This is a genomic window from uncultured Citricoccus sp. (assembly GCF_937871995.1).
GTDB lineage: Bacteria > Actinomycetota > Actinomycetes > Actinomycetales > Micrococcaceae > Citricoccus.
Genome location: NZ_CALMQR010000016.1, coordinates 1 through 111,622 on the forward strand (window position 1 = coordinate 1; position 111,622 = coordinate 111,622).

A 111,622-nucleotide genomic window follows, 5' to 3' on the forward strand; every position below is an offset into this window, starting at 1 on the left:
AGGCTCTGTAGCTCAGTTGGTAGAGCGTTCGACTGAAAATCGAAAGGTCACCGGATCGACGCCGGTCGGAGCCACCAGCACGACCGAAGGCCCCCGCTTCCAGCGGGGGCCTTCGCCGTTCCCGGGCCGTGCCCGTCCTGGAGAGCGTGGGGTCAGCGCGGGGCCATGCGCAGGGCGCCGTCCATCCGGATGGTGGTCCCGTTGAGGTAGTGGTGGTCCACGAACGTCTCCACCAGCTGGGCGAACTCCGCCGGCCGGCCCAGCCGGTGCGGGAACGGCACGCCCTCGGCCAGACCCGCCCGGTACTCCTCGCTGATCGTCGCCAGCATGGGCGTCTCCACCACGCCCGGGGCGATGGTGTTCACCCGGATGCCCTTGCTGGCCAGGTCCCGGGCCGCGGTGATGGTCAGGCTGTGCACCCCGCCCTTGGAGGCGGAATAGGCGGCCTGGCCGATCTGCCCCTCGAACGCCGCCACGGAGGCGGTGTTGACCACGACGCCCCGCTGGCCGTCCTCGTCCACGGGTTCCGTGGCCGCCATCGCCTCCGCGGCCAGGGACAGCACCGTGAAGGTCCCGATCAGGTTCACCCGCACCACCGTCTCGAACAGGCGGAGGTCGTGGGGACCGGACTTGCCGAGGATGCGGGCGGAGGGGGCGATGCCGGCACAGTTCACCACCGTGCGCAGGGGGCCGGCCTCGGTCGCGGCCGCGACGGCGGCGCGCACCTGGTCCGGGTCCGTCACGTCGGCGGCGACGTAGGAGACGCCGTCCACCGCGGACGCGTTCTCGATCGAGGAGGGCAGGTCCACGCCGATGACGTGGGCGCCGCGACCGGCGAGCAGCGCGGCGGTGGCGGCGCCGAGCCCGGAGGCGGCACCGGTGACGAGGGCAGAGGTGTTCTTCAGGTCCATGCTCGGCAGGTTACCCGGCCGGGCGCGAACATGACGTGCGCCACACGGCGGGGAAGCCGGCCGGACCCACGCTGATCCGGACCGCCGCTGATCCGGGCCGACGCTGATCCGGCCGGGCCTCAGTGCCTGAGGAACCAGGCCGCCGAGTCCGGCATCAGCTGCCCGTCCTGCAGGGCCTCGTCCTGGCTGAAGATGGCCGCGGCGTAGTGCTCGGGGACGTCCACGGCGGTCTCGCCCAGGTTGGCCAGCACGAGCACCACCTTCTCGGGGATCGGCTCCCCGGAACCCAGGTGCCGGCCGCCACCGGTGGTCACGGTGAAGGCGAGCACCCCGTGGTCCGGGGCGTGGAACCGTGACCAGGCGAACGCCCCGGTGCCCAGGTCCAGTTCGCCGCGCACGGCGATCAACTGGCGGTACAGCTCGAAGGTCGAGCCCTTCACGCCGACCTGCTGGTCGGCGGCGTACCGGGCGTAGGACTCCGGCTGGGGGAGCCAGGGGGCGGCCGGCCGCGCGTCCGCGCCCGGGGCGGCGCCGTCGTCGTCCGCGGGGTTCCCGACGGCGAAGCCGAGCCCGGGCGCCCCGGCGCGCCAGGGCATGGGGATCCGGCAGCCGTCCCGGCCCTTCTCGGCGCCCTCGGTGCGGAAGAAGGTGGGGTCCTGCCGCAGGGAGTCGTCCAGCTCGGTGTGCTCGGGCAGGCCCAGCTCGTCTCCCTGGTAGACGTAGGCGGAGCCGGGCAGCCCCAGCTCGATCAGGGCGGCCGCGCGGGCGCGCTTCCACCCGAGCGCCTCGTCCGGCTGCTCGTCCTCGGCACCGATTCCCGAGGGGTAGCGGGTGGGGTCGGTCAGTCCGAAGCGGGAGGCGTGGCGGACCGTGTCATGGTTGGACAGCACCCAGGTGTTCGGAGCGCCCACCTTGTCCGCCTCCTCCACGGAGACCGTGATGGCATCCGAGAGCCGGACGGCGTCCCAGCCGGCCATCAGGAAGGTGAAGTTGAACGCCTGGTGCATCTCGCCCGGGCGGACATAGCGGAAGAGCCGCTCCAGCGGGGCCACCCAGGCCTCCGCCACCAGCACCGGGTCGTGGTCGTACTCCGAGAGCACCGCGTTCCACGAGCGGTAGATCTCGTGGACGCCCTCCTGGTCGTGGTACGGGACCGGGTGGGAGTGGTCCTGCGGGTTCTCCTCGGCGTGGCCGGAGACGTCCATCCCGTCATCGGTGCTCAACGCCGCCGGCGCCAGGCCGGCGTCCGAGACCATGCCGGGGCGCTCGGCGTGGTCCGGCAGGCCCTCGGCCTTGACCAGCCCGTGGGCCACGTCCACCCGGAACCCGTCCACCCCCCGGTCCAGCCAGAACCGCAGGATGTCCTCGAACTCGTCCCTGACCTCCGGGTTCTCCCAGTTCAGGTCCGGCTGGGAGGAGTCGAACAGGTGCAGGTACCAGTCCCCGGGCGTGCCGTCCGGGTTCGTGGTGCGCGTCCAGGCCTGCCCGCCGAAGGTGGACTGCCAGTTGTTCGGCGGCTCCGAACCGTCGGCCCCGGCCCCGGGACGGAACATGTACCGGTCCCGGGCCGCCCGGCCCTCCTCCGTGTCCGGGTCGGCGGCCAGTGCCTCGGTGAACCAGGGGTGGGCCGAGGAGGTGTGGTTGGGGACCAAGTCCACGATGATGCGCAATCCGGCCTCATGGGCGGCGTCGATCAGGGCGTCGGCGTCCGCCAGGGTGCCGAAGAGCGGGTCCACGTCCCGGTAGTCGGCGACGTCGTAGCCGCCGTCCTTCTGCGGGGAGACATAGAACGGGGACAGCCAGACGGCGTCCACCCCGAGCTGCTGCAGGTAGGGCAGTCTCGCCGTCACCCCGGCCAGGTCACCCATGCCGTTGCCGTCCGCGTCTGCGAAGGAGCGGGGATAGACCTGGTAGATCACGGCGTCCACCCACCAGGGGTTCTGCGGACGGTTGCGGGCTTCGGACGGAGGAGTGCTCAGGGGTCCCGTGGTCATGGGCCCAGCCTAGTGGTCCACGGTTTCCGGGGCAGGGGGCGGATCCGCCACCCCTCGTCCGCCGCGCCGGGCACCGCGGGCGGTCCTTCGCACGGCCCCCGCCCCTGGACGGGGCTCGCGGGGGCTCAGCTGGCGCGGCCGAGCTGCCGCACGGGCAGCCACCGCCGCACCATGCGGTGGTTCGCCACCACCGCCGCCTCCTGGTCGCCGTCCTCCAGCGCCTCGAGCGCGGTGCGGACGTCGAAGGGGGAGTCGTCCGGCCAGACCAGCCGGGCCAGGCCGCCGTAGTCCAGTTCCACCATGGAGTCCGGGTGGAAGGACTCCAGCCAGGCCACGAGGACGGTGAGGTCGCTCAGCAGGTCCATGTCCGGCGCGTGCAGGGAGAGCACCACGGCCGCCCGCCGGGCCCGCTCGAGGGCGAGGGCGAGCGGGACGGTGACCCGCACGGTCCGGACGGCGCCCGCGTCGAAGGCGCCCCCGGCCGGTGCGGAACCGGGGTCCGTCTCGACCTCGATGGTGTCGTCCTCGTGGACGAGGGCGAACCAGGACGCCGGCACGCCCCAGACCGCGGTCCGGGTGTGGACGTGCCGCAGCTCCTCGGGGCCGTCCGCCTCCAGGTGCTCGGCGAGGCGTTCCAGGTTGGCCCGCCGGGCCGCCTCCGGGACCACCAGGTTGAAGGTCTGCGGACGCATCGACTCCGCGAGCTGCTCCGCGGACAGTTCACAGCGCAGCGCCATCTCGTCCGGGCAGAAGTACTCCGAGACGGGGCCGTCCGCCGGCCCGGGCACCTGCAGCACGCGGACCAGGTCCGACCCGTGGGGGAACGGGTCGGTGACGTCGCGCAGCAGCCGGCGCCACGCCCGTCGGGACGCCTCCTCCTCCGCCGCCGCACGCGTGCGGTGACGGACGCGCAGGAACCCGGCCTGGACGGCGTCGGGAAACGCGGCGAGGGGCTGGTAGACGCGCAGCTCGGACTGGTATTCCATGGGCCCGGTTCAGGCCCCCGCGGCCGGGCCGAGCTCCACGACCACGGGGGCGTGGTCCGAGGCGCCCTTGCCCTTGCGCTCGTCACGGTCGATCCAGGCGTCCGTGACGGAGGTGGCCAGGGCGGGAGAGGCAAGCACGAAGTCGATGCGCATGCCCTCCTTCTTGGGGAACCGCAGCTGCTTGTAGTCCCAGTACGTGTAGACCCCCGGGCCGGGGTGGCGGGGACGGACCACGTCCTGGAAGCCCGCCTCCTCGAAGGCGTGGAAAGCGGCGCGCTCGGCGGGTGAGACGTGGGTCAGCCCCTCGTCCAGGAAGAACTGCATGTCCCAGACGTCCTCGTCCCGCGGGGCGATGTTCCAGTCCCCGGTGAGGGCCAGGCGGAGCGAGGGGTCCCCGGCGACCGCATCCACCGCGTGCTCACGGAGCACGTCCAGCCAGTGCAGCTTGTAGGCCATGTGCTCGTCCTCGAGGGCACGGCCGTTGGGGACGTAGAGGGACCAGATCCGCAGAGAGTCCTCGCCCTGGCCGACGGTGGCGGCGATCGCCCGGGCCTCCTGGACGGCATCCACGCCGCCCTTGCCGAACTCCGGCTGGCCCACGAAGGTCCGCTCCACGTCCGCCAGGCCCACGCGCGAGGCGATGGCCACCCCGTTCCACTGCGAGAAACCGAAGTGCGCCACCTCGTAGTCCATGCGCTCGAAGAGCTCCCACGGGAAGTTCTCGTCCTTGCACTTGGTCTCCTGGATCGCCAGGACGTCCACGTCCGTGCGCTCGAGCCAGGACTCCACGCGGTCGGCACGGGCACGGAGGGAGTTCACATTCCAGGTCGCGATCTTCACCCGGCCAGCCTAGCCAAGACCTTCCGCCAGGGGCGCTTCGGGCCGGGCTCAGTCCTGGCGCCACCACGAGTCGAGGATGCTGACCGGGGTGGTCCGCTTGTGGCGGGACCGCAGGTAGACCTGCTCGAGCTTCTCCGCCGCGTCGGTGGGAACCACCCTGCCCTCGAGGTAGTCGTCGATCACGTCGTAGCTCAGCCCGAGCTCGGCCTCATCGGTCTGACCGGGCTTGTCGTCCAGCAGGTCCGCGGTGGGGACCTTCGCCCAGAGCCGCTCCTCGGCGCCCAGGTGCTTCAGCAGCTGCCGGTTCTGCCGCTTGTTCAGGCCGAACAGCGGCAGCACGTCGGCCGCTCCGTCCCCGAACTTGGTGAAGAAGCCGGTCACGGACTCCGCGCTGTGATCGGTGCCGATCACCAGCAGCCCGTGCGCACCGGCGATGGCGTACTGGGCCACCATGCGCACCCGGGCCTTGACGTTGCCCTTGTTGAAATCGGTGATCGGCTCCCCGGTGGCGGCGGTGAACTCAGCCTCGAAGCCATCCACGGCGGCCGCGATGTCGAACGTGGTCTCCGCGTCACCGTCGATGAAGTCCAGGGCGGCCTGGGCGTCGTCCTCGTCATGCTGGACGTTGTAGGGCAGCCGGACGGGGACGAACTCGGCCTGGATGCCCTCGGCGCGCAACCCCTCGACGGCCAGCTGGGCGAGCCGGCCGGCCAGCGTGGAGTCGAGTCCGCCCGAGATGCCCAGGACGAATCCCCTCGCGCCGCTGGCTCGCAAGTAGTCCTGGAGGAACTGGACACGTGCGGCCGCCTCGGCGGCTGGATCGATCTCCGGCTTGACACCGAACTCGGCAATGATGGCCTTCTGCATTTCGCGCATGGGCCCAGCCTAGGGGCGGTTTTAGGTGCGCGACCAGCCGAGGTTCCGCGCCATGGTCTGCAACGCGGTCATCACGGTCTCGTACTGCTCCTCGTCCAGGCCCTCGGTGATGTCGGCCCGCATCTCCTCGACCACGGCGGCCACGCGCTCGCCGCTGGTGCGTCCGGTGCTCGTGAGGGTGTAGAGATCGCCCTCCACCACGAGCCAGCCGGACTCCACCAGTTCGTCCAGGTTCTCCTTCACCGTGCGCGGGCCCTCGTCCGACCCGGCCACGGGCGGCGGCAGCACGTGCCCGAGCTCCTCGGCGGACTGCGGGCGGGAGGTCAGGGCGTTCATCAGCTGCCACTGGGCCCGGGTCAGGCCGTGTTCGGCCAGGGACTCGTTGACGCGCTGGGTGAGCAGCGTGTCCACCATGTTGAGCCAGTAGCTGAGCAGCTGTTCGGTGGGACGGTCCGACAGGGGTTCCTGGGGAGGCTGGGGATCGCTCATGTCACCACCCTAGGAGGGGTCCGCCCGAGAATCTAGGATGGACGGCATGACTACTCAGACCCCGGATTCCCCCGCCGCCCGCTCGGCGGACCAGAAGGCGCGGGACCGTGCCCGGTTGCTCGAGCTCATCCAGGAACTGGCCGTCGTCCGGGGCCGGGTCACGCTGTCCTCCGGGCAGGAGGCCGACTACTACATCGACCTGCGCCGGGTCACCCTGCACCATGAGGCCGCACCGTTGGTCGGCCGCGTCATGCTCGACCTGCTGGATGGGGCCGGCATCGGGTTCAGCGCCGCGGGCGGGCTGACCATGGGGGCCGATCCGGTCGGCACCGCGATCCTGCACGAGGCCGGCCGGCAGGGCCGGGGCGTCGACGCGTTCGTGGTGCGCAAGGCCCAGAAGTCCTACGGGATGGGCCGCCAGGTCGAGGGTCCCGCCGTCGAGGGCCGGGACGTCGTCGTGCTCGAGGACACCTCGACCACCGGTGGCTCCGCCCTGACCGCCGTGGAGGGCGTCCGCGCCGCCGGTGGCACCGTGCGGGCCGTGGCCGTGATCGTGGACCGTTCCACCGGTGCCGCCGAACGGATCGAGTCCGAGGCCGGCGTGCCCTACCTCTTCGCCTTCGGCAAGGACGACCTGGGCCTCGACTGACGGCGGGGCGCCGGAGCGCGCTTACAGCCAGTCGTTGCGCCTGAACAGGACGTAGAGCACCACGGCGATCGCCAGCATGAGCCCGAGGGCGAAGGGGTAGCCCCAGGCCCAGTGGAGTTCCGGCATGCGGTCGAAGTTCATGCCGTAGATGGAGCCGATCAACTGCGGGGCGAAGATGATGGCCGCCCAGGACGAGATCTTCTTCACCTGGTCGTTCTGCCGCACGGACTCCTCGGCGAGCTTCTTGGAGGTCAGGGTCGAGTCCAGCTCCAGGGCGTGCTCGAGCATGGTCCGCATGGCCATGACGCGGTCGTTGAGCTGCTCCGTGTGGTCCTGGACGTCCCGCAGCTTGCGGACCACCTCGACCTTGGACGGGTCCGTCTCCAGGTTCTCGATCATGTTGTCGAGCATGTACGGCAGGGACCGGATCGCCCGCTGGAAGTTCACCACCTCCCGGGAGAGCTGGTAGATGCGCCGGGAGACGTTGCCGTCCCCCGCGAAGATCTGGTCCTCGATCTCCGCGATGTCGTTGTCCAGGCCGTCCGCGACCGGGAAGTAGTCGTCCACCACCGTGTCCAGGATCCCGTGCACCACGGCGGAGGTCCCCGCGGCGAGCCGTTCGGGCCGGTCCCGCTCCAGGTGCAACCGCACGCGGGAGAGGTCCGGCACCTCGGAGTGGCGCACCGTGACCACGAAGTTCGCCCCGACGAACACGTTGAGCTCGCCGAACTCGACCGTCTCGGTCTCGTCGATGTAGCGGGCTGGGATCAGCACGAAGAACCGGTCGTCGTCGTAGTGCTCGAGCTTGGCCCGCTGCCCGCCGGCCAGCGCGTCCTCGACCGCCAGCTCGTGCAGGTTCAGCTCCTCGGCGACCTCCTGCAGCTCCGCCTCGTCCGGCCGGTACAGCCCGACCCAGGCCATGCCACCCAGCCGTTCACACTCCTCGAAGGTCTCCTGGAGGCTGGTGGGGGCCAGGATGCGCTTGCCGTCCTTGTAGATGGCGTTGTCGACGATGGTCACGGCTCCATTGTGCGCCCTGCGGACCGGGCCCGCGGGCACAGCCACTGGCCGCGCCGTCCGGTGCGGTGAGAGCCTGATCGGCATGACCCGGACTGGCGGCTGGCCTGCGTGGCCCCTTCCGCCCGGGGTGACGACAGACCAGAGGAGCCTGATACCGCAACCCGGAGAGAAGCCATCATGCCGAGGACCGGACAGGCGGATCGGCAGCAGGAAGACCAGGTGGATCGCGATCGCCGTGACGACCACCACGGGGATGCGCCACAGTTCGATCCCCAGGGTGTCGCGCAGCTGAGCGGACGTCACGCTGAAGGCCTCCGTCCGCTCAGCCTGGGCCCGCCCCGTGGCCGGCGTCCGGGACACCGCCCATCACCGGGGGCCGTGGTGCGGCGGCCGATGAGATGGCAGGGTGGACACGGTCACCGTGCCGCGGCGGCACGCGGCGGCCGCTCCCAGGACCACTGGAAGGAATCTCACCATGACCGGAACACCGACGGTCATCGTCTTCGATGTCAACGAGCCCCTCTCGGACATGTCGGCCATGCACCACCTGGGTGAACCGAAACGGAGCTGTCTACCCCTCCTCCTGCGCACACCCTGACCTCACAGTGGCCGCCCTGACGGATCTGGCTCCGGCCCTCACCACGGCATCCTGAACGCAACCCCCGATCCAGGCCGGCACCGCCGACACCCACGCTGGCCAGAAGAGGAGAACCATGGAACACCAGCCGGTGGCCCGCCGCACCATCACGGTCGATGGCGCCGACCTGTCCTACCTCACCAGCGGAGATGAAGACGCCCCGCCCCTGGTCCTGGTGCACGGCACCTTCTGGAGCCGGGTGTGGGCGCCGATCCTGCCCGAACTGGGGCACACCGCCCGGTGCATCGCCCTGGACCTGCCGGGCTTCGGGGCCAGCGCCGGAGAACTCCCCGTCGAGCAGGCCACCGTCCCGGCTCTGGCGCGGACCGTCCTGGCGGCCGCCGATGCCCTAGGACTGGGCACTTTCGACGTGGCCGGCCATGACATCGGCGGAGGCATCGCCCAACACCTGGCCGCGACCACCGGCCGGATCCACAGGATGGTGCTGATGAACGCGGTCATGTTCGACTCCTGGCCGGTACCGGCCGTCGAACGATACCGCGACCCCCAGGTACGGGCAGCCACCACCGTCGAGGACCTCCTCGAGGCGCGCACCACCTCCACCCGGGGCAGCGTCCACCGCACCCTGGGCGATGCCGAACTGGCCGACTACCTCAGTCCCTGGCGCGATCCGGCCAGGGTGCGGTCCTGGACGGCGATGGCCGCGGCCGCCGCCCCCGAATACACCCTGGCCCTGATTCCCGCCTTGCAGGAGGCGGCCATTCCGACCCGGCTGGTGTGGGGCCGGGAGGATGATTTCCAGAAGCTCCACTACGCCCGCCGCTACGTCACCGAGATCCCCGGTTCGGACCTGGTCGAGGTACACGGCAAGCACATCCCCACCGAGGACTCTCCCCTCGACGTCGCGCACGCCATCCGGGAACACCTCACTCCAGGCGCCTAGGGCCCTCCTCCCAGCCGGGCACATGCGGCCTCTCGGCGTACTCAGGGTTCTCGGCCCAGAGATCCACACGGCATGGCGCCCTTCCGCTGACCCCTGGATGCGCGGAGCGCTCGGATCAGCGCAGCCAGCGCTCCCGATGCCCCGGGAGCCGCCCGTTCCGGGCTGTGCTGCGCCGGACGTCCAGTCAGTGTGCTAGCAGCAGCGTCCCTGCGGGTTCCGGTCCTGCCAGTCCATCCTGTCCTTCCAGAAGGCCCGCTCGGACATCGGCTCGACACCCGGGTGCACCCGGGCCTGGTGGGCCAGGTAGTGCTGGTAGGCGTCCGCCCCGAGCACGCCGCGAAGGAACCACACGGTGCTCCGCCAGGCCGTGGTGAGCGAGGCGGCCAGTGTGCGCAGTGCCTGCGCCGCCACGGTCAGTGCCTCCCGCGGACCGGCTGGCGCTCGGGCGGCAGGGCCTTCCACTGCGCCTCGAGGGCCTTCTCGGCCGGGGTGGAGATGAGCCCGGAGGGCGCGTAGATGCGGGACTCGACCCGGGGATCCTCGTTCTCCGGCACGCCGCGCGTCCGGTAGGACTTCACGGTCGCCACGACGGCCATGGTGATGACGATGATCGTCAGCACCATGAACACCACCGACAGCGTCCCCTGCACGAAGGTGTTGCGCACGACCGCCTCCATGGCCTCGACCGATCTGGCCGTGCCGAAGCTGGTCTGCCCGTCCTCGAGCGCCTGGCGGAACGCGTTGTGCTGGGCCCAGTAACCGACCGCCGGAACCGGGGAGAAGATCTTGTACAGCGAGGCGGTGATGGTGACCACGGCGGCGAACGCCAGTGGGAGCACCACCACCCACAGGTACTTGAAGGTGCCCCGCTTCGCCACGATCGCCATGACCACGGCCAGTGCGATCGCGGCGAGCAATTGGTTGGCGATGCCGAAGAGCGGGAAGAACGTGTTGATGCCCCCCAGGGGGTCGGTGACGCCGAGGATGAGGATGTATCCCCAGCCGGCGACCATGATCGCCGTACACAACCAGGCGCCCGGGCGCCAGGACGTGTCCTTGAACCGGGGGATGAAGTTGCCGATCGTGTCCTGCAGCATGAACCGGGCCACGCGGGTACCCGCGTCCACGGCGGTGAGGATGAACAGGGCCTCGAACATGATCGCGAAGTGGTACCAGAAGCCCATCATCGCGGGCCCGCCGAACCACTGGTTCATGATCGTCGCGATGCCCACGGCGAGCGTCGGGGCGCCACCGGTGCGGGACACCACGGACTCCTCGCCGACATTGGCCGCAAGGTCCGTGAGTGTCTCGGGCGCCAGGTTCACGCCCATCAGCCCCAGCGAGTTGACGAACTGGACGGCGCCCTCCACGGTGCCCCCGGTCACGGCCCCCGAGGAGTTCATCGCGAAGTAGACGCCGCGGTCGATCGAGATCGCGGCGACGAGCGCCATGATCGCCACGAAGGACTCCATGAGCATGCCGCCGTAGCCCAGGAAGCGGGTCTGCCTCTCCTTCTCCACGAGCTTCGGCGTGGTCCCGGAGGAAATCAGGGCATGGAATCCCGACAACGCGCCGCAGGCGATGGTGACGAAGAGGAAGGGGAACAGTGACCCGGGGACGACCGGACCGTCCTCGCGTCCGGCGAACTCTGAGATGGCCGGCACGGTGATCTCGGGGCGCACCACGACGATCGCGATGGCCAGCAGGCCGATGACGCCGATCTTCATGAACGTGGAGAGGTAGTCGCGGGGGGCCAGGAGCAGCCACACGGGCAGGACGGCGGCCACGAAACCGTAGATGATGATCGCCCAGGCGATGGTGGTCCGGTCCAGGTGGAACAGCTCGGCGCCCCACGCGGACTCGGCGACCCAGCGGCCCGAGATGATCGCGAACATCAGCAGCGCGAAACCGATCACGGAAACCTCCATGACCCGGCCCGGGCGTAGGAAGCGCAGGTAGACGCCCATGAAGAGGGCGATGGGAATGGTCAGGGCGACCGAGTAGACACCCCAGGCGGACTCGCCCAGGGCGTTGACGACGACCAGCGCCAGGATCGCCACGATGATGATCATGATCATCAGGGTCGCCAACAGGGCGGCGGTGCCACCGATGATCCCCAGTTCCTCCCGGGCCATCTGACCCAGGGAGCGGCCCCCGCGGCGCATCGAGAAGAACATGACGAGGTAGTCCTGGACCGCGCCGGCCAGCACCACGCCGATGATGATCCACACGGTCCCGGGCAGGTAGCCCATCTGGGCCGCCAGGACGGGGCCGACGAGGGGGCCGGCGCCCGCGATCGCCGCGAAGTGGTGGCCGAACAGGACCCGCCGGTCCGTCGGCATGAAGTCCCGCCCGTTGTTGTTGTACTCGGCCGGCGTGGCCCGGGTGTCATCCGGCCGCGTGATCTTCCGCTCGATGAACTTCGAGTAGAACCGGTAGGCGATGAGGTAGGTGCACACGGCGGCGAACACGAACCAGATGGCGTTGATCGTCTCGCCGCGGGAGATGGCCAGGATGGCCCACGCGATGCCGCCGACCAGGGCGATGACCGCCCAGAGGATGATCTTGCCCGGAGTCCACTTCCGGTCCTCCTGCTCCGCTACCTCGGGGTCGACGGCGGTCGGTGGCAATCCGGTGGTGGGCGCGGAACTCTCGGTCATCTCATCCCTCATCTCACGGTGCCGCGTGGTGCGGGGGGCCTCGTCCCGGAGGCTGGCGCGGCGGGTGCATGACCACTGTCCTCCGGCGCGCGTCAGCACGTCAATACCCACCGCTGGGGCGGCTAGCGTAGGGGCCATGAGTGAACGTGGAGTCTTCAAGCCCGCCGAGTCCGTCACCACCGCCCCGCTGGCGGCACTCGGGCTGATCGGCGGCTACCTGACCGCCCGCGAGACCGGGATCCGTCCCCTCGGCGGGGTCGTCCTGGCCGCGGTCGGCGCCTACGCGGGCCGCACCTGGGCGGCGAAGGCCGGCGCGGGCACCACCGCCGCGCTGTCCGCCGTGTACCTGGGCGGGTTCGGCGCCTCGCACCCGCTGGCCAAGAAGATCGGCGCCTGGCCCTCGGTGCTCACCGTGGCGGCCGCCTCGGCGCTGGCCTCGTGGGCGCTGGTGGACCGCAAGGGGTGACGCCCGACGCCGGACCCGGCACCCCGGGTGCCCCGGTGCCGGCCGCACTGGACCCGGACGTGCCGGCCGAGGCGGACGCCGGCGTCGTGCCCGGTGAGGGGCACCCGCGCGAGGTGGGCGTGGGCCCCTGGGAGGGTGACTGGCCGACGGGGGAGCACTGGGACCCGGACCTGCTGCGGCACGGGGACCGGCGCAACGTGGCCGACCACTACCGCTACTGGTCGCTGGAGGCGATCGTCGCCGACCTGGACACCCGCCGGCACTCCTTCCACGTGGCCATCGAGAACTGGCAGCACGACCTGAACATCGGCACCGTGGTGCGCACCGCCAACGCGTTCAACGCCGCCGGCGTGCACATCATCGGCCGGCGCCGCTGGAACCGGCGCGGGGCCATGGTCACGGACCGCTACCTGCACGTGCACCACCACCCGACGGTGGAGGACTTCATCGACTGGGCACGGTCCGAGGGACTGACGGTGCTGGGCATCGACATCTTCCCGGACTCGGTGCCGCTGGAGACCTACCGGCTGCCCGAGCGGTGCGTGCTGGTCTTCGGCCAGGAGGGGCCGGGACTGTCCGAGGAGGTGCACCGCGCGGCGGAGGCGACGCTGTCCATCGCCCAGTTCGGCTCCACCCGGTCCATCAACGCCGGCGTGGCGGCGGGGATCGCCATGCACGCCTGGGTCCGCCGCCACGTGTTCGGTACCTGACCGCCGCCGCGGCATCCGCCGGACACCCTCACGGGAGTCCACCGGCCGCGCGTGCTCGTAGGCTGGACCACAGCACCGCGTCCTCCAGGCCTCAGGAGCCAGCCCGTGACCACACCGCATGCCCCGCAGCACCCGCAGGATCCCTTGGCCGGCACCGGTCCGCACCGGGCCGGCCCCGGCGCCACCCCGGACGGTGACGCCGAGCCCGCCACCGGGTCCCCGGCCGCACGGCCACCGGGACCGTGGTCGGACGGGATGGGCCGGGCCGGGGCCCGGGCCGGGCAGACGCTGCTGATCGCCGCGGTCGTCGTCGGGGTCCTGTGGCTCCTGCTGCGCGTGAGCGTCGTGCTGGTCGCGGTGCTGGTCGCGTTCATCCTGGCGGCCGCCGTGGCCCCGCTGGTGCGGTGGCTGGTGGCCAGGGGCTGGTCCCACCTCTGGGCCACCCTCGCGGCCTTCCTGGGCATCCTGGTCCTCGTCGGTGGCGTGGTCACCGGAGTGGTCGTCGCCGTCCGGAACGAGTGGGACGCCCTCACCGCCTCGGCGATCGCCGGCTGGCAGCAACTGCAGGACTGGATCACCTCCGGCCCGCTGCCGGTGGACGCCGGGGCCCTGCAGGACGCCACCGGTCAGGTCACGGACTTCCTCACCGGTGGTGAGTTCGCCCGGGGCCTGGCCAGCAACACCCTGACCGGCCTGTCCGCGGCCACCGAGTTCCTCACCGGCGTGGTGCTGATGGTCGTGGTGCTGTTCTTCCTGCTCAAGGACGGCTGGAAGATCACCAGCTTCACCCTCCGCTGGTTCCGGGACGGGACCCGCGCCAAACTCGCCGAGTCCGTGGACCGGTCCTCGCAGGTGCTCGGCGGCTACGTCCGCGGCACCGCCACCGTGGCCCTGGTGGACGCCGTGCTGATCGGGCTCGGCCTGTTCATCATCGGCGTCCCGCTGGCCCTGCCCCTGGCGGTGATCGTGTTCATCGGTGCGTTCGTGCCCATCGTGGGGGCCACGGTCGCCGGGATCCTGGCCGCCCTGGTCGCCCTGGTCACCACCGGGCCGGTCGAGGCCCTGATCGTGGTCGCGATCGTGGTCGCCGTCAACCAGCTCGAGGGCAACCTGCTCCAGCCCGTCGTCATGGGCCGCACCCTGAGCCTGCACGCCCTGATCGTGCTGCTGGCCCTGACGGTCGGCACCATCGTGGGCGGGATCTTCGGTGCCATCCTGGCCGTGCCCTACACCGCCGTGGCGTGGACCCTGATCCAGGTCTGGTCCGATCGCTACCAGACCGGCCCCGACCCGGTGCTGGGCCAGGACCCCCTCGACCCGAAGGACCGGGCCTCCGCCAAGGCCACCCCGGCCCAGCGCCTGCGCTACCAGCGCATGCGCCGCCAACGCCGCAGGAGCGTGACCCCGGCGGCGGCCGGATCCCACGGGCCCGCCCAGGCGCCACCCGAGGGCGATGACGTCGACGCCGCCACCGCGGACCGGGGGCCCCAGGGCTGAACCGGCGGGCGCCGGGCCCGCGACCAGGTCACCCTGGTGCGGGCGCGGCCCCCGTGCCCGTCCGGTCGCTAGGATGGCTTGCGGACAGGGTCTGCACCGGGGCTGCCTGCCCGCCCCGCCCGCAGGCCGGACTTCCCGACGCCGGCATGTTCGCCGGCGCTCACGGTCACCAGATGCCAAGGAGCCGCAATGCCCATCGCTTCCCCGGACAAGTACGCCGAGATGATCGACTCCGCCAAGGAGGGCGGCTACGCCTACCCGGCGATCAACGTCACCAGTTCCCAGACGCTGAACGCGGCCATCCGCGGTTTCGCCGAGGCCGGTTCGGACGGCATCATCCAGGCGTCCACCGGCGGCGCGGCATACTTCTCCGGCTCCTCCGTCAAGGACATGGTCACCGGTTCCCTGGCCATGGTGGCCTTCGCCCGTGAGGTGGCGAAGAAGTACGACGTCAACATCGCCCTGCACACCGACCACTGCCCGAAGGACAAGCTGGACGGCTTCGTCATGCCGCTGCTGGACGCCTCCGAGGCCGAGGTGAAGGCCGGCCGGGACCCGCTCTTCAACTCCCACATGTGGGACGGCTCCGCCGAGACCCTGGAGGAGAACCTGCGCATCGGCCGCGAGCTGCTGGCCCGGACCCACGCCAACCGGCAGATCCTCGAGGTGGAGATCGGCGTCGTCGGCGGGGAGGAGGACGGCGTGGCCCACGAGATCAACGACAAGCTCTACACCACCGTCGAGGACGGGCTCGCCACCATCGAGGCCCTCGGCACCGGGGAGAACGGCCGGTACATCACCGCGCTGACCTTCGGCAACGTCCACGGCGTCTACAAGCCGGGCGGCGTGAAGCTGCGCCCGGAGATCCTGGACGGGATCCAGCGCGAGGTCGGGGCGAAGATCGGCAGGGAGCGCCCCTTCGACCTGGTCTTCCACGGCGGCTCCGGCTCCTCCCAGCAGGAGATCTCCGATGCCGTCTCCTACGGCGTCATCAAGATGAACGTGGACACGGACACCCAGTACGCCTTCACCCGGCCGGTGGCCGGGCACATGTTCACCAACTACGACGGCGTGCTGAAGGTGGACGGCGACGTCGGCAACAAGAAGGCGTACGACCCGCGCGTCTGGGGTGCCCTGGCCGAGACGTCCATGGCCGAGCGCATCGTCCAGGCCTGTCAGGAACTGGGCTCCGCAGGCAAGTCCATCAAGTAACCCCACCGACAGCCCGGGCCGGCCGGCCCGGGCTGCCCACCGGAAGGAACGCCCATGCCGTGGTACGCGTGGATCGCCATCATCGCCATCCTCGTCTGGGGTGGGATCACCGTGTTCAGCATGGCCACGGGCAGGCCGCTGCCGTGGTCCGAGGGCGCCGATCCGCAGGAACTGGACGCACTGCGCAAGCGGGTCGAGGCGCTCGAGAAGGGCACGGCCCGGCCGGAGCTGGAGCAGCGGGTCGACCGTCTGGAGGCCCGGCAGGACCGCCGGGAGGCGCGCGACGTGGAGCACGACCGGTGGGCCCGGCAGGCCCGCGAGCTCGGATGGGACGAGGGCGGGGAGCCGGGGCACGGCTAGAGTCGGGGGTGAACCCGCCCCGCCCACGACCGCCCCGGAAGGAGCACCATGTCTGACGCGTCCCTGGTCGGCAGGAACCTGATGCAGCCCGAACCCACCTACCTGCCCGAGGAGCACGAGGTCCTCGCGCGGATCGAGGCCGGTGACCTGCCGGAGGACCTCGCCACCCGGTTCCCGAAGTCCTCGCTGGCCTGGGCCCTCATGGCGCAGGACGCCTGGGGCGAGGGCCGCACCATCGATGCCTACGCCTATGCCCGCGTCGGCTACCACCGCGGACTGGACGCCCTGCGCGGCGCCGGTTGGCGCGGGGCCGGCCCCGTGCCGTACAGCCACGAGCCCAACCGCGGTTTCCTGCGCTCGCTCTACCTGCTCGGCCAGGCCGCCGCGGCCATCGGCGAGGGCGAGGAGGTCCACCGGATCGACGCCTTCCTGGCCGACGCCGACCCCCGCGCCAAAGACGAGATCGCCCGGGGCTGAGCCGTGACCGCCTCCGTCCTGGTCGGCACCTTCAACGAACCCGGTGAGCACGTCCCCGCCCTGCCCACCTCGGGGGGCATCGTGCGCACGACCGGCTGGCCGGAGGGCCCGGAGGCGGTGGCCGGTTCCGGTCCGGACGCCCCGTCCTGGCTGGTCGCGGGGCGCCCGGGCACCCCGTCGGAGGGCCTGCTGTACGCCGCCCAGCACGTGCCCGAGGGAGCGCTGGCGGTCCTGTCACCGTCGGAGCCGGACGCCGGGACGGAGGACGTCGGCTGGATCACCACCCAGCGGATCCCCAGCGGGGGCGAGAACACCTGCCACGCCGACCTGAACCCCGCCGGGACGTGGCTGGCTGCGGCCTCCTATGACTCGGGCACCCTGACCGTCGCCAGGGTCCTCGGCGACGGCCGGCTGGGCCGGCCGATCGCGGTCCAGGCCCCGGAGGGCTCCGGGCCGGTGCCCTCCCGTCAGGAGGCCCCGCACCTGCACTTCGTGCTGTTCCTCGACGACGACCGCCTGCTCGTCACGGACCTCGGCGGCGACCGGATCCTGGAGTACTCGGTGGCCGCCCTCGAGGCCTCGGCCCGGGCCGCCGGGGGCGACGCCACGGAGGAGACCCCCGGCGCGGCCGACGGCCAGGCCTACCGCGAGACCAGCGGGGTCGTCGGGGAGGGACTGGACGACCGCGACGGCGGGAGCTCCGCGGACGGCGACGCGACCGACGTCGTGCGCGTGGAGACCGAACCGACCGCCGTGCACCGCCTGCCCGGTGGCACCGGACCGCGTCACCTCGCGGTGCTGCCCCCGCTCCCGGGGTCCGACCGGCCCGGGCCGCACCTCGCGGTCGTGGGCGAACTGGACTCGCGACTGCACATCCTGGGCCTCGAGGCCGGGCCGGAGGGCTTCCCGGAGATCGGCATCGTCCCGACCCACGCCCAGGACGCGGATCCGGAGTCGGCCCGGGACAACCTGCCCTCACACCTGGTGGTCTCGGCGGACGGCGCCCTGGTCTACGTGGCCAACCGCGGGCGGAACACCATCGGGGTGATCCGCCGCGGCGAGGCGCCCGAGCTGGTCGCCGAGGTGCCGTGCGGCGGGGACTGGCCCCGCCACATCGCCCTGGCCGGGCCGCCCGGGGGGCAGGGACTGCTCGTCGCGCTGGAACGGGGCGACGCCGTGGTGCACCTGCCGTTCGATGCCGAGAGCATCCCGCGGGGCGTCACCGGACGGACCGCGGTCCGGCGCCCCGGGTTCGTGCTGCCGCTGGACTGAGCCGGGTTCATCTGCCCCGGGAGGGCTCCCGGGGGCCGGTAGGGTGGCCTCGACCCGATCCCAGACCCTTTGGAGGCTGCACGATGCTGTTCCTGGCGCGCATGGACGTCACTTTTCCCGAGTCGATGACGGATGAGGTCAAGGCCGACTTCGTGGCCCAGGAGAAGGAGTACTCGGGCAACCTGCAGCGGCAGGGGAAGATGCAGTCCATCTGGCGGGTCGTCGGGGAGTACGCCAACTACTCCGTCTACGACGTGGCGGACAACGACGAGCTCCACGCCGTCCTGTCCGGTTTCCCGATGTACCCGTACATGAAGATCAAGGTCACCCCGCTGGCGAAGCACCCCAACTCCATCCGGTGAGCACGGGGCGGGGGACCGGCCCGGCGGCGAACTAGACTCGTCGACCGTGGCCAAACTCTACTTCCGCTACGGGGCGATGAACTCGGGCAAGTCCACCGGACTGCTCCAGGCCGCCTTCAACTACGAGGAACGGGGCCAGCGGGTCCTGTTGGCCAAGCCGCAGGTGGACTCTAAGGGAGACGACGAGATCGTGTCCCGGCTCGGCGTCACCCGGGCGGTCGACTTCCTGATCCCCCACGGGGCCGACCTGCTGGAACTCTTCCGTCGCCACGCCACCGGGGATGACCCGGCCGCGCTGATCGAGCACGTGGACGCCGTGGTCAAGCCGGTGGCCTGCCTGCTCGTGGACGAGGCGCAGTTCCTGGAGCCGGCGCAGGTGGACGACCTGCTGCGCATCGCCGTGCTGCAGGGTGTTCCCGTGATGGCCTACGGCATCCGGACCGACTTCCGTACCGACTCGTTCCCCGGCTCGGCGCGGCTCCTGGAACTGGCGCACTCCCTCGAGGAGCTCAAGACCATCTGCCGGTGCGGGCGCAAGGCCATCTTCAACACCCGCAAGGTCGTCGAGGTGGGCGGGGACGAGGCCGTGGAGCGGTTCATCTTCGAGGGCGACCAGGTGGCGATCGACGGCGTCGAGGTCACCTACGAGTCCCTGTGCGGCGTCTGCTACCTGGAGGAATCCGGCGGCAGGCTGGGGTAGGTTGCCCCTAGCCGCCGCCCGTGCCCTGACCGCACGGCGTGGCGCACCAGTCCACACCCGTCGGAGGACCAGGAGACCGAGCATGACCGTCGTGAAGATCAACGCCATCACCGTTCCCGAGGGCCAGGGGCCCGAGCTCGAGGCCCGGTTCGCCGCGCGCAAGCACGCCGTGGACCAGTCCCCCGGCTTCGAGGGATTCCAGCTCCTGCGCCCGGTGAAGGGGGAGTCGCGGTACTTCGTGATCACCCACTGGGCCACCGAGGAGGACTTCGAGGCCTGGCGGAGCGCCCGCAACAACGGTCATGACGACGGCGGACCGGCCCGGCAGCCCGTGGCCACGGGGGCGGAGCTGCTGGAGTTCGAGGTCGTCGACCTCGGCTGACCGGCCCGGACCGCCCTCAGGGGCGCGCCGCCACGGGCGCCGTCCCGAAGAGCCCGTCCAGGATGACCTGCAGCCCCCACTGGAACGCGTCCTCACCCAGGGGCGTCGCGGAGGCGGTGGGGTCCACGGCGGCCAGCCGGGCGGCCTCCTGGGCCGCCGCGATGGAGCCCAGGACGTGGTTCATGACCAGGTGCTGCGCCCACGCGGGGTGCGCGACGCCCGCCGATTCCAGCAGGGAGCGCAGGCGGTTCAGCGGCTTCAGCGCGTCCGGCTGCAACGACTGGGCCACCTGCACGACCTCGGCGCTGTCCGGCACGTTCACGAGCGCTGAGCGGATCCCCGTCGCCAGGCCGGCGACGCCGGCGCGTCCGGCGGCGTGATCCCGCCGCTCCGCCCTGCGGCCCCCCGCCGGAGAGGCGTCCTGCGGTGCCGACGGTCCCGGCCGGCCCGCGTCATCGGGGCCGGCGAGGCCATCGGGACCGTCGAGCCCGCTGAGCAGGCGGGCGGCCACGCCCACCAACAACTCCTGCTTGCTCTTCACGTGCCAGTAGAGCGCACCGACCTGGACGTCGAGTTCCCGGGCGAGCCTGCGCATGGACAGGTCCGCCAGGCCGAAGCGGGTGAGGATGGCCAGGGCCGTGTCCTCCACCTGGTCCCGGGTCAGCGTCATGCGCTCCAGTGTAGGGTCCGGCCCCCGCTCCGAGTCCGGTCCTGCGTCCGCGCCCCCGGCCGCACCCCGACTCGGTCCGGGCCAGCTCCGTCGCGCCCCTGGCCGTCGGACCGCGCCCCGTCATGATCTTGAACACCGTTCAGGACTGTGCTGTACTTCCGAGCACACAGACTTGAACGCCGTTCAAGGCCCCTGGGGCCTGCGGCCGAACCGGAAGGCCCCCCATGGTCCAGACCGCTCCCGAGACCACCGCCGACGCCCCCGCCGACACCCCTGAGGCGACCCAGCCCCCCGTCTCGACCCGCCCCGTGTCCGCCGACCCGTTCGCGATCGCCGCGGCCGTCGCCACGGGTCACCGGCTCACCGCGGAGGACGGGCTGGCGATCCTGTCCACCCCGGACACGGACACCCTCCGGCTCGTCACCGAGGCCGGGCGCCTGCGCCGGCGGCACTTCGGCAACACCGTCAAGGTGAACTACCTCGTCAACCTGAAGTCCGGACTGTGCCCGGAGGACTGCACCTACTGCTCCCAGCGCCTCGGCTCGACCGCGGAGATCCTCAAGTACAGCTGGCTGAAGCCGGAGGAGGCCGTCGAGCAGGCCAAGCTGGGCATCGGCGGCGGCGCCTCCCGCGTGTGCCTCGTCGCCAGCGGCCGCGGCCCGTCCAACCGGGACGTGGAGCGCGTGGCCACCATGACGGACCAGCTCAAGGCCGAACATCCCGAGGTCGAGGTCTGCGCCTGCCTGGGCCTGCTCAAGGACGGCCAGGCGGACCGCCTCCGCGAGGCCGGGGTGGACGCCTACAACCACAACCTCAACACGGCCGAGTCCAAGTACGCGGACATCTCCACCACCCACACCTACGCCGACCGCGTGGAGACGGTCGAGCGCGCCAAGGGTGCCGGGCTGTCGCCGTGCTCCGGGCTGATCGTGGGGATGGGGGAGTCGGACGAGCAGGTCGTCGAGGCCGTGCTGGCCCTGCGGGACCTGGACAGCGACTCCATCCCCGTGAACTTCCTGATGCCCTTCGAGGGCACCCCGCTGGCCGGGACGTGGGAGCTCACCCCGCTGCGCTGCCTGCGCATCCTCGCACTGGTCCGCCTGGCGGCCCCGGCCACGGAACTGCGCCTGGCCGGAGGCCGCGAGATGCACCTGCGCGGCCTGCAGGCCACCGCCCTGGAGGTCGCCAACTCCCTGTTCCTGGGCGACTACCTCACGAGTGAGGGCCAGACCGCCGAGCAGGACCTGGCCATGATCGCCGACTCCGGCTTCCGCGTCCTCGGCACCGGGGAGAGGCCCGGCGCGGAGGCGGCGACCGGGCAGGCCGCGCCCTGGGCGGCGGTCCCGACCCAGACCTCCTCCCCCCAGGACTCCACCCCGCAGGCCTCCCTCTCGCAGGCCGGGGCGTCAATTCCGGGGCCCTGCGGAGGTCCCGCCGGTGCCGGCGGCCCGGCGTCCTCGCCCTGCGGTTCGCACGCCGAGACCGGGCCGGGCTGCGGCTGCGGCCACCCCGCCGAGCAGGCGGCCGGCATGGAGGCGGCCGGCGTAGAACCCCGCATCCGTCGGCGCGGGGCCGGCACCGCCGAGGCGCCGAACGCATGACGAGTCCCACCCTCGACCAGGCCCGGCCCGGCACCGCCTCGTCCACCACTACCTCGTCGACCACCGTGTCGTCCGCCGCGCCCTCTCTGCTGCAGCGCGATGCCGGCCTGGTCTGGCATCCCTACGCCCCGGTGGACGCCGGTGCGCTCTACGCCGTCCGCGGGGCCGAGGGCGTGCGCCTGCGCCTGGAAGGACCCGACGGCGGCACCCACGAGGTCATCGACGGCATGTCCTCGTGGTGGGCCGCCGTGCACGGGTACCGCCACCCCGCACTGGACGCCGCGGCCCGCACGCAGCTCGACTCGTTCAGCCACGTCATGTTCGGCGGGCTCACCCACGAGCCCGCCGTGGCCCTGGCCGAACGGCTCGTGGACGCGGCCCCGGACGGACTGCGGCACGTCTTCCTGGCCGACTCCGGCTCGATCAGCGTCGAGGTCGCCCTGAAGCTGGCCCTGCAGGTCCAGGCCTCCCGCGGCGAGCGCCGTCGGCGTCGTTTCCTGGCCCTGCGCGGCGGGTACCACGGGGACACCTTCGCCACCATGGGCGTGTGTGATCCCGAGGACGGGATGCACGCCGAGTTCACGGGACTCGTCCCGCAACAGGTCTTCCTGCCCCGTCCCCCGGCCGCCCGCCTGGGGGTGGACGGCACCTGGTCGTACGACGACGGTGCCCTGGCCTCGTGGGAGGAGACGGCCCGGGAGATCGCGGCCGGACTCGCCCCGGAGCTGGCGGGCATCATCTGCGAGCCGGTGCTGCAGGGGGCCGGCGGGATGCACGCTTACCCGCCGGCCGCCGTCGGGATCCTCCGCCAGATCGCGGACGAGCACGGCCTGCTGCTGATCCTCGACGAGATCGCCACGGGCTTTGGCCGGACCGGCCGGTTCTTCGCCGCGGAATGGGCGAGCGAGGAGTCCCTGCCGCGTGGCGGGGGTGAGGTCGTCCCGGACATCCTCTGCGTGGGCAAGGCCCTGACCGGTGGGTACCTGACGCTGGCGGCCATGCTGTGCACCGCCGAGGTGGCCGCCGACCTCGGTTCCGGCCCGAACGGCGGCGCGCTGCTGCACGGGCCGACGTTCATGGGAAACCCGCTGGCCTGTGCGGTCGCCAACGCCTCCCTGGACGTGCTGACCGGCCCGGACGGGTCCCAGCCGTGGCGGGCCCAGGTGCACGCCCTGGACTCGGGGCTGCGGCAGGCGCTGGCCCCGGCCGGGGAACTGGCCTGCGTCCGGGACGTGCGGGTCCTCGGCGGGGTCGGCGTCGTCCAGTTGCGTGGCCCCGTGGACGTGACCGCCGTGACCCGTGAGGTCGTCGCCCGGGGCGCCTGGGTGCGGCCCTTCCGGGACCTGGTCTACGTCATGCCGCCCTACGTCTGCACCGCCGGGGACGTCCGGGCGCTGGGTGCGGCGATCGTTGAGGGGGTGGACCGTGTCCACGGTTGAGTCACAGCACGCCGCACGCACGGGTGCGACCGGTGCCGCGGCCGGTCCCTGGACGGACTGGGTCGAGACCCGCGCCCGCGTGCGGCGGACCCGCGACGGCGAACGCCACGACCACCCTCGGCCGCGGGGTGACATCGACCTGGCCTCCAACGACTACCTCGGCCTGTCCCGGGACGCCTCGGTGGCCCGCGCGGCCGCCCGGGCCGCGCACCGGTACGGCACCGGTGCCGGGGCCAGCCGCGTGGTCACCGGCACCCACGCGCTGCTGCCCGCCCTGGAGCGTGACCTCGCCCGCTACGCCGGCCGCCGGGAGGCCCTCGTCTTCTCCAGCGGCTACGCCGCGAACCAGGGGCTGCTCGGGGCCCTCGGCGGGCCCGGGACGCTGCTGGTCTCCGACGCCCACGCCCACGCCAGCCTGATCGACGGCGCCCGGCTCGCCAAGGCCGAGGTGCGCGTCGTCGGCCACGGGGACCTGGGGGCGGTCGAGGAGGCGCTGTTCGCCCACCGCACCACGGCCGGGACCGGTGCCCGGGCCGCCGTCGTGATGGAGTCCCTGTACTCCGTGCTGGGGGACACCGCGCCCCTGGCCGAGGCCGCGGCACTGTGCGCGAGGTACGGTGCCCTGCTCATCGTGGACGAGGCGCACACCCTGGCCGCCGTGCCGGGGGGTTCCGCCGTGCGCGCCGCGGGCCTGGCGGACACCGGGCACGTGATCGTGACCGCCACCCTGTCCAAGGCCCTCGGTGCCCAGGGCGGGGCGATCCTGCTCGGTGGTGACGACGCGGCACGGTGGCGCTCGCACCTGCTCAACACCGCGCGGACCTTCATCTTCGACACCGCCCTCGCCCCGCCGACCGCCGGCGCCGCCCGGCGTGCGCTCGCCCTGGCCGACGACCGACGTATCGGCCGGCTGGTCCGCAATGCGGCCCTGGCGCACCGGGTGCTGGCCGCCCACCCGGTCACCGCGAACCGGGTCGAGCGCGGGGAGGGGGCCGTCCACTCGGTGCGGATGGGCAGCCCCGCCGCCGCTGTGCGCACGGCCGAGGCGCTGCGCCGGAACGGCATCGCGGTCGGTTGCTTCCGCCCGCCCAGCGTCCCGGACGGGATCGCCCGGCTGCGGATCACCGTGCACGCCGACTTGGCACCGCGCCGCCTGGTGCGGGCCCTGGAGACGGTGGCCGCAGCGATCGGACGGGAGGACCCGTGAGCTGCCCCTACGCGTCCACCGCCACGGCGGCCCCGACCGGCACCGCCCCCACTGCGCGGGCGCCCCTGTCCGATCCGCTGGTCACGGTGTACCCGGAGCAGGTCCTCGCTCAGCACCGGTGCGTCGAGGACCCGGCGACCGTCCGGGAGATCCTCCGGCGCCCCGAGTACTTCGCTGCGGACAACGCCCTGACGACGGCCATGCCCCTGGCGCCGGCCACGCTGCGCCGGCTTGCCGCTCGGCGCTTCAGCCTCCCGCCTGTCCTGGCCAGCGCCTCCGGCGAGCCGCACCGCGAGGTGCGCCGCATCGTCGCTCGCTTCTTCAGCCCCGCCAAGGTCGCAGCCCAGTCGGAGCCCATCCGGGCGCTGGTGCAACGGGTCTGCGACGGGCTCCGGGCCGAGCTCGACGCCGGAGGTACCGTAGACCTCGCCACCCACCTGGCCGCCGTGGTCCCACCGAGGATCATGGCCGCTCTCACCGGCGTGGCCACCCCGCCGCCGGCGGACCTGAAGCGCTGGAGCCGGGACTCGCTCGAACTGTTCTGGGGCTGGCCCGACGCCGAGCGGCAACTGGACCTGTCGGACAGCGCGATCGACTTCCACGCCTGGCTGCGGGACGAGGTCGATCGCTCCACCGCGACCGTAGGGGCCGGGGCGGGCCCCGGCCCGGGAGTACCCGGGCCGAACCTGTTCGCGGCACTGCACGCGGGAGGCGTCGACCGCGAGAGGATCCGATCGCTTGGCTACTTCCTGGTCATCGCCGGGCAGGAGACCACCGCGATGCTCGCCCAGACCGTGCTGGTCACGGCACTGGCCGAGGGCCGCTGGGCACAGTGCGCGGATCCCGGCGGCGGCACCGCGGCCAGCCGGGAGGTGGTCCGCCGCTCTCTGGCGAGAGCCTCTTCCGTGCCGACCTGGCGTCGGCTGGTCGTGAAGGACACGCAGGTGGGTCCTGAGCGCTTCGCCGCTGGCGAGCACCTGGTGCTGCGGTTGTCCGGTGGGGCGCTGGGCGAGACGGGAGATCCTTCCCTGGCCTTCGGGTTCGGGGTGCACCGGTGCCTGGGCGCCGGGCTTGCCGAGCTGGAGGCGGCGCTCATCCTCGAGGAGGCCGCCCGCGCCCTCCCGGGGCTGAAGCTCGCCGACGAACCGGAATGGGAGCACCTGCTCTCCTTCCAGGCCCCGCGGATGGTCCCGGTCCGGTCCGCCACCGTCGGGGTCGACCCGTGAGCGCGGCGGTCCTGTGCGTCACCGGCACGGACACGGACGTCGGCAAGACCATGGCCACGGCATGCCTGGCCGCCGCGGCGCTGGCGCGGGGCGACCGGGTGGCCGTGTACAAGCCGGCGCAGACGGGTGTCGGCCCGGTCGGGGCCGGGGACGTCGAGACCGTGGCGCGGCTGCTGGGGCACCCGGACCGGCTGACCGTGGCGGAGGGCGTGAGGCTGGGCCCGGCGATGGCACCGGTGGACGCCGCGCTCGAGGCCGGGGGAGAGGCCGCGGTGGAGGCGCTGCCGGGACTGGACTGGCACCTGGAGCGCATCGAGGCACTGGCCCTCGACCAGGACATCGTCCTGGTCGAGGGCGCCGGGGGACTGCTCGTGGAGCTGACCCCTGGCGGGGCGACCATTGCCGACCTCGCCCTCGGCGCGGGTGCGCCACTGGCCGTGATCACGCGCCCCGACCTGGGGACGCTGAACCACACGGGGTTGACGCTCGAGGCCGCCGCGCGCCGGGGCGTGCGGCCGGGGACGCTGATCGTGGGCAGCTGGCCGGTGGAACCGACCGCGGTGCACCGCGCCAACCTGGGCCGGTTGCGCGCCACGGCCCGGGACCACGGTTATGCCTGGGGTGGAGCGCTGCCGGAGGGCCTGTCCTCCGCCCCGGAGCAGGCCGTCTCCCGGGCGGCCACCGCGCTGGCCGCGGCGCTCGCCGGGGTGCTGCCGGGGAGGCTGCCGCCGCGTCCGGGCCGTTGACCGCACCGTCGTACCGTCCCTCGGGGGGAACCGGCCGTTGCCGGCACGACGAAAGCACGACGAAAGAGGGGCCCTACCGCGATCGGTAGGGCCCCTCTGGCGCTGACGTCAGGTCAGTGCCGCTCAGTTCACTTCAGCAGTGCGCGGGCGGCCCGGGTCCACGCGGCGGTGACGTCCTCGGCGAACCGGATCTGGGTGACGGCGGCGTCCTGGACCCACTGGACCTGGGCGGCGTCGACCATCTGGCGCTGCGCGGCGAACACGCTGCGGGCGGCCTGGGCGTAGTTGTCCACGACGAGGCGGCTGCCGGACTTGGAGGAGTCCATCATCGCCGAGTTGACCTCGTGCACCCGCACGGAGTTCTCCTGGAAGCTCTTGGCGGCCTCCTGGGTCATCTTGGCGACGTGCTCGGAGTTCTCCTGGAGGCGCTTGGTGGTCTCCTCGGCCATCTTGGCGGCCTTGGCGTAGTTGTCGACGACGACGCGGCTGTTGGCCTTGGCCGACTCCATCATCTCGGTGTTGAACGCCTTGACGCGCTCGGAGTTCTCCTCGAAGCGCTTGGCGGCGTCCTCGACCATCCGGGTGAGGCGCTCGGAGTTCTCCTCGAAGCGTTCGAGGGTCTCCTCCAGCATGGTGGTGGTGGTCTGGGTGGCCTGGTCGGCGGTGGCCTGGGCCTGGTCGGCGGTGGTGGTTGCAGCCATGGTGTCTCCTCGCGTTGATGTCCCTGGCAGCGGTGGTGCCTGCCGGTTAACAAAGTTAGCAACGTACTGCTAACTTTTTCAAGCCCGCGGGCCGCCGACCGTGTCCACCCCGGGGCTCGCCCCCGGGCCCCTACAGGGAGACGAGCAACAGCGTCCCGCCGAAGACCAGGCCGGAGGCGATCAGCACCACCGTGGTGTACCCCAGGATGTCCCGCATCTTCAGCCCGGCGATCGCCAGCAGTGGAATGGCCCAGAACGGCTGGACCATGTTGGTCCACTGGTCGCCGTAGGACACCGCCATGACCGTGATCGCCGGGTCCACCCCGAGTTCGGCACCGGCCGAGAGCATGATCGGGCCCTGCACCGCGAACTGCCCCCCGCCCGAGGGGACGAAGAAGTTCACCAGGCCCGCGGACAGGAAGGCCAGCAGCCCGAAGGTGACCGGGGTGGAGATCGCCACGAAGGCGTCCGAGAACACCTGGATCAGTCCGGAACCGGTCATCATGCCCAGGATGCCCGCGTAGAGGGGGAACTGCAGCAGGATCTCGCCCACGTTGGAGGCGGCGTTCTTCGTCAGGGCGATCAGCTCGAAGGGGTTGCGCACCAGGAGCAGGATCAGGGCCAGGAAGGACCAGTTCACGGTGTCCAGGGTCAGCGTGCCGCCCTGGGCGAAGTGCAGGACCAGGTAGGCCGTGAGCATCAGGCCCAGCAGCAGGGTCACCACCCGGCTGGCGTCCAGCCGGTCGGCCGGGGTGACGATCTCCTCCTGGCCGTCGTCGGCCTGCTCCCGGGCGTCGATCTCCAGCTCCTTGATCCTGTCCCCGGGGCGCGGGGCCACCAGGAACAGGGCCAGGCCCACCACCAGGATGGTCGCGACGGCGGCGATCATGTTCCACGAGGAGAAGACGGTCTCGGTGATCGGCAGCGTCTCCCCGCCCAGCGGTTCGATGAGGAACGAGCCCTCCGTCGCGGCCGTCAGGGGACCGGAGGCCGAGTAGCCCATGTGCCAGACCACGAACCCGGCGAAGCCCGAGGCCACCAGCATGGGGAAGTGCAGCTTCATCCCGCGCTCGCGGCCCTGGTAGGCGACCTCCCGGGCGAGCAGCCCGCCGACCACCAGCCCCAGGCCCCACGTGATGAGGCTGGCGACGGCGGCCACCACGAAGACGAAGACGTACGCCATCAACGGCGAGCTCGGGACGCTCCCCAGGAAGGCGAGCAGCCGGCGGACCGGTCCCGTGTTGGCCAGGATGTGCCCGAGCAGCAGGATCAGCGCCATCTGCGTGATGAAGGACAGCAGCCCGGCCAGGCCGTCGCCCCAGTACAGGATCAGGTCGGCCGGCCCGGTGTCGGTGAGGATCAGGGCCAGGATCGCGACGATGAACGTCAGGGCGATCGAGAACACGAGGGCGGAGGGGATGAACCGCTCCACCACGTTGTTGATGGGGCGCATGGCCCGGGACAGGGGCGTCCCCTCCTTGCGAGGACGGGTCTCGGTGCTACCGGGCGCGCTGGACATGGTGCGGTCTCCTCATCTGCCGCCGTATCCCGGCGGCGGGCAGGTGGGGCGTGCAGGGGATCCTGCAGCCTCGAGCGTGACGCCTCTCACGGTATGGAGGGACCATGCCCCGGTCAATCCACCCCTTCCCGGTCACCCAGGATCGCCCGCCCATGCGCCCTTCCGTCCCCCGGCGTCGCCCGTCAGGATTCAGGCATGGAGACGTTCACCGCCCTCGAGGACGAGATCGTGGTCCACCTGCCCACCGGGCGGGTCTGGGAGCTGCTCACGGACTGGGCGGCCGCGCCCGTCTGGCTGCCCGGAGTGGACGAGATGCACGTCAACGGGCCGGTGGGCCCGGGCCAGGAGCTCACCTATGTGGCCGGCGGGCACGAACGCCAGTACACCCTGTCCACGTTCGACCCGGGCCACGGCCTGACCATGGTCAACGGCACGGACGACTCGGACCTGCGCGTGGAGTACGGCTACCTGTTGCTCCCGGACGGTGACTGGACCCGGGTGCAGCTGCGGGTGGCCGTTCGCTCCGTCCAGGACCTGCACGACGAGGCCGAGGACCTGGCCACCGCGCTCGCCGACGCCGAGGCCACCCAGCTGGAGGAGTTCCGCGCCTACGCGGAGAAGGCCCCCTAGTCCGGCGGCGGTCCCACGGCGTCGTGCGGCGTGACGGTGCGTGGCCGTCGTCGGGAGGGCCCCGGCGACGGCTGGTAAACTCCCGATGTAAGGCCCTCAGGTGATGTACCACACGGTCGAGTCCCGGGATGACCCCGTCGGACCGCTCGCCGGGGGCGTTTTCCATGTCGAGGGCCGGGCGGGAACATCCCTCCGGCCTGCTCAGGAGAGATGCACTCATGCCAGCAATCGCGATCGTCGGCGCCCAGTGGGGCGACGAAGGCAAGGGCAAGGCCACCGATCTGCTCGGCGGCCGGGTCGACTACGTGGTCAAGCCCAACGGCGGCAACAACGCCGGGCACACCGTGGTCGTGGGCGGCGAGAAGTTCGAGCTGAAGCTGCTGCCGGCCGGCATCCTGTCCCCGAACGCCGTGCCCGTGATCGGCAACGGCGTGGTGGTGAACCTCGAGGCACTGTTCGAGGAGATCGACGGCCTCGAGTCCCGCGGCCAGCGCTGTGACCACCTGCGCATCTCCGCCAATGCCCACCTGGTGGCCCCGTACCACCAGACCATGGACAAGGTGACCGAGCGCTTCCTCGGCAAGCGCGCCATCGGCACCACCGGCCGCGGCATCGGCCCCACCTACATGGACAAGGTCGGGCGCCTGGGCATCCGCGTCCAGGACGTGTTCGACGAGTCGATCCTGCGGCAGAAGATCGAGGGCGCCCTGCGGCAGAAGAACGAGCTGCTGGTCAAGCTCTACAACCGCCGGGCCATCACGGTGGACGAGATCGCCGAGTACTTCCTGTCCTTCGCCGAGCGGCTGCGCCCGATGGTCGTGGACTCGACGATCCTGCTCAACGACGCCCTGGACGAGGGCAAGGTCGTGCTCATGGAGGGCGGCCAGGCCACCTACCTGGACGTGGACCACGGCACCTACCCGTTCGTCACCAGCTCCAACCCGACGGCGGGCGGGGCCTCCGTGGGCGCCGGCATCGGCCCGACCCGCTTCACCCGCACCATCGGGATCGTCAAGGCCTACACCACCCGCGTGGGCTCCGGCCCCTTCCCCACCGAGCTGTTCGACGAGGACGGCATGGGCACCCGGTTGCGCACCGTGGGCGGCGAGTTCGGCGTGAACACCGGCCGGCCCCGCCGCACCGGGTGGTACGACGCCGTCATGGCCCGCCACGCCACCCGCATCAACGGCTTCACCGACTACTTCGTGACGAAGCTGGACGTGCTCACCGGCATCGAGCGAATCCCGGTGTGCGTGGCCTATGAGGTGGACGGGGTGCGGCACGACGACATGCCGATGACCCAGACCGAGTTCCACCACGCCCAGCCGGTCTACGAGTACTTCGACGGCTGGACCGAGGACATCTCCGGCGCCCGCACGATGGACGACCTGCCGGCCAACGCACGTGACTACGTCCTGGCCCTGGAGAAGATGTCCGGCACCCGGATCTCCGCGATCGGCGTGGGCCCCGGCCGCGACCAGGTGGTCCAGGTCCGCGACCTCATCGAGGACTGACCCCCGGGGTCAGCCCCGCCCCGGGTCCGCAGACTGCCGCCCGGTGTCCTGCCAGAAGGCATGCACCCGGGCGTTCCAGGCCTCCGGGACCTCCTGGAACGGCTGGTGCGCCTCGCCGTCCATCACCTCGAACAGGGCGCCGGGGATCTCCGCGGCGACCGCCCGGCCCAGGTCCGGGCGGGTCAGCGCGTCCGCACCCCCGGCCAGCACGAGCGTCGGGACGGAGATCCCGCCCAGCCGGCCCCGCGCGTCATGGGCGAGGCAGGCGTCGGCGAACGCGCGGAAGTCCTCGGTGCCCTGTGGGTAGGGGAACACCATGACCTCGTCGATGAAGCGGGCCACCGTCCCGTCGTTGTGGGCCCTGGGGGTGTACACCCAGGTGAAGAAGCCCTCCAGGAACTCCCGCGGACCCGGAGCTAGCTCGGCCTGCCAGTGAAGGGCCCGGAACTGGGTCCGCATGTACTCGTCGGCGGCGGCGAAGGTGCTCTGCAGCACCAGGCTGCGCACCCGGTGGGGGTGCCGCAGTGCCAGTTCCTGGGCGATGAGGCTCCCGCCGGAGAACCCGGCCACGTGGGCCGAGTCGATGTCCAGTGAATCCAGCACCGCGGCCGCATCGTCGGCGATCGCCGCGAGGGTCAGTTCTCCGGGCGGCCTCGCCGTCCGCCCGGCACCGCGGTTGTCGAACGCGGTGATCCGGTAGCGGTCCGCCAGCCCGTCCAGCTGGAACTGCCACGACTCCACCGTGTCCCCGAGCCCGCCGATCAGCAGCACGTCGGGCCCGTCACCGACCTGCTCGGTCCAGACCCGCACATCGCGCGCCTGCACATGCCGTCCCATGACGACCTCCCGGGTCCGTGGCTTCGCCGTCACGTCCGTAAGGTACTCGCCACGGGGAGGGAAGGCACGGATTCCGGTGCGGGCGCGCTCAGCATCTCCGCGACGAAGCCGTCCGGGCGGACGAGCACGGCGGTCCCGTCGGGCAGCCCCTGCTCCGGTGCCGCCCGGAACGCGTACACCGGCAGCTCCGGCGCCTCCGGTTCCCCGGCACCCCGCTCCGGGTCCGCGCGGGAGGGCCGTCCTCCCGACGTCGGCCGGGCCACGCCGGCGGCCTTGTCCCGGTGCCGTTCGGCCAGCTCGCGGGCGCCCCGCACGGCGGCCGGTCCGTAGGCGTGCACCTGCCACACCGGGTGGTTGAGGGCCTCGTGGTTGTCCCCGCGCCCGTCGCCGCCGGGCACCGGACCGGCGTGGCCGGCGTCGGGCACCCAGGGCAGGCGACGGCCCAGCACCCGCCCACGTCGCTGGCCCGGAGCGGGCCTGCCACCCGGCCCCATCCAGTAATGGATCCTGACCTGGGAGAGGTAGCCGAAGAACCGGCCGCCCGCCGGTGACCGGGGTATCAGCCGGAGCACCACGGGCAGCACCACCGGGACCACCACCGAGCGAACGATCCTGGCCACCGGACTCAGGGAGGTCACCGCCGCGAACACGCGGTCGGTGGTGCGAGTCAGGGTCAGCGCCACGGGCCGGCGCTCGGTCTCGTAGCGGTCCAGTGCCGCCTCGTCCGCACGGCCGGCGATGACGTCGGCGAGCAGGCACACCAGGTTCTGTGCGTCCTGCAGGCCGGTGTTCATCCCCTGGGCCCCCACGGGGGAGTGGATGTGGGCGGCGTCACCGGCTAGGAACACGGCGCCGGTGCGGAAGGCGGCCGCCACCCGGTGGTGCACCCGGTAGCGGCTGGCCCACGCGGTGTCCGCGTCGGGGATGCCGAACGTGCCGGACAGGATGGGCCGAGCCCGGGCCTCGATCGCGCGCGGGCCGGCGTCGGGCGCCTCCGAGCCGGCCCCGGGCGCGCGCAGGATGCCCAGGAGCCGGGCCCGGCGCCGGCCCTGCTCGTCCCGGCCCATCGGGAAGCAGAGCGCGAAGTGCTCCGCCGAGAAGTGGACCTCGATGCCGTCACCGGTCCCGTGCACGCCGAGCGCGTCCAGCACGTAGAACTCGAACGGGCTGGTGGTCCCCTCGAAGTCCGTCCCCAGCGCGTGCCGGACGGGGGAGGAGGCGCCGTCGGCGGCGATGACGTACCGGGCACGGACCCTCACCGGACCGGCGGAGGACTCGAGATCGACCACGGCCCGGCCCTCCGGCGTCGTCTCCAGGGACCGGAAGGAGTACCCCCAGGCGACCGGTCGCCCCAGAGTGGCCAGGTGCTCGGCGAGGATCCGTTCGTTCGCGCTCTGCTCCAGGATGTGCAGTCCCGGGAACGGCGTGATCCGGTGGCCCACCTGGTCCAAGTGCACGGTGCCGAGCAGCCTGCGGCCGATGCCGGGACTGATGTCACGGGCCGGGACGGCCGCCCGCTCCACGGCATCCGCCAGCCCGAGTTGCCGATACACCTCCAACGAGCGGGACTGCAGGCCCAGGGCGCGGGACTCGCGGGTCGGCCCGGCCTTGGCGTCCACGACGACGGCCCGCAGCCCGAGCCGGGCACACCAGGCCCCTGCCATCAGCCCGGTGGGTCCGGCGCCCACGACGAGCACGTCCGTGGCCACGGCGCGTGGAGGCGGGGAGGAGCGCGGGGAGGACGCGAGGGGATCCGGGGTGCCGGCAGCAGGCATGACCTCAGGGTAGGGCGGGGCCCGTCGCCGTTCCATGGGCGGGGGGCGCTTGCCCCGCAGGGTGCTCCTCCGTCCCCGGCGAGACCCGCTACGGGCCCGGACCTTCCGCGCCGGCCCGTGCACTGGCACGATGGCCGCATGCATCGTCGCGTCGAGGTCCACGGGGCCGTCTCACCGGAGGTGGCATGGACGCGGTACGAGCGGTTCGACGCCTGGCCGGGGTGGGCGCCGCACATCCGCCGGGTCGAGGCCGACGGCGAGGTGATCCACCCCGGGGCCCGGGGGACCGTCCACGGGCCCGCGGGCCTCAGGGTGCCGTTCCGGATCGATTCCGTCGACCCGGCGCGGTGCACCTGGTCCTGGACCGTGTGGGTGCCCGGCAGCCGGCTCATCCTGTTCCACGACCTGGCGGCCGAGGGCACCGGCACCCGGGCCGGCGTCGACCTGGACGGGCCCGCCGTGCTGGTGGCGCCCTACGCGCCGTTCACGCGATGGCCCCTGCGCCGGCTGGTCCGGCCGGCCGGGGACTAGGGTGGGAGGACACTGCCGGAGAAGTCGAGGAGCACGGGCCCATGAGGATCAGCGTCGGACAATTCCGCCCCACCGGAGTGGCCGCAGAGAACGTCGCCACCATGGAACGGCTGGCGCGCCAGGCCCGGGACGACGGGGCCGGGCTCATCCTGTTCCCCGAGGAGTCCATGTTCACGGTCCGGCACGTGGCCGGCTCGTTCGCCGAGTCCGTCGACGCCGGCTGGTCCAGCTTCGTGCGCGACCTCACCCGGATCGCCGCGGACCTGCAGATCGCCATCGTCGCCGGCGGGTACGAGCCCTCGGGCACCGACCGGCCGTTCAACACGCTCGTCGCGGTGGACGCCACCGGCAGGATCATGGACAAGTACCGCAAGATGCACCTCTACGACGCCTTCAAGTACAAGGAGTCCGACCGGATCACCCCGGGCGTGCGGGACCTGTCCATCGTGGAGATCGGCGGGCTGCGTTTCGGCATGATGACCTGTTACGACCTGCGCTTCCCCGAGGTGGCCCGGGCCCTGGCCGTGGGCGGGGCCGACGTGCTGCTGGTGCCGGCCGCCTGGTTCGCGGGCGACCACAAGGTCGATCACTGGCAGACCCTGCTCAAGGCCCGCGCGGTGGAGAACACCGTCTGGGTGGTGGCCGCCGACACCCGCAGTGACACCACCATCGGGCACTCGACGATCGTGGACCCGCTGGCCATCCCCGTGGCGTCCCTCACCGAGGAGGGCGAGGCGATCGCCACCGCCGACGTCACCCGGGAGCGCATCGACGAGGTCCGGTCCTTCCTGCCCGTGCTGGCCAACCGCCGGACCGACATCCTCGGCTGACGGGACCGCTCCCAGCAACCTCCCAGCTGGTATCCGGTCCATTCTCACGTCTGCTTCCTAGGCTGGAGCCACCTCATCAAGGTGCGAGTGATGACAGAGGGCCCCGGGCCCGGCATGATTGCGTTCCCCTCACGCAGCCGGACTACCCGGGGCCCTGCCATGTCCTGAGGCGCAGGGCAGTCCTCAGCCGCTGCCCTCCTGCCAGGACTGCCAGCGATCTCACAGTCTCCACCCGGTTTCCCCACAAGTACGGCCCCTACGCTGAAGGAGCCTCATCAAGGTGCGAGTGATGAAGGTGCGAGTGATGACAGGGGCCCCGGGCCCGGCGTATGCGATTCCCCTCCGCAGCCGGATACCCGGGGCCCTGCTCGTGCCCCCGGTCGGAGCGGAGCCCCGGTCCGACCTCCTTGGCGCATCGGTCCCATAGAGGCAATACTCGGGGACTACCGTCCAGCCGACGACCATCAGGAGGACACCATGGCATTGAAGAACCTGTTCAACCGGGCCCGCAACTACGCCAACAGCCCGGAGGGGCGGCGGCTCATCGGCCAGGGCACGGACGCCCTGCGCCAGTACGGCACGAAGAACCGGGGTGCCCAGGGCGGACGCCGTCGGTCGGGATCGAGCGGGCTCATCGGCATGGCCCAGCGCTTCCTCGGCCGCGGCGGCCCCTCGGGCACGACCCGCCGGCCCTGACCCCGCCGCATCCCGCGCCCCCGGCACGCGTTCGCGTCTGCTGCCGGGGGCACGGGCTCATGCCGGGTGGAGCAGGTCCTGTTCCTCCACGGCATCCCGGGACAGGGTCCGGTAGCCCTGCTCCTCGAACAGCACGGTGAGGCGGTCCTCGTCCACGCTCATCACGATCCCCGGTCCCCACTCCCGGTGGGTCACCGCGCTCTGCAGGGGGAACCGGTCGTCGTCGTGCGTCAGGTCCACGGCGGTGCCGTCATCGCAGTTGTCGCAGTTGCCGCAGGGGTCCGCGAGTTCCTCGCCGAAGTATCCCAGTAGGTACTGGCGGCGGCACCCGTCCGTCTCGGCGTACCCGCGCATCATCTCGATGCGTGAGCGGTCAATCCGCTCCAGCCGCTCGGCCGTCTCCTCGGCCAGCCGTGCAGCCGTCTTCGGACCCACCCTGTCCATCAGCAGCAGTCCCTCCCGGGTGGAGGCCACGGCGCCGGCGGCCTGCAGCAGGTTGACCGTGCCGGTGACACGCCGGGCGCTCACCTCCACGGCCTCCTTCAGGTGGGTCAGCCGCACCGGGCCGTCCGCTCGCTGCAGTTCCCTGACGACGGCGCTCACCACCTCCTGGTCCGCCTGCTGGGAGCTGAAGAAGCTGCGCAGGCCGAGATCCTCGCTGCGGTAGTGCAACACCACCCGGGCGTCCTCGCCGTCGCGTCCGGCGCGGCCGGCCTCCTGGTAGTAGGTGTCCAGGGAGTCGGTGATGTCGGCGTGCACCACGAACCGCACGTCCGCCTTGTCGATCCCCATGCCGAATGCGCTGGTCGCCACCACCACGTCCAGTCCGCCGTCCAGGAACAGCTCCAGGGTCTCATCCCGCAGCGCGGTCTTCTGGCCGGCGTGATAGGCCCGGGCCGTCAGGCCACGCTCGGCGAGGCGTTCGGCGTAGTCCTCGGCCGCGCGACGCGTGGCCGTGTAGAGCAGTCCCGGGCGCGGCAGGCCGGCCACCTGCTCCAGGACGGCCTCGTGCTTGTGGTGGTCCTCGTGGTGCCGGTGCACGGCCAGGTGCAGGTTGGGCCGGTCGAAGCCCAGAGCGATGACGAACGGATCGGACAGGACCAGCCCCTCCACGATCTCCTCCCGTACCGGGGTCGAGGCGGTTGCGGTGAGCGCGATGATGACCGGTGAGCCCATCCGGTCCCGGGAGGCGCCGAGGCGCAGGTAGTCCGGCCGGAAGTCATGGCCCCAGGAGGAGACGCAGTGCGCCTCGTCCACCACGAGGAAAGCCGGACGGAGGGACCGCAACCGCTCCAGGACTGCGTCCTTGGCCAGCTGTTCGGGCGTCAGGAACACGAACTTCGCCGCCCCGTCCTCCAGGGCCTGCCAGGCACCCTCCTGCTCGCGGGCGGGGACGGAGGAGTTGATGGCCACCGCGTGCGTCGGGGCGCTCTCGGCCAGCTCGTTGAGGCCGTCGCGCTGGTCCGCCTGCAGGGCGATCAGCGGGGAGACGACCACGCAGGGCCCGTCCGCCATCAGCGCGGCCAACTGGTAGACGGCCGACTTCCCGTAACCGGTCGGCATCACGGCGAGCACGTCCCGGCCGGACACCGCGGCCTCCACCGCCTCGGCCTGGCTGGGGCGCAATTCCTCCCAGCCGAAGACCTCGTGGGCGAGCCGGTGGACGTCCGTCGGAGTCGTCGTCATCCCCTCACTCTAGGAGACCGGCCGGTGGGAAGGCCCCCGTGTCTGGCAGCCGCAGTCATGGCGCTGGAACCCGGTGAACGCGGGCCGTTCGGGTGAGGGGCCTTTCAGCCTGGGCTGGAAGCGCTGGGCACCCGTGTAGACAGCGGCCTTCGCCGCGCACCTGGGCACCTGGGCGCCGATCCTCTGGGAGAACAAGGGCCGCTACGTGACCCAGCAGGGTGCTCAGGGCGCCACCGAACCCTCGCTCACCGCCTCCCCGGAGCTGCAGGAGGCCCAGGAGCAGCTTCGGCTGCTGCAGTGGACCATCCCCGCCTTCGCCGGGGCCGTGATCGTGCTGGGCGCCCAGCACGGCGAACTGCAGAGGGCGCGAAACCTCCGGCCCAAGCGACTGGACAACGTCAAGGCCGTGGCCCGTCTCGTCCCGATGAGGGGGCCCGCCGGAGTGGTCAAGTCGCTGCTGACCTTCTGACCGGGCCCATGAGGGGCCCATCGGCGGCGGCCGCCCCGAGACGGGGCGCGGCCGCCGCCGGCGGGATCAGCGGTCCAGTTCCTGGCGCCGGGAGGAGATCACGCCGGTGTTGAAGCCGGCGAGGTTCAGGCCGCCGTGGAAGCGGGCGTGCTCGATCTTCACGCAGCGGTCCATCACGATGTCCATCCCGTGGGACTCCGCCAGGTGGGCGGCCTCCTCGTTCCAGATGCCCAGCTGCAGCCAGACGGCCTTCGCACCGGCCTCGCGGGACTCCTCCACGATGCCCGGGGTGTCCTCGGACTTGCGGAAGACCTCCACGAGGTCCGGGACCTCCGGCAGGTCCTTCAGCGAGGCGTACACCGGGTGGCCGAGGATCTGCTTGCCCTGCTCGGCCAGGATCGGATTGACGAAGTAGACCCGGAAGGTGGTCGAGGACAGCAGGTAGGTCGCCACGAAGTACGACGCGCGGGCGGGCTTGTCCGAGGCGCCGACGATGGCGATCGACTCGGTCTGGCGCAGCAGCGCCAGGCGCTCCGGCGCGGACGGTCCGGTCCAGGTGCGGTCGGGCAGAACGGTGCTCACTTGGCGGCCTCCTTCAGGGCGGCGTTCACGGCGGCCTCCAGGGCCTGGTCCAGGTCCCAGAGGATGTCCTCGACGTCCTCGATGCCCACCGAGATGCGGATCAGGTCCTCCGGGATGCCGCCGGCCACGAGCTGCTCGGCGGTCAGCTGCTGGTGCGTGGTGGAGGCCGGGTGCAGCACGAGGGTCTTGGCGTCGCCGATGTTGGCCAGGTGGCTGGCCAGCTGCAGGTTCGAGATGAACTCGGCCCCGGCGTCGCGCCCGCCCTTCACGCCGAAGCTGAACACGGAGCCCACGCCCAGCGGCAGCAGCTCCCTGCCCCGCTCGTAGTGGGGGTGGGACGGCAGGCCCGCGTAGTTGACCCAGCTGACCCGATCGTCGGCCTCGAGCCACTCGGCCACCCGCTGGGCGTTGGCCAGGTGGGCGTCCATGCGCTGTGCCAGGGTCTCGATGCCGATCATCAGCTGCTGGGCCGAGGCCGGCGCGAGGGCAGGGCCGAAGTCACGCAGCTGCTCCGAGCGCAGCTTGGTCAGGAAGCCGTACTCGCCGAAGTTGCCCCACCAGGAGACGTCCCCGTAGGAGGGGACCGGCTCGGTCATGGACGGGAACCTGCCGTTGTCCCACGGGAAGAGCCCGGACTCGACGACGACGCCGCCCAGGGTGGTGCCGTGCCCGCCGAGGAACTTGGTGGCCGAGTGGATGATGATGTCCGCCCCGTGCTCGAACGGGCGGATCAGGTACGGCGGGGTCAGCGTGGAGTCCACCACGAGCGGGACGCCGGCGGCGTGGGCCACCCTGGCCAGGCCGGGCAGGTCCACGATGTCCCCGGAGGGGTTGGCCACGACCTCGGTGTAGACGGCCTTGGTGTTCGGCTGGATGGCCGCGGCGAAGTCCTCGGCCTCCATCGAGTTCACGAACGTGGTCTCGATCCCGAACCGGCGCAGCGAGACGTCGAGCTGGGTGATGGTGCCGCCGTAGAGCTTGGAGGAGGCCACGATGTGGTCCCCCGCCTGACAGAGGGCAGCGAAGGTGACGAACTCCGCGGCCATGCCGGACGCCGTCGCGACCGCCCCGATGCCGCCCTCCAGCGAGGCCATCCGCTCCTCGAACGCGGCGACCGTGGGGTTGCCGATCCGGGAGTAGATATTGCCGTACTTCTGCAGCGCGAACAGGTTCGCGGCGTCCTGGGCGGACTCGAAGACGTAGGAAGTGGTCTGGTGGATCGGCACGGCGCGGGATCCGTGCACGGCGTCGGGGACGGCGCCGGCGTGCAGGGCGCGGGTACGGAAGCCGAACTGGTGTTCTGCCACGGGGGTCCTTCCAGCAAGGGGGTGGGGGCCGGTCGGCCGCGCGGTGCTGACCGCGTCCCGGTCCCGTTTCGTCCCATTGTTCCCGACGCCGGCCCGATCCGGGCAACTGGAGGACGAAAGATGACCCGGCAGCGTCAGGCGCGCATCACGGCGTCTCGAGGATCAGGAGCGTCCCCTCGTGCGCCGGAAGGGTGATCTCGAGGCCCTGTTCCCCGCCGACGGTCCCGCAGACCTCCTCGGTGAAGGCATCGACCACCACGCTGTCCTGGGCGAGGTGATCCGACCGGACCGCGGCCGTGACGGTGTCCGTGGAGAAATTCAGCACGGTGACCGCCAACTGCCCGGTCGCGGTGCGCTGCACCAGGGCCAGCAGTGCGGGGTGGGACGCGGTCGCGACGTCGAGGAGCTCCCCGGCCGCGATGCCGTGTTCCTTCCGGACCTCGAGGACGCGCGCGAGCCGGCGGGCAAAGGAGTCCTCGTCGGCCAGCTGGTCCGGGATCGGCGCGTACAGGCTCCGGGCACGGGGGAGGCCGGACCCGGAGGACCGGGATTCGGGGGCCATGCCCATGAGGTTGTGCGCACCGCGGTTGATCCACCGGGTGTCTCCCTGGGCGATCAGCTCGGCGACCTGTTCCCGGGGCAGCGGGAGCACGCCCCGCAGGTCCCACCCGGACAGGGCGAAGACCCCGGGCTGCAGGGAGTTGTACATCGCCAGCAACAGGTGTCCTCGGCGGACCTGCTCGAGTTGGTCGTCGCTGATCTGGTCCAGGTCGGTGATCCCCAGGGCCGCGGTGACCACGCTGGCCGTGGTGCACGCGATCCCGTTGGTCGTGAAGGTCAGGTTGTAGGGAGCCGCCGGCCCGGTGATCCGCTCGCGCAGGGTCGACTGGATGTGCTCCGCGAGCTCCCCGCCGGTGAGGGTCCGCCCGCCGAGCTCGAACTCCCGGTCCCGGTGCCGCACGGCGAAGTGGATGAGCTCGTAGGTGAGCTCGTCGTGGTTCTGCAGGGCGTGAACCAGGCTGGCGGCGTCGACGCCGATGGCCAGGGCCTCGCGCAGGGTCAGCCTCAGGAACTCCGTGTCCTGCGTGACGAGGGCATGGTGGTAGGCCGGCCGCGTGACGAAGTCGTAGGACAGGTCCGGGCCGGTCATGGACGTCGTCTTGATGTCGTCGATGGACAGGTTCAACTCCTGGAAGGTGAAGCCGCCGACCTTGCGCACCATGGACCCCAGGAGCTGGTTCGCCGCCTCGGACAGGGGATGGCCCTCGGACCAGCCGGCCCCCTGGTCCGCCCCCTTCTCCACGCCCAGGAAACCGTTGGCGTCCAGGCGCAGCGCACCGGCGCCCAGGTCCAGCAGGGAGTGCAGCGCGTCACCCATCACCATGCGCATGCCCGAGAACGTCGGGTCGAGCCAGTTCAGGGACGGCTGCCCGTCCTTGAAGTAGTGCAGGTAGACCCAGCGGTGCAGTGTGCCCTCGGTGTCCAGCACGGGCCGGGTCGCACTCCAGTTGGTCTCCTTGACCCCGGGCTCGTAGAAGATCACCCGCTGCAGCTCCCCGATGATGTACCCCGCGTCCTGCAGGGCGCGCTCGGACTCCCGGTCGAGATTGGCCGAGTCCTTCCCGGCGGGGACCTCGGGCAGCAGGTGCCAGTCCGACTCCGGGATGTCGATCATGTGGAACAGGCCGGGATAGTCCCGGTAGTTCATCTCGGCCAGCCGGAAATCCGCGCCCTTGCCGGTGTGACCGGGCACGATGTCATCGATGACCGTCCCGCCACGGTCCCTGGCCACGGCGCACATCGCGCGGAACTCGTCCTCGGTGCCGAACAGGGGATCGATGGCCATGCTGATGCGGTCGAAATGGCCGTCCACGCTGGGGGTGTAATTCCATCCGTCCAGCCCCCCGGCCCGTTTCAGGGGACCGGTGTGGATCGCGGTGATGCCGATCTGCGCGAAGGCGTCCCACAGGGCGGGCTTGCCCAGGGCGCCCAGGAAGGACTGCCCGGGTTCCGTGATGACGGCCAGCGGATACGAGGTCACCCACACGCTGGCGGCCTCCACGGCGCGCCGCGGATCGGGGCGGGCGTAGGCGTGCTGCCACATGCTGGCCTGGCCGGACAGCTGGCGGCCCAGCGTCTTGGCGTCCCCCAGCATGGACTGCCCGCGCAGCCACTGGACGTAGGCCGGGTTCGTCCCCACCGGTTCGAAGGGAGGCTTGGCCGCCCCGAACTGCTGGTTGCGGCGCGCCCTCGGACGGGCGGCACGGGGCCGGGCCGGGTAGAAGACCTCGTCATAGTTGACGTCCGCGGGGGTGTCCACGTCGGCGGTGGGCACGGGGATGTCCGCGGGGACGCCCCCGTCACCCTGGGAATCGGTCTCGGGAGTGGGCACCCGGTCTCCTTCCATGTCACGAGGGTCACGTGACCACGCCCTGCAGTGTTGCGCGCAGTCAGGACTCATCCTTGCAGTGCTGAGCGCCGTCTGCCACCGGACGTCCGTGCGGCCGGCGCTAACCTTGCCCCATGTCCTCCGCCCCGGTCCGCCTCCTGCTCCTGGCAGACACCCACGTCCCGAACCGGGCACGCGCCCTGCCGGCCCAGGTGTGGCGGGCAGTCGACGAGGCGGACGTCGTCTTCCACGCGGGGGACTGGCAGGTCCCGGAACTCCTGGATGAACTGGAGTCCCGGGCCCGCCGCCTGGTGGGCGTGTGGGGCAACAACGACGGCGCCGAGTTACGCCGGCGCCTGCCTGAGGTGGCGCGCGTGGAGATCGGCGGGGTCGGGTTCGCGATGACCCACGAGACGGGCGCGGCGCGCGGCCGGGAACGCCGGATGGCGCAGGTGTTCCCCGAAGTGGACGTCCTCGTCTTCGGGCACAGTCACATCCCGTGGGACACCGTGGCGGGGGAGGACACCGCGAACCCCGGACTGAGACTGCTCAACCCGGGCTCGCCCACGGACCGGCGGCGCCAGCCCGAGTGCACGATGATGACGGCGGTCGTCCAGGACGGCCAGCTGACCCAGGTCCACGTGCGCCCGGTGGACCGCACCCCCTGACCGCAGCTGTCCAGGGCCTCAGGTGCCGCAGAAGGTGCGGTACCGTCCGAAGTCCTCGGGCGGGCCCTCGGCGTAGCGTTCCAGCCCGGGCCGCTCCTCGAACGGCTGGGTCACCGCCTCCAGCAGCTTTTCCAGGGGCCCGACGTCGTCCGCCTGCGCGGCGGCGAGCGCCTCCTCCACGAGGTGGTTGCGCGGGATATAGAGGGGGTTGGCGCGGTCCATCAACTCCGGGTCGGGGCTCAGGGCCCCCCAGCGCTCCAGCCAGTCGTCGAGGGCCGGCCGGTCGGTGAACACCGCCTGGACCGGCCCGGTGTCCCCGCGGGCGGCCTGGCCCAATCGGCGGAAGAACCCGGTGAAGTCGATGTGGTCCTGCTGCAGCAGGGCGAGCAGTTCGTCGGCCAGCGGTCCCGCCGTCTCCTGCGCGATGTCCGTGGACAACCCGAGCTTGCGGCGGACTCCGACCGCGAAGGCGTCGCTGAACTGGCGGGTGAAGTCCTGCAGCGCATCCGTGACGAGCTCGACCGCCACGTTCGGGTCCTCGTGGAGTTCCGGCAGCAGGGCCTCGGCGAAACGGGCCAGGTTCCACTGGGCGATCGCGGGTTGGTTCCCGTAGGCGTAGCGTCCGGCCGTGTCGATCGAGCTGTAGACGGCGGCGCGGTCGAAGGCGTCCATGAAGGCGCACGGCCCGTAGTCGATGGTCTCGCCCGAGATGGTCATGTTGTCCGTGTTCATCACCCCGTGGACGAAGCCCACCAGCAGCCACTGTGCCACGAGCGAGGCCTGGGCCGAGACCACCTCGCGGAACAGGGCCAGGGGTGGGTTGTCCGCGTCCGCGGCCTGCGGGTGGTGCCGGGCGATCGCGTGCTCGGCCAGGCGGCGCAGCACGGTGGGGTCCTCGAGGCTGCGGGCGTACTGGAAGCTGCCCACCCGCAGGTGGCTGGCCGCCACCCGGGCGAGCAGCGCCCCCGGCAAGGGTCCGTCCTCGCGCAGCACGCTCCGCCCGGTGCCGACCACCGCCAGGGAGCGGGTGCTCGGGATGCCCAGGGCGTGCATCGCCTCGCTGACGACGTACTCGCGCAGCATGGGCCCGACGGCGGCCCGGCCGTCCCCGCCGCGGGCGAAGGGCGTGGGCCCGGACCCCTTGAGGTGCAGGTCCCGCAGCTGACCGTGATCGCCGTTCCCGGCGCCCAGTTCACCGAGCAGCAGGGCGCGCCCGTCTCCGAGGCGCGGGACGTACACCCCGAACTGGTGCCCGGCGTAGGCCTGGGCGACGGGGGTGCCGAGCGCGACGGGGGAGGTGCCCTCCGCACCCGCGGCAGCGCCGGCGTCGGGACCCACGCCGGTGCCGGTGAGGAACCGCAGCCCCTCGGGGGTGCGCAGCCACTCGGCGTCCAGGCCGAGCCCGGCTGCCAGCGGCTCGTTGAGCACCAGCAATTGCGGCGCCGGGGTGTCCTCGGCGCGCCACGGGATGGCCAGCTCCGGCAGGTCGGTGGCGAATCGAGCCTGCAGGGCGAGGGCGGGGGTGGTGTGGCTCATGCGTCCAGCGTAGTCACGGGCCGGACCCGGGAGTGAGGTGCCGCCGGTCCGGCCTCGTCCGCCGCCGGCCGGGTCCGTAGGCTACGGGCACCGGCCCTCACGGAGAGGAGAGTGCGATGGCACGTCCGCCAGCCGCCGCAGACCGCACCGGGGAGCTCACGACGTCCCGGCTGGCCCGCGCCCAGGGCCTGTACGTGCTGGTGACCGGGGCCTGGCCGCTGGTGCACTACCGCAGTTTCGAACGCGTGACCGGACCCAAGGCCGACCGCTGGCTGGTGCAGACCGTGGCCGGCCTGGCCGTGACGATCGGCTGGTCCATGCTCCGGTCCGGCTCCGCCCCGGAGGCACACCCGACGGCGGCCCGGCTCGGTGTGGGCTCCGCGCTCACCTTCGGGGCCATCGACGCGGTCTACGGCACGAGCGGCCGGATCCGGCGGATCTACCTGGCGGACGCCGCCGTGGAGGCCGGTTGGCTGGCCGCCTGGCGGTCAGCGGGGCGGGTCAGGAAGGACCGTGACGCCGGGCCTCGACCACGGCGGGCTGGATTCCCCGCTCCCAGGGCCGGCCGTGCCCGGGCAGGACGAGCGTAGCCCCGGTGGCCAGGAGGGCGTCCAGCGAGCGCAGGGCCTGGGCGCTGTCCGCGGTGGCCGCGCCCGCCACGATCCGCGGCCCGGTCTCACCGGTGTAGGGATCCAGGGTCACGAGGGCGTCCCCGGTCAACAGGGCATCGCGGTCGGGCAGGTGCAGCGCGCAGTGCCCGTGGGTGTGGCCCGGGCTGGCGACGACGCGCGGCCGTCCGGGCACCGGCAGGGTGTCCCCGTCCTCGATGTGGTCCGTGACCCGGGTGCCCCTCACGGCCAGTGCGCCGCCGGCCAGCATGGCCGAGAGGATCGGCACGGCGCGGGGGTGCTTCAGCGGATAGGCGGCGCGGGGGTTCTCGTGGGCGTACCGGTAGGGGTGCGCGGCCAGGGTGCGCTCGGCGCGGTGCGCGTACACCGGCACTCCCAGGCGGTGCACGAGGCGCCGGGCGACGCCCACGTGGTCGAAGTGCGCATGCGTGAGCACGAGGGCCTTCACGTCCTCGGGCCGGCGGCCGATCGTGCGGATCGAGCGGCCGAGCTCGGTCCAGACGCCGGGCAGTCCGGCGTCGACCAGCGTGACGCCGTCGTCGTCCTCGACCAGGTAGCAGTTGACGTGCGCGTGGTCGATCAGGTGTATGCCGGGGGCGATGTCCTGGGTGAGCATGGGTCCTCCCGGGTCGTCCAAGGGTGTCCGTTCTCCACCGTAGGGGGAGGAAGGGCGCGGAGGGAGGGGCTGCCCCGAGGCGCCGGGCACGAGCAGGGCCCCGGGTAGTCCGGCTGCGTGAGGGGAACGCATTCTGCCGGGCCCGGGGCCCTCTGTCGTCACTCGCACCTTGATGAGGTGCTTCCCACCGTAGGCAACGGTCGTGGGGACCGGCCGGGTGCCGGCTGGGTATCGCCTGACAATCGGTGCCACCCACCCGGCGGCCGGCTACCCCGGCTCAGTCAGCGGCCGGCTACCCCGGCTCAGTCGGCGAACCGGCCCGTGGTGGGGAAGCGGTGCCAGGCCCGGTGGGCCGGCATCAGCGCGAGCAGCTCCTGGACGGCCGCGGCGCCACCCTTGGCGGTCACCACACCCGCGGTGTCCTGCATCGCCGTGGCACGCAGCACCTCCTGGCCCGTGCCGAAGGCGGCGATCGCCTTGGCATGGCGCCACGCCTCGCCGAGCAGCTTGGCCACCCGCGGGTCCACGCCCTCCGGCCCGGGAGCGGCGGCCTTGGCGTCCAGGCCGTGCGCCGCGTCCGGGGCGGGCGGCGTGGCCGAGGCGAGCAGGACGGCGTCGAACTCCACGGACGCCGCCGTCAGGTAGGTGCGCTGCGCGACCACGTCCTTGCCCAGCAGCCGGGTGGCGGCCTCGCCGCCGGACGGGGCGACCACCAGGGGCACCATCCCGGCCTTGTCCACCGCGGCGACCGCGTCGGCGAGCTCGCCGGTGTCCACGTCCTCGCCGACGATGATCCCCACCTGACGGCCGGCCAGCGGCCACTCACCGCCGACCTGGGCCAGGGCCGGTGAGGGCTCGACGTCGGCCGGGGCCTCGGACGGCTTCGGTGCCGGAAGGCCCAGCCCCTCGGCGACGACCTGGGCCAGCGTGGCGTCGATGTTGGCCAGGGCGCGCAACTGGCGCTCGCGGATGGCCTGCTCGTAGCACTTGCCGAGCTCGAAGGTGTAGGCCTGGGCCACGTGCTCGCGCTCCACCTCGGTCAGGGACCGGAAGAACAACCGGGCCTGGCTGAAGTGGTCGTCGAAGGTGGCGGGCAGTGCCCGTTCCTTCACCGAGGCGGCCACCGGGGCGGGGTGGTCGATGAAGGGCCGCTCGCCGTCGGGGGTCTCGAACGGGTTGTTCCCGTCCAGGGTGTTCGGGCGGTAGGGGGCCACTCCGGTGTGCACGGCGGTCTGGTGCATGCCGTCCCGCAGCATGTCATTGACCTCCGCGTGCGGGCGGTTGATGGGCAGCTGGTTCCAGTTGGGGCCGCCGAGGCGGGTGATCTGGGTGTCCAGGTAGGAGAAGAGCCGGCCCTGCAGCAGCGGATCGTTGGTGACGTCGATGCCGGGGATGAGGTTGTTCGGGTTGAACGCCACCTGCTCGGTCTCGGCGAAGAAGTTCGAGGTGTTGCGGTTCAGGGTCAGCAGCCCGATCGGCTCGACGGGCGCCAGTTCCTCCGGGACGATCTTCGTGGGATCCAGCAGGTCGATCCCGGCGAACATCTGGTCCTCGTTGTCCTCGAAGACCTGCACGCCCAGCTCCCACTCCGGGAAGGCGCCCGCCTCGATCGCGTCCGCCAGGTCCCGGCGGTGGTAGTCCGGATCGGCGCCGTTGATGATCTGCGCCTCCTCCCACGTGACCGAGTGCACGCCCAGCTTCGGCTTCCAGTGGAACTTCACCAGCACCGTGGACCCGTCCTGGGCGATCAGCCGGAAGGTGTGGACGCCGAAGCCCTCCATCATCCGGTAGGACCGCGGGATGCCGCGATCGGACATGTTCCAGATCGTGTGGTGCTGGGCCTCGGTGTGCAGGGAGACGAAGTCCCAGAACGTGTCATGGGCGGACTGGGCCTGCGGGATCTCCCGGTCCGGGTGCGGCTTGACCGCGTGCACCACGTCCGGGAACTTGATGGCGTCCTGGATGAAGAACACCGGCATGTTGTTGCCGACCAGGTCCCAGGTGCCCTCGTCCGTGTAGAACTTGGTGGCGAAGCCGCGGGTGTCACGGGCCACGTCCATGGAGCCGCGCGAACCGACCACGGTGGAGAAACGGACGAAGACCTCGGTCTCCTTGTCCTTCTCGAAGACCCCCGCCCGGCAGATCTTCGCGGCCGTGCCGTAGCCGCGGAACACGCCGTGGGCGCCGGCGCCGCGGGCGTGCACCACCCGCTCGGGGATGCGCTCGTGGTCGAAGTGGCTGATCTTCTCGCGGAAGTGGTGGTCCTGCAGCAGCAGAGGTCCCCGGGGTCCGGCGCGCAGCGCGTGGTCCGAGTCCTTCAGCCGGGCGCCGTGGGCGGTGGTGAGGAACTCCCCGCCCTGGGCCATCTTCTCCTGCGGGGCACCGGTTTCCTGCCCGGTGGGGGAGACCGTGGCGGGCCCGGTCTGGTCAGGCTTCGGCGGCAACGGGCCGGCCGGAGTCGTGGGCTCCTCCAGCGGGGGCGGGACCGGGCCCGGGGTGCCGGGGATCTGGGGGTTCTCGGACATGGTGTTGCCTTTCGCCGTAGGTAAGGGCTCCGACCACCGTAGACAGGGGGCGGGGGGTCTTGGCCAGAAGCGACCGGCGCGGAGTGTGCGGCAGGTGGAGCCCTGCGGGCAAGACCTCGCGGACGGGGTCCTGCGCGTGAGGCCGGGAGAGTGGGACGATGGGCACGACGCAACCACGGGGTTCCGGGGCCGGGCGGGGTCGAGCCGGAACGGGGCCGGATCTGCAGGGGTGAGGGAGGTCCGTCATGACCAGGGAGACCGATCGGCGTCGGACTGATGACTGGGGCACCTTCGAGGGCCTGGAGGAGGAGTTCAGGAACGCCGTCTTCTGGTGGCTGCTCGTCCGCGGTGTCCTCGCCCTGGTCTTCGGCCTCGTCATGGTCTTCATGCCGGGAGCCGCAGCCGCGGCGCTGAGCATCGTCATCGGGATCTGGCTCGTCCTGGACGGGGTCACCGGCTGCGCGATCGCGGGCCGGCGCAAGAGTACGGGCCGCCGGTGGGGGATGCCCCTGCTCGGCGGGGTGGTGGCGATCCTGGCCGGCCTGGCCCTGGTGGTCTTCCCCTATGCCCTGGCCGTGGTGGGCGGGGTGGCCGTGCTGTGGATCCTGGCCATCGGCCTGGCGGTGCGCGGCCTGCTCGAGATCACCGACCGCCGATCCGGGAGGTGGGGCAGTTTCCTGGGCCTGATCAACGTGGTCGTCGCGATCGTGCTGGCGGTCGTCATGTTCGTGAACCCGCTCGTCGCGCTGGGTGCCCTGGTGCTCGTCGTCGGGATCTACGGCGTGGTGTTCGGGCTGACCACCATCATCAGCGCCTTCCGGGTGCGCCGCGCCTGACGATCCGCCCTGCCTGACCCCCGTCGGGCCTGACGGCGAGCCCAGCGGGGCCGGTGGTCGATGGATGAGGCGGAGCACCCGGACCCCGGGGCTCCGCGCCATCCATCGACCGGCAGCCGGTGAGGACGGCCAGGCTACTCGGCGGGCCACCCCGCGTTCGACTGCGCCGTCAGGGTGTCCCAGAAGGTGGTGTCCGCGGCCTCGATCGACCCGTCAGCGATCGCGCGCGCCGTGGACTCCAGCGTGGTCACGGTCTGCTTGATCAGGTAACCGTTCGACTTCTGGCCCAGGACGGAACCGGGGTTGGAGTGGTCGGACATCCCACGCATCTCGAACAGCAGCGTGGAGATGCCGTACTCCACGGCGATGCCGTTGCGCGCGATGTTCTCGGTGGCGCCGCCCACGTACTTGCCCAGGTGGCCCCAGCCGGTCGGCTCGATGGCGCCGTGGACGATCGCTCCGAGTCGCTTGGACCCGCCCAGGACCTCGGCGTCCACATTCGGGGTGGTCGGATGCAGGATCGACCCGGAGACCAGTTCACCGTCGGCCTGGGACCGGGAACCCTGGTGGTGCAGGTCGATCATGTAGTCGATGTCGTAGGCCTGCAGCACGTTCTCGTGCAGGGCCCGGGTCTCCGGCTCGACCTTGGCGATGTGGTCCCGGTTCAGGTCCACCTCGTGGGCGTTGTACCGGGTCAGGTGACGGTCCCCGGACGCGATGTAGTCCTCCAGGGAGAAGTCCACGTCACCCATGGCACCATCCGCGTTGAGCATCGGCACCACGAGGATGTTGACCCCGTCCAGCACGCCCTGGTTCTTGCCGGTGCCGAGCGACCTGATGAAGGACAGCGCGCCCTCCGTGGTGAGCTGCTCGTTGCCGTGCTGCTGGGTCAGGTAGAGGATCGTCGGGTTCTGCGGGTCGGAGAGGTACTTGACCAGGTGGATGTCCCGGCCCTTCACGGTCTGCCCGATGACCTCCAGCTCCATGGCCGGCTGCTTGGCCGCCTGCGTGTGCAGCTCCGCCACCAGCTCGTCGTAGGTGGTGAGGATCGAGGTGTTGATGGTCTCGTTGCCGCCGTAGTTCGGTCCCTTGCCCACGGCGAAGGCCGGTGGGGCCGCCAGCCCGGACCCCAGCGCCAGGCCGGCGGCGAGGGTGAGGGCGGCCAGCCGGCGGCCCCGGGGGCGCGGGGAACGCTGCGAGCCGGAGGAGTGTGGCGCGGAGGGGCGCGGTGCGGAGTGTGATGAGCGGGTCATGGCATCCTCTCGGGACGGACCCGGCCGGGAGGGGGCCGGGGCGCGGCGGGTTCTACGGGGAACCACCATGAGGACGGAGGCCGGCCACCGGGGGGCGTGTGACGCGGATCACCCAAGTCAACCCGGGGTTGACCGGGCCGTCAAGCACGCGTCGTGGCCGTCACGCCGCCCCCGCCCGGAGGGTGGTCACTGCGCTGCCTTGGAGTCCCCGTCGATGTTCAGCTGCTGGCCGGAGATGGTCCGGGCGGCCGGGCTGGCCAGGAACACGGCCAGGGCGGCGATGTCGGCCGGGTCGGTGAAGGACTTGATGGCCTGGTTCTCCAGGGCCGCCTCCCGCTCCTCCTCGATGCTGCGCCCGGAGACCTGGGCGCGGCCCTCGAACACCCTCTCCAGGCGGGGTCCGTTGACGCCACCGGGGTGGATGGAGTTCACCGTGATCCCGTGGGGGCCGAGTTCCAGGGACAGGGTCTTGGTGAACCCGACCAGGCCCCACTTGGTGGTGGCGTAGGCGATCCGGTTCGGGTAGCCGAAACGCCCGGCCAGGGAGGACATGACGATGATCGAACCGCGCCCGTTCTCCTTCAGCAGCGGAACGGCCTTGCGGGCCACCTCGAAGGTGCCGTTGAGGTTGACGTCCACGACGGCGGCCCAGGCGTCCGGGTCGTAGTCCTCCACGGGCGCGGTGGGTCCGGCGATGCCGGCGTTGGAGACCAACACGTCCAGCCCGCCGAGCTCCGCGCGGACGTCGGCCATCATGGCGTCGACGTCGGCGGCCCGGGACACGTCGCCCACGGAGGCGGTGAGGCCCGGGTGCTCGGCCAGGGCGGCCTGGACGGCGTCCGGGTCGATGTCCGCGATGTGGACGCGGTCACCGTTGGCGACGAAGGCCCGGGCGATGGCCAGTCCGATGCCGGAGGCGCCGGCGGTGACGAGTACGCGCTGGGACATGGGGATCTCCTTGTTCACGGCGGAGGCCGGCCCGGGGACCAGGTCCTGGAGGGAGCTGGTCCCCCGGAGGTCCTCACGGTGGATGTGCGGTGGATGTTCTGGGACCAGATCTACGCCGGACGCCGGGATCCGGCAACGTCAGGAGGCAGGATTCCGCACCGGGGAATGGGGGGAGCGCGCCGTCCGGCCGGCCTTCGCGCGACTGCGGATGGACTCAGGCCAGGGCCTCGACCCGGTCCCGGCCGTGGGCGGGACCGGCGCTCGTGCCGGGAGTGCGCCCGTCCTCGCGGCGGGCGGCCAGGGTGGCGAACGGCCCGCCGGCGGCCAGCAGTTCGGCGGGGCCGCCCTGTTCCACGATCCGTCCGCCCTCCAGCACCACCACCTGGTCGGCCCCGGTCACGGTGGACAGCCGGTGGGCGATCATCAGCGTGGTCCGTCCCACCGCCAGCCGGTCCAGTGCGGCCTGCACGCGGGCCTCGGTGGTGTTGTCCAGGGCGGAGGTGGCCTCGTCCAGCACCAGCACCGGCGGATTGCGCAGGATGGTCCGGGCGATCGCCAGCCGTTGCTGCTCACCCCCGGAGAAGCGGTGGCCGCGGGCGCCCACCACCGTGTCGAGTCCTTCGGGCAGGGCGGCGACGGTGTCCGACAGGGACGCGGCGCCGAGCACCTCCCAGAGCCTGGCGTCGGTGGCGTCCGGGTCGGCCAGCAGCAGGTTCTCCCGCACGGTGGCGTGGATCAGGTACGTCTCCTGGGAGACCACCCCGACGATCCTCGCCAGCACCTGCGGGTCGATCTCGCGCACGTCGACCCCGTCGATCGTGACCCGCCCCGCGGTGGCGTCGTGCAACCGGGGCAGCAGGGAGGCCAGGGTGGACTTGCCGGAACCGGTCGGGCCGACGACGGCGGTCGTGGTCCCCGCGGGCATCACCAGGTCGATGCGGTCCAGCACCGGGCGCCCCCCGGTGGGTGAGGCACCCGCGGCGGGGGCGGCGCCGTCGTCGTAGGTGAAGGAGGCCTGTTCGAAGCGGACCTCGCCGCGCACCCGCTCCGGGTCCAGCGGGACCGGATCGGCCGGTGGCCTGACCTGCGGGTCCAGGTCCAGGTACTCGAAGATGCGGGAGAAGAAGGCCAGGGCGGTGACCCACTGGACGCCGATGTTCAGCAGGCCCATCACGGGGCGGAACACGGTGCCCTGCAGTGCCGTGAACGCCACGAGCGTGCCGATGGTCATCCCCCCGGAGGTCGCGGGGAAACCGGCCGCGAGGTAGATGACCGCGGGGATCGCGGCGAAGACGACCTGCATGGTCGCCATCCGCCAGCGGCCGGCCAGCTGCGAGCGCATCTCCAGGTCGATCAGGGCCTCGGAGCGGTCGGTGAAGCGGGCGGCGTCGCGGGCGGTGGTGCCCAGGGTCTTCGCCAGCCGCACGCCGGAGACGGACAGGCCCTCCTCGACCTGGGTGTGGAGGGCGGCCAGGGTCTGCTGGCGTTCGTCGGTGACCTTGCGGCGGATCAGCGCGACCTTCCGGGAGAGCCAGATGGCCGGTGGCAGCACCAGCAGCGAGATCAGGGACAACTGCGGGGACAGGGCGACCATGGCGACCGCGGTGGCGACGGTGGTCGTGACGTTGGTGGCGACACCGGTGGCCGTGGAGGTGACCACGGACTGCATGCCCGCGATGTCATTGGTGAGCCGGGACTGGACCTCACCGCCGCGGGTGCGGGTGAAGAAGGACAGCGACTGCCTCTGCAGGTGGGTGAAGAGGTCCACGCGCAGGGTGTGCATGACCCGCTGGCCCATCCTCGTGGCCATCCAGGTCTGGACCACGCCGATGGCCGCGGTGAGGGCGGCGACCAGCACCATGGCGGCGGTGAGGGCCGAGAGCAGGGGGACGTCCTGGTGCGGCAGGGCGTCGTCGATGACGCCGCGCACCAGGAACGGCTGGGCCAGGTTGATGACGGAGGAGACGGTGATCAGCAGGACCACGACGGCGATGGTCGCCCGGTGCGGGACGAAGAGGGCCGCGATGCGGCGCAGGGAGACGGGGTGGCGCTGCAGCTGGGCCCGGTCCACAGGGTCGGGCCGGGCCGGACCCCGGCCGCCGCCGCGACCGGGGGCTGTGCCCGGGGTGGCGGGGGCCGTGAGCGTGGTGGGGGAACTCATGGGTGGGCGCTCCTTCGTGAGGGGCCTCCGTGGCGAGGTCGGGGGTGGGAATGTAGTGAGGTTACCTCACTAAGAGGTTGCAGGTCAATCTCGCGTAGGATGCAACGCATGCCGGTCCCCGCTGATTCCCCCGCCTCCCCGCCCGAGCTCGGTGACCTCATGCACGTGGCCTTCCGGCGACTGCGCCGCGGCTGGGGCGAGCAGCTGGCGCCGTTCGGCCTGACGCCGTACCAGTTCCGGGCGCTGCAGGCCGTGGCCGGGGGAGCGGCCGGGGGAGTGGCCACCGCGGACGCCGCCGCCGAGGGGCTGCGCCTGAAGGACCTGGCCGAGAGGCTGCGGATCGCCCCGCGCTCGGCCACCGAGGTGATCGACCAGTTGCAGGACCAGGGGCTCGTCGAGCGGCGGCCCGACCCCGCCGACCGGCGGGCCACGCGCATCGTGCTCACCGAGGACGGCGCCCGGGTGCGCGAGCAGGTCCGTGAGGAACGGCGCCGGCAGGCCGGGGACTACTTCTCCGTGCTGTCCGAGGGGGACCGGGCCGAGCTGGCGCGCATCCTCTCCGAGCTGGTGCGCTCGCACCCCTGAGGCGGCCGGCCGGCGTCGGGAGCGATCCGGTGGCGCCCGGATCGGCCGGAGCGGCTCCTCGCCGGTTTCTCCGGTCACGATGGACGCATCATCCCGGCAGGGGCCGGGGAGATGTCCATCCCGGGATGAGTGAGGCGGCGTGGGGGAATATCCGGGGTGCGCGAGCCGCTGAGACTGGGAGCCCCGATTCGATCCGGAAGGACCCCCATGGCCACCGTAGACCTCACCGTCGACAGCTTCGGCACCACCGTTGCCGAGAATGACACCGTCCTCGTGGACTTCTGGGCCGCCTGGTGCGGCCCCTGCCGCCAGTTCGCCCCCGTGTTCGACGCCGCCTCGGAGCAGCACCCGGACGTCGTCTTCGCCAAGGTGGACACCGAGGCGGAGCAGCAGCTGGCCGCCATGGCCGGCATCACCTCCATCCCCACGCTGATGGCCTTCCGCGGCGGCGTGCTGGTGTTCTCCCAGGCCGGTGCCCTGCCCGGTTCCGCGCTCGACCAGCTGCTGGACCAGGTCAAGGGCCTGGACATCGCCGAGGTGCGGCGGCTGGCCGAGGAGCAGGCCGGTGAGCAGGGCGATGGTCAGGGTGGCCAGCACGACGACGAGCCCTCCGCCCAGGAGGCCGTCCAGTCCGCCGCGGACCAGCTCAACGCGCTGCACGGCCGCTGACCCGGCGGCCGTTTCGCCCGGGGACGGTGGCAGGATGAGGGCATGCGCCCCGATGACCTCGACGCCCGGCTCATCCAGCTGCTGACCGACTCGCCGCAGCTGCCCGTGCTCGAGTGCGCGCGGCGCCTCGGCGTGGCCCGGGGGACGGTCACCAGCCGGTTGGCGCGGCTGCAGGCGGCCGGCGTGATCAGCGCGATCGTCCCCCAGGTGGACCCGGCGGGTTTCGGCTACGACCTGGTGGCGTTCTGCTCCGTGGACATCAACCAGCATGTCGGCCACGAACCGGTCACCGAGGCGATCCTCTCCGCCATCCCCGAGGTCACCGACCTCTACACGGTCACCGGCGACCATGACCTGCACCTGCGCGTGGTGGCCCGCAACGGCCAGGACCTGCAGGACGTGCTGGACCGGATCTCGCAGGTCCCCGGTGTCGCGCGGACCTCCTCCGCGCTGGCGTTGCGCACCCACGAGCAGGGCCGGACGCTGCCGCTGCTGCACGCGGTGGCGGCTTCCGGCGAATGACTGGTCAGACTGTCCACCCGCGGCCGCGCGATACCGGTCAGATTGCACAGACTGGCCAGCCGTTCGCCGGCTGATTGCACAACGTCGAAGGGCCGGTCACACTCCTTCTCGAGAGTCCTGATGCCCCGAGACGAGGAACGCCGCCATGACCGCAGTCGCCGATGCCCGCCCGACCACCGCCCACGCCGTGCAGGAGTCCGGCGCCGCCGGTGAGACCCGCGTCCCCACCGTCCCCCAGGCCGTCGCGCGGGTCGTGCGCGAGCAGGACACCCTCCTGTTCGGGCTGATGGGCAACGGCAACGCCCACCTGATCAGCGAGCTGACCAGCACGGGCTTCCCCTTCGTCACCGTCCGGCACGAGGCGGGCGCCGTCGCGGCCGCGGACGCCGCCTTCCGCGCGTCGGGACGGCTCGCCACCGCCACGGTCACCTATGGCGCCGGCTTCACGAACACCCTGACCGCCCTGGCCGAGGCCGCCCTGGCGCGCATCCCGCTGGTGCTGATCATCGGGGACGCCCCCACCACCGGTCCGCGCTTCTTCGACGTGGACCAGGTCGGCATGGCCGCCGCGGCCGGCGTCGAGACCGTCCGGCTGAACGACCACGACCCCGCCGCCCAGGTGCGCGATGCCTACGCCCGCGCCCGTGCCGAGTCCCGGCCCGTCGTGGTCGCCATCCCCTACGACCTGGTCGAGGCGCCGGTGCGCGGCTCCACCGGGGCGGACGGGCTGACGGGCGAGGCACCCCTCCACGGGTCCCTGCCGGCCCCGACCGGTGCCGGGATCGCCCCCTTCCTGGCCGCCCTGCGCGGCGCCAAGCGCCCCTTGATCATCGCCGGCCGCGGCGTCGTGGACTCCCCCGGGGCGCCGGAGGCCCTGCGCCGGCTGGCCGACGGACTGGGCGCCTTCATCGCGACCTCCGTGATGGCCCGCAACGTGGCCGGGCCCGAGGGCGACCTGGGCATCGCCGGCGGCTTCGCCCGGCTGGACCGCGCGGAGATCATGCGCCAGGCCGACGTCGTGCTCGTCGTCGGTGCCGGGATGAACCCGTTCCAGTTGCGTTACGGCACCCTCCTCGGAGCCGGGGCGACCGTGCTGCAGGTCGACACGCGGGACTGGAAGCGCCACGAGCGCACCGATCACTTCCTGGTGTCCGACGCCGGGGCCGCCCTGGGAGCCCTGGCGGCGGCGCTGGGTGCTACGCCGGACGAGAACGGCCGTCCCGACGGCGGCTGGCGCGCCCGGCAGGCCATCCCGGCGGCCCCGCGGCTGGAGACGGTGAGGGCCGACGGGTCCGTGGAGGACGGGCTCGCCGAGGACGGCCGGCTGAACCCGCGGTCCATGGCCCTCGCGCTGGAGGAGATCCTGCCGGCCGAGCGGACCTTCGTGCAGGACGGCGGCCACTTCATCGGCTGGGTGCCCCTGATGTGCTCGGTGCCGGACGCGCGCTCCCACACGTTCGTCGGCACCGCGTTCCAGTCGATCGGGCTGGGCTTCCCGTCCGCCGTGGGCGCCGCCGCGGCCCGGCCGGAGCGCACCACGGTGCTCGTCACCGGTGACGGTGGCGGGCTGATGGCCCTGGCCGATCTCGAGAGCTTCGTGCGCCAGGCCCGCTCCGGCGTGGTGGTCGTGTTCAACGACGCCGCCTACGGGGCCGAACTGCACCAGTACGCCGTCCGGGGCCTGGACGAGGAGGCGATGCTCATCGAGGAGGTGGACTTCGCCGCCGTCGGGCGCGCCTTCGGGGCCGAGGGCGTCAAGGCCCGCAGCCTGGCCGACCTGGATGCCCTGAAGGACTGGGTGGCCCGGGGTGCCGAGGGCGTGTTCGTGCTGGACCTGCCGATCTCGCGCAACGTGGTGGCCGAGTACATGGCGGAGTCCATGGCCGGTGCCCAGCCCGCACCGCGGCCGCTGCCCGTGGACTGAGCCGGTCCGCTGCCCCCGGGGTGGCAGGATGGGCGCTATGACGGCGAACGAGGGCGGTGGCAACCGCATGCTGGAGAGGGTGGCCGCCATCCTCGACGCGGTGGAGGCCGGCCCGGCCTCCGCGAGCGACATCGCCCGCCGCACGGAGCTGTCCGTGTCCACGGTGCACCGGCTCGCCCTGTCGATGGCCGAACTGGAGTTCCTGCGCCGTGATCCGGACGGCCGGTTCCGCCGCGGCGGCCGCTTCGTCCGGTCCGCACTCGAGAACGCCGCACTGCCCATCCTCACCGCGCTCCGTGACCGGACCGGTGAGACCTCCCAGTTATGGGTGCGGCGGGGCGGGGACCGGTTGTGCCTGGCCAGCGTGGACAGCACGCACACGCTGCGGGCCACCCTGCCCCCGGGGACCCGTCAACCCCTGCCCGCGGGATCGGCGGGGCGGTTGCTCGCCGCCGAGGACGAGGCCCTGGCCTCGGTCCGGGCGCGGGGCTGGGTGGAGTCCGTGGGGATGCGCACCCCGGGACTGGGCTCCGTCAGCGCGCCGGTGACCGTCCGGGGCGAACTGCTCGGGGCCGTCTGCGTCGCCGTGCCGCTGGCCCGGGTGGTGGGCAGCCCCGGAGAGGACTTCGGGCCCCTGACCGTCGAGGCGGCGGATCATCTCGCGGAGGTCATGGAGACCCTGCGTCTCAGCTGAGGCCGGGGGCGCCCACCCCCGATGGCGCCCCCCGCGACGCCCGCCCCCGGTGGCGCCCGTCCTGCGTGGCCCCGCGCTCGTGGACGGTGCCGCGGAGCACCGGCCCCGGACCGTGGACGTCCCGGGTCCCCACGCCCGGAGGCCGGGCCTGACCTGCGGCGCCGAAGAACATGGACACGGGGTGTTGTGAGCCCGATCACTCATTGCTACTGTCTTCCCACTAAACAGCAAACATTTCCCATCTGATGGGAAATTCAGCGGGAGGATATCGCGTGAGCGAAGCCATCAACACCGGGACGAACACCCTGCCCCTGGAGGGCGTGCGCGTCCTCGAACTCGGCAGCTTCATCGCCGCCCCGTTCGCCGCCCGCCTCTTCGGCGACTTCGGGGCCGAGGTCATCAAGATCGAGCGCCCCGCCGGCGGCGACGAGCTGCGCGACTGGCGCAAGACCCGCGGGCAGACGTCCATGCTGTTCCGCACCATGGGCCGCAACAAGAAGTCCGTCGCCCTGGACCTGCGCAGCGAGCTCGGCCGCGAGGCCGTGCTGAGGATGGCGGCGAGCGCCGATGTCGTGATCGAGAACTTCCGCCCGGGCACCCTGGAGAAGTGGGGGCTGGGCCCGGACGAGCTGATGGCCAGGAACCCGGACCTGGTGATGGTCCGGATCTCCGGCTACGGCCAGACCGGTCCCTACAAGGACCGGGCCGGCTTCGGCAGCTCGGCCGAGTCCTTCGCCGGCCTGCGCTACATCACCGGGGAGCCGGACCGCCCGGCCGGCCGTGCCGCCGCCTCCATGGGGGACACCGTCGCCGGACTCTACGGTGTCATCGGCGCCCTGATGCTCATGCTCCAGAAGGCCCGCGGTGGGGACACCCGTGGCCGGCAGGTCGTGGACGTGGCCCTGTATGAGGGCGTGTTCAGCCTGCTGGAATCCCTCGTTCCGGACTACGACGCCTACGGCATGGTCCGCCAGCGCACCGGCGGGCGCCTCCCCGGTGTGGTGCCGACCGGTTCCTACCCGACCGGGGACGGTCTCGAGGTGGTCATCGGCGGCAACTCCAACTCCGTGTTCAAGCGCCTCATGCGTGCCGTGGGCCGCGAGGACCTGGCCGAGGACGCGTCCCTGACGACCACCGAGGCCCGCGGCGACCGCGAGGAGGAGCTCAACGGCGTCATCTCCGAGTGGACCGGCGCCCGCCCGCTCAAGGAGGTCCTGGACGTGCTGAGCGAGCAGGGCGTGCCGGCCGGCCCGGTCTACGACGCCCCGTCCATCGCCCAGGACGAGCACTACATCGCCCGCGGGATGATCGAGACGCACGAAGTCGTCATCGAGGACGAGCCCGAGCTGATCCGCTTCCCCGGCGTGGTCCCCAAGATCCCGGGTCACGACGGGCGGGTGGCCTGGATCGGCCCGGACCTGGGTGAGCACACCGAGCAGGTGCTGCGCGAGGTCGCAGGGTTCGACGACGACCAGATCGCCGCCGTGTCCGCCTCCGGTGCCGAGGCGGTGCGCTGATGACCGCCATCCAGGTCACGGACGTCTTCCTGCGCGACGGCCTCCAGGACGAGCCCGTCACCCTGACTCCCGCACGGCGCGTCGAGATCGGCGAGGCCATCGCGGCCGCCGGCGTGCGGCGGATGGAGGTCGCCTCCTTCGTCAACCCCCGGCGCGTCCCGCAGATGGCCGGCGCCGAGGGGGTCCTGCAGTCCCTGCAGGAGGGCACGACGGCGGAGCTCACCGTCCTGGCGCTCAACGGCCGGGGCGTGGAGCGGGCGGTGGCGGCCGGCGCGCGGCACGTGCAGATCGTCACCTCCGCCAGCCAGGCGCATTCCTCGGCCAACGCCGGGCAGGGCATCGAGGAGGCCCTGGCGGGACTGGGGGAACAGGTGGCGGCCCACCCGGGCGTCGACTTCTTCGCCGGCATCTCGACCGCGTTCACCTGCCCGTTCGAGGGGGCGATCGATCCGGAGCACCTGCTGTGGATGGTCCGGTCCTTCAAGGCCATGGGCGTGACGGACATCGGCCTGGCGGACACCCTGGGCACCACGCCCACGGATGAGCTGATCGCCAGCCTCGACCACGTGCTGGCGGCCGAGCCCGAACTGACCTACTACCTGCACCTGCACAACGCCCACGGCCAGGCCCTGGCCACCGTGGACGCCGCGATCGAGCGCGGGATCACCCGCTTCGACGCCGCCCTCGGAGGGTACGGCGGCTGCCCCTTCGCCCCGGGCGCGGCCGGCAACCTCTCCACGGGGGAGCTGGTCCGCCACCTGCACGCCGCCGGGCACCTGACCGGGATCGACGAGGCCGCGCTGGCCGAGGCGACCGCCCTGGCCCGGAACCTTCTCGCCACGGCCCCCCGGCTCGCCGAGCCCTCCCACGCCTGACCTTCACCCCGGGCATCCCGGGCCCCCGGGCTCTCAGGGGCCCGCTATTCTCACCCCCACCTGACGAAAGGGACTGCCATGTCCACCACCTCCACCGACGAGACCACGGGGTCTCACGGCGATCGCGAGGCGATCGAGCAGGAGCTCACTGCCGGGACCGATCCCGCGTCCGAGGGCGGCCTGGGCCACCCTGTCGCCAAGGACGTCGACGGCCGCCCGGGCGTCCACTACACGGGCGCCGGGTGGAAGCGGATCGCCAGCGTGCCGATCGCGGTCTACCTGGTGATGGCCGGCGTCGTGCTCACGGCCGCCACCACCGGGGTACTGGCACCGTCCATGCTCTCCGGCTTCGCGGTGACCATCCTGCTGGGCGGGCTGTTCATCTGGCTCGGCAACCGGGTCCCCCTGATCCGGGACTACGGCCTGCCGACCATCCTCTGCACCTTCGCCCCCGCCACGCTGGCCTACCTCGGCGCCATCCCGGAACCGATCATCACCGTGGCCAGCACCTTCATCGACGAGCAGGGTTTCCTGGACTTCTTCGTCATGGCGATCATCGCCGGTTCCATCCTCGGCATGCCGCGCGCACTGCTGGTCAAGGCCGGCCCGCGGTTCGCCGTGCCCGTGGTGGGCACTATGGTGGCCACGTTCGTGGTGATCGGGCTGGTGTCCCTGCTGTTCGGCAAGGGGTTCATCGAGGGCATCCTGCTGGTGGCCGCGCCGATCATGGCCGGCGGCCTGGGCCTGGGCGCCCTGCCCATGTCCGAGATGTACGCCTCCCGCACCGGCCAGGACGCCTCCGCGTTCATGGGCGACCTGATGTCCGCCGTCGTGCTGGCCAATGTCTTCTGCATCATCATCGCAGGGCTGCTCAACGGCATCGGCAAGAACCGGCCCACCCTCTTCGTCGGCTTCACCGGCAACGGTGACCTGATGCGCGTCCAGGGCCCGCGCGGCGAGCTGACGATGCCGAAGAAGGCCGATACCTCCACGTACATCGCGCTCGGCAAGGGCCTGCTGTTCGCCGCCGTGATCTTCGTGGTCGGTGAATTGCTGGGCGCGTACCTGGAGTTCCTGCATCCCTACGCCTGGGCGATCATCATCATGGTGGTCCTGAAGCTGACCGGGTGGCTGCCGAAGGACCTCGAGGCCTCCGCCACCGACTGGGGAGAGCTGATCAACGCTGTCCTGGTCCCGGCCCTGCTCGTGGGCGTCTCCCTGACCTACATCAAGATCGACGAGGTCCTCGTCTCCCTGGCCGACCCGTCCTTCATCGTCCTGACGTTCCTGTGCGTGCTCGTGGCCGGGCTCTCCGCCGGCGTCATCGGCTGGCTGGTGAAGTTCAACTTCGTGGAGTCGGCGATCGTGCCCGGCCTGGTCATGGCGGACACCGGCGGATCCGGCGACGTCTCCGTCCTCAGCGCCTCCGAGCGCATGCACCTCATGCCGTTCGCGGCCATCACCAACCGCATCGGCGGCACCCTGGTGCTGTTCGTCACTTCGCTGATGGTGCCGCTGCTGGTCGGCTGACCCTCACCCCGAGTGTCCAGAGGTCAAAGGATGACCCGGAACGCCCCGATGCGGGGTGTTCCGGGTCATCCTTTGGCGTTCGGCCGTCGGAGGGGTCCGCGTGCGCACCGTGGCGGGCAGCGTGGGCCAGGTCACTGCAGTTGTGCACAACATGCAGTCGTGCAAAAATATGATCCATGACCCCTGCGGATACCCTCTCCCTGCGCGAGCGCAAAAAGCTCGAGACGTGGAATCTCATCCACGACGCGGCCGCCGGACTGGCCCTGGACGAGGACATCCCCTGCGTGACCGTCGAGGCCATCGCCAGCGAGGCCGGAGTGTCCCAGCGGACCTTCTTCAACTACTTCCCCACCAAGGAGGACGCCATCCTCGGCGTCCGCAGCCCCCAGCCCCCGGAACTGCCCGAGGGATTCCTGGACGGGGACGGCCTGTTGCGCCGCACCACGGAGCTGATGCTCGGCGTCAGCCGCAGCGCCTACGCCGAGGGGGACGTCGAGCGCCGGGGCCGGTTGTTCGCCAAGTTCCCGCACCTGCTCATCCGGCGCCGGGAGCTGTCCCTGGAGTGTGAGGACCTCGTCCAGCGCGCGCTCGCCGCGGCGATGGCCGGCCATCCCGAGTGGTCGCAGGGACTGCACGGGCACGGGGTCGAGGACACCGCCCGGATGCTGACCACCGCGGCGGGCACCCCGTTGCGCTACGCGATCATGGCCCAGGGCCCGCTGCCCACCGGACAGCTGGAGCCGGAGGCCGTCCTCGACGCGATCGAACTGTTCCAAGACCTCTACAGGAAGCTTTCATGACCCAGACCCCCCGCGACCGCCGTCGAAGTCCCACCGCCACCGCTCCGACGGAGGCCAGCGCCTCCGGTGCGGCCCCGAACCGGGCCGAGGCCGGTTCGACGATCCCCCCGGGGACGCTCGTCCCGCTCTTCGTCGGCCTCATGCTGGCGATGCTGCTGGCCGCCCTGAACCAGACGGTCTTCGCCACGGCCCTGCCCACGATCGTGGGCGAGCTCAACGGGGTGAGCCAGATGGTGTGGGTCATCACCGCCTACATCCTGGCCACCACCATCGTCATGCCCATCTACGGCAAGGTCGGTGACCAGATCGGCCGCAGGCCGCTGCTCATCGCCGCGATCAGCCTGTTCATGCTCGGCTCCGTGGTCGGCGGCCTGGCCGGGGACATGGGCATGCTGATCCTGTCCCGCGTCATCCAGGGCATCGGCGGCGGTGGACTGATGATCCTGGCCCAGGCGGCCATCGCCGACGTGGTCCCCGCCCGGGAACGCGGCAAGTACATGGGCGTCATGGGCGGGGTGTTCGCCCTGGCCTCCGTGGTGGGACCCCTGCTCGGCGGGTGGTTCACGGACGGACCCGGCTGGCGCTGGGCCTTCTGGATCAACATCCCGATCGGCGTGCTGGCCCTGCTGGCCGCGATCTTCTTCCTCAAGCTGCCCCGCCACCGGCACGGTCGCCCGACCCTGGACTGGTACGGGATGTCTCTGATCGCCGTCGCCACCACCGCCCTTGTGCTGGTCACCACCTGGGGCGGCGGCACCTACGCGTGGTCCGACCCGGTCATCCTGGGCCTGATCGCCGTGACGGTCGTGGCCGGTGTCGTCTTCGTGCTGGTCGAACGGCGCACCGCCGAGCCCCTGATCCCGATGTCCCTGTTCCGCGAGACCAACTTCGTGCTGACCACCGTGGCCGGCCTGTTCATCGGCGTGGCCATGTTCGGCGCCCTCGGGTACATGCCCACGTACCTGCAGATGTCCTTCGGCCTGGACGCCTCCGTCGCCGGCCTGGCGATGATCCCCATGATGGGCGCCATGCTGCTCACCTCGACGGCGTCCGGGGCGCTGATCTCCCGGTACGGCAAGTACAAGTGGTACCCCGTGGTGGGTGCGCTGGTCATCGCCGTCGCCCTGGTCCTGCTGTCCCTGATGGACCCGCACCAGCCCCTCTGGATGGCGTGCGGTTACATGGCACTGCTGGGGATGGGCCTCGGCCTGTCCATGCAGAACCTCGTGCTGATCGTGCAGAACACCTTCCCGGTCACCATGGTGGGCACCGCCACGGCCTCCAACAACTACTTCCGCCAGATCGGCGCCACCCTGGGCTCCTCCCTGGTCGGCAGCCTGTTCGCCTCGCGGCTGGCCGGACTGCTGGTCGAGCGGCTGCCCTCGGCGGGCGCGGGCCAGATGGGCAGTGCGGAGTCATTGACCCCGGCCGCGGTGTCCGCGCTGCCGGATCCGCTGCACGACCTGGTGATCACCGCATACTCGGACGCCCTGACCCCGATCTTCCTGTGGATCGCGCCGCTGGGCCTGATCGCCGCCGTCCTGCTGGTGTTCGTCACGGAGAAGCCGCTGGCCACCCGGATCGAGCGGGCGGTGGAGTCCGAACCGCTGGCCACGGGCAGCCTCTCGATCGTCATGCCCGGCTCGAGCCATGAGCCCGCGGGCGACTCCGCGCCCGAACGGAGCCACGCGCCCGCCCTGCGGTCCCGGTAGTACCGCCGTCGGCGACCGCCCGCGACGTCGTCCGCCGGCCGCGCAACCGTCGACCGCTCGCGCGGTCGGTGGGCCGGCTCCGGTCGCCGTGCGGTGAGCGGGTCAGCCCTCGACGGGGTCGGCGTCCGGGGGCGTGGCGTCCGGTGCCTCGAAGGGCGCATCGTCCGGCCCCACGAAGGGGATGACCTCGGCGTCACCCGTGGAGGGGCTGCCCGTCCAGGACCCGCCCTCCAGGCTGTAGACCACGCACTGGACGGTGCGGTCACCCTCGGCCCAGGCCCGCTCCGTGGGCCGGAACGTGTACACGTCCCAGCCTGAGGACTCGTACGGCTCCCCGACGTAGTCCTCGAACACCGTCCCCAGGCACTCATCCTCGGGCTCGAGCCAGAGGTGTTCCCGGTCCTCGCCGGGGAACTCGGCCACGGACTCGGGCACGGTGACCACGTGGAGCAACTCGGAGTCGTGTTCCTCGGCGCAGTCCACGGTGGTCACGGCGTTGCCCACGTCCTCGAACCCGTTGAAGCAGTCCCCGACGGCCAGGCCGGTGATGTCGGTGCGATCCGGGTTGATCTCCACGCCGAACCCGCGGGCGAACTCGTCCACCTCGTCGGGAACGGCGGTACAGCCGGTGAGGGCCAGTGATGCAGCAGCCAGTCCGGCGGCGAGGGCGGCCAGGCCGGGCCACGGAAGCGGCCCACGCCGCGGCGATGTCATGGAGGGAGCATACGGCCAGATCAGGGCCCGGATGCCGGATCGCGGTACGGTGACGTCGTGGGTGAACGTCACGGCCGTGTTGCCAGGAACGCGGCACACCGCTAAGGTGTGAGCGCAGTCACAACCGAAGAGCCGTTGAGTGCGGCGGGAGAGTCCCGTCCAGCAGCACCGGTCGGGCGCCGTAGGAGCAAATCCTCCCCAGGAAACTCTCAGGCCCCCGTACCGCCGCATCGAGGCACATCTGGAAAGTAGCGCGGCATCCTCCGCGTTCGCCGAAGGAGCAAGTCCCGCCCGGGTGGGATGGAAACTCTCAGGCCGAGCTACAGATCGGGGAGGAACACACGGACCGCGCGGGGACACCGCGCAGAAGCCTGGAGTTCCCTCATGCCGATCACCCCCGTTCTTCCGGATGCCCTCGACCTGCCCGACGCCACCCTCACCGACCGTGCGGTCGGTCCGGGCCGGTACGCGGCCGTGACTGCCGCCCACCCGGACCTCGACCCGATCGGAGCCGGGCGCTGAGGCCCGGGACAACACCATGAGCATCAGCGTCTTCGACCTGTTCACCGTCGGCATCGGTCCCTCCAGTTCGCACACCGTCGGCCCCATGCGGGCCGCGCGCCGGTTCGCCGAGACCCTGGTCGCCGGGGATCTCCTGGAACGCACCGCCGACCTGCGGTTGGACATCTACGGATCCCTCGCGGCCACCGGTCGCGGACACGGCACCTTCACCGCGATCCTGCTCGGGCTGGAGGGCTACGACCCGGAGCTCATCCTGCCCGACCAGGTTGAGGAGCGTCTGGCCGACATCGACTCCACCGGCACCCTGCGCCTGTGCTCCGCCCTCGGGGCGGGCAAGGACCTGCCCTACGGGGTGGAGGACATGGTGCAGCACCCGCTGACCGTGCTCGACCGGCACACCAACGGCATGCGGTTCCAGGCGCTGGACGCCGAGGGCTCCGTCCTGGCGGACGAGACCTGGTTCTCCGTGGGTGGCGGCTTCATCGTCCAGGAGGGTGAGGAGGACGCCGGCGGGGACCAGCAGGATGGGTCCGGGGCCACGGTGCCCCACCCGTTCAGCACCGCCCAGCAACTGCTCGAGCACTGCCACGCCACCGGGATGGACATCAGCGAGGTGATGCTGGCCAACGAGCGGACCCGGCGCACCGAGGACGAGATCCGCGCCGGGCTGCTGCACATCTGGACCGTGATGGAGGAGTGCAAGGACTCGAGCCTGCGGCGCACCGGCCTGCTGCCGGGCGGACTGAACGTCGCACGCCGGGCCCCGGAGTGGCACCGTCGCCTGCGTGAAGAGGACCCGGACCGGGACCCGAAGTTCTGGCAGGAGTGGGTCAACCTGGTCGCGCTGGCGGTCAACGAGGAGAACGCCTCGGGCGGCCGGGTCGTCACCGCCCCCACCAACGGGGCCGCCGGCATCATCCCGGCGGTGCTGTTCTACGCCACCCACTACTCCCCGGCGGCCCTCGACGCGGCCGCCCAGGGGCCCGAGGCGCTCCGCGTCGCGCGGGAGCAGATCGTCACCCGGTTCCTCCTGGCCGCCGCGGCGGTGGGCGTGCTGTACAAGGAGCAGGCCTCCATCTCGGGCGCCGAGGTGGGCTGCCAGGGTGAGGTCGGTTCGGCCTCCTCCATGGCGGCCGCCGGCCTGGCGGAGGTCCTCGGCGGTTCGCCCGCCCACGTGGAGAACGCCGCGGAGATCGCCATGGAGCACAACCTGGGCCTGACCTGTGACCCCATCGGCGGACTCGTGCAGATCCCCTGCATCGAGCGCAACGCGATCGCCGCGGCCAAGGCGATCAACGCGGCCAAGATGGCGATGTGGGGTGACGGCACCCACCGGGTCAGCCTGGACGAGGTCATCGTCACCATGCGCGAGACTGGTAAGGACATGAGTCACAAGTACAAGGAGACGGCCCTCGGAGGACTGGCCGTCAACGTCGTCGCCTGCTGACGCGTCACACGTCCGGGGCCTCGCGCGCCGGTCACGACTCCGGATCACCGACCCGGAGCCATCCCAACCCCACCCGCAGATCACACCTGGGAAGAGGCTCCAGCATGAGCGAAACCCCTCAGTCGCCCCATCTCGAACGGGCACTGTCCAACCGGCACATCCAGCTGATCGCCATCGGCGGAGCCATCGGCACCGGCCTGTTCATGGGCTCGGGGAAGACCATCTCGGTGGCCGGGCCCTCGGTGATCTTCGTCTACATGATCATCGGCTTCATGCTGTTCTTCGTCATGCGCGCCATGGGCGAGCTGCTGCTGAGCAACACGGACTACAAGAACTTCGCCGACTTCGCCGGTGACCTTCTCGGGCCCTGGGCCGCGTTCTTCACCGGGTGGACCTACTGGTTCTGCTGGGTCGTCACCGGGATCGCGGACGTCGTCGCCATCGCCTACTACGTCTCCTTCTGGTGGCCCGACCTGCCCCTGTGGATCCCCGCGATCGCCTGCATCGCGTTGCTGCTGGGCCTGAACCTGCCCACGGTGAAGGCCTTCGGCGAGACCGAGTTCTGGTTCGCCCTGATCAAGATCGTGGCGATCGTGGCCCTGATCGTCATCGGCCTGGTCATGATCATCACCGGGTTCGAGAACGATGGCGTCCAGGCCAGCTTCGACAACATCTGGACGCACGGCGGCATGTTCCCCACCGGCTTCATGGGCTTCGTCGCCGGGTTCCAGATCGCCGTCTTCGCCTTCGTCGGCATCGAGCTCGTGGGGACCGCGGCCGCCGAGACCAAGGACCCGGAGAAGAACCTGCCCCGGGCGATCAACTCCATCCCGATCCGCATCCTGCTGTTCTACGTCGGCGCGCTGATCATCTTCATGGCCGTCCGGCCCTGGACCACCTACAGCGCCGACGAGTCTCCCTTCGTGGCCATGTTCGCCCTGGCCGGACTGGCCGGTGCCGCCGGCGTGGTGAACTTCATCGTGCTGACCTCCGCCGCCTCCTCGGCCAACGCCGGCATCTACTCCACGTCCCGCATGGTCTACGGCCTGGCGCAGACCGGCGAGGCACCCCGGCAGTTCGGCCGGCTCTCCAAGCGGCACGTGCCGCGCAACGCCCTGCTGTTCTCCTGCGTGTTCCTGCTCGGGGGCGTGGTCCTGCTCTATGCCGGAGCCGGCGTGTCGGAGGCCTTCACCCTGGTCACGACGATCTCCGCGCTGTGCTTCATGTTCGTGTGGTCCATCATCATGGTCAGCTACATCGTGTACCGGTTCCGCCGCCCCCACCTGCACCAGGCGAGCTCGTTCAAGATGCCGGGGGCATCGTTCATGCCCTTCGTGGTGCTGGCGTTCTTCGGCTTCGTGATCTGGGCCCTGACCACCCAGCCGGACACCCTGGCCGCGCTGCTCTTCACGCCTATATGGTTCATCGCTCTGGGCATCGGGTACCTCGTCCTGCGCCGCAACCCCAAGCACGGCGAGCTGCGCGCCGAGCACGACGCCAAGGTCATGCTGGAGAAGGAGCACCGGGAGGCCTTCCTGAAGGAGCAGGCCACGCGGGAACCCACCCCGATGCGCTGAGCCCGCACGACGGCCCGCGACGGCCGGCGGAGACCGAACGCCCCCGGGACGCCCCCGGGGGCGTTCGGCCGTCAGTCCTCGGGACCCGGTTCCAGGCGCCGGGCCAGGGCCCGCATCTCGGCGGCGCTGTCCAGGGCCTGCCGGGCCGCGCTGAACCCGGCCTCCTCCAGGGCCCTGGCCTCCGCCTCCATGCGATCGGCCTGCTCGTAGAGGGCGACGGCGGCCAGGGTGCGTTCACGCCGGTCCAGCTGGCCGCGCCGCTCGATCGCGGCCCTCTCCTCCCGGACGTCGCGCATGCTCGACCACGTCAGCAGCGAGGCGCCCACGGCGACGAACAGGATCAGCAGAAGGACCACGAGCGCGGGAAACATCGGCCTCTTTCGTCCGCAGGGCACAGGGACGCCTCCAGTGTCCCGCTCCGGGCGCTCTCGCAACAGGGGAGGCGTCACCGAACCCAGGGACGCACGCCACGCGGGACAGGGCTCAGCCGCGCAGCGTCACCAGGGTGCCCAACGCCCGCACGGCCAGGTCCCGGGCCCCGGTGTGGCGGGTCCGGTTGCTGACCCGGGCCATCAGTGCCGAGGCCCGCACGATCCGCTGGGTCGGTGCGCGCCGGGCGGTGTCATAGCGGCGCAGGCCCTCGGCGACGGTCTGGGCGTCCACCAGGGACTCGGCCAGCACCAGTCCGTCGGTCAGCGCCTCCCCACCCCCGCGGCCCAGGTGCGGCAGCATCGCGTGCGCGGCGTCGCCCACCAGCACCGTGCCGGCCGAGACGTAGGAGGGCATCGGTTGCGACCACTTCAGCCGGCGGCGGTCGATCGACGCGGGGGAGACGGCGTCGAGCACCCGTTGCACGCCGGCGTGCCAGCCGGCGAACTCCCGGCGCAGCACGGTCAGCGGGTCCTGGGCCCGGGAGCCGGCCCGCTCCAGCGGCAGGCACGCGTACCAGTTGGTGCCGCCGCCGGGGAACGGGCTGGTCCCGAACAGCAGTTCCGCACCCCACGTCTCGTCGGCGCCCCCGCTGGGCACCGGAGCCACGCCGCGGAAGGCGACCAGGCCGGCGTCGGACACGCGGGCTGCCGGGAACGCCGCGGCGCGCACGGCGCTGTTGATCCCGTCCGCGCCCACGACGACGTCCGCCGGCGGGGCGGGGGCGTCAGGGCCCACGGGGGTGGAGAAGCGCACGGTGCCCTTGGGCAGCCCGGCGAGCAGTGCCTCGAGGAGGGTCATCCGCGGGACCAGGTGCAGGCCGGGGCCCCGGCCGCGGAGACTGACCTGGGCCAGGACGGTGCCGTCGGGACGCAGGATCCGGCCGCCGGAGACGCCGCTGGAGATCCCGTCGGTCGCCTCGCCGGAGGTCCCGACGCCGGGGCCCGCCGGGCCGCTGCCGGCCGCCGGGGCCAGCCGCTCGGCGACGCCGAGGGAGACCAGGGTGCGCCAGGCGCCGGGCCAGATGCCCAGCTGGGTCCCGGCCGTGGAGAGGGACCGTTCGCGTTCCAGGACGGTGACGTGCCACCCGGCGTGGTGCAGGGCGGTGGCGGTGGCCAGTCCGGCGATGCCCGCGCCGACGATCGTGGCGGTGTTCATGCGCTCAGTGTGGCAGTCCCGGACCCGCCGCCAGTCCGTGCACCGCCTGGAACACGGCGCCCATCCTCGCGTCTGCCTCGACCTGGCTGAGGAAGATGACGATCGTGCCGTCCGGATCGATGAGGAAGGTCGTGCCCTGGCCGCCGGACCAGCCCAGGCGCCCGGGATGGTCCCCGGAGGTCTCCACGGAGATGCCGTATCCCCACCCGGTCGTGTCCCAGAACCCGGTGATCATGCTCTCGGGGGTCTTGGCCTGCGGGGCCACCTGGTCGCGGGTCATCTCGGCCACGAGCGCGGCGTCCAGGAACCGGTGTCCCGCATGCCGTCCACCGTCGGCGAGCATGCGCGCGAACCGCAGGTAGTCCCGGGCCGTGGAGACGAGCTCGCCGTGGGCGGTGTCGAAGGCCGGCTCGCCCACGTAGAAACCCCCGCCGAGCGGTTCGGTCTCCCGCAGCTCCCCGTCCACGCGGCGGAAGGCGGCCGGCAGGCGGGAGGCCTTCTCCGGCGGCACCCACAGGGAGGTGTCCTCCATCCCCAGGGGTGAGAAGAGCACGCGGTCCAGGTGGTCCTGGAGTGCCACGCCGGCCATCCGCTGCAGCAGGATGCCGAGCACGCTGAAGCCGTGGTGGTAGCGGAAGCCCTCCCCGGGCTGGTGCGCCAGCGGCAGGGTGGCCAGGCACCGCAGCCATTCGTCGGCGCCCACGTCCACCGTCTGGTCCGGGCTGGCGGAGACCCCCAGGTCCACCATGCGCCGGGCCAGGGGAGAGTCCGTCATCTCCATGCCGTAACCGCCGCCGTTGACCAGCAGGTCCCGCACGGTGATCTCGCGGTCCGCGGGCACGACGTCGGACAGCTCGGCATCGTGGGCCCGCAGCACCGTGCGCTCGGCCAGTTCGGGCAGCCACCGCAGGACGGGGTCCTCCAGGGAGAGCTCGCCCTCCTGCACCGCGATGAGGGTCGCCGCGGCGGTGAGGGGCTTGGTCATGGACTGGATGCGCATGAGCGCATCCGGGCGCATGGGTGGGCCGTCCTCGGCCATGGATCCGGCGCACACCACCGTGGAGCCCTCCCAGGATGTGCCGGCGCCGCTGACGACGAGGAGGGCCCCGGGCACCGTTCCGTCCTCGACGAGCCGTTGCAGGAACTCCTCGAGGGGTGCGGCGGTCCCGGCCGTGTCGGTGGTCCCGGTCATGGTCTCCTCCGTCCCCGCGCGCTTTTGACGTGCGCTCCGCGTCCGAGGAGCGTACCGACCGCCGCGGACGGGCCGGAAGGCCTCAGGGCGAGCGCAGGTGCGCTCGCCGCCCGGCCACGGCGGCCACCACGAGCACCGCGGCGACGGAAGCGGTGACGCCGAACAGCCCGGACCACTGGCCCGCGTCCGCGAAGGGACCGGCGGCCAGGGTGCCCACGGCGCTGCCGGCGAACAGGGAGGCGGCGAACAACGCGACGGCGGTGCCGCGCAGGGCGGGCAGCACCTCGGTGGCCCAGGCCTGCAGGGAGGTGTGCAGCAGCGCCCACGTCCAGCCGAGCAGCAGCGCGGCGGCCACCACAGTGCCCACCGAGACGTGGACGGCGACGGCGGCGTACCCGGCCACCAGCCCCGCCCCGCCGAGGGCCATGATCACCGGCCGGGACAGGCGCCGGGCCAACGGGCGGACGAGCCGGCTCGAGACCAGGGTGGACAGGCCGTAGCTGGCCACGGCCAGTCCGGCGGTGGTCGCGTCCAGGCCCTGGTCCTGCAGGGCGGGGGCGAGCAGGGTGAGGATGCCGAGCACCACGGCGCCCTCGGTGAACACCAGGACCATGATCAGCAGCATCCACCGGTCGGACAGCGCCGTGGTGATCGCGCGCCACAGCCCGGTGGGTTCCGCGAGGCCGGGGTCGGGCCGGCCGCGCAGGGCGAGCAGGCAGAACAGGGCGAGCACGGGCGGGATCGCGAACATCAGCCGCCAGCCCACGGTCTCGCCGATGAAGCCGGCCGCGGCGGTGGCCAGCGCGGTGCCGACGGCGACCGCGGACATGTTGTCCGCCAGCGCGCCGTGCCGGTGCGGGCCGGGGACGGTGTCCCCGATGTACGTGATGGCGGTGGGGATGATCCCGCCGAAGAAGACCCCGGTCAGGGCGCGGGCCACGATCAGCAGGGCGAGGTTCGGCGCCAGGGCCGAGAGGATCCCGGTGACCGCGGCGCCGAGCAGCGCCACGCGCATCAACCGCATCCGGCCGAACCGGTCGGACAGGGTGCCCCACACCGGTTGCGTGAACCCGTAGGCCAGGAAGTAGACGCCGGCCACCGCCAGGGCCTGGGCGAGGGAGGCGCCCAGGTCCGTGGCGAGCACGACCAGCAGCGGGGAGACCGCGAAGCGGTCGAAGCTGGAGGTGAAGGAGGCCAGGGCGACGCCGGCCGGCGGCCGGATGGGGCGGGGGCCGGCGTCGTGGTCCGCCGGGACGGGCTGCGGTGCGGAGCGCGGAAGGGGAGGGGTCACAACAGGCCAAGGTACGCGATGGCCGTTCGGGCACCTCGCAGGATCTCGTCCCGGCGTGGACCACGCTCTACCAACAGGGCTGGTTCTCCTTCGATGAGCTCGTGCAGTTCCATGGCTTCGACCAGGTGGGGCCTACTCCTGCACGTCCACCACGAGTCCCTCCAGGCCCTTGTCCGCATCGGCGATGATCCCGGCCTCCTCGGTGGCCTGGGCGCCGCGTTCCATGGCCTGGTCCGGGAAACCCCAGCCGAACTTCGTCAGGATCATCGTCTTCGCCGTGGCCGGATCGATCTCCGTGAAGTTGGACAGCTCGGTGCGGAACTCCTCCGGGTTCTCGGTGGCGTACTCCTGGGATCTCTTGACGACCTCAACGAAATCCTTGACGAACTGGGGGTCCTCCGCCCACTTCTGCTCCGAGGTGAGGTAGACCGCCGTCACGAACTCGGGGTCCACGTCGATGTACGGGTCGGCGATCAATCGGTGGCCGGCATCCTTGGCGTTGCCGAGGAAGGGCTCCGAGGTCGAGATGGCGTCCACGTCGCCGCGTTCCATGGCCGGTTGCATGTCCGGCAGCGGGAGCTCCAGGAAGTTCACCGTGTCCGGGTCGCCACCAGCCTTCTTGACGGACTGCCTGATGGCCGCCTCGTGCAGGCCCTTCACGGCGTTCACCGCCACGGACCTGCCCTCCAGGTCCCCGGCGTCCTCGATCGTGGAGTCCTCGGGGACGACGATGCCCCCGTGGTCTGCTCCGGGCTCACCCGTGGTCCGCCCGCCCTCGGCGACGGCGATGACGGGCAGGCCCTTCTCCCGGGCCTGGAAGGCATTGACGCTGCCGGTGTAGACGACGTCGTACTGATCCTGCAGCAGGGCCGGGATGGAGACCGAGCTGCCCGGGGTGAACTGGATGTCGATCGTCATCCCCTTCTCGGCGAAGAAGCCCTTCTCCTCGCCCAGATAGATGGCCGCCACGTCGACCACGGGGACGGCGGCCACGTGGACGGTCTGCAGGTCGCCGTCGGGGGTGTCCGATGAGCCGGCCTGGGAGGCGGTAGGAGCGTCCGCCCCGGCCGCGGCGCTGGAGGACGTCGCTGCCCCGGAGGGGCTGCCGGAACCGCAGCCGGTGAGCAACAGCATGGACGCGGCCACCGTGGCGAGCGCGACGTGGGTTCTCTTCATGGCTACCTGCCTTCAGGGTCACAGCAATGGGCGTCACAACTTGAGTTGCAATTGCAACGAGTGTCGCACCTCACATACGATTCGACAAGTACCCCTCACCGTGACGTCGGCTCCGCGGGCCTTGGCTGCGGGGGCGACGAGGAAGCCTGTTCAGGGAAGGAGGCGCAGTTCAGGAACCGTGCAGCGACGGCGGGTTGTTCATGAGCGGGATGTTCTCGTACATCCGGCGCAGGAACGACTGCAGTTGTGCCCGTTCCTCGGTGGTGAACCCGTGGACCATCAGGTCGGCCCGCTCGAGTGCGACGGGCAGGACCGCGTCATGGACCTCCGCGCCCTTGGCGGTCAGGTACAGGCGGCGGCGGGGGCCATCCTGCTCCCAGCAGATGAGGTCCTTGTCCCTCAGGCGCTGGAGCCGACGGCTGACCACCGACTTGTCCAGGGCGACCTGTTCCGAGACGTCCACCGCCTGGCACCCCGGGCGGTTGGACAGGGTGGACAGGATGGCGAAGTCCGGGGAGGTGACACCGAAGCGCTCGTTGTAGATGCGGGATCCACCCCAGACGTGGGCGTTGTCCACCAGGGACAGGTAGGCCGGGGTGAACGTCTCCCGGTCGATCGTGTGATCGAGAGGGGTGCGAATCGGTTCGGAGGGCATGTGGCCCATCCAACCACCAGTGAGAACCGTTCCAGACCGAAGGGCACCATGAAGAAGCTCATCAACAATCCGCGCTCCGTCGTCGTCGAGTCGCTGTCCGGGCTGGTGCGGTTGAACCCGCACCTGCGCCTCCTGGAGGGCACCCGGACCGTGGTGGACGCGGGGGCTGCCGGGCGTGGGACCGTGGCGGTCCTCTCCGGCGGCGGGGCGGGTCACGAACCGGCCCACGCCGGGTTCGTGGGTCCCGGCATGCTCACCGGGGCCGTGTCCGGCGAGGTGTTCACGTCACCTTCGGTGGACGACGTCCTCGTGGGAATCCGCGCCGTGGATTCCGGCGCCGGGGTCCTGCTCGTGGTCAAGAACTACACCGGGGACCGGTTGAACTTCGGTCTGGCGGCGGAGATCGCCCGTGCCGACGGCATCGACGTCCGGATGGTGGTCGTGGCCGACGACGTGGCACTGGGCGAGTCGGTGGACCATGCGGGTCACCGCGGGATCGCCGGCACGGTCCTCGTGCACAAGGTCGCCGGGGCGGCCGCCGCGGCGGGACTGGGCCTGGACGCCGTGGCCGACGCCGCGCAGAGGGCCTCTGGGGGCCTCGCCACCATGGGCGTGGCCCTCGGTTCGTGTACGGTCCCGGCAGCCGGCACGCCCAGTTTCGAGCTCGGCGGGGAGGAGGTCGAGTGGGGCCTCGGCATCCACGGTGAGCAGGGCGTGGAGCGGTCCGGGGTGTCCTCCGCCTCGGAAACCGTGGACCGCCTGCTGACGGCCTGCCTGGCCGCCGGGCGGGCGGCCGAGGGGCAGCCCGTGGCCCTGCTGGTCAACAACCTGGGCGGCAGCTCGGCCATGGAGGTGTCCGTGGTCACCGACGCCGCACTGTCCTGGCTCCAGGCCCGGGGCGTCACCGTGGCCAGGGCCTGGTCCGGGGCGTTCCTCACTGCCATGGAGATGCCCGGGGTCTCGCTGTCCGTGGTGGCCGTGGACGAGGACCTGCTGGGGTACCTGGACGCACCCGTCCGGACCGCTGCCTGGCCCACGGGATCGGGCGAGATCAACCCGTCCCCGAACCTCGCGGCACCGGTGGCGGAGTCCGCGGCCCGCGAGGGGGCGGAGCTGTCCGGTCCGGGGCGCTTCATCCTGGAGGCGGTCCTGGAGGCGCTCGAGCGTGCGGAACCCGAACTGACCGCCATGGACCAGCAGGTGGGCGACGGCGACCTCGGCCATAGCCTCGAGCGTGGCGCCCGGACGGTGCGTGAGGAGGGCGCGGCCCTGCCGGCCCGTCCGGACCGATTGTTGCGCCGGATCTCAGCACTGGCCCGCAGGAGCATCGGGGGCACGTCGGGACCCCTGTACGCGGTCTTCCTGCTCAAAGCCTCCGAGGCGCTGCACGGCATCGAGGAACCGCAGGCCGGGGACTGGGCCCGGGCGCTGACCCGGGGGCTGGAGGGGATCCAGGACCTCGGTGGGGCGAGGCCCGGGGACCGGACCATGCTGGATGCCCTGGCGCCGGCGGCCGGGGCCCTGGCCGATGCCGCCGACCAGCCGCTGGCGACGGCGCTCCGGGCGTCCGCGGAGGCTGCCCGGTCCGGGGCCGAGGCGACGGCGGACATGGCGCCGCGGATGGGTCGGTCCAGTTATGCGGGGGACCGGGTCAGGGGACACGTGGACCCGGGCGCCTGGGCCGTGCACCTCTGGCTGGCGGCCGCGGCGCAGGCCGCCGCGACGGTGGACGCGACGGTGGACGTGGAGCCCTCCGCGCGTCCCTCATGACCGCCCACCGGACCCGTCTATGGAGTCCGGTGGGTGCGGGTCACCTCAGCGTCGCGCGCATCGGGAGAGAGGTGTAACCGCGCAGCCAGTGGTTGACCTTCGGCACCGGTTCACCGGTGAGCTCGAAGGACCGGACTCGTGTGGCGAAGGCCCTCAGCAGGCTCTCGGCCTCCATCCGGGCCATCATCTGGCCCACGCACGCGTGGATCCCGTATCCGAAGGCCGCGTGGCCCCGGACGTCCCGGGTGATGTCGAACTCGGTGGGCCGGTCCCACGCGCGGGGATCCCGGTTGGCCGCGCTGACGCAGTTGATGACCTTCTGCTCCGGCTCGAGCACCACGCCGCCGAGCTCCGTGCGGATGCCCACCGTGCGACCGATGTAGGGGCTGGGGGCGTGATAGCGCAGGGTCTCCTCGAAGACTGCGCGAGCCTTCGACGGGTCCGCCGAGAAGGCCTCCCACGCCGCCGGGGTGCGGGACAGGGCCAGCAGGGCGTTGCCGATCCCGAGCATCGTGGTGTCCAGCCCCGCGGACAGGAAGGTGCGGACCAGCAGCCCGGCCGACTCCTCGGTGATCGTGCCCGCGTCGGCGGCGGCGAAGATCCTGCCGGCGAGCCTGGACTCGTCGATGTTCTCCCGGCGCATCTGCCAGTCGACGTACTCCTTCGCCTCGCTGGCCTGGGCCACGGCCTCCTCGTACAGGGCATCCTTCGGTCCCATGGCCTGGAAGTTGAGGTTGGCGTACGTCAGCAGGTGCTGCCGCCCCTCCGGTGCCAGCCCGACGGCGTCCGGCAGCACCCGGAGGGGGTACGCCTCTGCCAGGTCCGTGACGGCATCGAACTCACCGCGGCTGCAGACCTCGTCCACCACGTCGAAGGCGGCGGCCTGGAACTCCTCCTGGAGCTGCTTCACCACCTTCAGGGACAGCACGGAGTTCATGACCTTGCGGGTCACGGTGTGCTGGGGCCGGTCCTGTTCCAGGATCGCGCTCGCGGTACGCCAGTTCTGTTCCCGCGCGGTATTGGTCAGCCCGGTGCCGTGGGAGGAGATGAAGACCTCGTGGTTCTCGAAGATCTCCTGCACCAGTTCGGCCCGTCCCGTGGCCCAGACGCCGTGGGACTCCAGCCACACCAGGGGGCCGGCCTCCCGAATGACGTCCTCCACGGGGAAGGGGTCCTTCAGCGAGGCGACGGAGAACGGGTCCACGTCCAGGGTCGGGGTGCCTCCCGCGATGGCGGTCATGGGTCTTCTCTTTCAGCCGGGCGATCACTTCAAGTTGCAATTGCAACTCAGTGTTGCACGGCTCACTCCGTCAGGCAACGTCTTCGGGCTCCGTGGGAGCCGCGTCCGCTCGCAGGAGCGTCGTCGCGGCCTCACGCCGGGTGGCGATCGCCTGGATGCGGGGCTCGAGGGAGGCGTGCAGGAAGTTCACCAGTTCGGTGACGCGGCGTGGCGGGCGGCGGCGTTCCGCCGGGGCGAGCCAGGTCATGTACACCGTGACCCGTTCCGCGTCGACGAGGGGGATCTCCACGACCTCGTGACCGTCCACGGTCCACGGTGAGGCGTCGGGTTGGACGAGGACGGAGATACCGAGCCCCTTGCCGACCAGTGCCCGGGTCAGCGGCAGGGACGAGGTCACCCAGGCGATCCTCGGGTCGTTCTCCGTCAGTTCCAGGACGCGCCGGGTGTTGAGCATGCTCGGGGCATCGCCGAGCAGGATCAGCGGTTCCTCGGCGATGTCGGCCTTCGTCAGTTCCTGCCGGCCCGCCAACCGGTGCCCTGCCGGGAGCAGGACATGGGTGGGCCGGGTGAGCACCGGTTGGTGGCTGATGCCCTCGGGTGTCTCCAGAAGGTAGGTGAAACCCACGTCGATGGTCCCCGCCGTCAGGCCCGCCAGGAGGTCTGCGTGTCGCACCTCCTCGAAGGACAGCTCCACACCGGGATGTTCCGCCGCGAAGTCCCCCAGGATCGTCGGCAGGATGTAGGGCGCCAGGGTCTGGTAGATGCCCACGGTGAGGGGACCGCGCAGGTGGCCGTCCCTCTCCTGCAGGACGCGGCCGGCCTCGTCTGCCGCCCGCAGGATGGCGCGGGCCTCACGATGCAGTTGACGCCCGGCCGCCGTCGGCCACACGCCGTGGGCCCTGCGGCGGACCAGCAGGTGCTGGCCGATCTGCCGCTCGAGCTCGTCGACGGCGGCGGACACCGACGACTGGGCCGTCGTCAGCTCCCGTGCGGCCGCGGACAGCGAACCGGCGCGGACGACGGCGTCGAAGACCTCGAGCTGTCGCAGGGTGAAGGGGAGGGGCACGGTCATCCTTTATCGACTCAACCGATGATGATTCCCTGATCTTTCCTGTTGTCGCGATGTGCTGTCCAGCGGACGATGGAGCGAAAGGCCCATCAATCCCCGCGGCCGCCCGTGCACTGCCCGGACGGGTCCGCGCACTCCAGGAGGCGGCATGCCCACCATCACGTATCACCAGGCCGACGGCCAGACCCAGGTCGTCGAGCTGGAGAAGCCGGCCCGCATCATGCAGGCGGCCTTGAGGAACGATGTGCCCGGGATCGTGGGGGAGTGCGGCGGCCAGGCGATGTGCGCCACCTGTCACGTCTACGTCCACGAGGACTACGTGGACGCGCTCCCGGAGATCGGGGAGGACGAGGAGGAGATGCTCGAGGTCACGGCCGCCGAGCGCGATGCCCGGCGTAGCCGGCTGGGGTGCCAGATCGAGGTCGGCACCCCTGGCCTGGAGTGTATTGAGGTCGACGTTCCTGACGAGCAGGTCTGAGCCGTGACCGAGACGCTGAACGGACACGTGAACGAGACCTCCTCGACCGCCCCCCGGGTCGACACCGCTGCGGACACCCCCGGTGTGGTCATCATCGGCGGTGGCCAGGCCGGCCTGCAGGCCGCGGCGTCGCTGCGGGACGAGGGGTTCGAAGGCTCGGTGACGATCGTGGCGGAGGAGCCGGGACTGCCCTATCAGCGGCCGCCGCTGTCCAAGGACTACCTCAGGCCCCGCCCGGAGGGCACGCCGGCGGAGCCGTTGCCGCTGCGTGGCCCGGGGTTCTGCGCGGAGCGGGGGATCACCCTGCTCGCCGGGGTCACCGCCACGGCCGTGGACCGGGTGACCAAGACCGTGCACATGGCGGACGGCACCGAGCTGCGCTACCAGTCCCTGGTGTTCGCCACCGGTGCCCGCAACCGTCAGTTGACCACGCCGGGCGTTGAGCTGCCGGGGATTCACGGGCTGCGCACCGTGGCCGATGCCCAGGCCCTGGGGGCAGCCCTGGGCGCCGCGCGGGACGTCGTGGTGATCGGCGCCGGGTTCATCGGCCTGGAGTTCGCGACGGCGGCCCTGGAGCGCGGCTGTCACGTCACCGTCCTGGAGTTCGCCCCGCGTCCGATGGGCCGGGCGCTCACCCCCGTGCTCGGGGACTGGTTCGCCGGCGCGCACCGGGGCCTGGGTATCGACCTGCGGCTGGGGGAGGGCATCGAGTCCTTCGAGGCCGGGGGCGATGGCCGGGTGGCCGTCGCCGTCTCGACCACGGGGGACCGGTACCCGGCCGACCTGGTGGTGGCCGGCGTCGGGGTCCAGCCCAACGACGGGCTGGCGGCGGCGGCCGGGCTGGAGACCGACAACGGGATCGTGGTCGATGCACACCTGCGCACCCGGGACCGGGATGCGTACGCGATCGGGGACTGTGCGAACTTCCCCTGCGTGCAGGCCGGGAGCCCGTTCAGGCTGGAGTCGGTGCAGAACGCCACCGACCAGGCCCGGCACGTGGCCCGGGTCATCCTCGGCGAGGAGAGCCCGTACACCGAACTGCCGTGGTTCTGGTCCACCCAGGGGCCGTTCCGGCTGCAGATGGCCAACATCGTCCGCCCGGACGACGAGACCCTGGTGGTCGGGGACCCCGAGGCCGCGACGTTCTCGGTGTTCTGTTTCCGGGACGGGATCCTGGCCGCGGTGGAGTCGGTGAACATGCCCGGTGACCACCTCGCGGCCCGCAAGATCCTCGCCCGGGGCATCACGATCACCCGTGAGCAGGCCCTGGCCGAGGGATTCAGCCTCCGGGCCGCCTGGAAGGAACACGCCACCGCACCGGTTCCCGCCTGAGCCCCGGATGCGGGCACCTGGTCATGAGCACCCCGAGGCCCGGACGCGGTACGGCATCGTGTACCCATCCGTCATCACTGAGAGGACTGGTCCGGGCGGGTGCGCAGGGTGCGATGTCCTCTCAGCGATGACAGAGGCTTCATCGGGAAGCCGAGAGAACGCTCCGGGTACGTTTCGCTGCTCTGGCACACACGGCGGCGCCGGCCACTGCCCCCGGCGAGGGGTGATGACCGGCGCCGCACGTGTGTGCCGTAGGGCCTCTGGCCTCAGGCGGCCGGCGGGGCCTCGTCCGCGTCCGGGGCAGGGCCGCCGGCCTTGAGGAGCCCGAGGGCGTGCGGTTCCTGGAAGTTGCGGAGTCCGATGGTGCCCATCTCGCGGCCGATGCCGGACTGCTTGATGCCGCCGAAGGGGGCGCGCTGGTCCAGCAGGGCCGGCCCGTGGGTGTTGTGGAAGACGTAGCCGGCCTGCAACCGGGACCCCACCTCGCGGGCGGTCTGCTCGTCCGCGGTCCACACCGAGTTGCACAGGCCGTACTGCGTGTCGTTGACCATCCGGATGCCGTCCTCGACGTCCTCGAAGGTGATGATCGGGATGGTCGGGCCGAACTGCTCCTCGGTGACCACGCGCAGGGAGGGGTCCGGGTCCAGGACGAGCGAGGGGGGCATGAAGTTGCCCTCCGCCCAGTCGCCCCCGGGCAGCTGCCCGAACTCACGGACGTCGGCGCCGGCGTCCTTGGCCTCCTGGACCAGCTCGGTGACGAACTGCAGCTGGGCCCTCTGGTGGAACGGGCCCATGGTGGTGGCCGGGTCCGAGGCCGGGCCGATCTGCACCTGCTCCAGGCGCCGCGTGAGCTCGGCGACCAGCTCGTCCCGCTTGGAGGAGTGGACGTAGATGCGCTTGGCGTTCATGCACACCTGGCCCGTGGTGCCGAAGATCCCCATGAACAGCAGGTCCAGGCCCTGCTCGGTGAACTCGGCGTCGGGCAGGATCAGGACCGCGTCGTTGCCGCCCAGCTCCAGGGTGACATTGGTCAGGGACTCGGCGGCCATGGCCATGATGCGCTTGCCGCCGCGCACGGAGCCGGTGAAGCAGACCTTGGCCACGTCCTCGTTGGAGACCAGGGCCTCGCCGATCTCGGCGTCCTCGCCGGTGACCACGTTGAGCACCCCGGCCGGCAACCGCTCGGCCATGCGCTGCACGGCGCGGGTGGTGGCCAGCGGGCAGGAGGGCGGCGGCTTGACCACCACGGTGTTCCCGGCCATCAGGGCGTAGGGCAGCGAGGCGCCGAGGATGGCGATGGGCCAGTTGAACGGGACGATGATGGTCACCACGCCCATGGGCTTGTGGGAGACGAGCACCTCGGTGGGCGGGCCGGGCAGGGTCTCGACGGCGTCGACCTCCTCGACCAGGCCGCAGGCGAGCTCGGTGCGCTGGACCAGTCCCATCAGGTCGAAGGTGGACTCGCCCACGACCTTGCCGTTCTCGGCGGACAGGATCGCGGCCTCGGTCTCGGAGTCCTGCATGATCGCGTCCGCGGCCCCGGCCAGGTGTGCCGCGCGTTCTTCGGCGGAGAGACCGGCCCAGGCCGGGAAGGCGGCCTTCGCCGCGGCCACGGCCTCCAGGGCCTGCTCCCGGGTGGCGGCGGCGGCCTCGCCGACCACCTCGGCCGGACGGGCCGGGTTGGTGATCGTCAGCGTGCGCTCCGCCGGATGCTCCCGGCCGCCGTAGAACAGCGGGGTGCGGACCGGGGCCTCGGTCGATGCCGCGGGATGAGGGCTGGTGCTGGTGTCGGTCATGGCGCCTCTTTCGGGACAGGAATAGGCAGGGGGACTGGCGATAAACGAATAGTTACTGATCAGAACCGGGATTCCTCATGAGACAACGTCCCGGCGGAGCGGTGTGCGCAGGCAGCGGCTAAATCACTCTCTCGATAGTGAACCAAGGTGAGCTGGGTCACGTCAAGGGCGCACGGCCGGGAGTGGCGCGCTCGGCGGAGGCGCTCGTGAAGAAGCGTGTGAACCCGCAGGTCGGAGCGCTGTCGAAGAGATTGCGCAGAATTGAGTGAATTGCCCCTTGTCTCCGAAGTGTGCGACCCGTAGTCTCCTCGGTGACATAAATCACGTTTCAGCGATGTCGCTGGAATATCGAATTCCCTTGGGGGATCAAATGCCACAGACGATCACTCGTCCTGCTCTCAGCGTCACCAAACTCGAAGACAAGGCGTATGAGCTGCGGGAGAAATTGCTTCTTCTCTGCGGAGAATACGACGGTGCCGTCCACATCGGAGGAGACCTTTCCTCGGCGGACATATTCACGTTGTTGTTCCAGTACGGCATGCACGTCGACCCGCAGGACCTGCGGAACCCCGAGCGCGACCGGTTCGTGCTGAGCAAGGGCCATGCCGCCGTCTGCATGTACATCGCCATGGCCATCCGCGGCTTCTTCGACTACGAGGAGATCGTCCGGACCTACGGCCGGCTCGACTCCGCCTACGGCATGCACCCCTGCAAGGTGCAGCTGCCGGGGGTGGAGGTCTCCACCGGCTCCCTGGGCCACGGCCTGCCGCTGGCCACCGGGATGGCCCTGCACGGGCGGCGCAACGCCATGGCGCACCGGGTCTTCACCCTGATGGGGGACGGAGAGACCGGGGAGGGGTCCGTGTGGGAGGCCGCCCTGGCCGCGCGCAGCAACGACCTGGGCAACCTCGTGGCCTTCATCGACCGCAACCGCCAGCTGATGACCAGCTTCTCCGAGGAGCGCGTGAGGCTCGAGCCGTACCCGGACAAGTGGCGGGCCTTCGGCTGGAACGTGATCGAGGTCGACGGGCATGACATGGGCGCACTGGTCGAGGCCTTCGACGCCCTCCCGGACCCTGACTCGGACACCCCCACGGTGGTCATCTGCGAGACCGTCAAGGGCAAGGGCGTGGACTTCATGGAGCGGAACCTGGCCTGGCATGCCGGCTCGCTCAACGACAAGGACCTGCAGCGGGCCCTGGCCTCGCTGGCCGACGGACGAAAGGCGGCATGACCATGGCGGCCACCACCGAACAGATCACCTCGTTCACCTTCGGGGACCTGCTCTCCTCGCGCACGGTCATCGGCCAGACGCTCAAGGAGCTCGGGCAGGACCATGACAACCTGTGGGTGCTCACCCCGGACATCGGGGCCACCCTCGTGGAGTTCCGGGACACCTACCCGGACCGGTTCGTGGACGTCGGGCTGTCCGAGCAGGCCTGCGTCGGCATCGCCGCGGGCCTGGCCGCGGAGGGCAACATCCCCGTGGTCTCCGGCATGCTCCCGTTCCTGAGCATGCGCGCCCTCGAACAGGTGCGCTCGGACATCTGCTATCCCAACCTGCCGGTGAAGATCGTCGGCACGCACGGAGGCCTCGTCGGCAACGGCGGCTCCACGCACTACGCCGTGGAGGACCTGGGCCTGATGACCTCCCTGGTGAACATGACCGTCACCTCCATCGGCGACCCGCTCATGGTCGGCGAGGTGCTGCGCCAGTCCATGGACATGACCGGCCCCCTGTACATCCGCCTCGCCGTCGGCAAGAAGGACAAGGTCGTCTACGAACCCGGCAGCGTGCGGATCGAGATCGGCAAGGGCATCACGGCCCGGGAGGGCGGCGACCTGACGATCTTCGCCCACGGTGAGACCGTCTCCCAGGCCCTGGAGGCGGCCGAGGTCCTCGCCGCCGAGCACGGCCTCGACGCCCGCGTGGTGGACATGTTCACCCTCAAGCCGATCGACGAGGACCTCGTCCTGCGCTGCGCAGAGGAGACGGGCCGGTTCGTGGTGGTCGAGGACCACCTGGCCTACGGCGGCCTGGCCTCGCGGATCTCCGACGTCCTCGTGGACCGCGGCGTCCGGCTCGAGGGCTTCCGGCGGCTCGGCATCCCGCAGGTGTTCGCCGGCTTCGGTGAGGACACCGAGCTGCGGGACAAGCACGGCTACGGCCTGACGGCCACGGTGGACGCGGCCCTCGCGGTCGCCGGCGCGAAGGGCGGGGCGTCATGACCACCACCTCGAGCATGACCGCCGCCGCCGGGGCGGCCACCGCGCCGCGGGAGGTGGAGACGGTCGCCGTCACGAGGATCGGCAGCCTGCGGGATCCCGACGCCGGCCGGCGCGGGGAGATCGGCGTCGTCGCCTTCCCCGCGGACGAGGTCGGCCCGGAGGACGTGCGCATCACCGTCGCCTACGCGGCGATCTGCGGTTCGGACCCCCACCTGGCCGAGGGGTTCTTCGGCACCGAGGTGCCGATCGGACTGGGCCACGAGATCTCCGGCGTCATCGCCGAGATCGGTTCCGCGGTGCGCCGCACGGACCTGGCCGTGGGGGACCGGGTGTCCGGCAACTTCATCCGGTTCTGCGGGACCTGCCCGCCCTGCCAGGACGGACGCCAGCAGTTCTGCAAGAACCTCGGCGAGTACAACCGCCCGGGCATGGCCCGATCGGTCGTCTGGCACGAGTCCCAGGTCTACCGGCTGCCGGACGGGGTCTCGCTGCTGAAGGGCTGCCTGCTGGAGCCGACGTCGGTGGCCGTGCGGATCGCGGACAAGACCCGGATCCGCCCGGGGGACCGCGTGGCGATCTGCGGGGGCGGGCCGATCGGCCAGCTGGCCCTGCAGCTGATGCACCGCTACGGGGCCACCTCGCTGACGATGATCGAGCCGATCGCCGAGCGGCGCGAGCTCGCCGGGCGCTTCGGGGCGCGCCACGTGGTCGACCCGACCGCCGAGTCCCTCCCCGAGCGCGCCCGGGAGATCACCGCGGGGGCGGGTTTCGACGTCGTGATCGACGCCTCGGGCTCCCGCCACGCGGTGGCCGGGCTCCTGGACATCGCCGCACCGGGCGGGACGGTGGTCTACGGGGCCATGTACCCCGAGGACTACGAGCTGCCCCTGAACCTCTCCGACCACCTGTACCGCAAGGAGCTCACCCTGACCGGGGTGTTCGTCTCCCCGTACACGTTCCCCCGGGCCGTGCGCCTGCTGGACGAACTGGACCTGGACCCCTTCCTGGAGTCCGTGATCGATCTCGAGCAGGCCGCCGAGGCCTTCCAGGTGCACCTGAGCGGCCGGTACCCGAAGGTCGTCATCCGCTGCAACGACCTCGCCGACCCCTCCGACGACCAGGTGGAGGGCCGATGAGCACCGCCACGGCAGACCCCGTCGTCCCCCAGGCGGAGCGACTGGCCCTGCGCGCGGAGGGGATCTCCAAGCACTTCGAGGGCGTCGCCGCGCTCACGGAGGCCCGCCTGGAGGTCCGGCCCGGGGAGATCCACGCCCTGCTCGGCGAGAACGGGGCCGGCAAGTCCACGCTGATCAAGGTCCTGACCGGGGTGCACCAGCCCGACGACGGCCGGATCGAGTCCGCCGGTGAGGAGGTCCGGTTCTCCGGGGTCCGGGACGCCCACCACTCCGGCGTGGTCGCCCTGTACCAGGAGACCTCGATCGTGCCGACCATCAGCGTCGCCGAGAACATCCTGCTGGGCGAACGGACCCCGAGCTCCGGCGGCCTCATCAGCTGGAACCGGCTCTACCGGGAGGCCCGCCGGCAGTTGGACCGCCTCAACCAGGGGCACATCCCGTTGCGCCGGCTGGCCGGGCGGCTCTCCCCGGTGCAGCAGACCATGGTCTCGGTGGCCCGGGCCCTGGCCGCGGACGCCCGCGTGCTGATCCTCGACGAGCCGACCGCCGCCCTGACGGACACCGAGATCAGGGACCTCTTCGCCGTACTCCGCGCCCTGCGCGCGGACGGCGTGGGGATCGTCTACGTCTCCCACCGCCTCGAGGAGGTCTTCGAGCTCTGCGACCGCGTGACCATCATGCGCAACGGTCAGACCATCGTGACCAGGGACGTGGCGGAGATGACGATCGACGAGGTCATCTCCACCATGGTCGGCCGCTCGGCCGAGGACCTGTTCCCCGAGCGGGGCACGGCCACGGACCGCGTGGTCCTCGAGGTGACCGGGCTGCACGGGAACAAGGTGAAGGACCTGTCCTTCTCGGCCCACGCGGGTGAGGTGCTCGGCATCGGCGGGCTGGCCGGCTCCGGCCGCAGCGAGCTGATGCGGTTGCTCGCCGGAGACCAGAGGCGCACGGAAGGAACCATCGCCGTGGAGGGCCGGGAGCTTGCCGGTTCGCGGGGCGTGGGCCGGGCCCTGGAGCACGGCATCGCCCTGGTGCCGGAGGAACGGCGCAGCCAGGGCGTCTCGCTGGGGGCCACGATCCAGGACAACATCGCCATCGCGAACCTCTCCCGGGTCAGCAACGCCGGCTGGGTCTCCGCCAGCGGCATCGCCAGGCTGGCCCGCGAGGGCATCGCCGACCTGCGCATCAAGACCCGCGGTCCGCGCCAGCAGGTCGGCCTGCTCTCCGGCGGGAACCAGCAGAAGGTCGTCCTGGCCAAGATGCTGGCCCGCCATCCGAGGGTCCTGCTCCTGGACGAACCCACGCGAGGCATCGACGTGGGGACCAAGGCGGAGATCTACCGGCTCATCCGCGCCCTCGCGGCGGCCGGCACCACCATCATCGCGGTGAGCTCCGAACTGCCCGAACTCATCGGGCTGTCCGACCGGATCCTCATCATGCACGAGGGGCGGGTCTCCGGAGAGGTGCCCGCAGCGGGCGCCGACGAGGAACTCCTCCTCTCCTATTGCTATGGAAGGAAGGCCTGAGATGGCCCAGACCACTGACACCGTCCCCGCCGTCGAGGTCCCGCAGGACAAGACGCAGATGTCCCAGATGCTGTGGCAGGGCGGGACGATCATCGCCCTGGTCGCGCTCATCGTCGTCTTCGGCATCCTGCGCCCCGCCGCGTTCCTGAGCTTCGGGAACATGACGAACATCCTCGCCCAGGTGGCCATCCTGACGATCATCGCCGCGGCCCAGACGGTCGTGATGGTCACCGGCCACTTCGACCTGTCCGTGGGTACCACGGCCACGCTCGCGGGCGCCACGGCGTCCGCACTGATGATCAACGGGATGCCCGTCTCCATGGCGATCGTCGTGGGCGTCCTCGTCGGGACCCTGGTCGGCATCGTCAACGGCATCCTCGTCGCCTACCTGGGGATCTCGGCGATCGTGGCCACGCTGGCCACGATGACCACGGTGGGCGGGCTGGCGTTCATCGTCACGGACGGCACCACGCTGTACGGCATGCCCGAGTCCTTCAACTGGATCGGCCAGACCCGTCTCGCCGGCATCCCGATGCCCGTGTTCTTCGCCCTGATCGTGGCCGCCGTCATCTGGGTCATCCTCCGGTACACCACGGTGGGCCGGCGCTGGTACGCCGTGGGCGGCAACTCCGAGGTGGCCAGGCTGTCCGGCGTGAACGTCCGCCTCAACGTCCTGCTGGCCTTCACCGTCGCCGGTTTCGCCTCGGCCCTGGGCGGCATCATCCTGGTCAGCCGGCTCTCCAGCGCCAGCTCCACCAGCGCCAACGACTACATGATGCTCGCGGTCGCGGCGGCCTTCCTCGGCATGACCCTGCTCAAGTCCGGGCAGGCCAACATCGGCGGCACCCTCGTGGGCGTCGGCATCATCGGCGTCCTGCAGAACGGCCTGAACATCGTGGGCGTCAACACCTACATCCAGCAGGTCCTCACCGGCATCATCATCATCGCCGCGGTGCTCATGTCCTCGCTGAAGTCCAAGAACGCCTGACCGGGCCCCTCCCCATCCCCACCCCCCACCGGCCGCTCCCGCGCGGCCCCATCCCCACGGAGAACACCATGCGTACCCGACTGACGATCACTGCAGGACTCCTCGCCGCCGGCCTGCTGGCGCTGACCGGATGCTCCGACGACCCCAACGCCGCTGCCGGCACCGGCGGCGCCGCTGACGACGGCGTCTTCAAGGTCGCCGCCTTCACCGCCGGCTACGGCACCCCGGGCGGCAAGCTGACCCTCGACAAGTTCGTCGAGGAGGGCAAGGCCAAGGGCTGGGACGTCACCCTGTACACCAGCGATTTCGACTACGACAAGATCAACTCGGACATGCAGTCCGCCATCACCCAGGGGGCGGACGTCATCCTGGCCGGGTTCCCCGACCCCCGGCAGATCGCCCCGCTCGTCAACGCCGCCGAGGGCGCCGAGATCCCGATCTTCTCGATCGACGGCGGCGTGGAGCCCAACGAGGACTTCGTGGAGGACGTGACCTTCGACCAGGACCAGCTCGCCGAACTCACGGTGGGCGCCCTGGACGAGGCCATGGGCGGTCTGCAGGGCAAGGACGTCATGGTCATCGGCCATGACCCGCACATCGGGATCATGACCCGCAGCAACCTGGCCATGGACATGCTCGAGGAGGCCGGCGCCAACATCGCCGGCGGCGAGATGAAGCAGGCACTGAACCCGGCCACCTCCCAGGAGGAGGCCCTGAAGTTCGTCACCGACTTCCTCCAGGCCAACCCGGAGGGCCTGGACGGCGTCTGGGTCGGCTGGGACCACGCCGCCCTCGGCGCCGCGCAGGCCATCAGTGAGGCCGGCCGGGACGACATCTACGTCACCGGGGTGGACGCCCTCGGCGTGGCCGTCGAGGAGATCAAGAAGGACGGGCCGTTCTACGCCTCCGTGCACCAGGACTGGTTCTCCGTGGTGGACCGCGTGGTGGAGGACATCGAGGCCTACCGCGCCGACGGCACCCTGCCGCAGGAGAACTTCGTGGAGGTCGAGGGCGAGCTGATCGACCGTGGCAACGCGGACGACTTCACCCCGTCCATGTGAACCCCGCCAACCACCACCACCGACGAGAAAGGCCTCTCATGACCACCACTGACCAGGGCTCACGCCCCGCCACCGGGACCGACCGGATCCTCGAGCTGTTCTCGATGCACGACGACGTCGTCGTGGTCACCGGAGCCTCGAGCGGCATCGGGCGGGCGGCCGCCGCGATCTACGCGGACGCGGGCGCCACGGTGGTCGTGCTGGGCCGGGACCAGTCCCGGCTGGACGAGGTCCGGGAGGCGATCACCGCCACCGGGGGGACCGCCCACGCCTACGCGGCCGACCTGGCCGAGGCCGGGGCCTTCGAACAGGTCCTGGAGCGGGTCGTGGCCGAGGTGGGCCGGCCGACCGTGGTGGTGGCCAATGCCGGCATCGCCGGGGGCGGCAGCTACCGGACCGAGGAGGGAGCCATCGGCCGGTACACGGACGAGGAGTGGCGCAACGTGGTGGCCACCAACCTCCACGGCACGTTCGAGACCGTCCGGGCCGCGGCCCGCGTGCTGCCCGACGGCGGCCGGATCCTGGTGACGTCCTCCACCGCGGGACTGCGGACGGACCCCATGGTCTCCTACGCCTACGGGGCCACGAAGGCCGGGATCATCAACCTGGCCCGTCAGGCGGCACTGGAACTGGCCCCGCGGGGCATCCGCGTGAACGTGATCGCCCCCGGCCCCTTCAAGGGGACCCGGATCGGCGGGGACGCCGTCCTGGACGAGGCCGGGGAGCGGATGTGGGAGGAGACCATCCCGCTGGCCCGCATGGGCACCATGGGGGAGATCCAGGCCCCGATGCTGTTCCTCGTGGCCCCCGGCAACTCCTTCGTCACCGGCGCCGTCCTGGCCGTGGACGGCGGGGCGCTGGCCCTGTCCCACACCATGTTCTGATCGCGCCCGGCGCGACCCCTGACACCGGTGGGGGTGCCCTGCCACGGCGGCACTCCCACCGGACCCAACGCATCCACCCCTCGCCACCCCTCCAAGGAGAACCCATGACCACCCTGCACGACAAAGTCCTGCTGATCACCGGCGGCGCCAGCGGCATCGGGCGGGCCACCGTCCTCCGCTGCGCCGAGAAGGGCGCCAGCGTGATCGTGGCCGACCTGAACCTGGAGGGTGCCCAGCAGGTGGCCGACGAGGTCACGGCCAAGGGCGGCCGGGCCCGCGCCGTGGCGGTGGACGTCTCGGACTTCGCCGCCGTCGAGCAGGCGGTCCAGTCCGCGGTGGACGCCTTCGGCCGCCTGGACGGGATCTTCAACAACGCGGGCATCGCCGGCGGCAGGCCGTTGCTGGACCATGACCCGGAACGGGACTACCACCCGATGATCCGGATCGACCAGGACGGGGTCTACTACGGGATCCTCGCCGCGGCCCGCCAGTTCGTGAGACAGGGCGGCGGCGGGGTCATCGTCAACACGTCCTCCATCTACGGTGAGCAGGCCGCCGAGCTCTCCTTCTCCTACAGCGCGGCCAAGGCGGCGGTCATCTCCTTCACCCGCTCCGCCGCCTACGAGCTGGCCGAGCACGGCACCCGCGTCCTGGCCATCACCCCCGGGCGTGCCAACACCGCCATCATCCAGCAGTTCCCGCAGCACCTGCGGGAGCTGTTCGCCTCGGAGCAGCTCCGGGACACGATGACGGAACCGGAGGAGATCGCCAACGTGGTGGCGTTCCTGTTCTCGGAGGACTCCAACGCCATGAACGGCACCGTGGTGCACGTGGACGACGGCTACTCCGTGTTCAAGCACCGCTTCGAACTCCCGGTGTTCTGAGGTGTCGGCCATGGCCACGGCCGAGGTCCAGGGCCGCCCGGGACTGGCGGTGGACCTGGCCTGCCAGAGTGCGGCCTTCACCACGGACCCGTTCAGCCCCGAGTTCGCCCGCAGCCTGCCGGTGCTGCGCGACGCCGGCTACCGGCGCGTGGTGCTGGGCCCGGTGGACCCGTCCAGCCGGGGCGTGGCGGACCTGGCCCGGCGGATCGGCGACGCCGGTCTGGCCCCCATCACCATGGCCGTCCAGTCCCCGGAGGCGAACGTCGGGTCCGAGGACCCGCACGTCCGGCGCCGGGGTTTCGAGCAGTTGCGGCGCTTCGTGGACCTGACCGCGAGGATGGGCGGGGACCAGCTGAACGGGGTGCCCTACGGGGTGCACGGGGACGCGGCGTCCCGGCCCTCCGGGGCCGACGTGGCGCGCGTCGCCGAACTCGTCGGGGACGTGGCGGAGGAGGCCGCCGCCGCGGGGATCATGATGACCTTCGAGGTCGTGAACCGCTACGAGACCTCCGTGCTCAACACCGCCGCCCAGGCCGTGCGCTTCGTGGAGCTGTCCGGTTCGCGCCACCTGAGGATCCACCTGGACACCTTCCACATGGCCATCGAGGAGGCCGACCTGGTGGGGGCCGTCGCCCACGCCCTGCCGTACCTGGGGTACCTGGAGTTCGGCCAGTCCTCCCGCGGACTGCTCTCGACCGGCAGCCTGGACCTGGCCCGCGTGCTCGAGGACACCCTGTCCCTGGGTTACACCGGGCGTTTCGGGGTGGAGGGGTTCAGCCGGTCCCTCATGCAGGAACCGGTGGCCGACGCACTGAGCATCTGGGACACCACGTTCGCCACGGGAGAGGAGTTCGTCCATGATGCCGCTGTTCTCTTCGCCCGCGACGCCGCCCGTACCGGGACCGGGAACCACCACCGCTCTGGCTAGATTGGGTGGCATGGTGCCCGAGCGTGATGACCTGCTGTCCTACCCCCGGCCCTCGGTGGCCGCGGACGTGGTCCTGCTGACGGTGGCCGACGGGGAACTCAAGGTCGTCCTGCGCCGCCGGGACGAGGGCCGTCATGCCGGGGAGTGGATGCTGCCGGGCACCATGTTGCGCGAGCGCGAACGCCTGGGCGATGCCGTGCTGAGGTGCCTGGAGACCAGGATGCACGTCCGGGGGCGCTCGCCGCGGCAGTTGCACGTCTTCGACGATCCGGACCGCGACGACCGGGGCTGGGTCCTGACGGTCACCCACCTGGACGTGGTGCCGCTGACCGAACTGGAACTGGCCCTGGAGCACGGCCACGGACAGTTGCGGGCGGTGGACCAGGTGCACGGGCTGCCGTTCAGCCACGACGAGATCATCGGCTGGGGCGTGCGGATGGTGCGGTGGGAGTACGGCCAGACGCCGGACCCCTGGTGCCTGCTGGACGACGAGTTCACCATGACCCAGCTGCGTCAGGTCCACGACGCCGTCGCGGGGGCCCCTCACCAGAAGGACACCTTCCGCCGGGCCATGGAACCCCAGCTGGAGGCCCTGGACATCCGGGCCATGCCGCCCGGTGGGAGCGGGCTGGGCCGGCCGGCCCGCGTCTACCGCCGGCGCCCGGACGGCTACCACCCCGTGCTCATCATGGCCTGAACGGCCTACGGTACGGAGCGGGGGCGTCCAGCCCGGACGCGGACGGTCCCGGCCCCATGACCCCGCAGCTCTCGGCTGCGGCGCCCTGCGACCCACGAGAACACAGGAGTTCCCCATGAAGATCGAAGCCCTCGTCGTCGAGGAGACCAACGCCCCCTTCACGAAGGAGGAACTGGAGCTGCAGCAGCCCGGCCCGGGCGAGGCCCTGGTGCGGGTGGTGGCCTCGGGCGTCTGCCACACGGACGCGATCACCCAGGCCGGTGACATGCCGCTGCCGCTGCCGGGCGTCCTCGGTCACGAGGGATCCGGCGTGGTGGAGGCCGTCGGCGAGGGCGTCACCTCCGTGGCGGTCGGTGACCACGTCATCATGGGCTGGCCCTACTGCGGGCAGTGCCGCAACTGCCGCCGCGGCGAGCACCGCTACTGTGAACTGCTCGGCCCGGCCGTGGTCAGCGGCCGGCGGTTCATCGGGCCCCAGGCCGGCACCTCCGCCTACACCCGCGCGGACGGGTCCTCGCTCTCCGGTCACTTCTTCGGCCAGTCCTCCTTCGCCACCTACTCACTGGCCAACGCCAACGCCCTGGTGACGGTGGACAAGGACGTGCCGCTGGACCTGGTCGGGGTGCTTGCCTGCGGCATCACCACCGGTGCCGGGGCGGTCCTGAACACCGCCCGGCCGCGTGCGGGGGAGTCGCTCGTGGTCTACGGGGCAGGCGCCGTCGGGCTGGCCGCCGTCATGGCCGCGCGGAACACCCCGGCCACCACCATCATCGCGATCGACCTGCACGACTCCCGGCTGGAGCTGGCCACCCGCTACGGTGCCACCCACGTCATCAACTCGCTGCACGAGAACGCCCTGGAGCGCATCCGGGAGATCTGCGGCGGCCCGGCCGACTACGCCCTGGACTGCACGGGTGTCATCCCCGTCATCGAGGAGGCCGCCGAGGCCGTGGGCATGCTCGGCACGCTCATCCTCATCGGTGGCGCCCCGGCCGGGGCCCGCTTCAGCCTGGACCACCTCGGCGCGCTGTGGGGCAAGCGCGTGGTCGGCACGCTCGGCGGCTCGGGCACCTCCCAGGAACTCATCCCCGCACTGATCGCGCTCTACCAGCAGGGCCGGTTCCCCTTCGACGAGCTCGTGCAGTTCTACGGCTTCGACCAGGTGGAGGACGCCTTCGCGGACAGCAAGTCCGGCACCACCATCAAGCCCGTGCTGCGTATCGGCCAGGCCTGACAGGGGAGGGACCGCCCACGGAGGACTCCTCCGCCAGAACGCACTGCGGCCCCGGACCCATGACGGGTTCCGGGGCCGCAGCCGCTGGTTCAGAGGGTGTGCCGGTCTACTTCAGGCCGTCCTTGAGGTCCTTGGCGGCGTCCTTGACGTTCTCGCCAGCCTGCTTGGCATGGCCCTCGGCGTTCTGGGCCTTGCCCTCTGCCTGCAGGTCGGGGTTGTCGGTGGCATCGCCAATCTTGTCCTTGGCGCCTCCAACAGCCTTGTCGGTCGCGTTGCTGATCTTGTCTCCGAGTCCCATGGGCACTCCCTTCTGTCGGCGATCAAGTCCTCTCACCCTATGCCCCACTGCGTGCGCGGGGAACCCTCCGGCCGGTGGTTTCCTCCATGGCGAACACACACGCCTGGACGGCTGGGGCTCGCTCGACCCGGGGTCACGCACGGCCGGCCCGCCGTCAGGTGATGCAGCGGGGGCGGGGCGGGGAACAGGCGCCGCGCCCAGTTCTCCCTGATGTCCGGGGCCCGGCATGGAGGCCTGGTCCTCCCAGCGAACATGTAGTCAGTACACGTAGAATCCTGGGTTCGCCCGTGGGTGTGCCGCTTGCTCCGCACCCTCCGTAGTGAGGGACGAGGGGCAGGACGGACGAGGAGGCCCTCATGCGCACCTTCGGGGTGGAAGAAGAACTCTTGCTGGTGGATGCCGGCACCGGCGAACCGTTGCCGGCCGGGGACTGGGCCGCCGCCCTGCAGGACGAGCCGGCGCCGACTGGCCACCAGGTGAGCGAGGAACTGCACGAGGAACAGCTCGAGGTCATCTCCCCGCCCCAGACCACCCTGGCCGGGCAGCTGGCCTCCATCCGTGCCGGGCGCGCACTGGCAGAGCGGACCGCCGCCCGGGTGGGCGGACGCGTGGTGGCCCTGCCCACGGCGCTGGGTCCGGTCTCCCCGCACCCGGTGCCGGGACTGCGCCACCGCAGGATCGCCACCAAGTTCGGTCTCACCGTGGCCGAACAGCTCACCAACGGCTTCCATATCCACGTGGGCGTCGACTCCCGCGCCGAGGGCGTGGCGGTGCTGGACCGGATCCGCGTCTGGCTGCCGACCCTGCTGGCCCTGAGCGCGAACTCCCCGTTCTGGCACGGGGACGACACCGGGTTCGCCTCGTACCGCTACCAGGTGTGGTCCCGGTGGCCCACCGCCGGGCCCACCGATGTCTTCGGCTCCCGGGACGCCTACGACCGCTACCGGTCGGCCCTGTTGGACACCCAGGTGCCGGTGGACGCTGACATGCTCTACTTCGACGCCCGCCTGTCCGAACACCACTCGACCGTGGCGATCCGGGTGGCCGACGTCTGCCTGGACGCGCATCATGCCGCGGTGATCGCCGCCCTCACCCGTGCCCTGGTGGAGACGGTCGCCCGCGCCTGGGCCGACGGGTCCCCGGCCATGCCCGTGCCGGCCGCGCTGCTGCGGGCCTGGTCCTGGCAGGCCAGCCGCAACGGGGTCGCCGGAGAGCTGATCGATCCGGCCACCGGCACCCCCGCACCCGCCGGGGACGTCATGATCCGCCTGCTCCACGTCGTGGGTCCGGTGCTGGCCGAGTATGGGGAGCGGTCGGCGATCGAGGCCGGGGTCGCGAAGATCCTGCGCGAGGGCACCGGTTCCCAGTACCAACGGGAGGTCTACGCCGAACGGCACAGCCTCGGCGACGTCATGACCGCCGCCCTGGCCGCGACCCACCAGGCCCCGCCCGGCCTCTCGGAGTCGCTCGTGCTGCCGCGCCCGGAGGACGACACCCCCCAGGGGGCACCGGCCGCCGTGTCGTAGGGCCCGAGGAGCGGGGCCTGCTGGTCCGCGTCCAAGTCACCGCCGGCCCCGGGGCGGGCTTCACCGCCCTGAGGGCACGCCGGCATCATCGTCTCCGGCTCCTCCGGCTCCTCCGGCACCGCGCAGCCCACCAGGGAGGCTGGCGTGGAGAACGGGGCTCTACAGAGCCGAGACGATCCAGATGATCAGGGCGATGGCCACCAGGATGCCGACGATGGTCCAGACAAGACTGCTACCACGCATGGTGTTCCTCCGTTCTCCGCGCTCTGCGGATCGTCAGTGATTATGGGCACATCAACCCCCTGCAGTTCTAGTTCAGGGGTGCTGTGAATCCCTACGCGGTGGCGGAGATCAGGCCGGGTCGATGCCCCGGCAGTGCTCACCGCCCTGAGCCGAGAGAACGACAGGCCCTGGCCAGGGAATCATCCGTGTCACCTCACATCGAGGACCGTTCGGTGTCTTGGCCAGGGCCTGTGTGTCTGCGCCGTTTCCTCCGGATCAGGGGTGTGCTCAGGAAGGCAGGCCAGCGCGGGCCGGCTGCTGTCCGTCTTCAGCGGCGGTGCGGTTCTGGAAGTGCGGGACCACTTCGTCGATGAACAGCTGCAGGGACTGCTTCTTCTGTTCGTGGCTGAGGGAGTTGTCGCTCCAGAAGCTGAACTCGTCCACGCCCAGGGCCTCGTAGTGCCTCAGCCGTTCCACCACTTCCGCCGGCGTACCGATCATCGCCGTGCGGTGCAGGGAGTCGGGGGTGAACTCGGCGCGCTCGGCGAACTTCTCCTCGGGGCTGGGCTCGAGGAAGCCATTGGCCGGGGCGGTCTTGTTGCCGAACCAGGCGTCGAAGGTGCGGTAGAACCGGTTGATGCCCTCTGCTGCCGGGCGCCAGGCATCGGGCTCGGACTCGGCGTGCACGTAGGTGTGGCGCAGGACCAGGATCTCGGGACGATCGACCTCGGGATGGTTGCCCACGGCGGTGTTGAACTTCTCGACGAGGTTCTCCACCTCCTCATCGTCCTTCATCAGGGGGGTGACCATGACGTTGCAGCCGTTGGCGACGGCGAAGTCGTGGGTGTCGGGATCGCGGGCGGCGATCCACATCGGTGGGGTCGGCTGCTGGATGGGCTTGGGGACAGAGGTGGAGGTGGGGAACTGCCAGATCTGACCATCGTGGGCATAGTCACCCTGCCACAGTGCACGGACGGCCGGGACGAGTTCGCGCAGGTAGTTTCCGCCCTCGGCGGCGGGCATGCCGCCGGACAGACGGTCGAACTCGAACTGGTAGGCGCCGCGCGCGAGGCCCACTTCGGCCCTGCCGCCGCTGATCACATCGAGCAGGGCAGTCTCGCCGGCGGCCCGGATGGGGTTCCAGAACGGCGCGATCAGGGTGCCGGCGCCGAGCCGAATGGTGGAGGTGCGAGCGGCCAGGTAGGCCAGCTGGGGCATGGGGCTGGGGGAGATCGTGTATTCCATCGAGTGGTGCTCGCCGATCCAGACGGTGCTGAATCCACCGGCCTCGGCCATCAGCGTCAATTCGGTGAGGTTCTGGAAGTGCTCCTGGTGGGAGAGCTGATCGTCCCACCGTTCCATGTGCACGAAGAGGGAGAAGCGCATGGGGCGGCCTTTCTGTCGGGGCGGCGTCCTCGCCGCCCTGCGGATGGGGGTTCTGCTGAAGGTCTGGGCGGGACCGGGACGGTATCCGCCCGGTTCGGTGGTCGGGTCAGGAGCCTGGCGTGGTCGCTCGCGCCTCGGCGATCGTCCGGTTTCCCCGTGACCAATGCTGTGGTTCTACTTCGCGGATGATGACCGTGATGTTCTCACTGGCGGCATCCACGGTCTTCTCGGCGACCTGGTGCACGCCGTCGATCAGGGCGCGTAGTTGTTCTGGAGTGCGGCCGGTGCCGATGGAGATCTCGATCAGGGGCATCGTGTCCTACCCCCGCATGATGAAGGGGTCCGCGACCGGCCCCTCGTCGGTGTTGATCCAGATGCTCTTGAGCCGGGTGTACTCGTGCATGGACTCCAGCCCGTGCTCGATCCCGACTCCGGAGGACTTGAAGCCCTGCCGGGGAGACATGGGGGACATGGCCCGGTAGGTGTTGATCCACACGGTTCCGGCATCCAGGTTCTGTGACATGCGCATGGCCCGGGACAGGTTCTGGGTCCACACGCCTGCGGCCAGCCCGTACTGGGTGTCGTTGGCCAGGTGCAGGACCTCTTCCTCGGTGTCGAAGGGCATGATGGCGGCCACCGGACCGAAGATCTCCTCCTTGTTGATGCGCATGTCATTGGTGGTCTCGGTCAGCAGCGCCGGCTGCAGGAAGTATCCGGGCAGGTCGATGTCCGGGCGCTGCCCGCCGTAATGCAGGTGCGCACCTTCCTTCGTGCCGATGTCGATGTAGGAACGAACCTTCTCCAGTTGGTCCTTGAAGGCCAGCGGGCCCAGCTCGGTCTCGTCCTGCAGGGGGTCACCGATCTTGATGCTCGCGGCCCGTGCGGTGACGCGCTCGAGCAACTCGTCGTAGACGCTGCGGTGGGCGAACACCCGTGCTCCGGCGATACAGGTCTGTCCGGCGGCCGCGAACACCCCGGCCACCACGCCCATGGCGGCGTTGGCCACGTTGGCGTCCTCGAACACGATGTTCGGGCTCTTGCCACCCAGTTCCAGGGTGGAACCGATGAAGCGGGAGGCGGTCTTGGCCGCGATGGCCGCTCCGGTGCCGGTGGATCCGGTGAAGGAGATCTTCGCCAGGCCCGGATGGTCCACCAGGGCCGCACCGGCCTCGGCGCCGAGGCCGGTGACGACGTTGACCACCCCGTCGGGGTACCCGGCCTCGTGGGCCAGTTCGGCCAGGCGCAGGATGGTGCGGGAGGTGTACTCGCTGGGCTTGATCACCAGGGTGTTGCCGGCGGCCAGGGCGGGGGAGAGCTTGGAGACCGTCAGCGTCAGGGGGGAATTCCACGGGGTGATCGCCCCGACCACCCCGAGGGGTTCACGCTGGGTGAAGTTGATCATGGCAGGGGACGTGGTGGGGATCTGTGATCCCTGCACCTTGTCGGCCAGCCCGGCGTAGTAATACAGGTACTCCGGCAGGGATCGCAGCTGACCGCGCATCTCGCGCAGCAGCTTGCCGTTGTCCAGGCTCTCGTAGCGGGCCAGTTCCTCAGCGTGCTCACCGATCAGATCGCCCAGCCGACGCAGCAGGTGGCCGCGCTGGGTGGGGGTGGTGCGGCGCCAGGACGTCGACTCGAAGGCCGTGCGGGCGGCGTCCACGGCAGCCGCGACGTCCTGGGCGTCACCGCGGGCGGCCTCATACAGCACCTCGAGGGTGGCAGGGTTGGTGCTCTCGAAGTACTCACCGCTTGCCGGCTCGCGGTGTTGCCCGCCGATGAAGTGAGTCAGCCGTTCAGCCATGATGGGCTCCTTCTGGGTGCTGTTCGCTGCTTGCGAGATGGTGCTGGAGGTGCTCGACGAGCACCTCGGGGCGTTCGGCCGGCAGCATGTGCCGGACCCCGGGGACGACGACGGCCCGGCCATGCGGGACCGCCGTCGCCAACCGGTGGGTCATCTCCGGGGTGGAGCCGGGGTCCAGTTCCCCGGTGACGGCCAGGGTGGGTGCGTGGATGCGATGCAGGTCAGGGGCGATCTGCTGGTCGCCGGTGGCGAAGACCGCATAGGCGTGCAGGTAGGACTGACGGTCGTTGGCCAACAGGGTGGCCCGGGTTGCCTGCCGTTGGGCGTCACTGACGGCCGCCTCCGGCGGATACCACCGGTCCAGGGCCCGGTCGACTCCGGTGGCAAAGTCCTCTCCAGCAGTCTCCAGGCGCCGACGGACCGCGGCGGACTCCTCGTCGGTGCGTCGGCAGACCGTGCTGATGCAGGTCAGGGTGACCACTCGGTCCGGGTGGTCCACGGCGATGCGCTGCGCGACCAGGGCACCCAGGGAGAACCCGACCAGATGCACCCGCGTCTCAGAGATCCGCTCCACTACGTTCTGCGCCATCTCCGCCAGGTCGGTGGGGCGCCGCAGGGGTGGCTGGCCACCGTGCCCTGGCAGGTCCAGTGCCTCGACCTGCAGGCCGGCGGCGTCCAAGAGGTCCACCACGGGGCCCCACATGGTGCGGTCCAGGCCGACCCCGTGCAGCAGCACCACGGGCACTGACTCAGTGGCCTCGGTCATCAGTCTGATCCCAGGGGCGCCAGGCGCTGGTGTGGCCGGCCCTGGGCCGCGCCGGCCAGGGCGATGAGGATCTCACCCGGATGCGGGGCGTCAGCGACGCGGACCTCCACGCTCTGGTGGTGGGAGCGGATGGTGGCGTCGGTGAAGTGCTTGAGCGGGATGTCGAAGACCGTGCCGGCCGCTGCACGCTTCTCCACGGCCGGCAGCAGCGTGGTGGCGTTGGCGGCGTTGCGGAAGTGGTCACCGAATTTCAGGGTGTGAATCAACGCCGAGCCGTGTTCGATCTCCCCCTCGAGGCCGACGATCGCGGCCTTGCCGTAGGCCTCCAGGGGGGCGTCCAGGGCTTCCATCACCCGAGGGGCCAGCAGCGCGCCCAGGTCGGAGGCGACCGCGTCGATCCCGGCGCTCAGGTTCTCCACGAAGCCCTGACCTGCCCACGGGTTGTCGATCACAGCAGCCACGATGACGACGCGTGCCGCCGGTTCGACGGCACGGCCGCCCTCCGAGAGGGTTTCCTCAACAAGGGTGGTGATCTTACGGACGTTCATGGGGTGATTCCTTTCAGGATGTCGGAGGTGATGACCTCATCGGTGGTGCGGTCCCCGATGCGGGCGTGGGGCCGGGGCCCGGAGGAGGCCACGGCGATCACGCAGATCTCGTCGGCATGCGGGGCGTCGGGCAGATGGACCTCCATCGCCTGGTAGTGGGCCCGGGACGCGGCGTGGGTCTTGTGCCACATCGGCACGCGCACCTGGCTGCCGGCGGTGGCGCGGCCGTCGGTGAAACAGATGATCGAGCTGCCCTGCAGGAACTCCCTGACCAGGTTCCCGAAGTAGGGCGTGTGGATGAGCGCGCCGCCGTGCTCGACTTCCCCGTGCAGACCGACGATCGCGGCCTTGCCGAAGGTCTGCACCTGGTCCGCTCCGCCGAGGGCCTTCAGGAGCCGGTCGCTGAGCAGTTTGGCCAGGACGGGTGCGACCCGGCGGGTATGCGACTCCAGGTCCTCGGTCGTGTCCGTGTCCAGCCAGGGATTGCGGACCACGGCCATGGCGCTGGCCTGCCTCAGCGGATGAGAGGGGGCGGACCCGCCCTCGGTCAGGATCTCGTCGCACACCGTGTGCAGGGCACGCACCCCCAGGGCCGTGGCGAGGCGTTCTAATGACTCGGTGGGGGCGGTCGGGGTGGCGGTGGCCGCCTTGGACTCAATGGTCATCGTGGTTCCTTGCTGCGAAGGTGGACGGGGTCACCCGGTGACGCCGGCTGCGCCGGTGTCCGTGTGTGCTTGTTCAGGGTCTGCGGGGGCGCTCTCCCAGGGGGCGTTGCCCTCGGGGATGCTCAGGGCGGCGTAACTGGAGGCGTGCACGTGCACGCGCATGGCCGATTCGGCCCCGATCGCGTCCTTGTGGCGGATGGCCTCCAGCACCGAGTGGTGTTCCCGGGTCGAGGCGGCCAGCCGGCCGGGGCGTTGGACGGTCGTGACCACGATGCGCTGATAGGCGAGTTGGTTCATCAGCCGCTCGTAGTGCTCCAACAGCTTGGCGTTGTCCGCCCCCCGGACGATCGTCCAGTGGAAGTCATGGACCAGCGAGGCATAGGCGGCTGCGTCGTCGTAGAGCACCGCCTCATCCGAACGCTTCAAATTCTCCGCGAGGCGATCCAGCTCCGGCACCGGCCCGCGGCGGGCCAGCAGTCCTGCGGCAAGACCCTCCAGGGACTCCTTGAGCTGGAACAGCTCCACGACCTCCCGGCGTGTGGGCACCCGAACAAAGGTCCCCACCCGGGGCCTGATCTCGACCAGTCCCTCGTTCTGCAACTGCTTGAGCACCTCGCGGATCGGCGTCCGGCTGACTCCGAATTCCTCGGCAAGCACGGCCTCGGGCATGAGCTCTCCCGGAGCGTACTGGCCGCTCAGGACCTTGGAACGCATCCGATGAAGCAACGAGGAACGGTCCTCCACCGCAGGTGCGGGGCTCTCGATCGTAGAGGTGGTCTGTGGCATGCCAGAAGATTCTCATGCATACAAGACGATGTCAATGGATCGCCCGGATCGAGCGATATAGCGCTGATTTCTGCGGTATTGACGGCTGTATGTGATGCACATTACTCTCTGTGGCATGCAAGAGGATCTGAAGAACGTCGTGATGGATACCTGGTGCGCCGCGTGGGATCACGGTCAGCTCGATGCCCTGGACGCGGTGCTGGCCGAGGACTATGTGCGCTACAGCGCCGCCAATGAACAGCCGTTGTCGCGTCAGCAGTACAAGGACCAGATCCGCGAGGTCCGGGCTGCCTTCCCCGATCTGACGACCACGGTCGACGCCCTCCTGCTCGACGGGGACCAGGCGGCCATGTTCTGGCACTCCGTCGGCACCTTCTCCGCCCCGCTTCACGACGTTCCCCCGACCGGCACCGTGGTGACAACCCGCGGTTCCAATGTCCTGACCTTCCGCGATGGGAAGATCGTCCGCGAGGAGGTCACCTGGGACGCCAGTGAACTGCTGGCCGACGTCGGGCTGCCGTCGCTGAAGTCCGCCTTCGAACCCGAAGACGTGGCCGCCGTCGTCGACAGCCCCGCCAACCCGGGGACCCCGCCGAGGGAAATGCTCAAGGCCTTCAACAAGCAGTTCATCACCGGAGTGACGGTGGTGGCCACCAAGGACGAGACCGGGGCCCCACGGGGGCTCGCGCTGAACTCGTACGTGTCCGTGTCCCTGGACCCGCCCCTGGTGCTGGTCTGTGTGCAGAAGACCTCGTCCACGTACCCGGCGTTGTTCCGGGCGTCGCATGTGGGGATCAGCATCATGTCCAGCACCCAGGGGGATGCGCTGTCGGTGTTCTCCTCGAAGGACAAGGACAAGTTCAGCCAGGTCGCCTGGCACGAGGGCCCGCAGGGCAGCCCGCTGATCGATGACTCCGCCGCCAGCCTGGAGATCGAGATCAAGGAACGCTTCCAGGCCCTGACCCACACCGTCTTCATCGGCCGGGTCCAGTACGCGGAGTCCACCGAAGACGCTCCCATCCTCTACAAGGCCGGCAAGTTCTACGACGGCCGAGGCCTGCAGCAGCTCTAGGCCACCCCACCCCGACCGTGGGTTCACCTGAGCCGGCGGCCCCCTTCCTTATTGGAGGACCCATGTACACCAACGACGACCGCCCGGACCGTACGCGCCGCAGTCGGGCAGAGCAGACGCTCTCCACGCCTGCGCGGGAGCAGGTATCCCGATCCGAGCCCGAGGGGCCTGAACTCCCCGGGCACGGCCTGGAGAAAACACCGATCACCGAGGCCATGCTGCGCGCGGAACTGCTCCGGAACCGGCCCGGGGCCGTGTTCTGGACCTCGATCGCCCTGATCGCCGCATTCATGCTGTGGGCGGCGCTGTCCCCCGAGAGCCTCGGCGGGGCCATGACCACGGCCATGAACGCGGTCGCCGCCAGCGTCGGCTGGTCCTACCTCCTGGTCACCCTTGGCTGCATCCTGATGCTGCTCTACTTCGCGTTCAGCCGCTTCGGCCGGATCCGCCTGGGCGGGGACCACGACCGCCCGGAGTTCAGCACGGTCGCCTGGCTGGCCATGATCCTCTCCGCCGTGATGGGCATCGGCCTGATCAGCTACGGAGTGGCCGAACCCATCTCGCACTTCGCCGCCCCACCCCACGGGCTGGCTGAACCCGGCACCATCGACGCCGCGGTGCGGGCCCTGCAGTTCTCCTACTTCGACTGGGGACCGCACGCCTGGGCGGTCTTCGGGGTCTTCGGTCTGGCCATCGCCTATTCCACCCACCGCCGCGGCAACACCGGCCTGGTCTCCCCCATGCTCCGACCCATCTTCGGTGACCGAATGGACGGCTGGCTCGGTCACGTGGTCGACGTCTTCGCCATCCTCGCCACCCTCTTCGGCACCACCACGTCCCTGGGCCTGGGCGCCTCGCAGATCAGCGAGGGCATGAACCGGGTCTTCGGGATCCCCACCGGAGTCCTGCCGCAGGTGCTCATCATCGCGGTCATCACCGTGCTCTTCACCCTCTCGGCCCTGTCCGGGGTGCACCGGGGCATCAAGTACCTCAGCCAGATCACCATGACCCTGACCACGCTCCTGGGCCTCTACGTGCTGTTCGCCGGTCCCACGAACTTCATCAGCAATCTGTTCTTCCGCTCCGTGGGCCAGTACCTCAGCGACTTCTTCCAGGTCAGCCTCATCACCCCCACCACCCCGGAGGATGTCCAGTGGTTCCAGTGGTGGACCTATTTCATGATGGCCTGGTGGCTGAGCTGGGGCGCCTTCGTCGGGGTCTTCCTGGCCAAGATCTCCCGCGGCCGGACCATCCGCGAGTTCGTCTTCGGGGTGATGGCCGTGCCCAGCCTGGTGTTCTTCATCTGGTTCACCATCTTCGGCGGCACCGCCATCCACGTCGACCTCTACGGCGGCGGACAGATCGGGGCGGCCGCCCTGGAGGACGTGAACTCCGCGTTCTTCGACATGCTCGGCCACTTGCCACTGGTGCAGATCACCTCGGTCATCGCGATCGTGCTGGTGGTGCTGTTCTTCGTCTCCGGAGCGGACGCCAACACTTTCGTGCTCAGCATGCTGTCCTCGCGCGGCACGCTCAATCCCACCCGCCCCGTGCTGACGGTCTGGGGCGTACTGACCGGCGTGTCCGCCATCCTCCTGCTGCTGGTCGGTGGACTGGCCGCCCTGCAGCAAGCCGCCATGCTCTCGGCGCTACCCTTCACGATCATCGTCGCCCTGCTGGCCGTGAGCCTGGTCCGCGAACTGCGCGCCGACCCCCAGTTCGACACCACCCTGCCCGTCAGACGAGAGGACCTGACCACCGCCGCCATCAGGACTCGGCCCAGTGAGGAGGCCAACCCCAGCCCCGAGCCCGACGCGACAGTGCCGAACTGATTCCACGGTCCTGCCCGCATAGGCCGAACCCAGCCCCGGCCCCCTGCCCCTCACCCCGAGGGAGGAGGGGGTCGGGGCTTTGGGACATCCAACCGTCAGCCGGCCCATGCTCCACCCGTGCGATACGTATCAGCGCCTCGATCGCGCGGAAAGGGCGAGGCCTATTTCGCGGCAGCGGCGGTAAAATAGGCCCTTATTCGCCTATGCGGCAGGCAAAGGAAGGCAGTGTGCGCATCAGCGATGTGGAACGGCGGTGCCTTCAGGTGGAAGGCACCGAATTCATGATCGAAACCCGGGGTTCGGGGTCCGATTGCTTCGTATTGGTGCCCGGAATCGGGATGTCCCCACGGTATTTTGTTCCCCTGGCCCGGGAACTAGCGGCCACGGCAACGGTGCACGCCATGCACCTGCCCGGCTTCGGTGCTGCACGGCGCCCGGTGCAGGCGTTGCCGATCCGGGAAACCGGCCGGTTGGCCGCGCAGGCGCTGCGGCAGCTACACGGGGGCCGGTTCATCGTCGTCGGACATTCCATGGGGTGTCTGACCGGGGTCGAAATGGCCCTGGCGGATCCGGCCGCGGTCCGGTCGCTGGTGCTGCTCGGGCCCTCTATCAACAGCCGGGAGCGGACCCTCCGCATGCAGCGACGGCGCCTGATCCAGGACACCCTCTGGGAGCCGCCCCAGGTGGCCTGGACGGCGGCCGGTGACTATCTCCGCTGCGGGCGCCGCTGGTACTACGCCAATGCGGCGTACATGATCGACTACCGGTTGGAGGAGCGGCTACCGCTGGTCCATGCCCCGATCGTCCTGGTGCGGGGCGAGCACGACCCCATCGCCCCGCGGTCGTGGCTGGCCGAGCTGGCGGCTGCCGGCACGGCGGCGGTCATGACGGAGATACCCGGCGAGGCCCATGCCGTGATGTACCGCAGCCCGGTAGCCGTGGCCCGGCATTGCCTTGACCTGGCAGCCAGATCGTGAAGCGCATCGCAAAGGCCGCTGCCCGGCTACCGGTTCGCGGTTGGTGGTGGCTGCTGGACTACTGCCATGCGGGCCTCAGGCAGGTGGATGGCGTGCTGTTCCGCACCGACCCGGCACCCTACCAGCAGGCACCGCGCGCAGACCGGCCGGTGCTTCTGATCCCCGGAGTCTACGAGAATTGGCAGTTCATGCACCGGATAGCCCGGACGCTGCATGCGGCCGGGCACCCGGTCCACGTGGTCCGCACCTTGGGCTACAACCGCGGCGAGCTGGGTCGGATGGCCGCGCTGGTCGCCGGTTACCTTCGGGAGGCCGACCTGCGCGACGTGACGATCGTGGCGCACAGCAAAGGCGGTCTGGTCGGCAAGCACGTGATGCTCTCGTCCACGTCGGCCGGGCGGATCCGGCACATGGTCGCCGTGAACAGCCCGTTTTCCGGATCCGTGTACGCCGGACTGTTCCTGGACCCGAGCATCCGGGCATTCTCGCCGCGCAACCGCGGCCTGCGTGCGCTGTCCGAAGACCGGTCCATCAACCACCGCATCACCTCGGTGTTCAGCACGTTCGACCCGCATATCCCCGTCGGGAGTCATTTGCCCGGTGCCAGGAACATCAAGCTGGATTCGGAAGGGCACTTCCGCACCCTCAACGATCCCTCGCTGCCGGAGATCCTGCTGCAGGCATTGGCTGAACCGGAGGATTCCAGTCCCTAGGGCCGAATCACGGGCAGCAGGGTCGAGGTCGCACGAGAATGCCGCACTGGACGACGGGGGCCTCGCCGCGCGTTCCGACCCTGAGCGCGGTGTGAATATTCGTGCCGGTGGGGTCCATCGGCTGCGCGCGGCGGTTGGCCGGAGGCTCCAGCGATACGGTGTCTGGCGCCGATGATGGCGAAGGTGGGGGTCAGCCTGCTGGGCCTGCTGCGGTGGTGCGGGCCAGGGCGGAGAATCTGGCGTCAACCAGGACTGTGTATCGCCCGGAGGGGCCTCGAGCCACATCTCATCTGCCGGGGGTGAGGCGCGCGGGCCCACCGCACAGCATGCTTCAGTCACCAGACTCCTGGCCCTCCCGTGGTGCCCCAGGAGCGGATCGGCCCAGGACGGGCCTGGAGGAGGCCACCATGCACTTCAAGAGCTCATCGGCCACAGGCGTTGTGGCTATCGGCGCTACCACGTTGTTGTTGGCCGTGGCGGCATGTACCGGCGGGGGCCCACAGGAAAGTACACCTGCACCGGCAAGTTCGACCGCCCAGGAGAGCACGCCCGCGCCGGAAAGCCCAGACCCGTCAGAGGGGGTTTCGCAGGCCTGCGCGTCCGCGGACCGTTTCGCTGATGCCCTCGTCGAGTTCCGGGCCACCCTGAAGCCCGAGTCCAGTCTCGAGCAGATCCGTATGGCGCGGGAGAAGGTGACCGCGTCCTTCGACGCCCTGGTGAGGGACGCGCGGGATCTTGCCCAGGACCGCGTGGCAGAGCTCGAGGCCAGCGTCAGTGAGCTCCGTGCCGCGGTCGCCGCGGTCCCGGATGACAGCGCCGTGCCCGAGGCCATCGTGTCCCTCCGGGACGAGGCAGACGACGTGCGTGCAGCGCTGCAGAACCTTCGGCGCGATATCACCTGCTAGCCGCACCCGGCCAGAATCCGCGCTGGGAGTGGCCGGGGCCGGTCGACCGCTGCGGATCGGTGTCATCGCCCTGGGCGCGTTCATCGTCTTCGTGATGGACCGGCCAGGCCCTGCAACCACCGTCTCCGTTCTGCTGCACGAACGACCAGGGAAAGGATCCTGCCTCGGTGCGGTGTGACAGGACTGACGCGTCGGGTACCCCACGCGGCTCCCGATGAGGTCCCGTCTGCCGACCGCGGACGCCCGGCTGTTTACTCGTCGCCTGCGGTCTCGGCCTGCGCCTCAAGACCGGTGGCGAAACCGAGCGCCTCGAAGAGGTGGGTGGCTGCCGCGACGACCCGCGGGGTGCCGATGATCGGGGCCACGGCGACGAGGATCCCCTGGACATCCTCCAGGGTGATACCGGCGTCTAGGGCTTCACCGGCATTGAGCAGATACGAGGCGGGCGGGGCGTCGACGGCCGCGAGTACCGCGATCCGCGCCAGCATCAACTCACGGGGATCAAGAGTGCAGTGGTCGATGGACGCGGCGGTGATCTCGGCGAGGGCGTCGATGACGGGGTTCTCGTCGTTGGCCATGGTCAAGTCTCCCTTCAGGGGTATTGGCGAATCTCCCGGCCGTGCACGGCCAGGGCGTAGATGATGAGGACGTCCAGGGCGATCAGGATGCAGCTCCACACCGGATAGGCGGCGATGAACGCGAAGCTGGCCAGCGCGCTGACCACGGCCAGCAGGATGCCGACGAGCCGCGCCCAGAACTGTCCCGCGAGGACTCCGATGCCGGCGACGAGGACCACGGTCCCGGCGATCAGGTGGACCCATCCCCAGGTGGTGTAGTCCAGGTGAATCGAGAGCCCCTGGGGGCCCACGAGGTAGTACTCGGAGTTGAACAGGGCGATGAGTCCCTGGATCGCATGGAAGGCCCCGAGCAGGATCATCAGGACCGCGGCGAAGACCAGCCACCCCACCCATCCTGAGCTCTCCGGAGGGTGCCTGGTCAGGGTGGTGCCCGCGGCGTCCGATGTCGGCGTGGTGGTGTTCATCTCGGCCTCCTGCCCGCTGTAATGGTCCCGTCCACTATGGGCGCGCAGCCGGCGCGGTACCTCCTCCCCAGCGGGTGAAAACCAGGCCTCGCCCGTTCCCGGTGATCTAGAATGACGCGCATCAGAGCACAGTGCGGTTCAAACCCACCGGGTGCCGTGGCACGCGGCGGGCCCAACAGCCACAGTGACGTGGCGAGCCCAGTCGGAAAGAGCGGCTGTGGGCCAGATCGGTATCTTTTTGGGCGAGTTGTCCGCCGTTGAGGACGCGCGGGCAAGGCCGCTGTGTGACTGGGTGGATTTCCTCGACCGGGGGCACGTGCAGGTGAGCACACCCGCCGGAGTCTGCACGTTCCGGCTTCCCGCCGCTCGACAGGTCATCGCCGACGCCTTGCACGCAGGTTGCCCGGATGATATCTCATCCCCGGATCCCTGGTCCGCGGACGTCCAAGAACGCCTCAGGCACCACCGATGGGTCCAGTTGTTGCGAGATCTGGGCCAGTACTGCGGCGATCTTGCCAGCCTGACGCGTAACCATCCACCGGCCAAGACACCGTGGCGCTATCAAAGGATCGAACGGTCCGGAGCAACGGCACTGATCACCGTCACCAACGGTCGTGAGCACCACATCCACGCGGTCGATCTGGAGTCACTCACCCCGCCGTCGGCGGTGCCCGTCGAGATCGCCTGGGCCGTCCTCGCCCAGTCAGTCCCACGGACCCTGTCCGATGCCACCTCATCATCGCCATGGGGCCAATTGCTGCACCGGAGGCGGACCCACTCCAGGCTCATCTAACGCTGGCACTAGGCGATCCCCGTTGCTGTTATCGCGGTGTGTTCAGGGTCAAGATGTGGGTGTGTTGAACACTTCGGAGACGGGGTGGCGACAGGGCCTCCAGGAGGCCAGACGACAGCAGCCTCGGAGGTGCGCGGTGGGTGATGATTCCGGTGCTGCGGGCGCCGGTCTTCCGCTGCTGCTGGTCGGGACGGTCATGGTCTATGCGCTCATCTGCCGGTGGCTCGAGCGCGTCGGCATCACCGCGGCCATGGTCTTCGTCGCGGTCGGGGTGCTGGTGGGCAGCGCCGGGTTCGGCCTGGTGGCGGTGGACCCGCAGGCACACTGGTTCCTCGTCGTCGCCGAGGTCACCCTCTCCCTGCTGTTGTTCTGTGACGCGGCGCGCCTGAGCCCGCGGAAGGTCGGTGGGGATCTGGGGCCCGTGTTGCGTTTGCTGGGCATCGGCCTGCCGCTGACCATCATCACGGGAACGGTGCTGGTCATCACGGTCTTCCCTGAGCGGGGCTGGGTGGCCGCCGCCCTGGTCGCGGCGATCCTGGCCCCCACGGACGCCGCGCTCGGAGCCGCCGTTGTGAGCGATGAACGCGTGCCGGTCCGGGTGCGGCGGATCCTCGGCATGGAGAGTGGGCTCAACGACGGGCTGGCCACGCCGGTCGTCTCCGTACTGATCGCGGTCGCCGCCTCCCAGGCCGGCATCGCCGGTGGGGAGAGCTGGCAGGTACGGGCGGTCTACTCCCTGGGGGTGGGTGTCGCCGTCGGGGCTGGTGTGGGGTTCGGTGGTGGGCTGGTGCTGCGGTGGTGCCGCCGCCGGGAGTGGACCTCACCGCTGTCCGTGCAGGTGGCCGTGCTCACCTTGGCGTCGGTCTGTTACGTCGGGGCCACCTCGATCGAGGCCAACGGGTTCGTGGCCGCCTTCCTCGGCGGGCTCGCGTTCACCACGGCCACCGGCATGCGGGCTGCCGAAGAGGAACTGGCCTTCACCGAGACGCTCGGAGTCCTGGCCTCCCAGGTGGTGTGGCTCCTGTTCGGTGCCGCCATGGTCGGCCCGGCGCTGGCGCGCATGACGACGGAGACCGTCCTGGTGGCGCTGGGCGCGCTGACGGTGGTTCGCATGGTGCCGGTGGCCGTGGCCATGGTGGGTTCGCGCTGGTCGCCGGCCACGATCGTCTTCGTCGGCTGGTTCGGTCCCCGTGGACTCGCCACGGTCATCTTCGCGCTGGTCGCCCTGCAGTCCCTCGGGACGACCGGCCTGGCGGACCATGTGCTGGACGTCGCGGCGGTCACGGTGCTGGTCTCGATCGTGGCGCACGGCCTCAGCGCCGGTCCACTGGCGATCCGCTACGGGACCTGGGCCGCCGGGTTGTCGGCGAATGCACCGGAACACGTGCAGGTCGCGCCCGCGTCCCGACGGCGCCTGGGTCTCCACCGCTAGACGGGCGGAAGGACTGACACGATGAGCGGACGGTTCATCAGCCTGCGCGCCCACCGACGACCAACCGTCCATCCCGCAGAGGGACACCGCACTGGCCGACCCGGTCCGGGCGGCCACCATCCGTTCTCGATCGAACGTGATGACCGTGAGCCCGTGAGGAGCGAACCGGCCACCTCCAGGCGCACGGCGCGGACCCTGACGAACCCCATCCGGCGTGCTTCAGGGGCCGGTGGTAACCGAGGCACCGTCGGCACCGGGACCGTGGCGCAGGCGGTGGGACGTGCGGTAAGACTGGCCCATGGCGAGGGCACCAGGACAACGCCCCGGCCGGGTCCCCATCATCGGCCAACTCCGCACCTATGACCGCGCGTGGCTGCGCGGCGATCTGATCGCCGGAGTGACCGTCGCCGCCCTGATCGTCCCCAAGAACCTGGGCTACGCGGGCATCGCCGGGATCCCGCTGCAGAACGGGCTGTACGCGGCCGCCGCCGGAGCGCTGGTCTACGGGATCTTCGGCAGCTGCCGGCAGATCTCGATGGGTCCCAGTTCAGGTCTGGCGGCGGTGGCCGCCAGCGCCGTGCTCGCGGCCGGCATCACCGGTGAGGTCGATACCGCCTCGTTCGTCGCCGGTATCACGCTGGCATCCGGACTGGTGTTCCTGGTCCTGGCCGTGCTGCGCATCGGCTGGATCGCGCAGTTCCTGTCCAAGGCGGTGGTCACGGGTTTCCTCTGCGGCGCGGCGATCGACGTCGTGATCGGAGAACTCCCCAAGCTCACCGGGACGGACGTCACCGGGTCCAACCCGCTCCAGGAACTGCGGTCCTGGGTGGGCACGCTGGGCGAGGCACACCCGACGACGGTGGTCGTGGGCGGACTCGCCCTCGCCGTCGTCTTCGGACTCAAGGCCGTCGTGCCCCGGGTTCCCGGTGCCCTGGTGCTCGTGGTGGGCGGACTGCTCGCGGCGGCGGTGCTCGACCTCGGCGCACGGGGAGTGGCGTTGGTCGGCGACGTTCCCCGGGGACTGCCCTCGCTGCAGGCCCCGGACGTCCGATTGATGGGGGACCACGCGGGCACCACGGCAATCGCGGCCGTGGCACTGGTCCTGATCGGTTTCTCCCAGACGGCCGGTGACGCGCGGACCTTTGCCGCCAGGCATCATTACCAGATCAACATCAACCAGGAGTCCTTGGCGCAGTCGTTGGCCAACATGGCCGCAGGCCTGTTCCGGGGCATGCCGGTCTCGACCAGCCTGTCAGCGAGTTCCCTGAACGACCACTCCGGGGCGAAGACCGGCCTGGCCTCCCTCACCTCGGGGGCCACGGTCCTGCTCACGCTGTTGATCCTGGCACCGCTGTTCTCGATCCTGCCCAAGCCCGTGCTGGCGGCGCTGATCATCGAGGCCGTCGTGATGGGCATGATGGACGTGCCGGAGATGCGGCGGCTGGCCCGCGTGCAGAAGGTCGACTTCTGGATCGCTGTGGCGGCGATCTTCGCCACCGTGCTCGTCGGCGTGCTGGCGGGCGTGCTCATCGGCATCGGGCTCTCACTGATCTGGCTCATCGCGGTGGCCACGCACCCGGCGATGCCGGTCCTGGGGCGTGAACCGGGCACACGGGTCTTCCGGGAGGCCGATGAGCACCCCGGCGACGAGGTGCTCGCCGACGTGGCCGTGCTCCGGTTGGA

The 111,622-nt window shown here is 71.0% G+C and carries 106 protein-coding genes, 1 tRNA gene, 1 pseudogene and 1 riboswitch (1 of these 109 cut by a window edge); of the genes and pseudogenes, 64 read left to right on the top strand and 44 right to left on the bottom strand.

Going from position 1 to position 111,622, the window contains the following annotated elements:
- The first annotated feature begins 1 nt into the window (after window position 1).
- Window positions 2–77: transfer RNA gene (locus tag Q0283_RS01150), tRNA-Phe, on the top strand.
- 75 nt (window positions 78–152) lie between these two features.
- Here the strand turns inward: Q0283_RS01150 and Q0283_RS01155 are convergent.
- The 6 genes from Q0283_RS01155 to Q0283_RS01180 all read right to left on the bottom strand — a co-directional run bounded on the left by Q0283_RS01155 (window position 153) and on the right by Q0283_RS01180 (window position 6,096).
- Window positions 153–911, bottom strand: a complete 759-nt coding sequence (locus Q0283_RS01155; RefSeq protein WP_183529423.1) for an SDR family NAD(P)-dependent oxidoreductase — start codon at window positions 909–911, stop codon at window positions 153–155.
- A gap of 119 nt (window positions 912–1,030) precedes the next feature.
- The gene (locus tag Q0283_RS01160) at window positions 1,031–2,905 is read right to left on the bottom strand and encodes an alpha-amylase family glycosyl hydrolase (protein ID WP_183529421.1); all 1,875 of its coding nucleotides are present in this window, start codon (window positions 2,903–2,905) and stop codon (window positions 1,031–1,033) included.
- Between the two features lie 125 nt (window positions 2,906–3,030).
- Window positions 3,031–3,891, bottom strand: coding sequence for a hypothetical protein (locus Q0283_RS01165; protein WP_183529420.1), 861 nt, complete (start codon window positions 3,889–3,891; stop codon window positions 3,031–3,033).
- A gap of 9 nt (window positions 3,892–3,900) precedes the next feature.
- Window positions 3,901–4,731, bottom strand: a complete 831-nt coding sequence (locus Q0283_RS01170; RefSeq protein ID WP_183529418.1) for an exodeoxyribonuclease III — start codon at window positions 4,729–4,731, stop codon at window positions 3,901–3,903.
- 48 nt (window positions 4,732–4,779) lie between these two features.
- Entirely contained in the window at window positions 4,780–5,607 is an 828-nt protein-coding gene (gene nadE / locus Q0283_RS01175) for an ammonia-dependent NAD(+) synthetase (protein WP_183529416.1), read from the bottom strand.
- 21 nt (window positions 5,608–5,628) lie between these two features.
- Window positions 5,629–6,096: a MarR family winged helix-turn-helix transcriptional regulator gene (locus Q0283_RS01180; RefSeq protein ID WP_183529414.1), complete on the bottom strand. Its 468-nt coding sequence runs from the start codon at window positions 6,094–6,096 to the stop codon at window positions 5,629–5,631.
- A gap of 46 nt (window positions 6,097–6,142) precedes the next feature.
- On the opposite strand from Q0283_RS01180, the gene pyrE reads away from it, so the two are divergent.
- Window positions 6,143–6,745 carry an orotate phosphoribosyltransferase gene (gene pyrE / locus Q0283_RS01185; protein ID WP_183529412.1) on the top strand — a complete coding sequence of 201 codons (603 nt, stop codon included), beginning with the start codon at window positions 6,143–6,145 and terminating at the stop codon, window positions 6,743–6,745.
- Between the two features lie 21 nt (window positions 6,746–6,766).
- On the opposite strand, the gene Q0283_RS01190 is transcribed toward pyrE, so the two are convergent.
- Window positions 6,767–7,765 (bottom strand): magnesium and cobalt transport protein CorA, encoded by a 999-nt coding sequence (locus tag Q0283_RS01190; protein WP_183529410.1) that lies wholly within the window; start codon window positions 7,763–7,765, stop codon window positions 6,767–6,769.
- Window positions 7,766–8,240: 475 nt separating this feature from the next.
- Here Q0283_RS01190 and Q0283_RS01195 point away from each other — a divergent pair, with 475 nt between their 5' ends.
- Both Q0283_RS01195 and Q0283_RS01200 read left to right on the top strand, forming a co-directional pair.
- The gene (locus Q0283_RS01195; RefSeq protein ID WP_298042072.1) at window positions 8,241–8,363 is read left to right on the top strand and encodes a hypothetical protein; all 123 of its coding nucleotides are present in this window, start codon (window positions 8,241–8,243) and stop codon (window positions 8,361–8,363) included.
- Between the two features lie 115 nt (window positions 8,364–8,478).
- Window positions 8,479–9,306 carry an alpha/beta fold hydrolase gene (locus Q0283_RS01200; RefSeq protein ID WP_183529408.1) on the top strand — a complete coding sequence of 276 codons (828 nt, stop codon included), beginning with the start codon at window positions 8,479–8,481 and terminating at the stop codon, window positions 9,304–9,306.
- 192 nt (window positions 9,307–9,498) lie between these two features.
- On the opposite strand, the gene Q0283_RS01205 is transcribed toward Q0283_RS01200, so the two are convergent.
- Both Q0283_RS01205 and Q0283_RS01210 read right to left on the bottom strand, forming a co-directional pair.
- Window positions 9,499–9,717, bottom strand: coding sequence for a YbdD/YjiX family protein (locus Q0283_RS01205; RefSeq protein ID WP_183529406.1), 219 nt, complete (start codon window positions 9,715–9,717; stop codon window positions 9,499–9,501).
- Between the two features lie 2 nt (window positions 9,718–9,719).
- Window positions 9,720–11,966, bottom strand: coding sequence for a carbon starvation CstA family protein (locus Q0283_RS01210; RefSeq protein ID WP_298042075.1), 2,247 nt, complete (start codon window positions 11,964–11,966; stop codon window positions 9,720–9,722).
- A gap of 136 nt (window positions 11,967–12,102) precedes the next feature.
- Here Q0283_RS01210 and Q0283_RS01215 point away from each other — a divergent pair, with 136 nt between their 5' ends.
- The 10 genes from Q0283_RS01215 (at window position 12,103) to Q0283_RS01260 (ending at window position 19,404) form a co-directional block, all read left to right on the top strand.
- Window positions 12,103–12,432, top strand: a complete 330-nt coding sequence (locus Q0283_RS01215) for a hypothetical protein (protein ID WP_029139052.1) — start codon at window positions 12,103–12,105, stop codon at window positions 12,430–12,432.
- A 59-nt stretch (window positions 12,433–12,491) separates the two neighbouring features.
- Window positions 12,492–13,142: an RNA methyltransferase gene (locus tag Q0283_RS01220; protein ID WP_298042247.1), complete on the top strand. Its 651-nt coding sequence runs from the start codon at window positions 12,492–12,494 to the stop codon at window positions 13,140–13,142.
- A 105-nt stretch (window positions 13,143–13,247) separates the two neighbouring features.
- Entirely contained in the window at window positions 13,248–14,639 is a 1,392-nt protein-coding gene (locus tag Q0283_RS01225; protein ID WP_298042079.1) for an AI-2E family transporter, read from the top strand.
- Window positions 14,640–14,828: 189 nt separating this feature from the next.
- On the top strand, window positions 14,829–15,851 hold the full coding sequence (fbaA, locus tag Q0283_RS01230) for a class II fructose-bisphosphate aldolase (protein WP_183529399.1): 1,023 nt from the start codon (window positions 14,829–14,831) through the stop codon (window positions 15,849–15,851).
- Between the two features lie 54 nt (window positions 15,852–15,905).
- Window positions 15,906–16,211 carry a hypothetical protein gene (locus Q0283_RS01235; protein ID WP_183529397.1) on the top strand — a complete coding sequence of 102 codons (306 nt, stop codon included), beginning with the start codon at window positions 15,906–15,908 and terminating at the stop codon, window positions 16,209–16,211.
- Between the two features lie 48 nt (window positions 16,212–16,259).
- Complete coding sequence (locus tag Q0283_RS01240; RefSeq protein ID WP_010143545.1) at window positions 16,260–16,688, top strand: DUF3151 domain-containing protein; 429 nt, start codon at window positions 16,260–16,262, stop codon at window positions 16,686–16,688.
- Window positions 16,689–16,691: 3 nt separating this feature from the next.
- Complete coding sequence (locus Q0283_RS01245; protein ID WP_183529396.1) at window positions 16,692–17,960, top strand: beta-propeller fold lactonase family protein; 1,269 nt, start codon at window positions 16,692–16,694, stop codon at window positions 17,958–17,960.
- An 83-nt stretch (window positions 17,961–18,043) separates the two neighbouring features.
- Window positions 18,044–18,322 (top strand): muconolactone Delta-isomerase, encoded by a 279-nt coding sequence (gene catC / locus Q0283_RS01250; protein ID WP_183529394.1) that lies wholly within the window; start codon window positions 18,044–18,046, stop codon window positions 18,320–18,322.
- Window positions 18,323–18,368: 46 nt separating this feature from the next.
- On the top strand, window positions 18,369–19,022 hold the full coding sequence (locus Q0283_RS01255; RefSeq protein ID WP_298042085.1) for a thymidine kinase: 654 nt from the start codon (window positions 18,369–18,371) through the stop codon (window positions 19,020–19,022).
- An 82-nt stretch (window positions 19,023–19,104) separates the two neighbouring features.
- The gene (locus Q0283_RS01260) at window positions 19,105–19,404 is read left to right on the top strand and encodes an antibiotic biosynthesis monooxygenase (protein WP_183529390.1); all 300 of its coding nucleotides are present in this window, start codon (window positions 19,105–19,107) and stop codon (window positions 19,402–19,404) included.
- Window positions 19,405–19,420: 16 nt separating this feature from the next.
- Here the strand turns inward: Q0283_RS01260 and Q0283_RS01265 are convergent, their stop codons facing one another.
- Entirely contained in the window at window positions 19,421–20,074 is a 654-nt protein-coding gene (locus tag Q0283_RS01265; protein ID WP_183529388.1) for a TetR/AcrR family transcriptional regulator, read from the bottom strand.
- A 224-nt stretch (window positions 20,075–20,298) separates the two neighbouring features.
- On the opposite strand from Q0283_RS01265, the gene bioB reads away from it, so the two are divergent.
- Genes bioB through bioD form a run of 5 tightly spaced genes read left to right on the top strand, consistent with a single transcriptional unit; the run spans window position 20,299 to window position 26,293 of the window.
- The gene (gene bioB / locus Q0283_RS01270) at window positions 20,299–21,675 is read left to right on the top strand and encodes a biotin synthase BioB (RefSeq protein WP_221243772.1); all 1,377 of its coding nucleotides are present in this window, start codon (window positions 20,299–20,301) and stop codon (window positions 21,673–21,675) included.
- Entirely contained in the window at window positions 21,672–23,114 is a 1,443-nt protein-coding gene (gene bioA / locus Q0283_RS01275) for an adenosylmethionine--8-amino-7-oxononanoate transaminase (RefSeq protein WP_183529386.1), read from the top strand. Before bioB ends, bioA begins: the two co-directional genes overlap by 4 nt.
- Window positions 23,101–24,321 carry an aminotransferase class I/II-fold pyridoxal phosphate-dependent enzyme gene (locus tag Q0283_RS01280; protein ID WP_183529384.1) on the top strand — a complete coding sequence of 407 codons (1,221 nt, stop codon included), beginning with the start codon at window positions 23,101–23,103 and terminating at the stop codon, window positions 24,319–24,321. The genes bioA and Q0283_RS01280 overlap by 14 nt, the downstream gene beginning before the upstream one ends.
- Window positions 24,318–25,547: a cytochrome P450 gene (locus Q0283_RS01285; RefSeq protein ID WP_298042090.1), complete on the top strand. Its 1,230-nt coding sequence runs from the start codon at window positions 24,318–24,320 to the stop codon at window positions 25,545–25,547. Before Q0283_RS01280 ends, Q0283_RS01285 begins: the two co-directional genes overlap by 4 nt.
- Window positions 25,544–26,293: a dethiobiotin synthase gene (bioD, locus tag Q0283_RS01290; protein WP_298042091.1), complete on the top strand. Its 750-nt coding sequence runs from the start codon at window positions 25,544–25,546 to the stop codon at window positions 26,291–26,293. The genes Q0283_RS01285 and bioD overlap by 4 nt, the downstream gene beginning before the upstream one ends.
- 128 nt (window positions 26,294–26,421) lie before the next feature.
- Here the strand turns inward: bioD and Q0283_RS01295 are convergent, their stop codons facing one another.
- Both Q0283_RS01295 and Q0283_RS01300 read right to left on the bottom strand, forming a co-directional pair.
- On the bottom strand, window positions 26,422–26,994 hold the full coding sequence (locus Q0283_RS01295) for a hypothetical protein (protein WP_298042093.1): 573 nt from the start codon (window positions 26,992–26,994) through the stop codon (window positions 26,422–26,424).
- Between the two features lie 130 nt (window positions 26,995–27,124).
- Complete coding sequence (locus tag Q0283_RS01300) at window positions 27,125–28,447, bottom strand: short-chain fatty acid transporter (RefSeq protein ID WP_298042250.1); 1,323 nt, start codon at window positions 28,445–28,447, stop codon at window positions 27,125–27,127.
- A gap of 261 nt (window positions 28,448–28,708) precedes the next feature.
- On the opposite strand from Q0283_RS01300, the gene Q0283_RS01305 reads away from it, so the two are divergent.
- Together Q0283_RS01305 and Q0283_RS01310 are read left to right on the top strand one after the other, a co-directional pair.
- Window positions 28,709–29,143 (top strand): SRPBCC family protein, encoded by a 435-nt coding sequence (locus Q0283_RS01305; protein WP_010143530.1) that lies wholly within the window; start codon window positions 28,709–28,711, stop codon window positions 29,141–29,143.
- A gap of 218 nt (window positions 29,144–29,361) precedes the next feature.
- The gene (locus tag Q0283_RS01310) at window positions 29,362–30,657 is read left to right on the top strand and encodes an adenylosuccinate synthase (RefSeq protein WP_010143529.1); all 1,296 of its coding nucleotides are present in this window, start codon (window positions 29,362–29,364) and stop codon (window positions 30,655–30,657) included.
- A gap of 9 nt (window positions 30,658–30,666) precedes the next feature.
- On the opposite strand, the gene Q0283_RS01315 is transcribed toward Q0283_RS01310, so the two are convergent.
- Window positions 30,667–31,527, bottom strand: a complete 861-nt coding sequence (locus Q0283_RS01315) for an alpha/beta fold hydrolase (protein ID WP_298042095.1) — start codon at window positions 31,525–31,527, stop codon at window positions 30,667–30,669.
- Complete coding sequence (locus Q0283_RS01320) at window positions 31,524–33,269, bottom strand: FAD-dependent monooxygenase (protein ID WP_298042096.1); 1,746 nt, start codon at window positions 33,267–33,269, stop codon at window positions 31,524–31,526. The genes Q0283_RS01315 and Q0283_RS01320 overlap by 4 nt, the downstream gene beginning before the upstream one ends.
- 138 nt (window positions 33,270–33,407) lie before the next feature.
- On the opposite strand from Q0283_RS01320, the gene Q0283_RS01325 reads away from it, so the two are divergent.
- From Q0283_RS01325 to Q0283_RS01335, 3 genes are all read left to right on the top strand, one after another.
- On the top strand, window positions 33,408–33,800 hold the full coding sequence (locus Q0283_RS01325; RefSeq protein ID WP_298042098.1) for an SRPBCC family protein: 393 nt from the start codon (window positions 33,408–33,410) through the stop codon (window positions 33,798–33,800).
- A 41-nt stretch (window positions 33,801–33,841) separates the two neighbouring features.
- Complete coding sequence (locus Q0283_RS01330) at window positions 33,842–34,630, top strand: carbon-nitrogen hydrolase family protein (protein ID WP_298042100.1); 789 nt, start codon at window positions 33,842–33,844, stop codon at window positions 34,628–34,630.
- A gap of 477 nt (window positions 34,631–35,107) precedes the next feature.
- Window positions 35,108–35,326 carry a hypothetical protein gene (locus tag Q0283_RS01335; protein ID WP_010143523.1) on the top strand — a complete coding sequence of 73 codons (219 nt, stop codon included), beginning with the start codon at window positions 35,108–35,110 and terminating at the stop codon, window positions 35,324–35,326.
- Window positions 35,327–35,383: 57 nt separating this feature from the next.
- Here the strand turns inward: Q0283_RS01335 and Q0283_RS01340 are convergent, their stop codons facing one another.
- The gene (locus Q0283_RS01340) at window positions 35,384–37,012 is read right to left on the bottom strand and encodes an ATP-dependent DNA helicase RecQ (protein ID WP_298042103.1); all 1,629 of its coding nucleotides are present in this window, start codon (window positions 37,010–37,012) and stop codon (window positions 35,384–35,386) included.
- Window positions 37,013–37,118: 106 nt separating this feature from the next.
- On the opposite strand from Q0283_RS01340, the pseudogene Q0283_RS01345 reads away from it, so the two are divergent.
- A pseudogene (locus Q0283_RS01345) lies at window positions 37,119–37,388 on the top strand (hypothetical protein); the annotation flags it as partial.
- 159 nt (window positions 37,389–37,547) lie between these two features.
- On the opposite strand, the gene Q0283_RS01350 reads toward Q0283_RS01345, so the two are convergent.
- The 3 genes from Q0283_RS01350 to treS all read right to left on the bottom strand — a co-directional run bounded on the left by Q0283_RS01350 (window position 37,548) and on the right by treS (window position 41,705).
- Complete coding sequence (locus Q0283_RS01350) at window positions 37,548–38,063, bottom strand: CoA-binding protein (protein ID WP_010143520.1); 516 nt, start codon at window positions 38,061–38,063, stop codon at window positions 37,548–37,550.
- Entirely contained in the window at window positions 38,060–39,370 is a 1,311-nt protein-coding gene (locus Q0283_RS01355) for an O-acetylhomoserine aminocarboxypropyltransferase/cysteine synthase family protein (RefSeq protein ID WP_010143519.1), read from the bottom strand. The genes Q0283_RS01350 and Q0283_RS01355 overlap by 4 nt, the downstream gene beginning before the upstream one ends.
- A gap of 145 nt (window positions 39,371–39,515) precedes the next feature.
- Window positions 39,516–41,705: a maltose alpha-D-glucosyltransferase gene (gene treS / locus Q0283_RS01360; protein WP_298042253.1), complete on the bottom strand. Its 2,190-nt coding sequence runs from the start codon at window positions 41,703–41,705 to the stop codon at window positions 39,516–39,518.
- Window positions 41,706–41,893: 188 nt separating this feature from the next.
- Here treS and Q0283_RS01365 point away from each other — a divergent pair, with 188 nt between their 5' ends.
- Window positions 41,894–42,427, top strand: a complete 534-nt coding sequence (locus Q0283_RS01365; RefSeq protein WP_183529335.1) for a metallophosphoesterase — start codon at window positions 41,894–41,896, stop codon at window positions 42,425–42,427.
- Window positions 42,428–42,445: 18 nt separating this feature from the next.
- Here Q0283_RS01365 and Q0283_RS01370 read toward each other — a convergent pair whose 3' ends face one another.
- The gene (locus Q0283_RS01370; protein ID WP_183529333.1) at window positions 42,446–43,963 is read right to left on the bottom strand and encodes a YdiU family protein; all 1,518 of its coding nucleotides are present in this window, start codon (window positions 43,961–43,963) and stop codon (window positions 42,446–42,448) included.
- Window positions 43,964–44,079: 116 nt separating this feature from the next.
- Here Q0283_RS01370 and Q0283_RS01375 point away from each other — a divergent pair, with 116 nt between their 5' ends.
- Window positions 44,080–44,553 carry a hypothetical protein gene (locus tag Q0283_RS01375; RefSeq protein ID WP_183529331.1) on the top strand — a complete coding sequence of 158 codons (474 nt, stop codon included), beginning with the start codon at window positions 44,080–44,082 and terminating at the stop codon, window positions 44,551–44,553.
- On the opposite strand, the gene Q0283_RS01380 is transcribed toward Q0283_RS01375, so the two are convergent.
- Window positions 44,465–45,208 carry an MBL fold metallo-hydrolase gene (locus Q0283_RS01380; RefSeq protein ID WP_298042110.1) on the bottom strand — a complete coding sequence of 248 codons (744 nt, stop codon included), beginning with the start codon at window positions 45,206–45,208 and terminating at the stop codon, window positions 44,465–44,467. The genes Q0283_RS01375 and Q0283_RS01380 overlap by 89 nt on opposite strands.
- Before the next feature lie 302 nt (window positions 45,209–45,510).
- Entirely contained in the window at window positions 45,511–47,733 is a 2,223-nt protein-coding gene (locus Q0283_RS01385) for a catalase (protein WP_183529327.1), read from the bottom strand.
- Between the two features lie 245 nt (window positions 47,734–47,978).
- Here Q0283_RS01385 and Q0283_RS01390 point away from each other — a divergent pair, with 245 nt between their 5' ends.
- The gene (locus tag Q0283_RS01390) at window positions 47,979–48,569 is read left to right on the top strand and encodes an HdeD family acid-resistance protein (protein ID WP_183529325.1); all 591 of its coding nucleotides are present in this window, start codon (window positions 47,979–47,981) and stop codon (window positions 48,567–48,569) included.
- A 134-nt stretch (window positions 48,570–48,703) separates the two neighbouring features.
- Here the strand turns inward: Q0283_RS01390 and Q0283_RS01395 are convergent, their stop codons facing one another.
- The 3 genes from Q0283_RS01395 to Q0283_RS01405 form a co-directional block, all read right to left on the bottom strand.
- Window positions 48,704–49,822 carry a M14 family zinc carboxypeptidase gene (locus Q0283_RS01395; RefSeq protein WP_298042114.1) on the bottom strand — a complete coding sequence of 373 codons (1,119 nt, stop codon included), beginning with the start codon at window positions 49,820–49,822 and terminating at the stop codon, window positions 48,704–48,706.
- Window positions 49,823–50,008: 186 nt separating this feature from the next.
- Complete coding sequence (locus tag Q0283_RS01400) at window positions 50,009–50,770, bottom strand: SDR family oxidoreductase (protein ID WP_183529323.1); 762 nt, start codon at window positions 50,768–50,770, stop codon at window positions 50,009–50,011.
- Between the two features lie 214 nt (window positions 50,771–50,984).
- Complete coding sequence (locus tag Q0283_RS01405) at window positions 50,985–52,931, bottom strand: ABC transporter ATP-binding protein (protein WP_298042117.1); 1,947 nt, start codon at window positions 52,929–52,931, stop codon at window positions 50,985–50,987.
- A 108-nt stretch (window positions 52,932–53,039) separates the two neighbouring features.
- On the opposite strand from Q0283_RS01405, the gene Q0283_RS01410 reads away from it, so the two are divergent.
- The 10 genes from Q0283_RS01410 (at window position 53,040) to Q0283_RS01455 (ending at window position 63,759) form a co-directional block, all read left to right on the top strand.
- A complete protein-coding gene (locus tag Q0283_RS01410) occupies window positions 53,040–53,516 on the top strand; it encodes a MarR family winged helix-turn-helix transcriptional regulator (protein ID WP_298042120.1) in 477 nt (158 codons plus the stop codon).
- 207 nt (window positions 53,517–53,723) lie between these two features.
- Window positions 53,724–54,185, top strand: a complete 462-nt coding sequence (trxA, locus tag Q0283_RS01415) for a thioredoxin (protein WP_183529317.1) — start codon at window positions 53,724–53,726, stop codon at window positions 54,183–54,185.
- 42 nt (window positions 54,186–54,227) lie between these two features.
- On the top strand, window positions 54,228–54,707 hold the full coding sequence (locus Q0283_RS01420) for an Lrp/AsnC family transcriptional regulator (protein WP_183529315.1): 480 nt from the start codon (window positions 54,228–54,230) through the stop codon (window positions 54,705–54,707).
- A 145-nt stretch (window positions 54,708–54,852) separates the two neighbouring features.
- The gene (locus tag Q0283_RS01425) at window positions 54,853–56,631 is read left to right on the top strand and encodes a thiamine pyrophosphate-binding protein (protein ID WP_298042125.1); all 1,779 of its coding nucleotides are present in this window, start codon (window positions 54,853–54,855) and stop codon (window positions 56,629–56,631) included.
- A 37-nt stretch (window positions 56,632–56,668) separates the two neighbouring features.
- Window positions 56,669–57,325 carry an IclR family transcriptional regulator gene (locus Q0283_RS01430; protein WP_183529311.1) on the top strand — a complete coding sequence of 219 codons (657 nt, stop codon included), beginning with the start codon at window positions 56,669–56,671 and terminating at the stop codon, window positions 57,323–57,325.
- Between the two features lie 272 nt (window positions 57,326–57,597).
- Entirely contained in the window at window positions 57,598–58,842 is a 1,245-nt protein-coding gene (locus Q0283_RS01435) for a CaiB/BaiF CoA-transferase family protein (protein WP_183529309.1), read from the top strand.
- Window positions 58,842–59,717, top strand: coding sequence for a hydroxymethylglutaryl-CoA lyase (locus Q0283_RS01440; RefSeq protein ID WP_183529307.1), 876 nt, complete (start codon window positions 58,842–58,844; stop codon window positions 59,715–59,717). Before Q0283_RS01435 ends, Q0283_RS01440 begins: the two co-directional genes overlap by 1 nt.
- A 78-nt stretch (window positions 59,718–59,795) precedes the next feature.
- Window positions 59,796–61,247 carry a 2-hydroxycarboxylate transporter family protein gene (locus tag Q0283_RS01445; protein ID WP_183529305.1) on the top strand — a complete coding sequence of 484 codons (1,452 nt, stop codon included), beginning with the start codon at window positions 59,796–59,798 and terminating at the stop codon, window positions 61,245–61,247.
- Between the two features lie 176 nt (window positions 61,248–61,423).
- Window positions 61,424–62,047 (top strand): TetR/AcrR family transcriptional regulator, encoded by a 624-nt coding sequence (locus Q0283_RS01450; protein ID WP_221243768.1) that lies wholly within the window; start codon window positions 61,424–61,426, stop codon window positions 62,045–62,047.
- Window positions 62,044–63,759: an MDR family MFS transporter gene (locus Q0283_RS01455; RefSeq protein ID WP_298042135.1), complete on the top strand. Its 1,716-nt coding sequence runs from the start codon at window positions 62,044–62,046 to the stop codon at window positions 63,757–63,759. The genes Q0283_RS01450 and Q0283_RS01455 overlap by 4 nt, the downstream gene beginning before the upstream one ends.
- 102 nt (window positions 63,760–63,861) lie before the next feature.
- Here the strand turns inward: Q0283_RS01455 and Q0283_RS01460 are convergent, their stop codons facing one another.
- The gene (locus Q0283_RS01460) at window positions 63,862–64,473 is read right to left on the bottom strand and encodes a septum formation family protein (protein ID WP_183529301.1); all 612 of its coding nucleotides are present in this window, start codon (window positions 64,471–64,473) and stop codon (window positions 63,862–63,864) included.
- A gap of 135 nt (window positions 64,474–64,608) precedes the next feature.
- Window positions 64,609–64,708: riboswitch (glycine riboswitch) on the top strand.
- A gap of 149 nt (window positions 64,709–64,857) precedes the next feature.
- Here Q0283_RS01460 and Q0283_RS01465 point away from each other — a divergent pair.
- The 3 genes from Q0283_RS01465 (at window position 64,858) to cycA (ending at window position 68,019) form a co-directional block, all read left to right on the top strand.
- Window positions 64,858–64,995: a hypothetical protein gene (locus Q0283_RS01465; protein WP_183529299.1), complete on the top strand. Its 138-nt coding sequence runs from the start codon at window positions 64,858–64,860 to the stop codon at window positions 64,993–64,995.
- A gap of 16 nt (window positions 64,996–65,011) precedes the next feature.
- Entirely contained in the window at window positions 65,012–66,442 is a 1,431-nt protein-coding gene (locus Q0283_RS01470) for an L-serine ammonia-lyase (protein ID WP_298042139.1), read from the top strand.
- 104 nt (window positions 66,443–66,546) lie between these two features.
- Window positions 66,547–68,019: a D-serine/D-alanine/glycine transporter gene (gene cycA / locus Q0283_RS01475; protein ID WP_183529294.1), complete on the top strand. Its 1,473-nt coding sequence runs from the start codon at window positions 66,547–66,549 to the stop codon at window positions 68,017–68,019.
- A gap of 71 nt (window positions 68,020–68,090) precedes the next feature.
- Here the strand turns inward: cycA and Q0283_RS01480 are convergent, their stop codons facing one another.
- The 6 genes from Q0283_RS01480 to Q0283_RS01505 form a co-directional block, all read right to left on the bottom strand.
- A complete protein-coding gene (locus Q0283_RS01480) occupies window positions 68,091–68,390 on the bottom strand; it encodes a hypothetical protein (protein ID WP_183529292.1) in 300 nt (99 codons plus the stop codon).
- A gap of 112 nt (window positions 68,391–68,502) precedes the next feature.
- Entirely contained in the window at window positions 68,503–69,606 is a 1,104-nt protein-coding gene (locus tag Q0283_RS01485; RefSeq protein WP_183529290.1) for an FAD-dependent oxidoreductase, read from the bottom strand.
- Between the two features lie 4 nt (window positions 69,607–69,610).
- Complete coding sequence (locus Q0283_RS01490) at window positions 69,611–70,798, bottom strand: serine hydrolase (protein WP_183529524.1); 1,188 nt, start codon at window positions 70,796–70,798, stop codon at window positions 69,611–69,613.
- Window positions 70,799–70,880: 82 nt separating this feature from the next.
- A complete protein-coding gene (locus Q0283_RS01495; RefSeq protein ID WP_298042144.1) occupies window positions 70,881–72,089 on the bottom strand; it encodes an MFS transporter in 1,209 nt (402 codons plus the stop codon).
- A 132-nt stretch (window positions 72,090–72,221) separates the two neighbouring features.
- A complete protein-coding gene (locus Q0283_RS01500; protein ID WP_183529285.1) occupies window positions 72,222–73,265 on the bottom strand; it encodes an ABC transporter substrate-binding protein in 1,044 nt (347 codons plus the stop codon).
- Between the two features lie 169 nt (window positions 73,266–73,434).
- Window positions 73,435–73,920 (bottom strand): MarR family winged helix-turn-helix transcriptional regulator, encoded by a 486-nt coding sequence (locus Q0283_RS01505; protein WP_183529283.1) that lies wholly within the window; start codon window positions 73,918–73,920, stop codon window positions 73,435–73,437.
- A 48-nt stretch (window positions 73,921–73,968) separates the two neighbouring features.
- Between Q0283_RS01505 and dhaL the strand changes: the two genes are divergently transcribed.
- The gene (dhaL, locus tag Q0283_RS01510) at window positions 73,969–75,690 is read left to right on the top strand and encodes a dihydroxyacetone kinase subunit DhaL (protein ID WP_298042148.1); all 1,722 of its coding nucleotides are present in this window, start codon (window positions 73,969–73,971) and stop codon (window positions 75,688–75,690) included.
- Between the two features lie 40 nt (window positions 75,691–75,730).
- On the opposite strand, the gene Q0283_RS01515 is transcribed toward dhaL, so the two are convergent.
- The gene (locus tag Q0283_RS01515) at window positions 75,731–76,930 is read right to left on the bottom strand and encodes a cytochrome P450 (RefSeq protein WP_183529279.1); all 1,200 of its coding nucleotides are present in this window, start codon (window positions 76,928–76,930) and stop codon (window positions 75,731–75,733) included.
- A 70-nt stretch (window positions 76,931–77,000) separates the two neighbouring features.
- The gene (locus Q0283_RS01520; RefSeq protein ID WP_183529277.1) at window positions 77,001–77,996 is read right to left on the bottom strand and encodes a LysR family transcriptional regulator; all 996 of its coding nucleotides are present in this window, start codon (window positions 77,994–77,996) and stop codon (window positions 77,001–77,003) included.
- A 151-nt stretch (window positions 77,997–78,147) separates the two neighbouring features.
- Here Q0283_RS01520 and Q0283_RS01525 point away from each other — a divergent pair, with 151 nt between their 5' ends.
- A complete protein-coding gene (locus Q0283_RS01525; RefSeq protein ID WP_183529275.1) occupies window positions 78,148–78,477 on the top strand; it encodes a 2Fe-2S iron-sulfur cluster-binding protein in 330 nt (109 codons plus the stop codon).
- Window positions 78,478–78,480: 3 nt separating this feature from the next.
- On the top strand, window positions 78,481–79,809 hold the full coding sequence (locus Q0283_RS01530) for an NAD(P)/FAD-dependent oxidoreductase (protein ID WP_298042155.1): 1,329 nt from the start codon (window positions 78,481–78,483) through the stop codon (window positions 79,807–79,809).
- Window positions 79,810–80,075: 266 nt separating this feature from the next.
- Here the strand turns inward: Q0283_RS01530 and Q0283_RS01535 are convergent, their stop codons facing one another.
- The gene (locus Q0283_RS01535) at window positions 80,076–81,605 is read right to left on the bottom strand and encodes an aldehyde dehydrogenase family protein (RefSeq protein ID WP_298042158.1); all 1,530 of its coding nucleotides are present in this window, start codon (window positions 81,603–81,605) and stop codon (window positions 80,076–80,078) included.
- A gap of 370 nt (window positions 81,606–81,975) precedes the next feature.
- Between Q0283_RS01535 and Q0283_RS01540 the strand changes: the two genes are divergently transcribed.
- The 11 genes from Q0283_RS01540 to Q0283_RS01590 all read left to right on the top strand — a co-directional run bounded on the left by Q0283_RS01540 (window position 81,976) and on the right by Q0283_RS01590 (window position 93,175).
- Window positions 81,976–82,839 (top strand): transketolase, encoded by an 864-nt coding sequence (locus tag Q0283_RS01540; RefSeq protein ID WP_298042161.1) that lies wholly within the window; start codon window positions 81,976–81,978, stop codon window positions 82,837–82,839.
- Window positions 82,836–83,834 (top strand): transketolase family protein, encoded by a 999-nt coding sequence (locus Q0283_RS01545; RefSeq protein WP_298042164.1) that lies wholly within the window; start codon window positions 82,836–82,838, stop codon window positions 83,832–83,834. The genes Q0283_RS01540 and Q0283_RS01545 overlap by 4 nt, the downstream gene beginning before the upstream one ends.
- Window positions 83,831–84,970, top strand: a complete 1,140-nt coding sequence (locus tag Q0283_RS01550; RefSeq protein ID WP_298042167.1) for a zinc-binding dehydrogenase — start codon at window positions 83,831–83,833, stop codon at window positions 84,968–84,970. The genes Q0283_RS01545 and Q0283_RS01550 overlap by 4 nt, the downstream gene beginning before the upstream one ends.
- Entirely contained in the window at window positions 84,967–86,499 is a 1,533-nt protein-coding gene (locus Q0283_RS01555) for a sugar ABC transporter ATP-binding protein (RefSeq protein WP_183529267.1), read from the top strand. Before Q0283_RS01550 ends, Q0283_RS01555 begins: the two co-directional genes overlap by 4 nt.
- A gap of 1 nt (window position 86,500) precedes the next feature.
- Window positions 86,501–87,487: an ABC transporter permease gene (locus tag Q0283_RS01560; protein ID WP_298042171.1), complete on the top strand. Its 987-nt coding sequence runs from the start codon at window positions 86,501–86,503 to the stop codon at window positions 87,485–87,487.
- 68 nt (window positions 87,488–87,555) lie between these two features.
- Window positions 87,556–88,548: a sugar ABC transporter substrate-binding protein gene (locus Q0283_RS01565; RefSeq protein WP_183529263.1), complete on the top strand. Its 993-nt coding sequence runs from the start codon at window positions 87,556–87,558 to the stop codon at window positions 88,546–88,548.
- A 38-nt stretch (window positions 88,549–88,586) separates the two neighbouring features.
- Window positions 88,587–89,432: an SDR family NAD(P)-dependent oxidoreductase gene (locus Q0283_RS01570; RefSeq protein WP_298042173.1), complete on the top strand. Its 846-nt coding sequence runs from the start codon at window positions 88,587–88,589 to the stop codon at window positions 89,430–89,432.
- Window positions 89,433–89,536: 104 nt separating this feature from the next.
- The gene (locus Q0283_RS01575) at window positions 89,537–90,316 is read left to right on the top strand and encodes an SDR family NAD(P)-dependent oxidoreductase (protein ID WP_183529252.1); all 780 of its coding nucleotides are present in this window, start codon (window positions 89,537–89,539) and stop codon (window positions 90,314–90,316) included.
- A 10-nt stretch (window positions 90,317–90,326) separates the two neighbouring features.
- On the top strand, window positions 90,327–91,244 hold the full coding sequence (locus Q0283_RS01580; protein WP_298042178.1) for a sugar phosphate isomerase/epimerase: 918 nt from the start codon (window positions 90,327–90,329) through the stop codon (window positions 91,242–91,244).
- 10 nt (window positions 91,245–91,254) lie between these two features.
- Window positions 91,255–91,941, top strand: a complete 687-nt coding sequence (locus Q0283_RS01585) for an NrtR DNA-binding winged helix domain-containing protein (RefSeq protein WP_298042181.1) — start codon at window positions 91,255–91,257, stop codon at window positions 91,939–91,941.
- 115 nt (window positions 91,942–92,056) lie between these two features.
- On the top strand, window positions 92,057–93,175 hold the full coding sequence (locus Q0283_RS01590; RefSeq protein WP_298042184.1) for an NAD(P)-dependent alcohol dehydrogenase: 1,119 nt from the start codon (window positions 92,057–92,059) through the stop codon (window positions 93,173–93,175).
- A 106-nt stretch (window positions 93,176–93,281) separates the two neighbouring features.
- Here the strand turns inward: Q0283_RS01590 and Q0283_RS01595 are convergent, their stop codons facing one another.
- Window positions 93,282–93,473 carry a CsbD family protein gene (locus tag Q0283_RS01595; protein ID WP_298042186.1) on the bottom strand — a complete coding sequence of 64 codons (192 nt, stop codon included), beginning with the start codon at window positions 93,471–93,473 and terminating at the stop codon, window positions 93,282–93,284.
- 356 nt (window positions 93,474–93,829) lie between these two features.
- Between Q0283_RS01595 and Q0283_RS01600 the strand changes: the two genes are divergently transcribed.
- Entirely contained in the window at window positions 93,830–94,999 is a 1,170-nt protein-coding gene (locus Q0283_RS01600; protein WP_298042189.1) for a glutamate--cysteine ligase, read from the top strand.
- A gap of 510 nt (window positions 95,000–95,509) precedes the next feature.
- Here Q0283_RS01600 and Q0283_RS01605 read toward each other — a convergent pair.
- From Q0283_RS01605 to Q0283_RS01635, 7 genes are all read right to left on the bottom strand, one after another.
- Window positions 95,510–96,607: an LLM class flavin-dependent oxidoreductase gene (locus Q0283_RS01605; protein WP_298042192.1), complete on the bottom strand. Its 1,098-nt coding sequence runs from the start codon at window positions 96,605–96,607 to the stop codon at window positions 95,510–95,512.
- A gap of 106 nt (window positions 96,608–96,713) precedes the next feature.
- Entirely contained in the window at window positions 96,714–96,920 is a 207-nt protein-coding gene (locus Q0283_RS01610; RefSeq protein WP_298042195.1) for a tautomerase family protein, read from the bottom strand.
- A gap of 6 nt (window positions 96,921–96,926) precedes the next feature.
- Window positions 96,927–98,408: an aldehyde dehydrogenase gene (locus Q0283_RS01615; RefSeq protein WP_298042198.1), complete on the bottom strand. Its 1,482-nt coding sequence runs from the start codon at window positions 98,406–98,408 to the stop codon at window positions 96,927–96,929.
- On the bottom strand, window positions 98,401–99,174 hold the full coding sequence (locus Q0283_RS01620; RefSeq protein ID WP_298042200.1) for an alpha/beta fold hydrolase: 774 nt from the start codon (window positions 99,172–99,174) through the stop codon (window positions 98,401–98,403). Before Q0283_RS01620 ends, Q0283_RS01615 begins: the two co-directional genes overlap by 8 nt.
- Window positions 99,174–99,722, bottom strand: coding sequence for an amino acid synthesis family protein (locus Q0283_RS01625; RefSeq protein ID WP_298042203.1), 549 nt, complete (start codon window positions 99,720–99,722; stop codon window positions 99,174–99,176). The genes Q0283_RS01620 and Q0283_RS01625 overlap by 1 nt, the downstream gene beginning before the upstream one ends.
- Window positions 99,719–100,387, bottom strand: a complete 669-nt coding sequence (locus Q0283_RS01630; protein WP_298042206.1) for an amino acid synthesis family protein — start codon at window positions 100,385–100,387, stop codon at window positions 99,719–99,721. Before Q0283_RS01630 ends, Q0283_RS01625 begins: the two co-directional genes overlap by 4 nt.
- Window positions 100,388–100,417: 30 nt before the next feature.
- A complete protein-coding gene (locus tag Q0283_RS01635) occupies window positions 100,418–101,101 on the bottom strand; it encodes a GntR family transcriptional regulator (RefSeq protein ID WP_298042209.1) in 684 nt (227 codons plus the stop codon).
- Between the two features lie 187 nt (window positions 101,102–101,288).
- Between Q0283_RS01635 and Q0283_RS01640 the strand changes: the two genes are divergently transcribed.
- The 5 genes from Q0283_RS01640 to Q0283_RS01660 all read left to right on the top strand — a co-directional run bounded on the left by Q0283_RS01640 (window position 101,289) and on the right by Q0283_RS01660 (window position 106,672).
- The gene (locus tag Q0283_RS01640; protein WP_298042212.1) at window positions 101,289–102,245 is read left to right on the top strand and encodes a flavin reductase; all 957 of its coding nucleotides are present in this window, start codon (window positions 101,289–101,291) and stop codon (window positions 102,243–102,245) included.
- 215 nt (window positions 102,246–102,460) lie between these two features.
- Window positions 102,461–104,077, top strand: coding sequence for a BCCT family transporter (locus Q0283_RS01645; protein ID WP_298042257.1), 1,617 nt, complete (start codon window positions 102,461–102,463; stop codon window positions 104,075–104,077).
- Between the two features lie 227 nt (window positions 104,078–104,304).
- Window positions 104,305–105,054, top strand: coding sequence for an alpha/beta fold hydrolase (locus Q0283_RS01650; RefSeq protein ID WP_298042214.1), 750 nt, complete (start codon window positions 104,305–104,307; stop codon window positions 105,052–105,054).
- The gene (locus Q0283_RS01655; protein ID WP_298042217.1) at window positions 105,051–105,767 is read left to right on the top strand and encodes a triacylglycerol lipase; all 717 of its coding nucleotides are present in this window, start codon (window positions 105,051–105,053) and stop codon (window positions 105,765–105,767) included. Before Q0283_RS01650 ends, Q0283_RS01655 begins: the two co-directional genes overlap by 4 nt.
- A 407-nt stretch (window positions 105,768–106,174) precedes the next feature.
- The gene (locus tag Q0283_RS01660) at window positions 106,175–106,672 is read left to right on the top strand and encodes a hypothetical protein (protein ID WP_183529240.1); all 498 of its coding nucleotides are present in this window, start codon (window positions 106,175–106,177) and stop codon (window positions 106,670–106,672) included.
- Between the two features lie 251 nt (window positions 106,673–106,923).
- Here the strand turns inward: Q0283_RS01660 and Q0283_RS01665 are convergent, their stop codons facing one another.
- Window positions 106,924–107,250 (bottom strand): carboxymuconolactone decarboxylase family protein, encoded by a 327-nt coding sequence (locus Q0283_RS01665; RefSeq protein WP_298042222.1) that lies wholly within the window; start codon window positions 107,248–107,250, stop codon window positions 106,924–106,926.
- Window positions 107,251–107,264: 14 nt separating this feature from the next.
- Window positions 107,265–107,714: a hypothetical protein gene (locus Q0283_RS01670; RefSeq protein ID WP_298042224.1), complete on the bottom strand. Its 450-nt coding sequence runs from the start codon at window positions 107,712–107,714 to the stop codon at window positions 107,265–107,267.
- A gap of 217 nt (window positions 107,715–107,931) precedes the next feature.
- Here Q0283_RS01670 and Q0283_RS01675 point away from each other — a divergent pair, with 217 nt between their 5' ends.
- The 3 genes from Q0283_RS01675 to Q0283_RS01685 all read left to right on the top strand — a co-directional run.
- Entirely contained in the window at window positions 107,932–108,507 is a 576-nt protein-coding gene (locus tag Q0283_RS01675; protein ID WP_298042227.1) for a hypothetical protein, read from the top strand.
- 136 nt (window positions 108,508–108,643) lie between these two features.
- Window positions 108,644–109,939 carry a sodium:proton antiporter gene (locus Q0283_RS01680; protein ID WP_298042229.1) on the top strand — a complete coding sequence of 432 codons (1,296 nt, stop codon included), beginning with the start codon at window positions 108,644–108,646 and terminating at the stop codon, window positions 109,937–109,939.
- A 298-nt stretch (window positions 109,940–110,237) separates the two neighbouring features.
- On the top strand, window positions 110,238–111,622 hold the 5' portion of the coding sequence (locus Q0283_RS01685) for a SulP family inorganic anion transporter (protein ID WP_298042232.1). 337 nt of this gene lie beyond the right edge of the window; the window shows 1,385 of its 1,722 coding nt (coding positions 1–1,385); it begins with the start codon at window positions 110,238–110,240; its stop codon lies beyond the right edge, outside the window.

What these genes read in the sequence shown, in the direction of transcription:
- Q0283_RS01155 (WP_183529423.1), bottom strand. Translation starts at nt 911, where the DNA reads ATGGACCTGAAGAACACCTCTGCCCTCGTCACCGGTGCCGCCTCCGGG.
- Q0283_RS01160 (WP_183529421.1), bottom strand. Translation starts at nt 2,905, where the DNA reads ATGACCACGGGACCCCTGAGCACTCCTCCGTCCGAAGCCCGCAACCGT.
- Q0283_RS01165 (WP_183529420.1), bottom strand. Translation starts at nt 3,891, where the DNA reads ATGGAATACCAGTCCGAGCTGCGCGTCTACCAGCCCCTCGCCGCGTTT.
- nadE (WP_183529416.1), bottom strand. Translation starts at nt 5,607, where the DNA reads ATGCGCGAAATGCAGAAGGCCATCATTGCCGAGTTCGGTGTCAAGCCG.
- Q0283_RS01180 (WP_183529414.1), bottom strand. Translation starts at nt 6,096, where the DNA reads ATGAGCGATCCCCAGCCTCCCCAGGAACCCCTGTCGGACCGTCCCACC.
- pyrE (WP_183529412.1), top strand. Translation starts at nt 6,143, where the DNA reads ATGACTACTCAGACCCCGGATTCCCCCGCCGCCCGCTCGGCGGACCAG.
- Q0283_RS01195 (WP_298042072.1), top strand. Translation starts at nt 8,241, where the DNA reads ATGACCGGAACACCGACGGTCATCGTCTTCGATGTCAACGAGCCCCTC.
- Q0283_RS01200 (WP_183529408.1), top strand. Translation starts at nt 8,479, where the DNA reads ATGGAACACCAGCCGGTGGCCCGCCGCACCATCACGGTCGATGGCGCC.
- Q0283_RS01210 (WP_298042075.1), bottom strand. Translation starts at nt 11,966, where the DNA reads ATGACCGAGAGTTCCGCGCCCACCACCGGATTGCCACCGACCGCCGTC.
- Q0283_RS01215 (WP_029139052.1), top strand. Translation starts at nt 12,103, where the DNA reads ATGAGTGAACGTGGAGTCTTCAAGCCCGCCGAGTCCGTCACCACCGCC.
- fbaA (WP_183529399.1), top strand. Translation starts at nt 14,829, where the DNA reads ATGCCCATCGCTTCCCCGGACAAGTACGCCGAGATGATCGACTCCGCC.
- Q0283_RS01235 (WP_183529397.1), top strand. Translation starts at nt 15,906, where the DNA reads ATGCCGTGGTACGCGTGGATCGCCATCATCGCCATCCTCGTCTGGGGT.
- Q0283_RS01240 (WP_010143545.1), top strand. Translation starts at nt 16,260, where the DNA reads ATGTCTGACGCGTCCCTGGTCGGCAGGAACCTGATGCAGCCCGAACCC.
- catC (WP_183529394.1), top strand. Translation starts at nt 18,044, where the DNA reads ATGCTGTTCCTGGCGCGCATGGACGTCACTTTTCCCGAGTCGATGACG.
- Q0283_RS01260 (WP_183529390.1), top strand. Translation starts at nt 19,105, where the DNA reads ATGACCGTCGTGAAGATCAACGCCATCACCGTTCCCGAGGGCCAGGGG.
- Q0283_RS01265 (WP_183529388.1), bottom strand. Translation starts at nt 20,074, where the DNA reads ATGACGCTGACCCGGGACCAGGTGGAGGACACGGCCCTGGCCATCCTC.
- bioB (WP_221243772.1), top strand. Translation starts at nt 20,299, where the DNA reads ATGGTCCAGACCGCTCCCGAGACCACCGCCGACGCCCCCGCCGACACC.
- bioA (WP_183529386.1), top strand. Translation starts at nt 21,672, where the DNA reads ATGACGAGTCCCACCCTCGACCAGGCCCGGCCCGGCACCGCCTCGTCC.
- Q0283_RS01295 (WP_298042093.1), bottom strand. Translation starts at nt 26,994, where the DNA reads ATGGCTGCAACCACCACCGCCGACCAGGCCCAGGCCACCGCCGACCAG.
- Q0283_RS01300 (WP_298042250.1), bottom strand. Translation starts at nt 28,447, where the DNA reads ATGCGCCCCATCAACAACGTGGTGGAGCGGTTCATCCCCTCCGCCCTC.
- Q0283_RS01305 (WP_010143530.1), top strand. Translation starts at nt 28,709, where the DNA reads ATGGAGACGTTCACCGCCCTCGAGGACGAGATCGTGGTCCACCTGCCC.
- Q0283_RS01310 (WP_010143529.1), top strand. Translation starts at nt 29,362, where the DNA reads ATGCCAGCAATCGCGATCGTCGGCGCCCAGTGGGGCGACGAAGGCAAG.
- Q0283_RS01320 (WP_298042096.1), bottom strand. Translation starts at nt 33,269, where the DNA reads ATGCCTGCTGCCGGCACCCCGGATCCCCTCGCGTCCTCCCCGCGCTCC.
- Q0283_RS01325 (WP_298042098.1), top strand. Translation starts at nt 33,408, where the DNA reads ATGCATCGTCGCGTCGAGGTCCACGGGGCCGTCTCACCGGAGGTGGCA.
- Q0283_RS01330 (WP_298042100.1), top strand. Translation starts at nt 33,842, where the DNA reads ATGAGGATCAGCGTCGGACAATTCCGCCCCACCGGAGTGGCCGCAGAG.
- Q0283_RS01335 (WP_010143523.1), top strand. Translation starts at nt 35,108, where the DNA reads ATGGCATTGAAGAACCTGTTCAACCGGGCCCGCAACTACGCCAACAGC.
- Q0283_RS01340 (WP_298042103.1), bottom strand. Translation starts at nt 37,012, where the DNA reads ATGACGACGACTCCGACGGACGTCCACCGGCTCGCCCACGAGGTCTTC.
- Q0283_RS01365 (WP_183529335.1), top strand. Translation starts at nt 41,894, where the DNA reads ATGTCCTCCGCCCCGGTCCGCCTCCTGCTCCTGGCAGACACCCACGTC.
- Q0283_RS01370 (WP_183529333.1), bottom strand. Translation starts at nt 43,963, where the DNA reads ATGAGCCACACCACCCCCGCCCTCGCCCTGCAGGCTCGATTCGCCACC.
- Q0283_RS01375 (WP_183529331.1), top strand. Translation starts at nt 44,080, where the DNA reads ATGGCACGTCCGCCAGCCGCCGCAGACCGCACCGGGGAGCTCACGACG.
- Q0283_RS01380 (WP_298042110.1), bottom strand. Translation starts at nt 45,208, where the DNA reads ATGCTCACCCAGGACATCGCCCCCGGCATACACCTGATCGACCACGCG.
- Q0283_RS01385 (WP_183529327.1), bottom strand. Translation starts at nt 47,733, where the DNA reads ATGTCCGAGAACCCCCAGATCCCCGGCACCCCGGGCCCGGTCCCGCCC.
- Q0283_RS01390 (WP_183529325.1), top strand. Translation starts at nt 47,979, where the DNA reads ATGACCAGGGAGACCGATCGGCGTCGGACTGATGACTGGGGCACCTTC.
- Q0283_RS01395 (WP_298042114.1), bottom strand. Translation starts at nt 49,822, where the DNA reads ATGACCCGCTCATCACACTCCGCACCGCGCCCCTCCGCGCCACACTCC.
- Q0283_RS01400 (WP_183529323.1), bottom strand. Translation starts at nt 50,770, where the DNA reads ATGTCCCAGCGCGTACTCGTCACCGCCGGCGCCTCCGGCATCGGACTG.
- Q0283_RS01405 (WP_298042117.1), bottom strand. Translation starts at nt 52,931, where the DNA reads ATGAGTTCCCCCACCACGCTCACGGCCCCCGCCACCCCGGGCACAGCC.
- Q0283_RS01410 (WP_298042120.1), top strand. Translation starts at nt 53,040, where the DNA reads ATGCCGGTCCCCGCTGATTCCCCCGCCTCCCCGCCCGAGCTCGGTGAC.
- trxA (WP_183529317.1), top strand. Translation starts at nt 53,724, where the DNA reads ATGGCCACCGTAGACCTCACCGTCGACAGCTTCGGCACCACCGTTGCC.
- Q0283_RS01420 (WP_183529315.1), top strand. Translation starts at nt 54,228, where the DNA reads ATGCGCCCCGATGACCTCGACGCCCGGCTCATCCAGCTGCTGACCGAC.
- Q0283_RS01425 (WP_298042125.1), top strand. Translation starts at nt 54,853, where the DNA reads ATGACCGCAGTCGCCGATGCCCGCCCGACCACCGCCCACGCCGTGCAG.
- Q0283_RS01430 (WP_183529311.1), top strand. Translation starts at nt 56,669, where the DNA reads ATGACGGCGAACGAGGGCGGTGGCAACCGCATGCTGGAGAGGGTGGCC.
- Q0283_RS01440 (WP_183529307.1), top strand. Translation starts at nt 58,842, where the DNA reads ATGACCGCCATCCAGGTCACGGACGTCTTCCTGCGCGACGGCCTCCAG.
- Q0283_RS01445 (WP_183529305.1), top strand. Translation starts at nt 59,796, where the DNA reads ATGTCCACCACCTCCACCGACGAGACCACGGGGTCTCACGGCGATCGC.
- Q0283_RS01450 (WP_221243768.1), top strand. Translation starts at nt 61,424, where the DNA reads ATGACCCCTGCGGATACCCTCTCCCTGCGCGAGCGCAAAAAGCTCGAG.
- Q0283_RS01455 (WP_298042135.1), top strand. Translation starts at nt 62,044, where the DNA reads ATGACCCAGACCCCCCGCGACCGCCGTCGAAGTCCCACCGCCACCGCT.
- Q0283_RS01460 (WP_183529301.1), bottom strand. Translation starts at nt 64,473, where the DNA reads ATGACATCGCCGCGGCGTGGGCCGCTTCCGTGGCCCGGCCTGGCCGCC.
- Q0283_RS01465 (WP_183529299.1), top strand. Translation starts at nt 64,858, where the DNA reads ATGCCGATCACCCCCGTTCTTCCGGATGCCCTCGACCTGCCCGACGCC.
- Q0283_RS01470 (WP_298042139.1), top strand. Translation starts at nt 65,012, where the DNA reads ATGAGCATCAGCGTCTTCGACCTGTTCACCGTCGGCATCGGTCCCTCC.
- cycA (WP_183529294.1), top strand. Translation starts at nt 66,547, where the DNA reads ATGAGCGAAACCCCTCAGTCGCCCCATCTCGAACGGGCACTGTCCAAC.
- Q0283_RS01480 (WP_183529292.1), bottom strand. Translation starts at nt 68,390, where the DNA reads ATGTTTCCCGCGCTCGTGGTCCTTCTGCTGATCCTGTTCGTCGCCGTG.
- Q0283_RS01485 (WP_183529290.1), bottom strand. Translation starts at nt 69,606, where the DNA reads ATGAACACCGCCACGATCGTCGGCGCGGGCATCGCCGGACTGGCCACC.
- Q0283_RS01490 (WP_183529524.1), bottom strand. Translation starts at nt 70,798, where the DNA reads ATGACCGGGACCACCGACACGGCCGGGACCGCCGCACCCCTCGAGGAG.
- Q0283_RS01500 (WP_183529285.1), bottom strand. Translation starts at nt 73,265, where the DNA reads ATGAAGAGAACCCACGTCGCGCTCGCCACGGTGGCCGCGTCCATGCTG.
- Q0283_RS01505 (WP_183529283.1), bottom strand. Translation starts at nt 73,920, where the DNA reads ATGCCCTCCGAACCGATTCGCACCCCTCTCGATCACACGATCGACCGG.
- dhaL (WP_298042148.1), top strand. Translation starts at nt 73,969, where the DNA reads ATGAAGAAGCTCATCAACAATCCGCGCTCCGTCGTCGTCGAGTCGCTG.
- Q0283_RS01515 (WP_183529279.1), bottom strand. Translation starts at nt 76,930, where the DNA reads ATGACCGCCATCGCGGGAGGCACCCCGACCCTGGACGTGGACCCGTTC.
- Q0283_RS01525 (WP_183529275.1), top strand. Translation starts at nt 78,148, where the DNA reads ATGCCCACCATCACGTATCACCAGGCCGACGGCCAGACCCAGGTCGTC.
- Q0283_RS01535 (WP_298042158.1), bottom strand. Translation starts at nt 81,605, where the DNA reads ATGACCGACACCAGCACCAGCCCTCATCCCGCGGCATCGACCGAGGCC.
- Q0283_RS01540 (WP_298042161.1), top strand. Translation starts at nt 81,976, where the DNA reads ATGCCACAGACGATCACTCGTCCTGCTCTCAGCGTCACCAAACTCGAA.
- Q0283_RS01545 (WP_298042164.1), top strand. Translation starts at nt 82,836, where the DNA reads ATGACCATGGCGGCCACCACCGAACAGATCACCTCGTTCACCTTCGGG.
- Q0283_RS01550 (WP_298042167.1), top strand. Translation starts at nt 83,831, where the DNA reads ATGACCACCACCTCGAGCATGACCGCCGCCGCCGGGGCGGCCACCGCG.
- Q0283_RS01555 (WP_183529267.1), top strand. Translation starts at nt 84,967, where the DNA reads ATGAGCACCGCCACGGCAGACCCCGTCGTCCCCCAGGCGGAGCGACTG.
- Q0283_RS01560 (WP_298042171.1), top strand. Translation starts at nt 86,501, where the DNA reads ATGGCCCAGACCACTGACACCGTCCCCGCCGTCGAGGTCCCGCAGGAC.
- Q0283_RS01565 (WP_183529263.1), top strand. Translation starts at nt 87,556, where the DNA reads ATGCGTACCCGACTGACGATCACTGCAGGACTCCTCGCCGCCGGCCTG.
- Q0283_RS01570 (WP_298042173.1), top strand. Translation starts at nt 88,587, where the DNA reads ATGACCACCACTGACCAGGGCTCACGCCCCGCCACCGGGACCGACCGG.
- Q0283_RS01575 (WP_183529252.1), top strand. Translation starts at nt 89,537, where the DNA reads ATGACCACCCTGCACGACAAAGTCCTGCTGATCACCGGCGGCGCCAGC.
- Q0283_RS01580 (WP_298042178.1), top strand. Translation starts at nt 90,327, where the DNA reads ATGGCCACGGCCGAGGTCCAGGGCCGCCCGGGACTGGCGGTGGACCTG.
- Q0283_RS01585 (WP_298042181.1), top strand. Translation starts at nt 91,255, where the DNA reads ATGGTGCCCGAGCGTGATGACCTGCTGTCCTACCCCCGGCCCTCGGTG.
- Q0283_RS01590 (WP_298042184.1), top strand. Translation starts at nt 92,057, where the DNA reads ATGAAGATCGAAGCCCTCGTCGTCGAGGAGACCAACGCCCCCTTCACG.
- Q0283_RS01595 (WP_298042186.1), bottom strand. Translation starts at nt 93,473, where the DNA reads ATGGGACTCGGAGACAAGATCAGCAACGCGACCGACAAGGCTGTTGGA.
- Q0283_RS01600 (WP_298042189.1), top strand. Translation starts at nt 93,830, where the DNA reads ATGCGCACCTTCGGGGTGGAAGAAGAACTCTTGCTGGTGGATGCCGGC.
- Q0283_RS01605 (WP_298042192.1), bottom strand. Translation starts at nt 96,607, where the DNA reads ATGCGCTTCTCCCTCTTCGTGCACATGGAACGGTGGGACGATCAGCTC.
- Q0283_RS01610 (WP_298042195.1), bottom strand. Translation starts at nt 96,920, where the DNA reads ATGCCCCTGATCGAGATCTCCATCGGCACCGGCCGCACTCCAGAACAA.
- Q0283_RS01615 (WP_298042198.1), bottom strand. Translation starts at nt 98,408, where the DNA reads ATGGCTGAACGGCTGACTCACTTCATCGGCGGGCAACACCGCGAGCCG.
- Q0283_RS01620 (WP_298042200.1), bottom strand. Translation starts at nt 99,174, where the DNA reads ATGACCGAGGCCACTGAGTCAGTGCCCGTGGTGCTGCTGCACGGGGTC.
- Q0283_RS01625 (WP_298042203.1), bottom strand. Translation starts at nt 99,722, where the DNA reads ATGAACGTCCGTAAGATCACCACCCTTGTTGAGGAAACCCTCTCGGAG.
- Q0283_RS01630 (WP_298042206.1), bottom strand. Translation starts at nt 100,387, where the DNA reads ATGACCATTGAGTCCAAGGCGGCCACCGCCACCCCGACCGCCCCCACC.
- Q0283_RS01635 (WP_298042209.1), bottom strand. Translation starts at nt 101,101, where the DNA reads ATGCGTTCCAAGGTCCTGAGCGGCCAGTACGCTCCGGGAGAGCTCATG.
- Q0283_RS01640 (WP_298042212.1), top strand. Translation starts at nt 101,289, where the DNA reads ATGCAAGAGGATCTGAAGAACGTCGTGATGGATACCTGGTGCGCCGCG.
- Q0283_RS01645 (WP_298042257.1), top strand. Translation starts at nt 102,461, where the DNA reads ATGCTGCGCGCGGAACTGCTCCGGAACCGGCCCGGGGCCGTGTTCTGG.
- Q0283_RS01660 (WP_183529240.1), top strand. Translation starts at nt 106,175, where the DNA reads ATGCACTTCAAGAGCTCATCGGCCACAGGCGTTGTGGCTATCGGCGCT.
- Q0283_RS01665 (WP_298042222.1), bottom strand. Translation starts at nt 107,250, where the DNA reads ATGGCCAACGACGAGAACCCCGTCATCGACGCCCTCGCCGAGATCACC.
- Q0283_RS01670 (WP_298042224.1), bottom strand. Translation starts at nt 107,714, where the DNA reads ATGAACACCACCACGCCGACATCGGACGCCGCGGGCACCACCCTGACC.